General features: G+C 61.8%; 93 protein-coding genes (1 of these 93 running past the window's edge). 46 read left to right on the top strand and 47 right to left on the bottom strand.

Going from position 1 to position 115,343, the window contains the following annotated elements:
- Window positions 1-116 precede the first annotated feature (116 nt).
- Window positions 117-2,048: an amidohydrolase gene (locus DWB85_RS10480; protein ID WP_239017288.1), complete on the bottom strand. Its 1,932-nt coding sequence runs from the start codon at window positions 2,046-2,048 to the stop codon at window positions 117-119.
- Window positions 2,049-2,474: 426 nt separating this feature from the next.
- Between DWB85_RS10480 and DWB85_RS19520 the strand changes: the two genes are divergently transcribed.
- Window positions 2,475-3,203, top strand: coding sequence for a hypothetical protein (locus DWB85_RS19520; protein ID WP_162846080.1), 729 nt, complete (start codon window positions 2,475-2,477; stop codon window positions 3,201-3,203).
- 293 nt (window positions 3,204-3,496) lie between these two features.
- Entirely contained in the window at window positions 3,497-4,132 is a 636-nt protein-coding gene (locus DWB85_RS10490; protein ID WP_117954270.1) for a flavodoxin family protein, read from the top strand.
- Window positions 4,133-4,148: 16 nt separating this feature from the next.
- On the opposite strand, the gene DWB85_RS10495 is transcribed toward DWB85_RS10490, so the two are convergent.
- Complete coding sequence (locus DWB85_RS10495) at window positions 4,149-5,285, bottom strand: PQQ-dependent sugar dehydrogenase (protein ID WP_117954272.1); 1,137 nt, start codon at window positions 5,283-5,285, stop codon at window positions 4,149-4,151.
- 292 nt (window positions 5,286-5,577) lie between these two features.
- On the opposite strand from DWB85_RS10495, the gene DWB85_RS10500 reads away from it, so the two are divergent.
- The 5 genes from DWB85_RS10500 to DWB85_RS10515 all read left to right on the top strand — a co-directional run bounded on the left by DWB85_RS10500 (window position 5,578) and on the right by DWB85_RS10515 (window position 10,954).
- A complete protein-coding gene (locus DWB85_RS10500; protein ID WP_117954274.1) occupies window positions 5,578-5,940 on the top strand; it encodes a glutaredoxin family protein in 363 nt (120 codons plus the stop codon).
- Between the two features lie 400 nt (window positions 5,941-6,340).
- A complete protein-coding gene (locus tag DWB85_RS10505) occupies window positions 6,341-7,345 on the top strand; it encodes a diguanylate cyclase domain-containing protein (RefSeq protein WP_117954276.1) in 1,005 nt (334 codons plus the stop codon).
- A gap of 221 nt (window positions 7,346-7,566) precedes the next feature.
- A complete protein-coding gene (locus DWB85_RS10510; protein ID WP_117954543.1) occupies window positions 7,567-9,255 on the top strand; it encodes a carbon starvation CstA family protein in 1,689 nt (562 codons plus the stop codon).
- A 48-nt stretch (window positions 9,256-9,303) separates the two neighbouring features.
- The gene (locus tag DWB85_RS19855) at window positions 9,304-9,432 is read left to right on the top strand and encodes a hypothetical protein (protein ID WP_275400199.1); all 129 of its coding nucleotides are present in this window, start codon (window positions 9,304-9,306) and stop codon (window positions 9,430-9,432) included.
- 133 nt (window positions 9,433-9,565) lie between these two features.
- The gene (locus tag DWB85_RS10515; RefSeq protein ID WP_117954278.1) at window positions 9,566-10,954 is read left to right on the top strand and encodes a wax ester/triacylglycerol synthase domain-containing protein; all 1,389 of its coding nucleotides are present in this window, start codon (window positions 9,566-9,568) and stop codon (window positions 10,952-10,954) included.
- A 147-nt stretch (window positions 10,955-11,101) separates the two neighbouring features.
- Here the strand turns inward: DWB85_RS10515 and DWB85_RS10520 are convergent, their stop codons facing one another.
- Both DWB85_RS10520 and DWB85_RS10525 read right to left on the bottom strand, forming a co-directional pair.
- Window positions 11,102-12,088: a catalase family peroxidase gene (locus DWB85_RS10520; protein ID WP_117954280.1), complete on the bottom strand. Its 987-nt coding sequence runs from the start codon at window positions 12,086-12,088 to the stop codon at window positions 11,102-11,104.
- Between the two features lie 50 nt (window positions 12,089-12,138).
- Complete coding sequence (locus tag DWB85_RS10525; protein WP_239017289.1) at window positions 12,139-13,380, bottom strand: serine hydrolase domain-containing protein; 1,242 nt, start codon at window positions 13,378-13,380, stop codon at window positions 12,139-12,141.
- A 301-nt stretch (window positions 13,381-13,681) separates the two neighbouring features.
- Here DWB85_RS10525 and DWB85_RS10530 point away from each other — a divergent pair, with 301 nt between their 5' ends.
- Window positions 13,682-14,803 carry a hypothetical protein gene (locus tag DWB85_RS10530; protein WP_133300602.1) on the top strand — a complete coding sequence of 374 codons (1,122 nt, stop codon included), beginning with the start codon at window positions 13,682-13,684 and terminating at the stop codon, window positions 14,801-14,803.
- A 44-nt stretch (window positions 14,804-14,847) separates the two neighbouring features.
- On the opposite strand, the gene DWB85_RS19525 is transcribed toward DWB85_RS10530, so the two are convergent.
- Complete coding sequence (locus DWB85_RS19525) at window positions 14,848-15,018, bottom strand: hypothetical protein (protein WP_162846081.1); 171 nt, start codon at window positions 15,016-15,018, stop codon at window positions 14,848-14,850.
- 169 nt (window positions 15,019-15,187) lie between these two features.
- Between DWB85_RS19525 and DWB85_RS10535 the strand changes: the two genes are divergently transcribed.
- Entirely contained in the window at window positions 15,188-16,624 is a 1,437-nt protein-coding gene (locus DWB85_RS10535) for an LssY C-terminal domain-containing protein (RefSeq protein WP_205422714.1), read from the top strand.
- 23 nt (window positions 16,625-16,647) lie between these two features.
- Here DWB85_RS10535 and DWB85_RS10540 read toward each other — a convergent pair whose 3' ends face one another.
- The gene (locus DWB85_RS10540; RefSeq protein WP_239017290.1) at window positions 16,648-17,961 is read right to left on the bottom strand and encodes a mechanosensitive ion channel family protein; all 1,314 of its coding nucleotides are present in this window, start codon (window positions 17,959-17,961) and stop codon (window positions 16,648-16,650) included.
- A 216-nt stretch (window positions 17,962-18,177) separates the two neighbouring features.
- On the opposite strand from DWB85_RS10540, the gene DWB85_RS10545 reads away from it, so the two are divergent.
- Entirely contained in the window at window positions 18,178-18,456 is a 279-nt protein-coding gene (locus tag DWB85_RS10545) for a CopG family ribbon-helix-helix protein (protein WP_117954287.1), read from the top strand.
- Entirely contained in the window at window positions 18,444-18,734 is a 291-nt protein-coding gene (locus DWB85_RS10550; RefSeq protein ID WP_117954289.1) for a type II toxin-antitoxin system RelE/ParE family toxin, read from the top strand. The genes DWB85_RS10545 and DWB85_RS10550 overlap by 13 nt, the downstream gene beginning before the upstream one ends.
- 107 nt (window positions 18,735-18,841) lie before the next feature.
- Here DWB85_RS10550 and DWB85_RS10555 read toward each other — a convergent pair whose 3' ends face one another.
- The gene (locus DWB85_RS10555) at window positions 18,842-19,192 is read right to left on the bottom strand and encodes a hypothetical protein (RefSeq protein WP_117954291.1); all 351 of its coding nucleotides are present in this window, start codon (window positions 19,190-19,192) and stop codon (window positions 18,842-18,844) included.
- A gap of 207 nt (window positions 19,193-19,399) precedes the next feature.
- Between DWB85_RS10555 and DWB85_RS10560 the strand changes: the two genes are divergently transcribed.
- The 3 genes from DWB85_RS10560 (at window position 19,400) to DWB85_RS10570 (ending at window position 26,843) form a co-directional block, all read left to right on the top strand.
- Window positions 19,400-21,454, top strand: a complete 2,055-nt coding sequence (locus tag DWB85_RS10560) for an alpha/beta hydrolase family protein (RefSeq protein WP_239017291.1) — start codon at window positions 19,400-19,402, stop codon at window positions 21,452-21,454.
- A 418-nt stretch (window positions 21,455-21,872) separates the two neighbouring features.
- Complete coding sequence (locus DWB85_RS10565; protein WP_117954293.1) at window positions 21,873-24,836, top strand: S8 family serine peptidase; 2,964 nt, start codon at window positions 21,873-21,875, stop codon at window positions 24,834-24,836.
- Between the two features lie 240 nt (window positions 24,837-25,076).
- Entirely contained in the window at window positions 25,077-26,843 is a 1,767-nt protein-coding gene (locus DWB85_RS10570) for a SpoIIE family protein phosphatase (protein WP_117954295.1), read from the top strand.
- 30 nt (window positions 26,844-26,873) lie between these two features.
- Here DWB85_RS10570 and DWB85_RS10575 read toward each other — a convergent pair whose 3' ends face one another.
- The 15 genes from DWB85_RS10575 to DWB85_RS10650 all read right to left on the bottom strand — a co-directional run bounded on the left by DWB85_RS10575 (window position 26,874) and on the right by DWB85_RS10650 (window position 50,213).
- Window positions 26,874-29,921: a YfiR/HmsC family protein gene (locus tag DWB85_RS10575; protein WP_117954298.1), complete on the bottom strand. Its 3,048-nt coding sequence runs from the start codon at window positions 29,919-29,921 to the stop codon at window positions 26,874-26,876.
- Window positions 29,922-32,843: 2,922 nt separating this feature from the next.
- Complete coding sequence (locus DWB85_RS10585) at window positions 32,844-33,542, bottom strand: HAD-IA family hydrolase (protein WP_162846082.1); 699 nt, start codon at window positions 33,540-33,542, stop codon at window positions 32,844-32,846.
- Between the two features lie 5 nt (window positions 33,543-33,547).
- Complete coding sequence (locus DWB85_RS10590; RefSeq protein ID WP_117954304.1) at window positions 33,548-34,966, bottom strand: alkaline phosphatase D family protein; 1,419 nt, start codon at window positions 34,964-34,966, stop codon at window positions 33,548-33,550.
- Entirely contained in the window at window positions 34,963-36,348 is a 1,386-nt protein-coding gene (locus tag DWB85_RS10595; RefSeq protein WP_117954306.1) for a sensor histidine kinase, read from the bottom strand. The genes DWB85_RS10590 and DWB85_RS10595 overlap by 4 nt, the downstream gene beginning before the upstream one ends.
- Window positions 36,335-37,006, bottom strand: coding sequence for a response regulator transcription factor (locus DWB85_RS10600; RefSeq protein WP_117954308.1), 672 nt, complete (start codon window positions 37,004-37,006; stop codon window positions 36,335-36,337). The genes DWB85_RS10595 and DWB85_RS10600 overlap by 14 nt, the downstream gene beginning before the upstream one ends.
- A complete protein-coding gene (locus DWB85_RS10605; protein WP_117954310.1) occupies window positions 37,006-37,575 on the bottom strand; it encodes a PepSY domain-containing protein in 570 nt (189 codons plus the stop codon). Before DWB85_RS10605 ends, DWB85_RS10600 begins: the two co-directional genes overlap by 1 nt.
- Before the next feature lie 79 nt (window positions 37,576-37,654).
- Window positions 37,655-38,476 (bottom strand): inositol monophosphatase family protein, encoded by an 822-nt coding sequence (locus DWB85_RS10610; protein ID WP_162846083.1) that lies wholly within the window; start codon window positions 38,474-38,476, stop codon window positions 37,655-37,657.
- The gene (locus tag DWB85_RS10615; protein WP_133300604.1) at window positions 38,466-38,921 is read right to left on the bottom strand and encodes a hypothetical protein; all 456 of its coding nucleotides are present in this window, start codon (window positions 38,919-38,921) and stop codon (window positions 38,466-38,468) included. The genes DWB85_RS10610 and DWB85_RS10615 overlap by 11 nt, the downstream gene beginning before the upstream one ends.
- Before the next feature lie 16 nt (window positions 38,922-38,937).
- The gene (locus DWB85_RS10620; RefSeq protein ID WP_117954316.1) at window positions 38,938-40,320 is read right to left on the bottom strand and encodes an MFS transporter; all 1,383 of its coding nucleotides are present in this window, start codon (window positions 40,318-40,320) and stop codon (window positions 38,938-38,940) included.
- A gap of 68 nt (window positions 40,321-40,388) precedes the next feature.
- Window positions 40,389-43,229 carry a TonB-dependent receptor gene (locus DWB85_RS10625; RefSeq protein WP_117954319.1) on the bottom strand — a complete coding sequence of 947 codons (2,841 nt, stop codon included), beginning with the start codon at window positions 43,227-43,229 and terminating at the stop codon, window positions 40,389-40,391.
- A gap of 151 nt (window positions 43,230-43,380) precedes the next feature.
- Window positions 43,381-44,382, bottom strand: a complete 1,002-nt coding sequence (gene iolG, locus DWB85_RS10630) for an inositol 2-dehydrogenase (RefSeq protein WP_117954321.1) — start codon at window positions 44,380-44,382, stop codon at window positions 43,381-43,383.
- Complete coding sequence (iolE, locus tag DWB85_RS10635; RefSeq protein WP_117954323.1) at window positions 44,379-45,281, bottom strand: myo-inosose-2 dehydratase; 903 nt, start codon at window positions 45,279-45,281, stop codon at window positions 44,379-44,381. Before iolE ends, iolG begins: the two co-directional genes overlap by 4 nt.
- A gap of 2 nt (window positions 45,282-45,283) precedes the next feature.
- On the bottom strand, window positions 45,284-47,137 hold the full coding sequence (iolD, locus tag DWB85_RS10640) for a 3D-(3,5/4)-trihydroxycyclohexane-1,2-dione acylhydrolase (decyclizing) (protein ID WP_117954325.1): 1,854 nt from the start codon (window positions 47,135-47,137) through the stop codon (window positions 45,284-45,286).
- Window positions 47,134-49,068, bottom strand: a complete 1,935-nt coding sequence (locus DWB85_RS10645) for a bifunctional 5-dehydro-2-deoxygluconokinase/5-dehydro-2-deoxyphosphogluconate aldolase (protein ID WP_117954327.1) — start codon at window positions 49,066-49,068, stop codon at window positions 47,134-47,136. The genes iolD and DWB85_RS10645 overlap by 4 nt, the downstream gene beginning before the upstream one ends.
- A gap of 8 nt (window positions 49,069-49,076) precedes the next feature.
- Window positions 49,077-50,213 (bottom strand): Gfo/Idh/MocA family protein, encoded by a 1,137-nt coding sequence (locus DWB85_RS10650; RefSeq protein ID WP_205422715.1) that lies wholly within the window; start codon window positions 50,211-50,213, stop codon window positions 49,077-49,079.
- Window positions 50,214-50,412: 199 nt separating this feature from the next.
- On the opposite strand from DWB85_RS10650, the gene DWB85_RS10655 reads away from it, so the two are divergent.
- The 4 genes from DWB85_RS10655 (at window position 50,413) to DWB85_RS10670 (ending at window position 55,083) form a co-directional block, all read left to right on the top strand.
- Window positions 50,413-51,279 (top strand): MurR/RpiR family transcriptional regulator, encoded by an 867-nt coding sequence (locus DWB85_RS10655; RefSeq protein WP_117954329.1) that lies wholly within the window; start codon window positions 50,413-50,415, stop codon window positions 51,277-51,279.
- An 85-nt stretch (window positions 51,280-51,364) separates the two neighbouring features.
- Complete coding sequence (locus DWB85_RS10660; protein ID WP_117954331.1) at window positions 51,365-52,729, top strand: phytase; 1,365 nt, start codon at window positions 51,365-51,367, stop codon at window positions 52,727-52,729.
- A gap of 25 nt (window positions 52,730-52,754) precedes the next feature.
- Complete coding sequence (gene iolB, locus DWB85_RS10665; RefSeq protein ID WP_117954333.1) at window positions 52,755-53,555, top strand: 5-deoxy-glucuronate isomerase; 801 nt, start codon at window positions 52,755-52,757, stop codon at window positions 53,553-53,555.
- Between the two features lie 34 nt (window positions 53,556-53,589).
- Window positions 53,590-55,083: a CoA-acylating methylmalonate-semialdehyde dehydrogenase gene (locus DWB85_RS10670; RefSeq protein WP_117954336.1), complete on the top strand. Its 1,494-nt coding sequence runs from the start codon at window positions 53,590-53,592 to the stop codon at window positions 55,081-55,083.
- Between the two features lie 102 nt (window positions 55,084-55,185).
- Here DWB85_RS10670 and DWB85_RS10675 read toward each other — a convergent pair whose 3' ends face one another.
- Genes DWB85_RS10675 through DWB85_RS19890 form a run of 3 tightly spaced genes read right to left on the bottom strand, consistent with a single transcriptional unit; the run spans window position 55,186 to window position 59,435 of the window.
- Window positions 55,186-56,850 (bottom strand): M28 family metallopeptidase, encoded by a 1,665-nt coding sequence (locus tag DWB85_RS10675; protein WP_117954338.1) that lies wholly within the window; start codon window positions 56,848-56,850, stop codon window positions 55,186-55,188.
- Window positions 56,851-56,901: 51 nt separating this feature from the next.
- Window positions 56,902-58,617: a S8 family serine peptidase gene (locus DWB85_RS10680; RefSeq protein ID WP_117954340.1), complete on the bottom strand. Its 1,716-nt coding sequence runs from the start codon at window positions 58,615-58,617 to the stop codon at window positions 56,902-56,904.
- Between the two features lie 59 nt (window positions 58,618-58,676).
- Window positions 58,677-59,435, bottom strand: coding sequence for a tail fiber protein (locus DWB85_RS19890; RefSeq protein ID WP_338055637.1), 759 nt, complete (start codon window positions 59,433-59,435; stop codon window positions 58,677-58,679).
- Window positions 59,436-59,910: 475 nt separating this feature from the next.
- Between DWB85_RS19890 and DWB85_RS10695 the strand changes: the two genes are divergently transcribed.
- From DWB85_RS10695 to DWB85_RS10755, 13 genes are all read left to right on the top strand, one after another.
- The gene (locus DWB85_RS10695; protein WP_117954344.1) at window positions 59,911-60,600 is read left to right on the top strand and encodes a zinc metallopeptidase; all 690 of its coding nucleotides are present in this window, start codon (window positions 59,911-59,913) and stop codon (window positions 60,598-60,600) included.
- A gap of 167 nt (window positions 60,601-60,767) precedes the next feature.
- On the top strand, window positions 60,768-61,817 hold the full coding sequence (locus DWB85_RS10700) for an isoaspartyl peptidase/L-asparaginase family protein (protein WP_239017292.1): 1,050 nt from the start codon (window positions 60,768-60,770) through the stop codon (window positions 61,815-61,817).
- A 53-nt stretch (window positions 61,818-61,870) separates the two neighbouring features.
- Window positions 61,871-62,740, top strand: coding sequence for a class I SAM-dependent methyltransferase (locus DWB85_RS10705; RefSeq protein ID WP_117954346.1), 870 nt, complete (start codon window positions 61,871-61,873; stop codon window positions 62,738-62,740).
- A gap of 117 nt (window positions 62,741-62,857) precedes the next feature.
- Window positions 62,858-64,033 (top strand): N(2)-acetyl-L-2,4-diaminobutanoate deacetylase DoeB2, encoded by a 1,176-nt coding sequence (gene doeB2 / locus DWB85_RS10710; RefSeq protein ID WP_117954348.1) that lies wholly within the window; start codon window positions 62,858-62,860, stop codon window positions 64,031-64,033.
- A gap of 54 nt (window positions 64,034-64,087) precedes the next feature.
- Complete coding sequence (locus DWB85_RS10715; RefSeq protein WP_117954350.1) at window positions 64,088-65,356, top strand: aspartate aminotransferase family protein; 1,269 nt, start codon at window positions 64,088-64,090, stop codon at window positions 65,354-65,356.
- On the top strand, window positions 65,353-66,627 hold the full coding sequence (gene doeA / locus DWB85_RS10720) for an ectoine hydrolase (RefSeq protein ID WP_117954352.1): 1,275 nt from the start codon (window positions 65,353-65,355) through the stop codon (window positions 66,625-66,627). Before DWB85_RS10715 ends, doeA begins: the two co-directional genes overlap by 4 nt.
- 62 nt (window positions 66,628-66,689) lie before the next feature.
- Window positions 66,690-68,051 carry an NAD-dependent succinate-semialdehyde dehydrogenase gene (locus tag DWB85_RS10725; protein ID WP_117954354.1) on the top strand — a complete coding sequence of 454 codons (1,362 nt, stop codon included), beginning with the start codon at window positions 66,690-66,692 and terminating at the stop codon, window positions 68,049-68,051.
- A 160-nt stretch (window positions 68,052-68,211) separates the two neighbouring features.
- The gene (locus tag DWB85_RS10730) at window positions 68,212-68,790 is read left to right on the top strand and encodes a superoxide dismutase (RefSeq protein WP_117954356.1); all 579 of its coding nucleotides are present in this window, start codon (window positions 68,212-68,214) and stop codon (window positions 68,788-68,790) included.
- A 76-nt stretch (window positions 68,791-68,866) separates the two neighbouring features.
- The gene (locus DWB85_RS10735; RefSeq protein WP_117954358.1) at window positions 68,867-69,505 is read left to right on the top strand and encodes a glutathione S-transferase family protein; all 639 of its coding nucleotides are present in this window, start codon (window positions 68,867-68,869) and stop codon (window positions 69,503-69,505) included.
- A gap of 105 nt (window positions 69,506-69,610) precedes the next feature.
- Window positions 69,611-70,093 (top strand): pyridoxamine 5'-phosphate oxidase family protein, encoded by a 483-nt coding sequence (locus tag DWB85_RS10740; RefSeq protein ID WP_117954360.1) that lies wholly within the window; start codon window positions 69,611-69,613, stop codon window positions 70,091-70,093.
- 88 nt (window positions 70,094-70,181) lie between these two features.
- Window positions 70,182-71,129, top strand: coding sequence for a DnaJ C-terminal domain-containing protein (locus DWB85_RS10745; RefSeq protein ID WP_117954362.1), 948 nt, complete (start codon window positions 70,182-70,184; stop codon window positions 71,127-71,129).
- The gene (locus DWB85_RS10750) at window positions 71,126-71,437 is read left to right on the top strand and encodes a chaperone modulator CbpM (RefSeq protein ID WP_117954364.1); all 312 of its coding nucleotides are present in this window, start codon (window positions 71,126-71,128) and stop codon (window positions 71,435-71,437) included. Before DWB85_RS10745 ends, DWB85_RS10750 begins: the two co-directional genes overlap by 4 nt.
- 179 nt (window positions 71,438-71,616) lie before the next feature.
- Entirely contained in the window at window positions 71,617-73,635 is a 2,019-nt protein-coding gene (locus tag DWB85_RS10755) for a hypothetical protein (RefSeq protein WP_117954367.1), read from the top strand.
- Between the two features lie 14 nt (window positions 73,636-73,649).
- Here the strand turns inward: DWB85_RS10755 and DWB85_RS10760 are convergent, their stop codons facing one another.
- The gene (locus tag DWB85_RS10760; RefSeq protein ID WP_239017293.1) at window positions 73,650-73,910 is read right to left on the bottom strand and encodes a hypothetical protein; all 261 of its coding nucleotides are present in this window, start codon (window positions 73,908-73,910) and stop codon (window positions 73,650-73,652) included.
- Between the two features lie 146 nt (window positions 73,911-74,056).
- Here DWB85_RS10760 and dps point away from each other — a divergent pair, with 146 nt between their 5' ends.
- The 3 genes from dps (at window position 74,057) to DWB85_RS10775 (ending at window position 75,598) form a co-directional block, all read left to right on the top strand.
- Entirely contained in the window at window positions 74,057-74,626 is a 570-nt protein-coding gene (gene dps, locus DWB85_RS10765) for a DNA starvation/stationary phase protection protein Dps (protein ID WP_117954369.1), read from the top strand.
- Between the two features lie 68 nt (window positions 74,627-74,694).
- The gene (locus DWB85_RS10770) at window positions 74,695-75,030 is read left to right on the top strand and encodes a hypothetical protein (RefSeq protein WP_117954371.1); all 336 of its coding nucleotides are present in this window, start codon (window positions 74,695-74,697) and stop codon (window positions 75,028-75,030) included.
- Between the two features lie 64 nt (window positions 75,031-75,094).
- Window positions 75,095-75,598, top strand: coding sequence for a DUF1269 domain-containing protein (locus DWB85_RS10775; RefSeq protein WP_117954373.1), 504 nt, complete (start codon window positions 75,095-75,097; stop codon window positions 75,596-75,598).
- 45 nt (window positions 75,599-75,643) lie between these two features.
- On the opposite strand, the gene DWB85_RS10780 is transcribed toward DWB85_RS10775, so the two are convergent.
- From DWB85_RS10780 to nhaR, 6 genes are all read right to left on the bottom strand, one after another.
- The gene (locus DWB85_RS10780) at window positions 75,644-76,609 is read right to left on the bottom strand and encodes a PA2778 family cysteine peptidase (RefSeq protein ID WP_117954375.1); all 966 of its coding nucleotides are present in this window, start codon (window positions 76,607-76,609) and stop codon (window positions 75,644-75,646) included.
- Window positions 76,610-76,646: 37 nt separating this feature from the next.
- Entirely contained in the window at window positions 76,647-77,030 is a 384-nt protein-coding gene (locus DWB85_RS10785; RefSeq protein WP_117954378.1) for a PA2779 family protein, read from the bottom strand.
- A gap of 274 nt (window positions 77,031-77,304) precedes the next feature.
- Window positions 77,305-79,818, bottom strand: a complete 2,514-nt coding sequence (locus DWB85_RS10790; protein ID WP_117954380.1) for an acyl-CoA dehydrogenase — start codon at window positions 79,816-79,818, stop codon at window positions 77,305-77,307.
- 122 nt (window positions 79,819-79,940) lie between these two features.
- Entirely contained in the window at window positions 79,941-80,507 is a 567-nt protein-coding gene (locus DWB85_RS10795) for a hypothetical protein (protein WP_133300605.1), read from the bottom strand.
- 107 nt (window positions 80,508-80,614) lie between these two features.
- The gene (locus tag DWB85_RS10800) at window positions 80,615-81,322 is read right to left on the bottom strand and encodes a tellurite resistance TerB family protein (RefSeq protein ID WP_117954385.1); all 708 of its coding nucleotides are present in this window, start codon (window positions 81,320-81,322) and stop codon (window positions 80,615-80,617) included.
- A gap of 93 nt (window positions 81,323-81,415) precedes the next feature.
- Window positions 81,416-82,318 carry a transcriptional activator NhaR gene (gene nhaR, locus DWB85_RS10805; protein WP_117954387.1) on the bottom strand — a complete coding sequence of 301 codons (903 nt, stop codon included), beginning with the start codon at window positions 82,316-82,318 and terminating at the stop codon, window positions 81,416-81,418.
- 193 nt (window positions 82,319-82,511) lie between these two features.
- Between nhaR and DWB85_RS10810 the strand changes: the two genes are divergently transcribed.
- Complete coding sequence (locus DWB85_RS10810) at window positions 82,512-83,588, top strand: hypothetical protein (protein ID WP_117954390.1); 1,077 nt, start codon at window positions 82,512-82,514, stop codon at window positions 83,586-83,588.
- 10 nt (window positions 83,589-83,598) lie between these two features.
- Here the strand turns inward: DWB85_RS10810 and DWB85_RS10815 are convergent, their stop codons facing one another.
- The 4 genes from DWB85_RS10815 to DWB85_RS10830 form a co-directional block, all read right to left on the bottom strand.
- Window positions 83,599-84,360 (bottom strand): slipin family protein, encoded by a 762-nt coding sequence (locus DWB85_RS10815; protein ID WP_117954392.1) that lies wholly within the window; start codon window positions 84,358-84,360, stop codon window positions 83,599-83,601.
- Window positions 84,360-85,691, bottom strand: a complete 1,332-nt coding sequence (locus tag DWB85_RS10820; protein WP_117954395.1) for an NfeD family protein — start codon at window positions 85,689-85,691, stop codon at window positions 84,360-84,362. The genes DWB85_RS10815 and DWB85_RS10820 overlap by 1 nt, the downstream gene beginning before the upstream one ends.
- A gap of 42 nt (window positions 85,692-85,733) precedes the next feature.
- Window positions 85,734-86,714 carry a calcium/sodium antiporter gene (locus DWB85_RS10825; protein ID WP_117954397.1) on the bottom strand — a complete coding sequence of 327 codons (981 nt, stop codon included), beginning with the start codon at window positions 86,712-86,714 and terminating at the stop codon, window positions 85,734-85,736.
- Between the two features lie 138 nt (window positions 86,715-86,852).
- A complete protein-coding gene (locus tag DWB85_RS10830; protein WP_117954400.1) occupies window positions 86,853-88,040 on the bottom strand; it encodes an aspartyl/asparaginyl beta-hydroxylase domain-containing protein in 1,188 nt (395 codons plus the stop codon).
- 136 nt (window positions 88,041-88,176) lie between these two features.
- Between DWB85_RS10830 and DWB85_RS10835 the strand changes: the two genes are divergently transcribed.
- Window positions 88,177-88,968, top strand: a complete 792-nt coding sequence (locus DWB85_RS10835; RefSeq protein WP_117954403.1) for an SDR family NAD(P)-dependent oxidoreductase — start codon at window positions 88,177-88,179, stop codon at window positions 88,966-88,968.
- A 32-nt stretch (window positions 88,969-89,000) separates the two neighbouring features.
- On the opposite strand, the gene DWB85_RS10840 is transcribed toward DWB85_RS10835, so the two are convergent.
- Window positions 89,001-90,377, bottom strand: coding sequence for a class II fumarate hydratase (locus tag DWB85_RS10840; protein WP_117954406.1), 1,377 nt, complete (start codon window positions 90,375-90,377; stop codon window positions 89,001-89,003).
- A 77-nt stretch (window positions 90,378-90,454) separates the two neighbouring features.
- On the opposite strand from DWB85_RS10840, the gene acnA reads away from it, so the two are divergent.
- Window positions 90,455-93,178 carry an aconitate hydratase AcnA gene (gene acnA / locus DWB85_RS10845; protein ID WP_117954408.1) on the top strand — a complete coding sequence of 908 codons (2,724 nt, stop codon included), beginning with the start codon at window positions 90,455-90,457 and terminating at the stop codon, window positions 93,176-93,178.
- A 23-nt stretch (window positions 93,179-93,201) separates the two neighbouring features.
- Here acnA and DWB85_RS10850 read toward each other — a convergent pair whose 3' ends face one another.
- Both DWB85_RS10850 and DWB85_RS10855 read right to left on the bottom strand, forming a co-directional pair.
- On the bottom strand, window positions 93,202-93,885 hold the full coding sequence (locus DWB85_RS10850; protein ID WP_117954410.1) for a gamma-glutamyl-gamma-aminobutyrate hydrolase family protein: 684 nt from the start codon (window positions 93,883-93,885) through the stop codon (window positions 93,202-93,204).
- Window positions 93,837-94,832 carry an amidoligase family protein gene (locus DWB85_RS10855; protein WP_117954413.1) on the bottom strand — a complete coding sequence of 332 codons (996 nt, stop codon included), beginning with the start codon at window positions 94,830-94,832 and terminating at the stop codon, window positions 93,837-93,839. Before DWB85_RS10855 ends, DWB85_RS10850 begins: the two co-directional genes overlap by 49 nt.
- A 201-nt stretch (window positions 94,833-95,033) precedes the next feature.
- Here DWB85_RS10855 and DWB85_RS10860 point away from each other — a divergent pair, with 201 nt between their 5' ends.
- Window positions 95,034-96,332, top strand: coding sequence for a DASH family cryptochrome (locus DWB85_RS10860; RefSeq protein ID WP_117954557.1), 1,299 nt, complete (start codon window positions 95,034-95,036; stop codon window positions 96,330-96,332).
- Here DWB85_RS10860 and DWB85_RS10865 read toward each other — a convergent pair.
- Window positions 96,319-97,854, bottom strand: coding sequence for a cryptochrome/photolyase family protein (locus DWB85_RS10865; protein ID WP_117954415.1), 1,536 nt, complete (start codon window positions 97,852-97,854; stop codon window positions 96,319-96,321). The two genes, DWB85_RS10860 and DWB85_RS10865, sit on opposite strands and share 14 nt — an antisense overlap.
- Window positions 97,855-98,049: 195 nt before the next feature.
- On the opposite strand from DWB85_RS10865, the gene DWB85_RS10870 reads away from it, so the two are divergent.
- Window positions 98,050-99,690, top strand: a complete 1,641-nt coding sequence (locus DWB85_RS10870; protein WP_117954417.1) for an acetolactate synthase large subunit — start codon at window positions 98,050-98,052, stop codon at window positions 99,688-99,690.
- A 44-nt stretch (window positions 99,691-99,734) separates the two neighbouring features.
- Window positions 99,735-101,078 (top strand): NADP-specific glutamate dehydrogenase, encoded by a 1,344-nt coding sequence (gdhA, locus tag DWB85_RS10875; RefSeq protein ID WP_117954420.1) that lies wholly within the window; start codon window positions 99,735-99,737, stop codon window positions 101,076-101,078.
- A gap of 6 nt (window positions 101,079-101,084) precedes the next feature.
- On the opposite strand, the gene DWB85_RS10880 is transcribed toward gdhA, so the two are convergent.
- Window positions 101,085-102,404, bottom strand: a complete 1,320-nt coding sequence (locus DWB85_RS10880; protein WP_117954422.1) for an MFS transporter — start codon at window positions 102,402-102,404, stop codon at window positions 101,085-101,087.
- A gap of 136 nt (window positions 102,405-102,540) precedes the next feature.
- Here DWB85_RS10880 and DWB85_RS10885 point away from each other — a divergent pair, with 136 nt between their 5' ends.
- The gene (locus DWB85_RS10885) at window positions 102,541-103,629 is read left to right on the top strand and encodes an endonuclease/exonuclease/phosphatase family protein (RefSeq protein ID WP_117954424.1); all 1,089 of its coding nucleotides are present in this window, start codon (window positions 102,541-102,543) and stop codon (window positions 103,627-103,629) included.
- A gap of 1 nt (window position 103,630) precedes the next feature.
- Here the strand turns inward: DWB85_RS10885 and DWB85_RS10890 are convergent, their stop codons facing one another.
- On the bottom strand, window positions 103,631-104,512 hold the full coding sequence (locus DWB85_RS10890; RefSeq protein WP_117954427.1) for a TIGR03619 family F420-dependent LLM class oxidoreductase: 882 nt from the start codon (window positions 104,510-104,512) through the stop codon (window positions 103,631-103,633).
- Window positions 104,513-104,648: 136 nt separating this feature from the next.
- On the opposite strand from DWB85_RS10890, the gene nei reads away from it, so the two are divergent.
- A complete protein-coding gene (gene nei / locus DWB85_RS10895) occupies window positions 104,649-105,488 on the top strand; it encodes an endonuclease VIII (RefSeq protein ID WP_117954429.1) in 840 nt (279 codons plus the stop codon).
- A 9-nt stretch (window positions 105,489-105,497) separates the two neighbouring features.
- Here the strand turns inward: nei and DWB85_RS10900 are convergent, their stop codons facing one another.
- Both DWB85_RS10900 and katG read right to left on the bottom strand, forming a co-directional pair.
- A complete protein-coding gene (locus DWB85_RS10900; RefSeq protein ID WP_117954431.1) occupies window positions 105,498-105,740 on the bottom strand; it encodes an HP1242/YdcH family protein in 243 nt (80 codons plus the stop codon).
- 153 nt (window positions 105,741-105,893) lie between these two features.
- Window positions 105,894-108,173, bottom strand: coding sequence for a catalase/peroxidase HPI (gene katG / locus DWB85_RS10905; protein WP_117954434.1), 2,280 nt, complete (start codon window positions 108,171-108,173; stop codon window positions 105,894-105,896).
- A gap of 373 nt (window positions 108,174-108,546) precedes the next feature.
- Between katG and DWB85_RS10910 the strand changes: the two genes are divergently transcribed.
- Window positions 108,547-109,992, top strand: a complete 1,446-nt coding sequence (locus tag DWB85_RS10910; RefSeq protein WP_117954437.1) for a pyridoxal phosphate-dependent decarboxylase family protein — start codon at window positions 108,547-108,549, stop codon at window positions 109,990-109,992.
- Between the two features lie 44 nt (window positions 109,993-110,036).
- Here DWB85_RS10910 and DWB85_RS10915 read toward each other — a convergent pair whose 3' ends face one another.
- Window positions 110,037-110,825 carry a hypothetical protein gene (locus tag DWB85_RS10915; RefSeq protein WP_117954440.1) on the bottom strand — a complete coding sequence of 263 codons (789 nt, stop codon included), beginning with the start codon at window positions 110,823-110,825 and terminating at the stop codon, window positions 110,037-110,039.
- 207 nt (window positions 110,826-111,032) lie between these two features.
- Between DWB85_RS10915 and DWB85_RS10920 the strand changes: the two genes are divergently transcribed.
- Together DWB85_RS10920 and DWB85_RS10925 are read left to right on the top strand one after the other, a co-directional pair.
- Entirely contained in the window at window positions 111,033-111,263 is a 231-nt protein-coding gene (locus tag DWB85_RS10920; RefSeq protein WP_117954442.1) for a DUF2789 domain-containing protein, read from the top strand.
- A gap of 30 nt (window positions 111,264-111,293) precedes the next feature.
- Window positions 111,294-111,794, top strand: coding sequence for a hypothetical protein (locus tag DWB85_RS10925; RefSeq protein WP_117954445.1), 501 nt, complete (start codon window positions 111,294-111,296; stop codon window positions 111,792-111,794).
- An 11-nt stretch (window positions 111,795-111,805) separates the two neighbouring features.
- On the opposite strand, the gene DWB85_RS10930 is transcribed toward DWB85_RS10925, so the two are convergent.
- Together DWB85_RS10930 and DWB85_RS10935 are read right to left on the bottom strand one after the other, a co-directional pair.
- Complete coding sequence (locus DWB85_RS10930) at window positions 111,806-113,479, bottom strand: ATP-binding protein (RefSeq protein WP_117954448.1); 1,674 nt, start codon at window positions 113,477-113,479, stop codon at window positions 111,806-111,808.
- A 162-nt stretch (window positions 113,480-113,641) separates the two neighbouring features.
- A complete protein-coding gene (locus DWB85_RS10935) occupies window positions 113,642-114,679 on the bottom strand; it encodes a CNNM domain-containing protein (RefSeq protein WP_117954451.1) in 1,038 nt (345 codons plus the stop codon).
- Between the two features lie 226 nt (window positions 114,680-114,905).
- On the opposite strand from DWB85_RS10935, the gene DWB85_RS10940 reads away from it, so the two are divergent.
- Window positions 114,906-115,343 carry the 5' portion of a DUF4956 domain-containing protein gene (locus tag DWB85_RS10940; RefSeq protein WP_117954454.1) on the top strand. Its footprint extends 321 nt past the window's final position, so only the first 438 of its 759 coding nucleotides appear in the window; its start codon is at window positions 114,906-114,908; its stop codon lies off the right edge, out of view.

Raw genomic sequence — 115,343 nt, forward strand, 5'->3', positions numbered from 1 at the left:
TCGAACGAATTCTGGTAGCATTTTGTCACGGCGGAATTTCTTGTTGGTATGGCTTCGACACCCTTATTTTCAAGATCTTTCCGTCGTTTTACTATCCCCTTCGTGAATTTTTCAGGCTAGTGCTTACCCGAGAAGGCGCCATACATTGCGTCCAGCAAATGATGCGCCGCGTGTGGATCCTCACCGCCGATCGAAATCATGGAGACGGCCGGGGCGCTATTCTTCGCCTCGACATCGCGCTCAAAAATGACCGACCCTTCCTTGATAGTGACCAGCACGTCAATATCGGCAATCGCATCCGGGTCGATGGCCGTCGGGTCGTCCGACAGAATGACGAAATCAGCAAGTTTGCCGACTTCTATCGACCCCTTTCTATCTTCTTCGAAATGTTGCCACGCCGGCCACAGGGTCATGGCTTTCAGCGCAGTCATCACGTCCACCCGCTGTTCCGAGCCAAGGATCATCCCCGAACGGGTGCGTCGCGTGACCGTGGCGGACAGGACGCGCATGCTGTCCGGTAATGCCACCGGCGCATCGTGATGGGTACCGAATTTCATGCCGCGCTGCACGAGCCAGCCCGTGGGTGAAATGTTTCTGGCGGCTTCCGGGCCTACCGTGTGCTCGCTGTGCCAGTCACCCCAGTAAAAAGTGTGCATCGGGAACAGCGAGGGAAACACCCCCAGGCGCTTGTAGCTGTCGATCTGGTCCTCACGGAGAAGCTGGCCGTGAATGAGCACCGGTCGATTAGCGACTTTACCGAACTTGGCCTGCGCCTCTTCCAGTGCCGCTATCAGCATATCCGAAGCGCCCTCGCCATTGGCGTGGACGAGAATCTGGAAGCCGTTCTCATAGCACCAGTTGACCGCATCCCGGGTCTGCTCACGGGTAATGGCGGCGTAGCCGGCATAATCCTCGGGATACTCCCCCACCGGGTCGTAATAGGGCCGGTCCCGCAGCGCAGTGAAGCCCTGGGGTGAACCGTCGATCGTCAGCTTGCAGCCGCCTACCCGCACCTTGTTTTCGTACTCACGTGAAACATTTGCCTTGATGAAGTCCTTGTTCTCGAGCACATCCGGGTAGGCCACAACATCAATAGGCAGGTCTCCTTCGCTACCCACTTTCCTGGTTACAGCGACGGTGTTGGCGTCAGTGCGGCCGTCCTGCGCCGTGGTGTAACCATAGCTTGCCCAAAGCCGGCTACCGGCGCGAGCGAAGTCCTCCATGCCCTGTTCCCCGAGCTTGCCGAGCACGCTGAAGAAAACCGGGAAAAACGCGTACTCCTCAAGGACACCATTCGGTTCCCCATCGGCGCGCCGCCGGATTACCCCACCTGACGGATTTTCCGTTGAACCGTCGATGCCAGCCATTTCCAGGCCTTTCGAGTTCGTCACCCCCAGATGACCGGACTGATGCACGATAATGATCGGATACTCGGTCGAGACTGCATCGAGATCCTCGCGGGTAGGATGGCGCAACTCGGCAAGCTGGGCATTGTCATAACCGAAACCCACAATCGCCCCGGCACTTTTTACTATTTCATCGTTGTCCCTCGCCCAGTTGGACAGCGTGGCCTGGAGGCTGGCAATATCGGTCACCTCGCCATCCGGTGGCGCCAGGAGGTTGGCAACCATCGCCTGGAAGCCGCCAAAAACCATGTGCCCATGGCTGTCGACAAACCCGGGCAGCATCGCTCTCCCGTCCAGGTCAAAGGACTCGGTTGCATCCCCGCGAAAGGCGTCGACGTCCGCAAGTGTGCCCACCGCAAGAATCCGCCCGTCTTTTACCGCCACCGCCTCGGCCCGTGGCGCAGAGTCATCAATCGTTATGATTGCCCCGCCGCTGTAAATGGTGTCGGCCATCTCTCCTGCCGTGACAGCGGACGCGGAAAAAAGCGTAGCAAGCAATACGGCTGGCAGGTTCATCAAGCGTGACACTGGTCGTTTCCGATTAATTGCATATTTGTCATTCCAGCGTATGCCAGAATCCGAACAAATCAAAGAGTTGTGGATTCTGGCTTCCGCCAGAATGAATTTAATGAGAGTTTTCATAACAATTACTCAGTCCTGAAATCATTAAAAAGTAGCCTTGCTACCGAATTTACCACTTCCAGTCTGGAACTCCGAGAATTTTGCGGCCGGAATATCGAACCAATACAGGCTTGGAACGCGGCATGGCAACTCAGAACGGTATACAAACAAAAAAATTGTGATAATCTGGCAGGCTTCAACAGTTTGCTCTAGAGTGAAAAATAAATGAATAAAATAAGCTATCTGGGGACGTTTCTCGCGTTCTTAACTGCCAGCACGCTGATCTCAGCTGCCGTTTCATGGATAAACCACGATACCGGCGAATATCAGTGTAATGCCGAGCCTCCCAAATACGCAGAAGTCTGTCATAACACTTCGGAAAAGTTCGATGAAGCAGTTTGTGTGAAGCATGTCGAGTACATGTGCCAGTAAAAAAGGACGTTGAGAATGTTAAAAAAAATTATAGCTGGTTGGGGAATAGCGCTTATAGCAAGCACTGCAAATGCCGTTGAGGTGCTGACAAACGGGGATTTTGAAACCGGAGATCTTTCAGGCTGGAGCGCGAGCGGTGGCGGTACAACAGGCACCTGTCCCAATGAAAACAGAACGTGGAATGTTGGGGGCGATGGCTCAGCGACTGGTTGCAACGACCCGGGGCTGCCGCCGCAAGGCACATATGCCGCCTACAACATGTTCGACGGCGGAACCCCTTCCGCGCCCGTGGCCTATCAGCTGTCCCAGAGTGTCTCGGTGCCATCTGGCGTAAGTGCCGCCACTCTAAGCTGGTCCCAGTCTGTTGTCGCCAGTTTTTCGGGGGCACCCAGAGTGCTTGCAGTTGAAATTACCAACGCCGCTGGGGATACGATTCTCGACACTATTCGAAGCACTGATTATCTGGGCTCTGAGTCTACCGGATGGACCTCGGAGACAGAAGATCTTACCGCTAACCTCGCGGCCCTGGAGGGCCAGACAGTAAACCTCCGTTTCTCGGTTTACATTTCGGAAAACTGGACGGGTCCGGCGGGATTGGGGCTGGACTCCGTCTCATTGGACATCACTGCCGCGCCACAATCCCCCCCTGCCCCCGTGCCCACCATGTCTTTGTATGGTCTGTTGGCTACTGCTCTGGGAATCATTTTCCTTGCAACTCCCAGACTAAGACGGCACTTTAAGTAACACCGTGTAAGCATTAGTGCAGTTTGACAAAGGCCCGCATAAAACGCGGGCCTTTGTTGTTATGGTCCTATGCCACCTCAACATGCCATCAATGACCAGGAAATTACGCCAGAACTGGTCGTGTTTTAACGCCTGCCCACAGTGAACGAATACACCCCGAAAAGTCAGTTTGGAATCAGCAGGCTGCGCCAGCCGATATAGCAGGTTTTTCCTCCAGTGAAAACCAGCATTGACCTCAAGCCTGATTGAGGTATTACGCTGCCCCCTCACGTCATCATAAGGGAGGAACAGCAATGACTACTGTCGCGGTGATTTACCATTCCGCCACTGGAACGACCAAACAGCTGGCGGACGCCATTTCAGAGGGGATTAACAGCGCCGGCAATATTGCAATCGAATCCAGCGAATACCGGATTGTCGGCGAAGATATCATTGAAGGCAGATTCATCAACCGGGAGTTGCTTACCGCGGCTGGCCAGGCCGATGGCATCATCTTCGGTTCACCCACCTACATGGGCGGCGTTTCCGCCCAGTTCAAAGCATTTGCAGACGCCACCGGTGAACTGTGGTCAAAGCGCCAGTGGGCCAACAAGATTGCCGCCGGTTTTACAATTGGCTCCAACTACAGCGGTGACCAGTTGAGCACGATCCAGTACCTCAACACCTTCGCCAACCAGCATGGCATGCTGTGGGCCAGCATCGACGTGCCCGGGGGCTTTGAGGCTGGCATACTCAACCGCCTCGGTGCGCAGAGTGGCTTGATTGCCCAGACAAGGGACGGCAACGTTGACGCTGATGATCTCACGATGGCCCGATACCTCGGCGCGCGTGTAGCCAGGCTTGCGGCAGGAAACTCTCACAGCCACACCGGCGATATGGTGGCCTCGCGACAAGCACTGCTCGTGAGGCGAAAACCAGCGTCCTTCTGATGCGGAGAATCACATGTCAGCGCGTCGGCGTGAGCTTCAGCAAGCGACCCTGGCTACCGCGGCGCTCATCTTCCAGCAACCAGATGGCCCCGTCAGGACCTTCTGCAATCGCCCGGATGCGCGCGCCCATTGCATAGCGTTCCACCTCCCGGGCGGCCTCACCGTCGACTTCAATGCGCACGATTGCCTCGGCCCCCAGCGCGGCGGCCAGCGCATTGCCGCGCCAGGCCTTGAACTGCCTGCCTTCCAGGAAGGTCAGGTCTCCCGGTGAAATCGCCGGCGTCCAGCTGATGGCGGGTGCCAGAAACTCAGGCCGGGTGCTGTGATCGGGAATCTCCCGGCCATCGTAGTGATCGCCGTCGGACACCTCGGGATACCCATAGTTGCCGCCCCGGCGAATCAAATTCAACTCGTCACCGTGCAGCGGGCCCATTTCCAGCACCCAGAGCCGCCCTTCGAGGTCGAAGTCCATGCCCAGCGGGTTGCGGTGGCCCAGTGACCAGATTTCCGGGTAGACGCCAATGTCATCCACCAGCGGGTCCTCGGAGAAGTAATCGGCGAAGGGATTGTCATCCGGGATAGCGCCATCGTCCCTGATCCGCAGCACCTTGCCCACGTTCGACTGCATGTCCTGGGACGGGGTGAACTTTTGCCGGTCGCCCGAACTGATCCACAGGTAGCCACTGTCATCGACCAGCAGGCGATGGCCGTAATGGCCATAGCCCAGCATCTTGGGATATTGCCGCCATAGCACCTGCACGTTTTTCAGTACCGGCTTTGTACCTGACAGGTCGAGGGTGCCGCGGGCAACCGCCGCGCCGCGTGTGTCATCGGCGCCGGCTTCCACGTAGCTCAGGTAGATGCTGCCGTTGTCGCTGAAATCGGGGTGCAGGGCCACATCGCCGAGACCGCCCTGGCCACCGTAGTTGACGTCGGGGACGCCAGTGACCCGGGTTTTGCTGCCGTCCCGGGTGACGATGTTGAGCACCCCTTTCTTCTCGGTTACCAGCATGCGGCCATCAGGCAGGAAGGCAAGCGCCCATGGCTCATCGAACTGGGTAACCGGTTCTACCGCAAACGGCACCCTGCCGTCTGCGCGCACCCCGGTTCCCGCCACCAGTAGCAATACAATCGCCAGACCTCGTACATTCATCACTATTACCCCCTTCTTTTCCTGCAGGTGTTGCTACGCCGCTTTATCGCAAGCAGATTGCAATTCCAGCAACCTGAGCCAACGCGGGAGGGGCACAGTGCGCGAATTTTCTTACAGTTGCGACCGCGGCGGCCAGCCTCTACACTCCGCCCCTGATCAGCAATTCACCACGGTCGACCCAATTATTCCCCGCGTACCGGCTGACTTGTGCTGCCAGCGCCAGCCAAGGCGCCCTGGCGCCGGCGGTGGTCCGGCACAGCGGAGACCGGTGTCATCAACAATGGAATCAACTATGCAACTCATGCGCCTTATTCTCGGCAAGCTCATCCTGTTCTTCAACTGGGTTTTTTCCCCCAAAGCGGTCCAGCGGGATGCCGCCACCCAGGCGGCCATCGACGCACAGACAGCCAGGCTGGCCCTGTACCAGTACGAAGCCTGCCCGTTCTGCGTGAAGGTACGCCGGAGCATGAAACGCAACGGGCTCAATATCGAGACCCGGGATGTGAAGCGCAGCGATAGCGCCCGGGAAGAGCTGCTGGCCGGCGGCGGCAACCTGAAGGTCCCCTGCCTGCGGATAGAGGAAGACAGCGGCGCCCGCTGGATGTACGAGTCGAACGATATTATTGGCTATCTGGAAGGGAAGTTTGCTGTCTGATTACAGCGCCTGCAGCGTGTCGCCGTACCCGCACTCGTCATTTATGGGCCAACCCCCCATCTTGGGATTGGCCGGCTGCTTAACGCTCTTCCCTGTTGGCCTTCCTCTGAAGTGACCGACTACCCTATTGACGTGAACACGAATTTGGACTGCAGACTGGCCAGAGTCCTACACCAGGACTGGCCAGGTTTTGAAGCCGGCACACACTCCTGTTTGTATCCCGGAGCGCTGCTTGCAGACTGCTGCACCCGTGAGCTGCTCGCTAGTTGACACCCCTCACATTCTTATGTTCTGACGAAATGTGATAGGGCACACAATTCTGGTTAGAATTGCTGGCTGGGGCGAGCGCGCATTGGTACAAAGTCACAACTGGTTCTTGTACGCAGGCAGGGGACGCGCCATGAAAGAAAGCACCACTGATCATTTCGACCTGGAAATGCCCTTCAAGGACTGTGCAAATGATTACTCACTTGAAAAACTGGCGCTTTTCAAGGGGGTTGAACCCGAATTCATACGCTCCTGGATTGCTGACTGCGCACTGAAGTGGGTCAAGGCCGGCAGTATTGTGCTCAGCCCGGAAACGGTGAATCTCAGCATGCTGATCGTTCTGGAGGGTCGAGCAAGCATTCACCTGGAGTCAGCCGATAGCGAGGCAGTCGCGCACGTTGGAAGCGGAGAATGTCTCGGTGAGGTATCATTGTTCGACAATCAGCCCCCTTCAGCCGTTGTCGTCGCCGAATCCGACTTGCATTTACTGGTTATCAGCCATGAGCAGCTTCTCCGCTTGATCGAATGGTCACATCAGATTTCACTAAATCTGCTGTACATCCTGTCGCAGCGTTTGCGCTACTGTAACGACGCTATCAGTCAAAGCTCACAATTTGAGGAAGGATTGAAAGACCATGCGAAACGGGATGCGTTAACGGGTTTCTTCAATCGACAGTGGACCGACAACTACCTGTCGAAACTCAACAGCAGTGTGGCCAACGGCATGACTGCGCCGCATCTTTCTCTGCTCATTATCGATATCGACAATCTCAGCTGGTTTAACGACAACTATGGTCGGCCTGCCAGCGAGGATGTCCTGCAGCAGGTCGCGCAAACTATCGGCCAGGGATTCCGCTCAGGAGACAAGATCGCCCGTTATGACGAGGCCCGATTTATCGTGATTCTGCCAGATACCGACCAGGACGCTGCGACCTCAATCGCGCAAAGACTCAGCAATCGCTTGAGCGACACACCAGCACAAAATGGCTCCTTAACCTACCCGTGCCCGACCGTCTCAATCGGCGTTGCGAATTACCAGCCAGGTGATGATTTCGGCGATCTCATCGCCGCGAAAAATGAAGTATTTCGCCAGGCAAAGCTCAACAACGGGGCACAGGTTATACCCATCGCTTCGTAAACAGGTGAGGAGCCCAGCTGGGTTTGAACCTCCGGCTGCTCTGGATCCCGGGATAGACGGAGGCGGCCTGGCTTCTAAGCCGATGAGGAACTCACCCGGGTAGTGCCAGGCCTGGTCACCCGGGTTCATGAGCAGACCTTCTCGCGACAAGTTTTTATTGTCCTATACTCTGAACTAATCCTTCGCTCAACCGCTGCCTCGGGCAGCCACGAGAGGTGACCATGAGTTCATTGATGGTATTGGCCCTGGGCATTGCCGGCATGTGCTTCGGCTGGTTCGTTTACTCGCGTTACGTCGCCCGGCACATCTACCAGCTGGATCCTGACTTTGTCACGCCGGCCCACAGCCTGAACGACGGGGTGGATTATGTGCCCACCAACCGCTACGTGCTCTGGGGGCATCACTTCACTTCGGTGGCTGGCGCCGCCCCTATCGTCGGCCCCGCCATTGCCGTGTACTGGGGCTGGTTGCCGGCGGTGCTGTGGGTGACCATCGGCACAGTGTTTTTCGCCGGTGTACACGACTTTGGCGCCCTGTGGGCAAGCAGTCGCCACCAGGGCAAGTCCATGGGCTCGCTGTCCGAGGAGGTCATCGGTACCCGCACGCGCAAACTGTTCATGGTGGTGATCTTCCTGGTGCTGCTGATGGTCAACGCCGTGTTTGGTGTGATCATCGCCAACTCACTGGTGAACACCCCCGGGGCTGTATTCCCGGCCTGGGCGGCGATTGCTGTGGCCCTGGTAGTGGGCCAGCTGCTCAATCGCAAGCTCATCGGCCTGGGGCTGCTGACCATCATTGGCGTGGTGGCGCTGTACGGCTCCATTTTCATCGGCAGCAATATGCCGTTGGCGCTGCCGGACCACCTGCTGGGCATGGAGCCACGCCCGGCCTGGATTGTCATCCTCTTTGTCTACGCCGCCATCGCCTCCATGTTGCCGGTGTGGGCGCTGTTGCAGCCGCGCGACTATATCAACGGCATCCAACTGGCGCTGGGCCTGCTGCTGCTGTACGGCGCCGTGGTGGTGGCCATGCCGGACCTGTCGGCACCGATGCTCAATGACCGCCTCACCGAAGACGCGCCATCGATCGTGCCCTTGCTGTTCGTGACCATTGCCTGCGGCGCGGTGTCGGGTTTCCATGGCATCGTTGCCTCCGGCACCAGCTCCAAGCAGCTGGATCGCGAGACCGATGCCCGGTTTGTCGGCTATCTGGGTGCCATTGGCGAGGGCTCGCTGGCCCTGATCACCATCATCGCCGTCAGCGGTGCCACCATGGCCGCCACGCTGGACGAATGGCACAGCCTGTATGACCACTTCGGTGCCGGCGGGGCAGGAGCCTTCGTTGAGGGTGGCGCCCAGCTCATCCACCAGAGCTGGGGCATGAGCCTGGATTTTGGCAAGACCCTGCTAGCGGTGATGCTGGTGCTGTTCGCCGGCACCACCATGGACTCGGGGGTGCGCCTGCAGCGCTACATCATCCAGGAATGGGGCGACATCTATAAACTGCCGCTACTGCACAACAACGTGCTGGCAACGCTGATAGCCGTCGGAGCCTGCCTGCTGGTGGCTTTCGGGGCTGGCGGTTCCTCGGGCCAGGGCGGGATGATCATCTGGCCCCTGTTTGGCTCAACCAACCAGATCCTTGCCAGCCTGACCCTGCTGGTGCTGTCGGTTTACCTGCACAAGCTGGGGCGGCCGGCGTGGGTAACCCTGATACCGATGCTGCTGGTGCTGGTGATGGCGTTCCTCGCCGCGCTGATCAAGCTCAAGGATTTTTACGACGACGGCAACTGGCTGCTGGTGGCTATCGATGCCGCGGTCATCGTGACCACCGTGCTGGTGATCCTGGAGGCGATTGCGGCGCTGCGGCACTGGAAGGAGGCGAAAAAGGCCGGCCTTGGCTTTGGCTGAGTTGGCAGCTATTCCCACGGCTCAAAGGACTCGTCTCGGTGGCAGCTCATGAATACATTCCGGTTCAGCAACAGCTGGTTTACCTCACTGGGCTGGCGCCGGGATGAGTTCGTCAATGACGGTGCCGAGATTATTGAAGAGGGCTTGTATGTGGAGGTCGGCAAGCGCTTTGAGTGACGGTGACGGCTGGCCAGTATTGGGCAGCGTTGTTAATCGGAGCCCGGGGTGCATGACCCTGCCGGTACTGCCCTTTCAATCCCGGAGGCGCTAGACTGTAAGCAGGTCAGTCAACGCCGATAGGCAGCACTTCATGGAGCAGTTATCCGGGCTGGATGCCGCGTTTGTTCACCAGGACAGCGCGCGCACACCCATGCATGTCACCGCCATCCTGCTCTACCAGGCAGGACAGCGCACCCTGGACCTGCCTACCCTGCGCGGGATCATCGACCAGCGCCTGCTGCACTTGCCGCTGTTCCAGCGCCGCATGCGGCGGGTCACCCTGGATGTGGACACCCCCTACTGGGTTGCCGCCGGCCCGGTGGACTGGCGCTATCACCTGCAGCAGGAGGACGCCGGCGGCCTGCGCTGGTCGCAGTACCAGTCCCGACTGGGTCGGTTCCACGCCCGTCGTATGAACCTGGCGAAACCCCTGTGGCAACTGCGCCTGGTATATGATATCCACGGCGTACCCGGGATAGAGGAGCCCTGCCAGGCGCTGCTGCTGAAGGCCCACCATGCGGCCATAGACGGGATCAGCCTGGCATCCCTGCTGCACCAGCTGCACGACCAGGGTCGGCAGGATGCACCGCCGGCCGGACGCGTTCCCCCGCCGCCGAGCCGCTGGCAGCTGTGGTCCCGGGTTAACCAGAATAACCTGCTGCGACAGGTGAAGCTGGCGGGCACGGTGGGGCGCCTGCTGCCCGCACTCACCCGTTTCAACGGGGCAGACACAAAAGAGAAACTGCCACCGGTGCGGCGCTTTCGCGCCCTGTTCAATGCCCAGGTCGGCAGCGGCCGCAGTGTCGGGGTGGTACTGCTGCCGCGGGAGGAAGTACAGCAGGTCAAGCGCGCTGTGCGCCGCGTTACCTATAACGACATCGCCGCCAGCATCATTGCCGGCGCCCTGCGCCGCTACCTGGCGGGCCGCGACGAGCTCCCCGACAAAAGCCTTGTCGCCGGGATGCCGATCAACCTGCGCGGCGCCGACAGCGGGCGGTCGGGTAGCAACCAGATCGCCACCATGGCGGTCGGCCTGGGAACCCAGGTGGCGGACCCGATAGCGCGTACCCGCCTGCTGCACCGTTACGCGGTAGCCGGCAAACGCAATATCGATGCCCTGGGCACCGGCACCATCATGGACATCAGCGACAGCGTCAACCCGGCAATACTGGCGGGCGGGCTGCGCACCATGGCCGTGGCCGGCAGCCTGGGCTCGATGCCGGTGCCCTTCCACACCATGATTTCCAACGTACCGGGGCCGGCCGGGCCGGCCTCCCTGGCTGGCTTGCCCTTGCTGGCCTGCGCCGGACTGGGCCCGGTGCGCGACAACATGGGCCTGTTCCAGATAATCAGCAGCAGCGACCACTTCTTCAGCCTGACCTTCAATGCCTGCAGTAAATTGCTGCCGGATGCAGACCACTACCGCAGACTGCTGCTGCAGTCGCACGAGGAACTGCTGGCAGCGGCTACCGAGGGATAATGGTTGTGCCGCATCCCCTGGGGACTGCCAACCGTCTCGACGAAGTGCTAATGCCCGCCCATTTCTGATCGCCGATGTGTCCCGGCAATCACAGCACCGCCGGTACAGGCCTGGACACATAGCCCGGCTATGGCGCCGTGATGAAGCTCAACTGCCACTGAGGCGCCTGGCGAAGGAGATGGCGTAGGCGGCCGAACGCATTTGCAGCACGGGATCGTCGCTGGGGCTGAAGCCTGCTGACAGGCGGTTGGGATCGAAATTTACCGGGACGCACTGCTCGCCCCCGGCACTGTGTAGTGTCACCTGCCCCAGCACTACCCGCTCCCGCTCTTCGGGCCAGCGCTGCGAGGGGTCGTTCACGCTGTCGCCGGGCTGGCCGATTACCGCTTCCAGCCGGAACTGCGCGTCGCCCTGCTCTACCTGCTGCCGCAAGCGCTGTCCCAGAAAATCAGCCGCCTGCTCGCTCGCCTCATCGGCACTCAGCTGGCGGGTGCCGGCCAGCGGCACCAGTTCCCAGCGAAACATGGTCTTGCCAGCTCCTTCCGGCTGGTAGAAAAAGGTGTGCAGACCGTAATAGCGGGTATTGGCGTAGGACGCGGCAATCCCCGCCGATTGCTGCCAGGCCACGTTCGCCTGCACGCTGGGGTGCGCGCGGACATAGGCCTCGGCCCGGGAGGGATCGACACTGCCATCCGGACCCGGCATGCGGCTCTTGAGCAGGCCGAAAAAGGTCTGTGGGTCCTTGCCGGCAAAAACCGGGAAGTTGTTGCCGGTAAATACATGGACCGGCCCGCCCGCGTCACCGATCTGCAGGCCCACACCGCGGGTGCCCGGCGCGCGCTCATCTGCCTGCGGGTTGCCGCCGCCAACGGAAAACCTGAGCGTGACCGGCAGTTCACCGCTACTGAGCAGGGCGGCATCGGCAAACCGGGCATCGGGCGACGGCGTGAAACTGCCCTGGGCACAAACACCGCGTGCATGGGCCTTGCGGTGGCCGGGATGATTGCCGCCCAACTGCTCGAACAGCTCGATAAAATTGTTGGCGGTGACCGCGGGCTCAGCCGCCCGCGCCGGGGCAGTCGCCAGCCCGACCAGGGTCAGCGCCAGCAGCGCGGGTTTGATTGCATATGGCATCTTCAAGTCCTTCTATGGTTAATCGGTGTAGCTGGCAGAGACCGCATCGGCTAGGGCAAGTTCCCGGCGATTTGACCCGCGCACGACAGCACCTCGCGCTGGTAGCGCTTGCCGCGCTCATTGAGCAGGTCGAGGGCATGCAGCGATGTGGGCACGAAGGCGAAGCCGATATCCAGCCCCGGGTGCCACTGAAAAATGGAACCGCCGAAGCCCATCCAGCCGTAGAATCCCTCGCGCCCCTCGTTGAAATCGCGTTCCAGCCGCGAGCTGTCGGCATCGCAGGGCAGGAACTTGTCCACACCGCCCTGGGTGAAACGGGTGATCAGCAAGGAACCCAGTGGTGCGGCTACGGCGTGCTCGTGCATCGCCTGCCAGGCCTCCGGTGTCAGGAACTGCCGGCCTTCCAGGCTACCGCCGGCAGACATCATGGCGCCCAGCCTGGCCAGGCCACGGGCGGAACAGTTGGCATTGGCGGACGGGGTTTCCCCCCGGGCAAAACCGGGATCATTGAAGTAGTCGAGGATGCTGCGGCCGGCGAAGGGGGGCGGCGGCGCGTTCTTGCGGCCCTTGAGGAGGGGCGGGATGATGCGGGAGAGCCGGCTCACGATCTGGAACACGTTATGCACGATGCGCCTGCCCAGGAAGCGCGGCACCAGGCTTTGCAGCAGCTGGTAACCGAAGCCCAGTGGCCTGACCTTGAACACGCGGGCCATCTCCTCTTCCCTGACGCCAATTACCACGTCCGCATCCAGGGGGCCGCTGATCTCCTCCCGCAGGAACTCACCAATGGTGCGGCCCTGGGGTTCAACCCGGCGAAACAGCTCGTTGACGATCCAGCCGCGGGTCAGGGCATGGTACTCGCGCTTGCCACCACCCGATGCGCCATAGCTTGGCGCATGGGCCTCGATGATGCGGCCCACGGCATTCTGCTTGATGTTCTCGGTGAACAGGTCCTCGATGTCCAGCGAGGTATCGAAGTTGGCCAGTCCCGCCTCGTGGCGCATCAGGTCGGCCACGGTCACGTCCTGCTTGCCATTGGCGCCGAATTCCGGCCAGTAGTCGGTAATTTTTGCCGCGTAGTCGAGCAGGCCCTTGCCGACCAGGGCCGCTACCGCGATGGCTTCGAGGCTCTTGCCGCTGCTGAATACGTTGGCCAGCGAGTCTGCCGAGTAGCCGCCAGCGCCAGCGACGTCAGCCCACAGATCCACCACTTTCTCACCCCGGTAGTAGACACAGAGCTGTGCCTGCTGCTCCGCCATGGTGCGCATCTCCTGCGCGAAAAGTTGTTTCACGGGCTCGAACCCAGGGGCTGCGGTACCATGCACTTGAGGGGTATTCATCGTGATCCTGGCCAGCTGGCGTTAGAAGGGGGTAACGCCGGATTATAGCGAGCTGGCCCCGGCTGTCACCCACCCGCGCCCCGGGCAATGCACCACAGCAGCCATTTATTGGTGGTTCGTCGCTAAATCCGACCCGGCAGGGCTCGATTAGCCAGCCAGGATCTTCACCCGAACAAGGCAGCCCGCCGCTTCTGTTATATCCTGTATAACAACATCAAATTTGTGCCGGATACAATCTCCGAGGGACGATGCAATGAACACGGGCCCCAGCCACGACAACGGATTGCACCCGCGATGGGTAGTGACGGGAATAATCGGCATCGTGGTGATAGCCTGGTTGGGGCTGCTCGATGACTTGTCCGCAGCTTACATCGACGGTGCACTTATCGGTTCTGGCGCCATCTACGCCACCGCAAGGGGTATCAATGCCCTGGTCTCGGTGCTTCAGGGCACCGAGATGAATGCTGTCCTGCTGACCTTCACGGTGGGCGAACTGCTGGACCCCGTCAATGACCTGGTTGAGCGCTTCTCCGGCCTCATGATGCTGGCTCTGGGCTCACTGGCCCTGCAGAAGATCCTGCTCGAGCTTGTTTCCGATATGAGCTTCAATATCCTGCTCACCGGCCTGGGGGTCGCCGTCGCTGCAAGCCACTACTTGGGGTTCGATGCTGTTTATCGAAAGTTGGCACGGTTCTTCCTGGTTACGGCGGCCATCCGCTTTTCCTTCGCGGTGGTCATTCTGGCCAACAGCTGGGCCGATAGTGTATTCCTCGAAGACGGCGTCAATTCTCGCCATGCCGGCATGCAGGGCTTTCACAAGGAGCTGAGTTCGATCAGCGCCAGGGCGGGTATCGATGCCGGCCTGTCCGACGAGGGTAAATCCATCGAGGCCCAGATCGAAGTCAACGACAAGGCACTGCAGCAGGAAACGACAAACCTGCATCGCAACCGGACACGCCTGCAAGCGACCGAGGCAAAGCTGGAGGCGATTGATCAGCGCCCCTGGTGGAAAAAGCTGTCTGGGGAAACCACGCTGGCAATAGAGGAGACGGAGCTGGAGATACAGCAACTGGAAAGGACCATCGAGGGGAACGAACTGACTATTTCCGGGCTGCGTGATACCAGCGACGCGCTGCATGAGCAGCTCGACTGCCTGGAGAAGAGGCGAACGGGTGAAAGCTGTTCCTTCCTCGGTGGCATTGGCAAGGCAGCCCAGGCCTTTAACATCAGGCAGCAGATCAACGCGCTGTCGGCCGACGTTGACCAGTTTGCATCCAACCTCATCAGCCTGCTGATGGCACTGATTCTGAAGTCGGTGATTTTTCCCTTACTGTTTCTGTATATTCTGGTGCGGGCAGTTCGCCACGCCCTGTAGCATGGCGTGGCCAGCTTCCGCCATTGAAGACAGGTGCTCGCGACCTAAGCGCCAAACACCACCGCGGCCGGTATTATGAAGGACTCCGCTTCCAGCCGGATCACGGTGCTGTCGCCGTCTCGTTCGAAGCGGAACGCTGCAGCGGGCAACACGTCGACAGCCACGACCGCTTGTTTGCCATTGTTATTCTCCTGCTGGATGATTTTGCGATTCATTCACATGGACATCAAACCGGCGGGAAGGTTCGCCCGTAACAAGCTATGCCATGCGAGCTGACCGCACTTCCAACTCTGGCCGGCCGCTGGCTCCACCGTTGCAAGGCTGGTATGGCTGCTCTATTTTTCGGGTGGGAGTGAGCGCTACGTGAGCCTGGAGACAACCGCAATGTTCAGACACGGCGTCATACACCGGATAACGGGCCTGGCATCGACACTGCGCTTCGGTGCAAGGGCCGGCTACCGCCTTCTGGTCTGCACCCAGGTCGCCCTGCTCGCTGCCTGCGCCAGTGTGTACTCGCCGGACCCCCTGCCCCTGCCCGGGGCCATTGCTGACCTGCAGACCAAGAGTGTGGACTCGGTGGAGGTTGCCGCGGGCATTCTCACCGATGAACAGGCCCGGCGCCATTTCGGCATCGATCTGGGTGCCCACGGCATCCAGGCGATCTGGCTCAGCATTGCCAACGGTTCGGGCAAGAAGCTGTGGTTCCTGAGAAACGCCCTCGACGCCGACTATTTCAGTGCCGACGAGGTCGCGGCGGTGGTGCGCAGTGACATCCCCGCGGATGATTTCGAGATTGCCCTGCAGCAGCTGCGTGATGAATCCATCCGGGTCGCGCTGGAGCCCGACACTTTGTCGCAAGGCTTTGTGTTCACCCCGAAAGCGATCGGTGGGCGCTACGTCGACGTCCGCCTGGGCGAGGACATCTACGCTGTGGAGCTCGAGCGGCGACGGGCTCGCGCCAGAGGCGAGGAGCCTCGCCTGGCGCAGGTATCGGAGCTGCGCTTTGGCTTCGCCATTCCCCTGCCCGACGGCATTTTCGACTACGAGGAGTTGCAAGCGGAAAACATCTACAGCGAGGAGCGGCCCGACCTGAGCCAGGCCGAGTTCCGCGCTGCGCTTGAGGCCTTGCCCTGCTGTGCCAGCAATGCAGCTGCGGATGCCTGGGGGGACCCCCTGAACGTGGTGGTCATTGCAGATACCACCGATGCGCTCAACGCCCTGTCGCGGGCGGGCTGGTCCTTCACCCATCGCATCACCCCGGAGAGCGTGAAGCGCCTTGTGGGCGCGTCCATCCAGGGCGATAGCTATCCCGTGGCACCGGTAAGCAACCTCTACCTGTTCGGGCGCAAGCAGGATTTTGCCCTGCAGCGGGCACGCCCCAATATTTCCCAGCGCAATCACATGCGCTTCTGGCTGGCCCCTTTCAGGTTCAGGAACAAGGACGTCTGGGTGGGCCAGGTCAGCCGCGATATCGGCATCAAGATCACCCCGAAGTCCCCCACCTTGACCACGCACATTATCGACCCGGAAGTCGACATGACTCGCGAGTACCTGCTGCACAGCCTGCTGGCGGAGGGCTTGATAGACACTTTTGGTTTTGCCGGCGGATCCAGGGCCGCAACCCGGGAGGCACCGGCAAACAACCTGACCGACGATGCCTACTTCAGTGACGGCCTGCGCCTGGTGATCGAGATCTCGCGCGACCCGATTCCCTACGAGCGGGTGAGCAGCTTTATCTGGGAAGAGTCAGCCGCGCCGGTGGCGGAGGGCCAGTCGGAGGCGGCCGAGAGCCACGTGAGGACCATCTCTGGAGAACAGTAAGGCCCTGCCCGACAGGGGCCGGCTCAGCTGGACGGCATTTTCTCTTTCAACACGCGAACCTCGCGCTGCGGGAAGGGAATGGTGAAGCCGTTGTCGCGCATGGCCTCGAAAATCAGCAGCAACAGGTCGCCACCGACGCGGTTCTTGCCGTCGTCGATGCCGTACATCCAGAATTCCACAAACATATTCACGCCGGAATCGCCAAAGCTGTCGATTTCACAGTCGGGCCGCTCCTCGAAGGGGATATCGGGGCCGCTGATCACCTGCTCGTGGGCGGCGACGGTTTCCTTGATGATCTCCACCAGCTTGCGAATATCGCTGTCGTAGGCCACGGAAAAATCCACCCGATAGCGCTGCTTCTTGTTCTTGTGAGTCCAGTTGGTGAAGGTTCCAGTGACGAATTTCTCGTTGGGCACCATGATGTCCTTGCCATCGTAGGTTTCCAGGGTGGTGGAGCGCAGGGTCAGCTGGCGCACCTCACCGGACCTGCCATCTTCCAGTTCAATAAAATCGCCCACGGTAACGGAACGGTCCAGCAGGATGATAATGCCCGAAATGAAGTTCGAGGCGATGGCCTGCAGGCCAAAGCCTAGTCCCACGCCGATCGCCCCGCCGAGCACCGCCAGGGCCGTCAGGTTGATTCCCATAACCTGCAGCAGCAACAGGAAAACGACAACGAAAATCGACACTTCCAGCAGCTTGGCGGCCAGTTCCTTGGTCTGCACATCCAGCTTTTCCTGCCGCCGGATCACCTCCTGGCCGGTATTGTTGGACAGCCGGCCGAGCCAGAACAGCAGCGAGCCGAATATCAGTACGCGCACCACCCCGTAGGCGGAGATTTCTATGTTGCCGATGGTGACCTGCATCGACTCCAGAATGCCGATGATGGGACCCAGCAGATCCAGCAGGTGCAGGAACAGCACCGGCAGGCCGACCCAGCGCAGCACGCTGGCGATGAAATGGTTGGAGACGTAGTCGCGAATCAGGGCGTTGTAAATCAACAACATGGCCAGGGTGAGGGCGGTTCGCACCAGCCAGGACTGTCCCAGCAGCGCGGCGCTGATCTCAACGGCGAAACTCAACACCAGCACCGTGAGCAAGGGGAACAGGTACCTGCCCAGCTTGCCCGCAGCCTTGCGCAGCGGGCTGAGCGGCGAATCCGGCCGCGCCTGGGCAAAGAATGGAACATACTTCTGGATACGGTTGGCGACGAAAAAGGTAAGCCCGAAAACCACCAGCACCAGCGCCAGCTGGGCATAGCTTTCCGGCGCCACCATGGCGCTGAGCGTCACCTCACCAGCGCGTTCAAGGGTCTGTCGCAAGCGATCGATATCCACGACCTGTCTCCTGTAGCTTTTTATGTCCGGACAGCTCTGCGTGTGAGCCGCTAGACTTTACTGCATAGGCATAACCGGGGCCACCTGCAGCTCGCGAAGTCCTGGCTGTGCCGGGCAGTCAGTCGGCAACGCAATCTACAGCCGATACTGCTTCGACAACACCCCCCTTATCGGCTAGAGTAGTTGCAGGTATTACCTTTAACTACCGGAGGCAGTATGGCAAGGCCAACTTCCATCAAGCTTGACGATGAACTGAAAAGTCGCGTGCAGCACCTCGCCGAGAAGCGGCAACGCTCCGCCCACTGGCTCATGCTCGAAGCCATCGGGCAGTACGTCGAGCGCGAGGAACGACGCGAAGCCTTCATGCAGGACACACTCAAGGCCTGGGAGGACTATCAGGCCACCGGCCAGCATGCCTCCGCCGACGAGGTAGAAAGCTGGCTGGCCAGCTGGGGATCTCATGATGAGGCCCCTGCCCCTGCATGCCACGAGTAATCTATGCGCCTGCAGCCATCCGGGACCTGGAGCGATTGCGAGCGTTTCTTCGCCACAGGAATCCGGCTGCAGCAAAGCGTGCCGCCCAAGCCATCACCCAGGGCGTTCGCGCTCTCGGCTTACAACCCCATATTGGTCGACTCATCGATGATCTCCCCGAGCAATTCCGGGACTGGCCGATCGACTTCGGTGATAGCGGTTATATCGCCCGATACCGTATCGACGGCAACACGGTGGTCATTCTGGCCATCCGTCACCAGAAGGAAGCCAGCTTTTGAGGGAGCGTTCAAATCCCTCCCTCACATGAGCAAGCCAATCACAGGCGAGCATATGTCCCCCGGGGGCTTCCACGCCGTCGAGCACCGCTGGGCGCTGCCGGAATCGTTCAGGTAGCGCCACGCAGCCGGGCAATCAGCAGACCGAAGCCATGGAAGATCACGATGGGCACTGCAAAATAGATAAGGAACAGGGGGCCGTTGAAGCTGATTTGCACGGTCGTTTGCAGCGCGTTCCCGGCTGTGTCGCCGCGCAGCCTGGCGCTGGTGGAGGGGTCCGCTTGCCCGGGGCTTGCGGCGGCTTTCGACAGGGTCACCTGGCGCTCGATAAAGGGAAGGTAGATTGTCTCGGCGAGCGGGTCACGATCCAGGCTGCGCCATTCCACCAGGGTCAGGACGGCGAGCACGAAAGCCCAGACGAGGCTGAAGTGACTTGCTCGATTGAAAGAGGGTCCGGTCATGATCTGCCTGATGCCACATTAGCGCAATAAATCTGGGCGCAGTATCCCGCGATGGGATCGCGATTGCCAGAACAGCGCTTGCCACCCTGCTGTTAGCCCGAATCCTGTTCCTGTCCTGATCCTGGCCAGTGCCGGCCAGCGCATACAGCAGAGCCGCCCCCGGCTGTTACACTGTCGCCTGCCCATACCCGGATTCAGGAGGAACCTGTGCCCACACCGTTCACCCAGTTATTGATCTGCAGCCTGCTGCTGGCGATGCCGATGTCTGCAAGCAGCAAGGACCTGCGCACCTTCAGCCGCGAGGACGTGTTTGAGCTGGAGTGGGCCGCCAATCCGCAGATATCCCCCGACGGCGAGCGCATCGTCTACGAGCGCAAGTCGATGGACATCATGGCGGACAAGCGTATCGGCAGACTGTGGCTGATTGATGCCGATGGTGACAACCACATGCCCCTCACCGGCGGCGAGGCGGAGGAAACCGGCGCCCAGTGGTCGCCCCAGGGTGACCGTATTGCGTTTATCCGTGATTCCCAGATCCATGTGCACTGGCTGGCCTCGGGGAAAACCACCCGCATCACCCAGCTGCTGCAGACACCCAGCGCACTCAGCTGGTCGCCCGATGGCAAACAGCTGGCCTTCTCCATGCTGGTACCGGAGACGCCGCCGATGCTGGTTGAGCCCATGCCGGTGCCAGAGGGCGCCCAGTGGCCGGAAGCGCCCTCGGTGACCACCAGCCTGAGGTACGAGCGGGACGGCGTCGGCCGGCTCAAGCCCGGTTTCTCGCACTACTTCCTGGTGGACGCCAGCGGCGGCAGCGCCAGGCAGCTGACCCATGGCAATTTCCATCACCAGGAACCGCCCCAGTGGCTGCCGGATGGCAGCGGCCTGGTGTTTTCCGCCAACCGCAATGACAACTGGGAGCTGGACTTCCGCGAGTCCGAGTTATACCTGCTGCAGCTGGATAGCGGCAGCATCAGCGCGCTTACCGACCGCCGCGGCCCGGACCAGGGCCCGGCAATTTCGCCCGATGGCCGCTACGTCAGCTGGTACGGTTACGACGACAGGGTGCAGGCCTACCAGGTCAGCCAGCTCTATGTCATGGCGCTCGATGGTGGCGAGCCGCGCGCCCTGCGCCCGGCGCTGGATCGCAGCGTGTCCGCCCTGCGCTGGGACAGCAGGAGCCGCGGCGTGTATTACGTGTACTCCAACCACGGCGAATCCCATGTCGCCTACAGCAGCCTTCGCGGCGACCACCGGGATGTCGCCACGACCCTGGGCGGTGAATCCATGGCCCGGCCCTACGGCGGCGGATCCTACTCGGTGGCCAGCAATGGCCGCATCGCCTATACCTACTCCGACCCCCAGCGGCCGGCGGAACTCGCCCTGGCCCGGCCGGGCAGCAGCGAGCCGCGCCTGGTGACCCGGCTCAACGCCGACCTGCTGCCCTTTCGCGAACTCGGCCGGGTGGAGCCGGTGTGGTACCAGTCCAGCGTCGATGAGCGCGACCTGCAGGGCTGGATCATCAAGCCGCCGGGCTATGAGGAAGGCCGGGCCTATCCGCTGCTGGTGGAAAACCACGGCGGCCCCATTTCCCACTACGGGCCGCACTTCAGCCCCGAACTGCAGCTGTGCGCCGCCGCCGGCTACCTGGTGTTCTATCCCAATCCCCGCGGCAGCACCAGTTACGGCGAGGAGTTCGCCAATCTGCTGTTCAATAACTATCCCGCGGAAGACTACCAGGACGTGATGGACGGCGTGGACTACCTGATTGACCAGGGGCTGACCGCTGAGGACCGCCTCTACGTCACCGGCGGCAGCGCCGGGGGCATCATGACCGCCTGGATCGTTGGCAGCAACCAGCGCTTCCGCGCCGCCGCGGTGATCAAGCCGGTGATGAACTGGATCAGCAAGCTGCTGACCGCCGACAATTACTATGCCTACGCCGAGTACCGCTACCCCGGCCAGGTGTGGGAAAACCCGGAGACCTACTGGAAGTTTTCCCCGGTGTCGCTGGTGGGTAACATCCACACCCCCACTATGGTCATGGTCGGGTCCTCGGACCTGCGCACGCCGCTGTCGGAAGCCAAGCAGCTTTACCACGCGCTGCAGATTCGCGGCATCGATACCGCGCTGGTGGAGGTGCCCGAGGCGCCCCACTTCATCGCCAAGCGACCCAGCCAGCTGGTGACCAAGATCGATCACATCCTGGCCTGGTTCGCCCGCTATCCCTGGCAGCAGGCCGGGGCGGAGGAGGCCGAATAGGGCCTTCCTCCACGACTGGCCGCCCCCGGCGCTAGCGGAAAAATCCCAGGCGTATTGATCATAATGACCATGGATCACGCTGGCACTATCCAGCCTGACAACCCGGACTGGTTATTTAGTCCAGTTCTTGTGCGCTTACACTTTACGACCTGCAAGCGTGTATCAATTCTGCACCGCTAATAATTTTCGCCGTTTCTTGCACCCTGTAGAAGCTCTGCCTATATTGCGTTAGTCCGCAGCACAGTTGCACAACTGCAGCAGCACAATAACCGGCGGAGAGAGTTGCACCTTCACCCTCCCTGGCCTGGCTGTTGCGATGCTGACGCTGGCACTCCCGGAGCCTAGCTCGCCCGAATGCCCGCTTCCAGTTGTTACACGCTGATTGTGCTGCGTAATACAGTCTAATAAGGAATCCACAATGGCTAAATTTTCAGGAATAGCGGTGACATCGCTGGCGGCCGTGCTGTTATCCAGCCCCAGTATTGCTGTCGACATAGGCACACCCGACAAAGAGCGCCTTCTGACCAGCCTGTCACAGGTGAAAGAAAGCAAAACCGGGGTATACATCGTGCAAATGTCCGACAACCCCGTGGCCGCCTACGATGGCGGTATCAAGGGCCTCAAGGCCACCCGGCCAGGCAAGAACAAGAAACTGAACCCGCGAGACAAGAATGTGGCTGACTATGCCAATTACCTGGTCGATCGCCACGATGCCGCCTTGCGTGCCGTGGGCGCAGGCCAGAAAGTGCACAGTTATAAATACGTCTACAACGGCTTCTCCGCCAAACTCAGCAGAAAGCAGGCCAACGCCCTGAAAAAGATGCCCGGCGTACTGGCAGTCACTCCCGACCGCCTGCTGAAGCCAGACACGATTACCACCTCCCACATGCTGGAGCTGGATTCCGGCATCTGGAACGACGTCGGTGGTATCGACAGTGCTGGCGAAGACATCATTGTCGGCATCATCGACTCCGGTATCTGGCCGGAGAGTAGCAGCTTTGCGGACACCGTAGACCTCTCGGAAGCGCCTGGAAAAAGCGGCAAGAACAAACTGGCGTACTCACCACCGCCTGCAAATTGGTCTGGCAGTTGCCGCTCAGGTCAAAACTGGTCCCAGAACACATGCAACAATAAACTGATCGGGGCGCAATGGTTCGTTGAGGGCTTCACCGCAAACGGAAAGTCACACTTGCTGAAGTATGAGTTCCTCTCTGCGCGCGACTTTGATGGCCACGGCACCCACACTGCGAGTACGGCAGCAGGCAATGCCAACGTCCCTGTAGTGATCAATGGGCAGCATGTCGGTGAAGCCAGTGGCATGGCGCCCAGAGCAAGGGTTGCTGCCTACAAGGTGTGCTGGGGTACCGGTACTGACGGCGGCTGCTTCAGCAGTGACAGCGTCAAGGCGATCGATCAGGCCGTGGCCGATGGGGTTGACGTCCTCAACTTCTCCATCAGCGGCTCCCGCACCACTTCCCTCGACCCGGTGGAAGTGGCCTTCCTGTTTGCCGCCGACGCCGGGGTTTTCGTCGCTGCCTCGGCAGGCAACAGCGGGCCTGGTCCTGAAACGGTGGCCCACAACAGCCCCTGGCTCACTACCGTGGCCGCCGGCACCCATGATCGCGGCTATACTGCCAGCGTGACTACCGGTGAAGACATCACTTACGAGGGTGTTTCCCTCGGCTCCGGCGTCAGCGGCGACCTGGTGTATGCCGGTGATGCCGGCGACATCTTGTGCAACCCCGGTAGCCTCGACAGCGCAGTGGTTACCGGCAAGGTCGTGCTCTGCGACCGCGGTGACATCGCCCGCGTGGACAAGAGCCGGGCGGTGAAGGAAGCGGGCGGTATCGGCATGATACTCGCTAACCAGGGCCCCAATTCGCTCAATGCCGACTTCCACACCGTGCCCAGCATTCACGTTGATCATATCGCTGGCGATGCACTGAGGACTTACGCACAGTCATCCGGTGCATCTGCTGATATCAGCGAGGGTACCCAGTACATCGCCGAAGCGTCACAGGTGGCGGCGTTCTCTTCCCGCGGGCCTGCGCTGGCCCACGGTGGCGACCTGCTCAAGCCGGACATTATGGCCCCCGGTGTGGACATCATCGCGGCGGTATCCCCTGCCGGTTCCAACGGCCAGAGCTTCGACGCCCTGAGCGGCACTTCCATGTCCAGTCCCCATATGGCCGGCCTGGGTGCGCTGATGAAACAGGCCCATCCCGATTGGTCCCCGGCGATGATCAAGTCCGCGTTTATGACCACGGCAACAACCGACACCAACGAGGGCAACCCCATTGACGGCGGCGCCCTCGATTACGGTGCCGGTTTCGTCCAGCCTAATGCGGCTACCAATCCCGGTTTGGCATATGATTCTGGATGGGTCGATTGGCTCGGCTTCCTGTGCGGATCGGGTGAGCTGCAGGCAGCTTACTGTCCTCAAATCAGTATTGATCCTAGTGACCTCAACTATCCCTCGATAGCCATTGGCGCTCTCGCCGGATCCCAGACTGTGCAAAGGACCGTAACCAATGTGGGCCCTGCCGGAGAATATGAGGTATCGGTGACAGCACCTGCGGGGATCGCAGTAGATGTTTTCCCGTCTGAGCTTGAGCTCGCACAGGGTGAATCAGCCTCCTACGAGGTGACCTTTACCAATGAGGGCGCCGAACTGCAAACCTGGCTGGAAGGTGACATCACATGGTCAGGCGACGCTCACACCGTGCGCAGTCCCTTCGTACTGAACGCGGTTGAACTGGCGGCACCCGCTGAGGTAACTGGAACGCAGACTGACGGCGAGCTGAGCTTCCCCGTTACCTTTGGTTATGACGGTGAGTACTCAATCAACGTGCACGGCCTGGCTGCTGCTGATATGCAGGAAGGCACGGTCGTCGACGATCCCGCAAACGACATCAATACTGCTTTGGGTACTGGTGTTGGTATTAGTGTGCATTTTGTAGAGAGAGCTGAGGGAGCGGTTCATCAGCGCATTTCACTGTTTGATGATTACACTGATGGCGTCGATGACCTCGACCTCTACGTATTCGACGCAGACTCTAACTTTGTCGCAGGCAGCGGGTCGGGCACTAGCGCCGAGCAGGTTGATATACCCAATCCCGCCTCAGACGGTTACTACGTTATTGTGCATGGCTGGCAGACTGATGGACCGGATGCTGCCTACACGCTGTTCAGCTGGTCTGTGGCCGGCGATGAGACAAACATGACAGCTTCTGACCCAGGCGACGCCGCCCTTGGGGCCAGCGCAGATATCTCTGTCGAGTGGATGGACCTTCTCGAAGATACCAAGTATCTCGGCAAATTGTCGCATCAGAACGGTGTTGATGAAATTGGTCAAACGATGGTCGTCATCGAGACAGACTAAGACCTGACCCACGGTATGGAGAAAGCCCGCGGAAACGCGGGCTTTTTTTTTGCTCATCACCGGCCGGGCGCGTTTCCGGGCGTCGCGCTGACGCGCCCAGCTAAACTGATGGCCGTCCATGGGTTACACTTTATCTATCGCTTGCTGAAGCGGCGATGAGGTCCTGAGGGACAGAGCAATGCTGATGCAGTGCGCCACGTTATTCCGCGGCAGCGACTGATCAGTTGTACGGAGTAGGCAATGAGCAACGACAGTCTCCAGACAAGCACCACAGCCAGCCCGGGGCCGGTGTTAATGGTGGTGGACGACGATCCCATGGTTCGCAAGATCGTGACCCGGGGGCTTGCTTCGCTTGGCGCCGCGGAAATCATCGAGGTCGGGGACGGCCAGGCTGCCCTGGAGTATCTGCGGGAGAAGTCTGTCGATGTGGTGGTGACCGACGTGGTCATGCCGAGGATGGACGGCCTGGAGCTGATGAAGTGGGCCCAGGAGAATTGCCCGGAACCGCTGTGGATCATACTGTCCGGCGTGGAGACCTTTGACGCGGCGGTGGATGCGCTGCACCTGGGCGCCTTCGACTATCTGGCCAAGCCTCCCGAGGTGCAGCGGGTGCGGGTGGCGGTGCGCAACGCGCTGGACCAGATCAAGCTGGTGCGCGATCGCCAGCGGCTCTATAGCGAGCTGGCAGCGAACGTGGCCGAGCTGGAAGCAGCCAACCGCGTGCTGGAGGACCAGGCGGCGGTCATCCAGGCGGACCTGGACCGGGCGGAAGTCATCCAGCGCGCCCTGCTGCCGCAGGCGCCGCCAAAGGTCGCCGGCTGGTGCATGGACACACTCTACCGGCCGGGCAGCAGTGTCGGCGGCGACTTCTACGACGCCATCCTGCTGGACCAGGACCACCTGGCGCTGGTGATTGCCGATGCCGCCGGACACGGCGTTGCCGCCGCCATGATCTCGGTGCTGTTCAAGACCCGCCTGCACCCCATGGGCCAGGGCGGCGAGATCCTGGGACCGGCGCAGGTGCTGCGGGATCTCAACCACACCCTGTTCCAGACCCTCTCCGCCCCCGGCACCTTCATCACCGCCGCCTATGTGCTGGTCGACCTGCGCCAGGGCAGCGCTCGCTTCGCCTCCGCCGGCCACACCCCCTGCGTACTGGCGTCACCGGGCAGCGAGCCGCGCCTGCTGCAACGCACCGGCCCCGCCCTGGGTCTGGACGCAGAGGCGGACTACGCCCAGACCGAGGTGGCTATCGCGCCGGGCGAACGGCTGCTGCTTTACACCGACGGTGTGACTGACGGGGGGGCAGACTCACCCGCCCTGGCGCAGCTGGGCAGCGCCCTCGGCGCCGATACTGCGCACGCCGACCTGCTGGCCCCGCTGTACGAGGCCGCCCGGCGCGGTGTCAGCGGGGATCGCGACGACATCACCATGCTGTTACTGGAGCGGGCCGAGGGAGACAGCCATTTCGACGACACCCCGACCCGCGAGCAGCGAACCGAGTCGCAACAGCCAGTGAGCCAACCCCACCTGCATCAGGGCGCCAGGCCGGGACAGGCTTTTCTCAGCATCAGCGGGGCGGCCACCTGGCTGTGCAGCCAGTCACTGCTGGACGCCGCCCGGAACCTGCTGGCGCAGCACGGCCATCTCAGCATCGATCTCGCCGATTGCGATAACCTCGACAGCACCTGCCTGGGCACCCTGCACGAACTGGTCTGCGAGCACGACAGGGAGGTGGGGCTGCAGCGCGTGCCGGATAACATCCGCGCCCTGTTCGACGAGCTGAGCATGGGCAAGGTCATGGACCACATCAGCGAGGACAGCGAGCCCCTGCCGGACGCGATGCAGACCCTGCACAGCGATGCGGTGAACCCGGACCAGCAGGGCCGGCGCATACTCCGGGCCCACGAGACCCTGGCGGCACTCAGCGAGGGCAACCGCCAGCAGTTTGCTGCGGTGGTGGAGTCACTGCGGGCCGACCTGGCGAACAAGGACCAGGACGGCTAAGTCCCGACGCCTCGCTTGCCGGTGCCGATGCTAGTCGCCGCCGGCAGGCTGTAATGCCTTCTCCAGCTCGGTGAGGCGTGTGCGCAACACCGCCAGGGCGCTGCCCGCGGCGCCGGCATCGCCCTCCCGGCCAATCCGCTCCAGTGCGAGCGCAGCGGCCGCGGCCGCCTGTCCTCCAATCACCTGTACCGAGCCCTTGAGGCCATGGGCGGCGCGCTGCAGGCTGTCCATGTCTCCGCTGGCGACGGCAGCCTCGACATCCGCCATCAGGCCCGGGCACTGCTCGCGGAACATGACCACCAGTTCGTCGAAAAAGTCCTCGTCGCCGTCCAGGTTGCGCAAGGCGCCAGCCCGGTCCAGGCAGGGAGCCTCTTCCACGGCGGGTTTCGCTGTTACTGCCTCGGTGGCTGCGGGCACCGGCGCCGCTGACGAGGCGGCAAACTTTTCCACTTGCTGGAACAGTTCGCCAGCGCGGAAGGGCTTGGTGACAAAACTGTTCATCCCCGCCGCCAGGCAGTTCTCCCGGTCTTCGATGGTGGCCCCGGCGGTTAGGGCGACAATGGGCACGTGCACACCGGTTGACCGCTCCCGCTCGCGAATAATCCGGGTCGCGGTAAGACCGTCCATGACCGGCATGTGCACGTCCATCAGCACCAGGTCGAATTCCTCGCGCGCGCTGATATCCACGGCCTCCCGGCCATTGCACGCCAACTGCACCGCGTGGCCCCGTTTGGCCAGCAGTTCCCGGGCAACCTTCTGGTTCACCGGATTGTCCTCCACCAGCAGAATACGCCGGGCGACCAGGTCTGCCGGGGTGGTTGACAGCGCTGAGTCCCTGCGACCGCCGGTGACCCCGATGGCGTCGGTGATCGCGTTGAGCAGGTCCGAGTGTTTCACCGGCTTCATCAGCATCCGCGAGATGTCCAGTCGATTCCGCACTTCCTGTGACTCCGCGCGCCCCGCGGACGACAGCATGATGATGCGCATTCTTGCCAGTTCGGGACGGCCGCGAATCCGCGTGGCCAGTTCGATGCCGTCCATTTGCGGCATCATGACGTCGAGCAGGGCCAGGGCGAGGCCGGTGCCTGCTTGCCGCGCCTCATCGAGCAACGCGAGAGCCGCCGTTCCGTGCTCCGCCACTATCGCCTCCATACCCCAGCTGTGCAGCAGTTCTTCCAGGATGAGCCGGTTGGTGTGGTTGTCGTCGACAACCAGTACTTTCAGGCCGCGCAATTGTTCGGGATGCACGGGCGCCGGCACCGGCGCCGCGGGAATACCCAGGTCAGCGCCGAAGGAAAAGGTACTGCCGCGGCCTGGCTCGCTGCTGATCTGCATCCGCCCACCCATCATCTCGGCCAGCTGGGACGCGATGGCCAGGCCGAGGCCGGTGCCGCCAAACTGGCGGGTGGTGGAGGAATCAGCCTGACCAAAGGCCTCGAAAATCCGCCGCTGCTGGGCCGGCGAAATACCAATGCCGGTATCGCGAACGGCAAAGCGCAGGCGGGCCACACCAGCCTCGGCGGAATCCAGCCGCACATCTACCGCGACCTCCCCCTGCTCGGTAAACTTGATGGCGTTGCCAACCAGGTTGACAATCACCTGGCGCAGACGCAGGGGGTCACCGAGCAGGCTTTCGGGCACCGCCGGCGGAATGTGGAAGGTGAGTTCCAGGCCCTTTTCATTGGCGCGCAGGGCCAGCGTCTGCAGGGTATCGCCGAGGATGTCGCGGATATTGAACGGCACCCGTTCCAGGTCGAGGCGGCCGGCCTCGATCTTGGAAAAATCGAGAATGTCGTTGATGATCCCCAGCAGGGTGTCCGCCGATTTGATAATCAGCGACACGTACTCGCGCTGCTGGTCATTCAGCTCGGTGCCGTCGAGCAGCTCCGCCATCCCAATAACCCCGTTCATGGGTGTGCGTATCTCGTGGCTCATGGTCGACAGGAACTGGCTTTTCGCCTCGGTCATCTGCACCAGTTTTTCGTTGGCTACCCCCAGCTCCCTGGTCTTGCCCTCCAGCTGCAGATTGAGGCGATGCTTGCTGCGGTAGCCGCGGAAAATCACCACAATCAGGGTCAGCACCAACAGCAGGCCCACGATGGCTCCCGCCAGTATCAGGCGCTGGCTCTCGATGGTGCCCAGTTGCCTGACCAGCACCCGCTCCTGCTCGGCGATTTTCTCCTCCTGCTCGCCAATCGCCGCCTGCTGCTCCGCCAGACGCTGCAGGTTGCGCTCGATGCGCTGGGAGTAACCCTCGATATAGGCTTCCTTCTCGGCCAGGACGCGTTCTTTCTCCTCGAGTAGCGCCGCGTTCTGCACCAGCCGGCTTTCACTGTGCTCCAGCACCTGCTGCACCCCGGACAGCTGGTCCCCCAGGGCTTTCAGCTCTTCCTCGTTCATGGCGACCAGGGCCCGCTGCCGGGCAATAGTCTCGCGCTGCTGCTCCAGTTCCCGCTGCTGCGCTTCCATTTGCTGCTGCCGCTGCCGGGCGAGCGCCCGGGTCCGCTCCAGCTCGGCCTCGGTTTCCTCGTAAACCGCCGCCACATCGAGCTTGCTGCCGCCAAACAGCAGCATGTCGCGGGACAGCTGCAGCCCGGCGTCGATAATATTGCTGCGGTTGATTTCGAAGCCGAGGCGGACGCTGCTGGGATGGGTAAAGTTGACCATGCTGAACTCAAGGTCCGCGGCACCGTCGGTCACGATCAGGGTCTGGCTACCCTTCAGGGCGCGATATATTTCCTTCAGGTCCGAGTTACTGCCCGGTGCAACAACCAGGATGTGGGCGGCCCTGGCATCATCCAGCGTGGAATAGGGGCGCACGGTCACCGGTTTGCCCCGCGTCGGGTAGCGGGGCAGGTCACGCTTGAGCACCGCCATCAGTTTGCGGTCGCGGCCGTAAAGACCAACCCGCCAGGTGTCAATCGCGTCCTCGTCCGGCCAGGTGGTGTTGGCCAGCATGGATATCAGCAGGCTCGCTTTGCCGTCTTGTATGGTGACTTCCTGGGATGAACCGGGGACAGAGAACAGCACAGCCAGCAATGCGACGGCAGTAAACAGCAGGCCCTGTCGAACAGACATCCGGTGCAAATCCACTTGAGTCCCCCTGGGGCGTTACATCGAAAATATAGCACCGATAGGCGCCACGTCGAGGCGCGCGAGCTTAACCCGCAGCGTACCCGCTGGGCAACAGCGATTGGCGACGGGGACAAGCACAAAGACGGCTGTTACTTCAGGAGTCGCGGCAGATGCATAATCCGACAAAGCCCGTGAATATCCAGTCTGTATAAAAAAAGCCTGCCACCGGTATTCGGTGGCAGGCAAGGCAGTGCACGCCCGCACATAGGCTCTGAGATCATAAGCAGACGATAGTTTCCGCTCACGAAACCTGTTCACTTCTTGTTGCTTTTTTTATCGTGATAAAACCTTTTTTATTGCCCTCAACTACGACCTGGTTGCAAGAGTTCAATGCCAGTCAATAAGACTCCCTATAACAAGCTCTACATTCCAGAAGGGGGTCGAGGCTGGGCAACCGGGACTTCGGCGTAACGATTCATTCCTGAGCCACCCCCTGAGCCGCCATCGTAGACAAAACCGTAAACTGTATCCCCTTCACTTTTTGTGACAGCTGCACCGCGCACCCAAAGTACGTCTTCACCTTCTATCACCGGCTTCGGCTCCGCCCAGGCTACATCCGCATCACGCCAGGTGTGGTACAAACTGCCGGAGCCCTCCTCGATAAACAATACGTGAATTTGCTCGCCGAAAGACACCGCGTCTGCGCCAACCTGTTCCGAGTCGGCAGCATTGCGCGCTACCGCACGATTTGTAACCCGCACCGCGGGTGAGAGTTTATCACCAGCCAGTCGCTGCCAGAGCTCACCGTTATCCAGACGATAGACGATACTTACCATGTCAGATTCCGACAGGTAGGCCAGCGGCAGAATCCCACCGGCGTCTTCGACTTTGGTGCCAAGACCTTCGGCAACCAACTGTGGTGCTGTCAGCTCACCTTCTGGAAGAATGCGGCGATACCATGCGGTTCCGTCAAATCCGGTATAGGCAAGATGGATAACATCGTTCCTGCCTTTCACGACAACCGGGCCAGACAAATCCCTGTCCACGTCGGGGTCGATAACATAAGCCTCGCCCCATTCACCGGCGGGTGAACGAACGCGATAACGTATTTTGTGCAGGTCGCCATATACCCCCACCACGCTACCGTCGGAGCGCAATGCCAGGTCTGCCACCTGCACCGGAGGCTCAGATGGAGAAGCCAGACGTTCGTCGCGAATTTCCCAGCCTCCCTCCTCCCCATTCGCCGTTGTATTGAACACGTGGTAGAGAACATCATCTGATGTCTGGTGCAGGATGTGTATGCGTTCGCCATCAAACGCGGAGGCTACACCCTCAAGATCGCCAGTGGCTGGTCGGTTGAGACCGTCCACTTCCTGCCAGCTCCTGCCGTCATCAGCCGAATGTACCATCATCATCATATTGTCAGTTTCGGAAGGCTCCATAAGGAAGTAAAGCTCGCCGTCCGCAGCCTGCCAGGGACCGAGGCGGCCCGGAGTTTCGACAAAAGTTCCACCCAGGTGTCCATCCGGGACTTTTAGCGTAACCGACGGTTGCCGTTCCGATGCAATCGGGACCCCGGCGTCATCCAGCACCCTGAACTCGAAGCGGTCTCCGTCATGGTTGGTCACTGCGCCGTCAGAAAAGTAACGCAACACGATGGGGAACTCCCATTCACCCTGAGCCGATGCCGACGTCCACGTTGGCGTTGTGGGCGCGAAGCTGATACCGGCGCCGGCAACGAAGGGGAGTTGTGAGTAGGGCAACAGGTCCAGCGTCTCTGCACCGTGCTTGTAAGCGGGGCTGCTGACGATGCTCCCCCGGGGTGAATGGGCTTCTGCGGAGAGCTCCAGCGCTTTGACATCGACAAGGCTTTGCGCCGGCAGATACAGGCCGGTATCGGATGCCTGCACCTTCGATTCGAGCTGACGACTCCACTCCATTCCTTCAATTATCGGGTCCCATTCATACTCGATAGCAATTTCGTTTCCGTCAAGCACTACAGCGACCTCTATCCAACGCCCCGCCTCAACTGTCACATCGAACGTCTCGAGAATGCTGTCAAGTCCGTCGCGACGCTGAACCAGAGCTATCGGGCCCGCGCCCTCTACATCGAGGCGATAATGGTTTTCAACATCCTGGTAGCCAAACAACAGACCGCCCCTGGCCGCTTTGCCCAAGCGCAACACCGCTTTGAATTCTTCGGTCTCCCAGTGAGTCTTGTAGTCACCGAGAACCATCAGCGACTCGCCGCCGCTGTCTAATTGCAAGTAGCTGTCCTTGCCATTTTCACGCCACGACAGTGCGTTTTCATTGCCTCGAACCAGTTGCAGCTGATTTGCAGGCTCTTGATCCAAACCGCCAGAAAAGTCCAACGTCAGGTCTTTGGTCGGATAGGGGAAGTCTTCCGCTGTCAGTTGCTCCCACGCGCCCTGGTTGCGGCGGTACTGCAGCGAGAAAGATCTACTGGAAACGGCGGATTTCCGGTTTTCGAGTTCTACCCGCAGGCGGAAAGGTTTGTCCACCCGTACCTCCACTGGCGTATTGGCCGCCCCCCCCCAACTATCCTCGTTGAGACCAATACCGGCATCAGTGCGGAAGCGATAGGCACTCAGGGCCAGGGCTTCTCCAGTCGACGAATTCGCAGAAGGAACCACCTCATCCCCGTCGCTATCACAGGCAGCAATAAGCAGACATGCCACGAACGGTAACGACAACCGGACTATGGGATGCTTTGCCTCACGCCGCGCATCAAACAGCGAGAGCCCATTATTATTTAGCATATATATTTCACTTTTAATTAATATGGAACAATTATACCGCTTACAAACGGCTGAACACAATCCAAAGTGCATTAATGCTGCATTAACAATTCTGCTTCTGCGGATCACGGTGGGCACGCTCACCCCGATTTGATCCAGGACACCATCAGCACCGGGACAGGCCCGGTAGCAAAAGCAGCTCTGACATGTGCCTGATCTGTGGTATGTCCGCCATCCCGTCTTGAGCTTGAGCTTGAGCTTGAGCTTGAGCTTGAGCTTGAGCTTGAGCTTGAGCTTGAGCTTGAGCTTGAGCGACATAGTGTACCGCTGCCATACCGGCAGCCTGTGCCGCCTGCAAGCCCACTGCGCTGTCTTCTACCACCAGGCAACGTGAGGCCGCCACACCTAGATCGCGGGATGCCGCCAGAAACAGGCCTGGATCAGGTTTCCAGGAATTGACCTCAAATGCGCTGTATATGTTTTCACCAAAGTAGTGGCTTAAGCCGGTAAGGCCAAGAGCATGCTCAATCTTGGCCCGGGGGCCATTGGAGGCCACACAGAATGGCACGCTTAGCTGCTCCAGCACCTCCTTAACCCCGGCTGTCGGGCGCAGCTTGCGCTCGAACAACTCTGCCACTATCGCGCGGTAAACAAGTTCGAAGCCAGACGGCAATGAACGGCCGTAACGCTGCTCCAGAGCGGAAAAAATACGCGCAAGTTCAACGCCCCTGAACTCATAAAAAAGCGCCTCTGCCGACTGGTTTATGCCTTCTGTTTGCAAAGCAATGGACAGCCCCTGGTGACATAGATACTCGCTATCAACCAGCACACCGTCGCAGTCGAAGATAACCGCTTCGCAAGACACTCGGATCACACGCGGATATCAGCACGTACCGGCGAGGGCAGCTCCGGATCCACCTTGTTCCTCCAACTGCCCACCCCATTGCGAAGTTCACTGGCCCTCACACTGACTGGCTCGTCCCACACAGTCTGGGCACCAGAGTTAATCACATTGAAGCGTACAACCGGATCGTCCAGGGTCATATCGAACTCTACAAGGCCAGCATTGTGACCACCGGTGAATGGGACCCGAATACGGATCTCCGGCTCTTCGATGGGCTCTGGCATGGGCGTATCCTGGGCGAGGCCCGAGCTGGCAAATTCGTACAGGTCATAGCCGCCTTCACTGGACCAGGGTATACAGTTTACCTCTGCCCGGTGGATATCACCCGACATCAGCATCACCCCGCCAATATCCTCATCGCGAATAAAATTGAACAGACTATCGCGTTCGTGCCGGTAGCTGGTCCAGTTGTCCTCGCCAAAAGCCTCAGGATTGTGAGACCAGCCGCCGCCGCTGATCAGCACCTTGAACGGTGCCGTACTGGCCTTGAGGCCAGACTTGAGCCATGCCAGTTGCGCCGCACCCAAATGGCTCTTGCCAGGGCCGTCTGGGCTATCATTGGGATCGCGATAGTAGCGGTTGTCCAGGAAGAAAAAATCGACGCCGCCGTAATGGTACTGGAAGTAAACGCCGGGCGACTGTGCCGTGCCATACGCAGGATTCGCCCAATAGCGCTTGAACAAGGCCAGGCTTTGTTCCCGCATCGGGTTATCACTGGCGCTGTTGTTGAGGCCATAATCGTGATCATCCCATATCGCAAGCTGCGGCACACGGCTGCCAAACGCCTGGTACTCTGGCACCGCGCGCTGCATCTTGTACAGGTCGGACATAATACCGGGCTCTACGGTATCAGCATAGATATTGTCGCCCAGCCAGAAGAAGAGGTCCGGATTCCACCGCGACAGCGCACCCCAGATCGGCTGGTGCGGATATTCCTGCCAGCGGGCGCAAGACCCAAAAGCAAGCCGAAACCGCGCCGAACCGGCAGGCGCCGTGGAGAATTGAAATGGCGGCACGTTGTCCAGATATTTGGCGGGCTTGCCGTCCACCCAGGGACGATAATAATAGGTGCTACCAGGCTCCAGATCGCCGAGATTGATGCGAGCTACAAAGTCGTCATCAGGCCCAGCCTCGACAGGGGAGCTTAACTGCGCCCCAGCCATGTCCGGCTGCCGGCTATACTGCACTTGCACTGAATATCGGCCGCTGGCGCGCATCCAAAGCTGCAGATCTCGCTGCCCCACCGCACCGGGCATCGGCCCGTGCACCAGGCGAGGATAACCACTACCGTCGGCCAGGGCATCGCGCAGGCCAGTCGCCAGTAGTGGTAGTGAGCCACCGGCAACAGCCAGCGATTTAAGAAAATGTCTTCTTGCAGTTTTCATACAGACTCCCTAGGTAAAAAATCGATTACAACAATCAGGCCCGGTGTGGCATCCAAAAGTCGAATACTTGCGCCATGAAGGCGGGCGATGGCTCTAACCACCGCAAGGCCCAGTCCTGTGCCGGGCTGGCTGCGACTCTGGTCGAGGCGATAAAGACGTTCAAAAACGCGCTCCCTTTCCGCAACCGGAATTCCGGGTCCCGAATCCTCCACACTAAGGCGACCAGGCTCCTCGCGCAAAACAATAGTGGCGCCGGCCCCGGCGTAGCGAATAGCATTATCAACCAGGTTATAAAGCGCACGGAAAAGCAGGCTGGCATTACCAATAACGCTACCCTCTCCCCGACTGATAAGTGTTAAGCGCTGTCCGCGCTCCTCTGCCATCGGCGCCAGCAACTCGACAACATCGCTGGCGATATCAGCCAGCACGCAGGGCTCTCCCTCGACTTGCAGTGCTCCCTTTTCCAGCCGTGACAGATCGAGCATCGCTTCAAAAGTCTGTACCAAGTGATCAAGGTCGCTCCTTGCCTGGGTCAGGGTTTCCCGTATCGCTGTGTCACAATTCTCAGCTTTCAACCTGCGGTCCATATCTTCGAGACGCAGGCTTAGACGTGACAGGGGGGTACGAAGGTCATGGGCAATATTATCCGTCACACCAGCCACCGAGAGCAGCAAGTCATCAATCTCATCCAGCATGCAGTTGACCTGGCCGGCGAGCACATCCAGTTCGTCACCCTCGCGCTGTGTGGGCAGGCGCGTTTCCAGGCGACCTCGCTGAATCTGCTCAATACTTTCACTCAGACCCCGCAACCGCCCAAGTTGGCGGCGATTGAAAAAGTAGCCGACAACCAATGTCAGTAGCAGGCAGAGACCCAATGCCAATGCAGACGCCAGCAGGAAATCGCGCTGATAAGCACTGCTGTCCGGCTCCAGCTGCGCGACCATGAGACGCCCGGGGCCTACCGCTATCCACGTGCCCCGGGCCAACTCGACCGCAGCATCGCCGCCCAGCTGCGACACCGCTACCGCAAACCGATCGGTCTGCGGGTACTGCGGCAACTCACCGGGAATTGCGCTCAGATTGCCGCTCACACCGGCACCCGTTTCCAACGCCAAAAGGGTGCTGGCAGCCCCACGAGCATGCGTGTCGACAATCCGGCGCAGAGAGGTGGCTCCTGCGTCATCAATGGCCAGTCGGCGGTATGTATCTGCGGCTATCAGCACATTGCGCTGGACCTGCTGTTCGCGCTCGGACACGGTAAACCCATATACTGTGGCGAGTGCGAGAGCGTTGACCAATAGCGTGAGCATGGTAAAAAGCAAAGTCAGGCGCCAGATGGATGTATGCGGGTAACGCAGGCGCGGGAAATCAGCGGATAACATATCCAGCCCCGCGCACGGTATCGATCAACTGGCCGCGACCACTGGTCTCGAGCTTTTTTCTCAGCTTGGCGATGTGCACGTCGATAACGTTGGTCTTGGGGTCAAAGTGATAGTCCCACACCGCCTCAAACAGCTGTGTACGTGACACAACTTTGCCACGATGCTCGAGCAAGAAGCGCAAGAGCTGGAATTCTTTCGGTTGCAAGGGAATCTCATCGGCCCCGCATGTCACCCGGTGGCCGACAAGATCCATAACCAGGTCATCGGCCTGCAGCTCAGTTGCGGGACCTGTACCGCTTGCGGTTCGGTGGATCAGATTTTCAATCCGCAGCCGCAACTCTGCAAAGGAGAATGGCTTGGTCAAATAGTCATCGCCGCCTGCCTTCAGCCCGCGAATCCGCTCATCGACATGACCGAGCGCGCTGAGAACAATTACCGGGGTACGGTTGTTCGCGGCCCTCAGCGCCGACAGTACTGCGAGACCGTCCAATTGTGGCAGCATTCGGTCGAGTACAATGAGATCGTAACGACCTGTGGTGGCGAGGTGCAGCGCGTCAACGCCATTTTCGGCGATATCAGCGCTGTACCCCTGCTCCCTGAACCCCTTGGAAAGGTAGTCCAGCGTAGTCCGGTCGTCCTCGACAAGAAGCAGCTTCATCAACGATCGGGGCTGGTCAGGGTGGGAATCGCCTGGCTTGAATCAATGTCGATCAAATGATCCCGCTCGCCCTGTGGACCAACCCACTCCAGCTTGATGTAGCGCACTCCACGCTCCAGTTCCACCTCGGCTTCCTCCAGCAACTGCTGCTCTCCTCGCTTACTGTCAGCAATTCCCTTGCGAAGGCTGTAGCCGGAGTCTTTCAAGGCGCGAGCTGCCAGGACCTCGTCATCACGACAGACAAGACCGCAACTGCGCTTTTCTTTCTCTTCGCTAATAGCGCCGTCAGCCACAGCAATGCGTAGCTTGTGCCGAGTCCCAGCTTCCAGGTCCATGACCTTGATCTCGTGATACAGCTGGCCGTCCTCATCTTCCAACTCATACTCATAGGCGATGCCCCCTACGGTCGCTTCGACCTGCGTCAGGGCCTTCTCCACGGTGACGCCGGAGCGATCAATAGCGTACAGAGCCACCGCAGCCTCCTCGAGGTCGTTGCCAGCTGTGGCGAGCAAGGGTGCAGCCACAATTGCGGCGGCCAGGGTGCAGATTCCCATTGAAAAGCGGTTCATGTGCGATCCTCCTCAGGTGATTTCACACACTTTAACTCGAGCCAGGCTAAACTCGCATGAGGTAGGGCTTAACAATTGTTCATGTTAGACCTGTGACTGCGACATCGCCCTCAACCGCCGCTAGCAGGGCATCGTAAATGCCCTCTGCTGCAGCCAATACCGCACACCCCTTGTCCAGGACCCCCGATCGCTCGAGCGCCGGATTACTGCGCCCGCCTGCCTCCCGCACCAGTAATGCGCCTGCAACTGCGTCCCAGGCATTCATGTGCGGCTCGTAGTAGCCTATCAGTCGACCGGCTGCGACGTACGCCAGGCTTAGAGCACCACTGCCGCAACGGTGGAACATACCCTGGGCCTCCATAAGACGCTGCATCGGCCCCAGGGTTTCTGCCGGCTCCACCCGGTTGGAATAACCCAGCCCAACCAGCCCGTCCGCCAGTGTTGTCGCCTTACTGGTGACCAGTGGACGGCCATTGAGCATAGCGCCGCCGCCACGGCTTGCGGCAAACATCTCGTCACGCACTGGATCGTAGATCACCCCGATCATTGTCTTGTTGTCGATGACATAAGCGAGTGCAATACACCAGGACGTGATGTTACTGATAAAGGGCTGGGTACCGTCGATGGGGTCCACGACCCAGACCCCCTGCCCCGGCTGAAACCTAAAATCATCACAACTTTCCTCGCCGAGAAATGCATCGTCAGGGTAATACTCAGCTATTGCCCGGCGCAGCAGGTTCTCCGTCTCAATGTCGGCCTCGGTGGCCATATCCTGCACACCCTTGCTTTCTACCGTCAGGGCGCCAAGGTCGGCGAATTTTCCCGCGGCAAAGTTGCCGGCGCTGCGTGCCATCTCGCAGGCCTTGCCGAGACGTTGCTCAAGTTCACCATCATTCACCATCGGCACCCCCTGCGACATTGAAAAGAGCCCCCTCACACTGGTGGTGTACAACAAAGTGCTTTGTTACTGCCGGGGTATTCATGCTGACCTCCAATTCGGCTATCTCCTGTTGCTGCTCCAGCAGCGGCACTGCCAGTGAATCAGGCTTTCGGTCACCGCATTCTGCCTGAAAGCGTAGCGATACCTCTGCGCCCTCCTCAGAGCGCTGCAATACACCAACATTACAGAAATCGGGCACGGCGAGGATGTCTGCGGGAACCGCTATTGCCATCCCTGCCGCCAGGGCCTTCGGCAACCACAACTGAACGGTCAAAGCTCCGCTATCGACGTAATCAATCTCGAGTCTGGAAAATTCAGCCCTGTGTTGCCAGTGATCGCTGGCGTGAGTGGCGCAGAAACTGGAATCGACCTGCTGCCCGCACCCGAATAGCAGCGCTATGGTCACCACGCCCGGGAACAGCTTAATCAGTCGCACGCACCCTCCACAGGCTTGTAGCCAATATCAGTGACACTACCGAAGCACCAACCCAGAACAAGATCGGAACGCTGTAGTCATAGAAATGAACCACTGTCTCCCCCTGGGCGGTGGCAAAGCGCAGTGCAATTTCGCTGTCGGAGATAAGCCGCCCACTGATGTAATCCTGCATGCCGGCCCCGACGTAACTGAATATGCCGATAAAGCCCATCGCCGCTCCGGCCACGCGTTTCGGCGCGATATCAACAGCAAACAGGCCTCCGAGCGACGCGAGTATTCCGCTTAGACCGAAACCATATACCACCAGCGCCGCCGCCAATATCAGCGGTTCATCCGGCCCCCAAAAAATCACGAAGAGGGGCAGTAACTCCATCAGCCCGAACAGCAAGTTGGCCGGAGGACGCCGGGCATCAAACCACTTGTCAGAGGCAAACCCGTAGGCAACACAGCCGAGAATACCCGCTGCCGTATTGAAGAATATAAACAAGTTTGCATCGAACAAGTCAAAACCACGTATTTCCTGCAGGTAGACATTGCCCCAGCTGTTTATCGCATAGCGCGTGACATACATGCTGGAACTGGCCAGAGCCAGTACCCAGATCGAAGGTATGGCGAGGATGCGTAACTGCGTCTTCCACACATTGCCATTGGCCGCCGCACTTGCTACGGCACTATGATCACCTCTCCAGTCTGCAACGCTTGGCAAACCCAACGCTCGCGGTCGGTCTGGCAGAAAGCGCAGCACCAGCAGCGCCGCGCCAATGCAAATGGCCGCCGGCAGCCAGAAACCCCAGTGCCAGTCCAGCCCCAGACCCTTTGGGGGCGCCGCGATCAGCCAGGCTATACCAAGGTAGGTCAGTCCCTCGCCAATCGAATGGGCGGTGCTCCATACCCCGTAGTAGCGCCCGCGTTCATGGTTACTGTACCAGTGCGCCATCGACACCACGCTTGATGGTGCGCCAAAACCCTGGAACCAGCCATTCAGCCCCCAGAGAAGGGCTGACACCCAGAGCAGGTCAGACAGTCCCATCCCAAAGTTGGCGCAGGCCGACAGCAATAGTCCAGCGGCGAAAAACCGCCCAACATGGGCGTGATCGGCCAGGAAACCGTTACTGAACTTGCCAAACGCATAGCCGTAAAGCAGCGTCGACCCGATGATGCCGAGTTCCTCCGGCGTGAAGATGCCAGCATCCATCAACGGCTTTTTCACTACGTTCAAAGCCAGTCGACAGACGTAGGCAAGACCGTAACACAGCGTGATGATCACGATTACATCGCGGCGATGCCGCCGGTACTCGCGATCCACCGCGGCGGCTTCAATACTGACTGGCCGATCGGGTCCGGTGGCGAAAAAACTGAACCACTGCATGACTAATTTACTTCCACCGCGGTTGTGAGCGTATCAGGAGCGGGGCCGGAAAGGCCCCGCGGCTAGACTCAATAGATGTACTGGACACCGATTACCGAAGTCGTACCATACTCGTCGTACTGCAGTAAGCGCCGGGAGTTGCCCGCGTAATAGTATTCAGGCTCATCGTTCAGGTTGGAAACTTCAGCGTAAACCATCCAGTTGTCGCTCACACTGTACTTGGCAGTGAAATCCCACTGGGTGTGCTCATCTGTTATTCGATCCAGCCCCTCTTCCACCACTTCATCCAGGTAGCTGTCGCGATACTTCATAGCCAGGCGCAGGTCCAAGCCGTACTTCTCATAACCGATCACAAAACCGGCTATATTGTCCGCCTGTTTGGGAAAGGATATGTCGCGCTCATTAACCTTGGCATCGCTATCGACGTATGTATAGTTCACGCTGACCAACAGCCCGTCGAAGGGTGAGGGAAGGAAACCGAAATGCTGTTGATAGTTCAGCTCCAGTCCAAGCACATTGGCGCTGTCTCCGTTTTCGGCAATGGTCGCTTCATCGAAAGTCTGGCCAGCAAAGCTGTAGTCGTCAAACGTTTGTAAAAAGATGAAGTCTTCAATGTCCTTGTAGAATACGCCTGCGGAAAGAACACTCAACTCAGAAGGATAGAACTCCAATGAGGCATCGTAGTTCCAGGCGTTGTAGGGGTCGAGATCAGGGTTACCTATTTCAGCCTCACCATCCTCCACGCTGATGCGGGAAGCGACATCCTCAAATAACGGCCGTACGATGGAGCGCGATACCGCCGCGCGGGCAACGATTTCGTCTGTGAGGTCATAGCGCAAGTTGAGGCTCGGTAATACATCGGTGTAACTACGACTAGCGTCAATACTCTCAATAACAACAAGGTCATCTTCCAGTTCGACCCCGTTGTACTCATCTCCTTCCTCAAAGAGTTCGACCGCGTTACCGTCCGAACTGAAGTCCGTGTATTCAACCCGTACACCACCGGTAAGGGTGAGCCCCCCGAGGAACACCTTGAACATGCCGTAGGCCGCATAGACGTCCTCATTGACGACCCAATCGTTGGATGCCGAGGCAATGGTGGAGTCTATCTCTTCGAACTCGATGCCCTCGCCAGAGCGAAGAATGTCGCGCACCCCGCGCACACTGGGCAGCGGCTCAATCACGTTATCGAACTCGTAGTCATCCGCCGCCCCTGGGTCATAGACGTCGGCTATGGTGTAGAGATCGTCGCCACTGTAGATGTCGGCATCCTCGTCATTTTCTTTCTCACGCAACCTGGCCTTTGCACCAAATTTGAGCTCCCAGTTTTCAAACTGACGAGTGGCATCAAATTGCAATGACCACTGGGTATCCTCAGCCAGACTCTTTTCGTGCTCGATTTCATCCAACTCGTAGGCGCCAGGATCTTGCAGAAGGTCAAAGTAATCAGATTCGACCACTGGCTCTTCCGCCTTGCTGCGGTTCAGGGTCAGCACCGGAGAATCGGCGTCTATGCCGTCACTGCCGCTCTCGAACTCGCCCACCCAGGCAGAGTTGACAACATCAGGGTCATCCTCTTCGCCGTGGGAATAGCCCAGGTTAGTTTCCAGCCCCCAGTCCTCCCATTGGCTTTCGCTACCGAAAGACAGCGACAAAGTCTCTGCAGTCTGCACCCGGTCCTTGGTGTTCATGTCAATCTCCGCGAAACCGAACGCGGTACTGCGAGCCTGTACCGAGTTGTCAGAAAGAGGGGTCAGATCACCGTATCCCTGGGCATAACGCAATTCGTTGTCTTCGAACTTGCTGTAGAGGGATCGGGCGAATATTGTTGTAGTCTCAGAGAGGTCATAGTCCAAATTGAGAACAGCACCGATTCGCTCGCGTTCGATAAGGTAGTAGCGCGGTTCGAAAGACTCGGGAAACTCATTGCCATTGTCAGCTACTTCCCAATCGTCGCCCTCACTGTTGTCGGTGGACATCTTGCGCTCCTGCCAACTTAACGCCCCCGCAACACCCAACCGGCGGCCGTCATCCAGCTCAAAAATATCGCTGCCGGCAATAGAGGTTTTGGGGCTCCAGTCTCCGCGCTTATGATTGTATCCACCCTCGAGCCGGGCCTTGAAATAGGCGTCCTTCCGGCTGAAAGCGCTCAACGTCTTGACATTGACCGAACCGCCAATGGAATCACCATCCATATCAGGCGTCAGTGACTTCTGCACTTCAAGACCATCGAGTACATCACTGGGAATAACGTCCAGCTGCATGGCACGGCGATTTTCCGATGCCGCAGCTCGCACACCATTGATAGATGTGGAGTTCAGATCCGGGTCCATGCCGCGAATCACCACATAGCGCCCCTCCCCCTGATCGTTCTCTACCGAGATTCCAGAGAGCCGACGGAGCGACTCAGCTACGTTCTGGTCTGGGAACTGACCCATGGTATCGGAATCCAGCACCGACTTGATATTGTCGGCCGCCCGCTGCTGATTGATCGCACCTGCCATCGCCGCCGACTGACCCGTTACCAGCACCTCTTCCAGTGCGATCTGGTCGTCGCTGCCCTCACCCAGAACCAGCGCACCCATTACCAGACCATCGGCGTCCACCGTAATCGGCACAGTGCGTGTTGGTGCGCCGACATAGCTGACGGTCAATGTGTAGCTGCCCGGGCTGACCCCATTGAGACGGAAGCGGCCGCGACCATCAGTCGTCGTGGATACGCCGAGCTCTACGACCCGGACAATCGCACCCTCATAGACCGCACTGCCAGTACTGTCTGTGACCTCGCCAGTGACAGTCTGTGCGAATGCGGGTTGTGCACTGGCCAGGGCCAGCATTGAAATAGCGCTGGCCAGAGCCAGGCTGCGGAAAGGCGCGGTGCGCTGTAGCGAAGCGTTACGATGGGTCACAGTGAACCTCCAGTTGAATTATCTAGTAGTGAGAGGAGCTCCGAAGCTGGTCTCAAGTATAAAGGGAACTATCCCCAAAGGTAAAATATTTATTCCATTTAATTTAATACAAGTTATATATATTCTATTACAAAGAAGTTACAGCCGGAGATCAATTTCCATATTTCGGATAAACAAGGGTATTTTCACGATAGGAACGCGATGCCGCGTCCGCGAGCACCTGCGCTTTGAGCGCATCACTGCCAGTCACCAGGGGCGCTTCCCCCCCTTTCAATGCCGCGAGAAAGGCCCTGAGTTCCAATCGGTAAGCGGCTGCGTAACGTTCGAGGAAAAAGTCCATTGGGGGATCGCTTTCTACCGCCCCGGCGCGAAAGCACTGTATCTGGCTGGCGCTACGATTTTCAGCACGCAACATGCCCTTACTGCCATGTACCTCAATGCGCTGATCGTAACCATAGACGGCACGACGACTATTGCTGATCTGGCAAAGTTTACCGCTCGCCGTCTTCAGGCTTACCAGAGCCGTATCGACGTCCCCGAGGCTAGCTATTTCCGGGTCAACCAGGCAGCTCGCGCTGGCAAACAGCGACAGGGGGTCCTCCCCCAAAAGCCAGCGTGCCATATCGAAGTCGTGGATCATCATATCCATAAACAGACCGCCTGATCGTCGCAAATAATCCAGCGGAGGGGGGGCCGGGTCCCGGCTGGTAATGATCACCAATTCAATATCGCCTATTGCACCCGCCTGCACCCGCTGCCAGAGTTCTCTAAAATCCGGGTCATAGCGGCGATTGAACCCGAGCGCGAGCAGCGTACCGCGACCTTCGAGGTCGCGTATGCAGTCTTGCGCTCGCACCAGGTCGAGATCGACCGGCTTCTCACAAAACACTGCCTTGCCGGCATCACTGGCAGCGCGCATCAGTTCCACATGTGTGTCCGTGGAACTGGCGATCAGAACCGCATCGACCGCTGGATCACCCAGGGCCTGCTCCAGCCGCGAGACCTTTGCCCCACAGCGCTTTGCGAGACTTGTTGCAGCGGCCTCATCGGCGTCCACAACATACAGAATGCGAGCACTTGGCTCGTCCGCGATGTTGTCCGCATGTATAGTGCCGATACGGCCAGCACCAATCAGACAGATTCCTGTTGTCATATGATTTCCTCGAACGCAAGTGGGCTCTTCTGCAACAATGCCGCAAGATACTGATAGCCCATTCGGGCGTAGGTTGGTGGGTCAGCCATTGCTGGATCCTGTTCCGCCTCAACCACCACCCAGCCGCTGTAAGTGTCCGGAAGCGCCCTCAACACCGAGGCAAAATCGATCGCGCCATCACCGGGCACGGTGAACACCCCCGCGAGCACAGCATCGAGGAAGCTCCAGTCGCTGGCGTGCGCCCGCTGTAAAACCGGAGCACGCACATCTTTACAGTGGAGGTGTACGATACGGTCGCCGTAGTCTCGAGCAAGGACCGCAGGGTCGCCACCTGCATAAGTCAGGTGCCCTGTATCCAGGAGCAGTCCCAGCGCCGCGCCGGAGTTGGCCATGAGCCGGCGAATATCGTCTACGCTCTCGATGACCGTGCCCATGTGATGGTGATAAGCGAGGCGCATTCCCCTCGACTGCAGGTATTCAGCAAAAGCCGTCAACCGCTGCGCGAAATCTGCCAGTTCCTTATCATTCAGCCGCGGTCGAGCAGACAGCGGGCTGCTACGGTCGCCGTGTATACAGCCGCTAACTTCTGCGCAGACCATTACCTCGCAGTCCATATCCAGCAGCAGTTCCAGGTGCGGCTGGACGGCCGCGATCTCTTCCTCCAGGTTGCGCTGCAGCAGACGGGTGCTGTACCAGCCCGAGACCAGAGCCAGGCCGTGACGGGCAAGCAGGGACGTCAGTACAGCCCGGTCGCGTGGAAATTTGTGACCCAGTTCAAAGCCCGCATAGCCCGCTTCCCGCCCCTCCCGTAAGCATTGCTCCAGGGGGATGTCCGCACCCAGTTCTGGCATGTCGTCGTTGCTCCAGGTCAGCGGATTTATTCCTATGTGCACGCTCATAATCAGGTATCCCGGCGCTGCCTGAGCTTACTTTCCTGGTACTGCCGGCGAGCGATGCTCACACTTTCGCGCGTCGACACTTCCGCCACTGCTACCTCCCACCAAGCTCCACCCTCTTCAGTTGAAGGCCCGGGATCCGTCGCCAGAGCAATGACGTAACAGCCCTGCGCTGCAAGCGCCCTCTGCAGCGCCTGTTCCAGTGCCGCAATACCGCTGACGCTCTCAGCCTCGGCACCCAATGCCCTCGCATGAGCGGCAAAATCGATCACCGGCGCACCTTCAGGGGCCTGTTCACAGTCCGCGAGTAAATTATTGAAAGGTCCCGCACCACAGCTTTGCTGCAGGCGATTAATACAACCAAAGCCACGGTTATCCAGCACAACCAGAATCAGCTTCTGCCCCAACATTACCGCTGTAGCCAGTTCGGAGTTCATCATCAAGTAGCTGCCGTCTCCGACCAGCACAAAGACCTCGCGCCCTGGCAAAGCCATCGCTGTGCCGAGACCGCCAGCAATTTCATAGCCCATGCAACTGTAGCCGTACTCTACGTGGTAGCCATTAGGACGCGCGCACCGCCACAGCTTGTGCAACTCTCCAGGCAATCCGCCCGCAGCACATACAACAACGGCGTCATCGGACGCCGCCCGATTGACAGCCCCGAGAACCTGCGCGTCCGTTGGTCGCTCGACAGCACTGGCTTCGGTTACCCGCTCGACCGTTGCATGCCACAGTGCAACCTCCTCGCGGACCCTGTCCGCCCAAGCAGGCTCCACGCGCCAGTCAGAAAGGCCAGCGTCAAGCGCATCAAGACCGCGCAGGGCGTCGCTGACCAGCTCGATCGCCCCGTGCTTGCTCGCGTCAAAGGCCGCAACGTTGAGCGCCAGCAAACGACAATCTGGATTGGCGAAAAGACTGCGTGAGGCCGTGGTAAAATCCTGTAGCCGGGTGCCCACACATAAAACAAGGTCCGCTTCTGCCGCCAGCCTGTTGGCGGCACTGCTGCCGGTTACACCTATAGCTCCGAGTTGAGCCGGGTGGTCCCACGGCAGTGCCCCCTTACCGGCCTGGGTCTCAGCCACTGGCAAGCCGGTACGCTCCACGAACTGTCGAAGAGCATCGCAGGCGCCGGCATAGTGAACACCACCACCGGCAATAAGCAACGGCATGCGCGCTCGGACCAGCGCCGCCAACGCGCGCTCCAGCTCCCGACTGTCTGGCGGTGGCCGGCGCGTCTCACGTAGTTGAGGCAGGAAAAACGCCTCGGGAAAGTCCCAGGCTTCTGACTGCACGTCCTGGGGCAGGGCCAGAGTAACCGGACCACATTCGACGCTATCAGTGAGCACCTGCATGGCTCGAGGCAAGCTGTTGAGCAGCTGCTCCGGCCGCATGATCCGGTCCCAGTAACGCGACACAGGCCGAAGGGTATCATTGACACTTAGTGTCGGGTCCCCGGGATTCTCGAGCTGCTGCAGCACCGGATCCGGCGCCCTTGAAGCAAAATAATCACCCGGCAGCAGGAGCAATGGCAGGCGATTGACATGGGCCAGGGCAGCGGCCGTGACCAAATTGGTAGCGCCAGGGCCGATGGAAGTGGTACAGGCCATGAATTGGCGTCGGTTGCTGGCCTTGGCGTAAGCGATAGCCGCGTGAGCCATGCCTTGCTCATTGTGAGCACGGTAGCAGGGAAGGAGATCACGCCCTGCCTCCAGTGCTTCGCCGAGACCAGCAACATTACCGTGGCCGAATATCGCCCACACTCCTGCTATCAGCGGCCTGGTTTCGCCATCAATTTCCACCTGTTGCGCCGACAAGTAGCGCACCAGCGCCTGGCTGCAGGTTAGTCTGATTGTCTTCACGTTACTGCCTCCTCTGGCAAATTTTCTCTATGCAGCGCACGCCATTCACCGACGATGGCGCTGAAATTTCTTGCTACGGTCTGGCGCAGGCTCTCGTCGTCCAGTTCCCCCGCGAGCCAGGCACTGGCCGCATCCACAAATAAGCTGCGCCCGATGGCAAAGCCGCGGCAGTGGCGCCGACCAACAGCGCTGGCAAACCCCGCCACCAGTTCCTCCACCGGCCGGTTAAGACCAAGGAGAACAATGCCGCGACACCATGGATCAAATTCGTCGATCACCGCCTCGATTCCCGGCCACGCTTCCTCCTGCGGAGGCGGCAATTTCCACCAGTCCGGGAAGATACCGAGCTCATAGCACTCCCGCATCGCCCGCGCCGTATCATCGCCCCGGTCTTCACTCCCATCCGGCAGGATGAGTTCCAACAACAATTCGTGCCCGCTCTGGCAGCAGGCGTCGAAGAGGTTCTTTAGGCGCTCCTGCTGCCGTCGCTTCAGATCCGCAGGATCATCCGGATGATAGAAAACCAGGCACTTCACTACCTGTTCGCTGGGCCAGCGCTGTAGTGTTGCGGAGACATTGTCCCCGTACTCAAATTCCAATGGCCGCGACTGCGGCAATTCTACCGGCCGGGCAATCCACAGGTCCCGACCGCTAAGCGACTCCAGCACCTGTTCGCCAAAGCGCTCATCCACGAGCACACCCGCCCGGCCATGCAAGTCTTCGCGCTCTACCACCTGCAGGAAGGCATCGGCAATCAGTCTCTTCAGCTGCGGGATACGGCTTTCGCTCGCCCCGCAGGCCGCTGTCATATCCACAAACTGGCTGCGGTGATCAAAAGCCAGGGCAAAGACCGCCGGCCATGACTTGCGCGGCACAGTTGAACGATGCAGCTGCGTCAGGCGCGCGTCCTGGTCCGGTCGCGGTACTTCGGCCCGCCGCGCAAGATAGTCGTCGAGCTCCACCCGCGACGGAATCGCGGGGGTGCAACCGTGCCGTGACACCACCAGCGCGCCGCAGGCGTTGCCGTACAGGCAACAATTCTCCAGCGCTTCGCCGCTCATCCAGCCTCGCATGAAACCACTCATAAACGCATCGCCAGCACCTAGAACGTTCAGAACCTCTACCGATACCGCAGGGCCGCTGGCACCGTGATCCAGATCCGCGGGGATCGCCCCCTCATAAACCACGCTCCCCAGGGGACCGCGTTTGAGCACCAGTACCGCATCGCTGCGTCGACGGACCTCCCGCAGGGCTTCCAGCGTGTCGGTGCTGCCGCCGGCGATGTGAAACTCCTCCTCGGTCCCCACTACCAGGTCAAACAACGGCAGAATAGACTGAAGATGACCGGTAACCGCGATACTGCCGACGAAGCGGCTCTCGCCCTGGCCGTGGCCGGCGACGCCCCAAAGCACCGGTCGGTAGTCGATATCCAGGACCGTGCGGGTTCCGCTCTGGCGAGCGTAGTCAATGGCCTGCCGGCAGGCTGCGGCAGTTCCGGCCATGGAAAAATGAGTGCCGGTAATTGCCAGGGCCCTGGCCGAGGCGATAAATTCCCTGTCGAAGTCCGCCGTGTCTATCGCTGCATCGGCGCAGTTTTCGCGATAAAAGATCAGCGGGAAGGTATCCCGGTCCTTGATACCCAGTACCACGATACTCGTCAGGCGCTCAGGGTCGGTGTGCACATGGCTGACATCGACCCCATTTCGCGCCAACTCTTCGCGTACAAAGCGACCCATATGCTCATCGCCAACCCGCGTCAGCATGGCCACTCGCAGTCCCTGCCGCGACATGCCCGCCGCCATGTTGGCCGAAGAGCCCCCGAGGTACTTGGCCATGCTGCGCATGTCTTCCAGACGCGAGCCGAACTGCTGACCATAAAAATCCACCGCAGCCCGGCCCATACAGATCACATCAAAGCGACGCTGTTCCATTCTTACTCCTAACAATCGCGGCGGGTATTGCCCGTAACCGCTCCAGCTACATTCACCCAACCGCCTTTGCGACAGGATTCCACCATTGCCGCAGTCACCGCATCGATGCGCGCCGCCGCTGCAAAATCAGGCCACGCCGGCGCTCCTATGGCGACTGCCGCGACCAGATCGCGCATTTCTATTACTTTCAGGTCATTAAAACCGAGTCCATGTCCGGAGGCGGGGCAGAAAGCGGCGTAGTCTGGTTGATCGTTACCGAGCAGAATACGGCGAAAACCTTGCGGGGCTTCGCCGTCCGCATGATACAGCCACAATTCGTTCTGCCGCTCCTGATCAAAGAAGAGACTGCCTGCACTCCCCGATATCTCCAGGGTCAGCCCATTCTTCCGACCCCAGGCGATACGGCTGCACTCAATGGTCCCGATAGCGCCGCACTCGAAACGCAACAGCGCGTGCATCTGGTCTTCATTTTCCACCGGCCCATCCGGCCGCTCCGGAATAACGGTCTGGAAGTCTGCGCAGACTTCCGTCGGCTCCCCGACCAGCCGCTGGGTCAGGGACAGGATATGGCACAAGTCCCCCAGTGCGCCCAATCCTGCGAGGGAGCGACGCGTGCGCCAACCGCCATCGCGCAGAGGATCGGCCAGGTAATCTTCCACGTGAGTACCGCGCACGTGTCTAACTTGACCGATTTCGCCACGATCAATCAATTCCTTGGCGATGGAAATGACCGGATTCTTAACGTAATTGAAGCCGACCATCGTTATGCATCCTCGCGCCGCCGCCAGCGTCGCGAGCTCTCGCGACTCATCCGCCCCAAGCGCCAGCGGCTTCTCGCAGAAAACATGCTTGCCCTGTTCCAGAGCTGCCTTGGCCATAGGATAGTGAAGGTGATTGGGTGTACAGACGTCCACGATGTCGATTCGCGGATCCGCCACCACTTCACGCCAGTCACCAGTGCTACGACGAAAGCCCAGCAGTGCCGCCTGTTCCGCCGCTCGCGAGGCATCGAAATCCGCCAGCAGTTCGCACTGCAACTCGGCGGAGGACGGAAAAACCAGCTTTGCAGTGTGCGCGGCCAGGGCGTGGGTTCTCCCCATGAAACCACTGCCGATCAAACCCAGTCTGAGTGCCTGCGACTGCACGATGCCTCCTGTGACCTGTACGCCGGGCCGAGGCCCACCGAAACCATATATTCTATTTCTAAATTATGTGATAAATTTATTCTATTTCTACGGTTCAACGCAAGTGCTTGTTCTATTTTTGGAGTATTTATTTCAAAATGATGGCTTCAAACATTATGCAGAGCCCCGCCACGGGTTCGCCGATAGGGACGTAACAACTATGACCACCAAAGCCCCACAGGACTACGACATACTGCGCCAGCAGATGTCCGAACGCTATGAATCATTGAGCAAGCGCTTGCGTCAGATCGCCAAGTTCGCGTGGGACAATCCCACCATCATGGCTATGGAAACCACCGCTGTCATTGCCGAACGCGCCGAGGTACAGCCGTCTGCGCTGATTCGCTTCGCCAAAGCCTTCGGGTATTCTGGTTTCAGCGACATGCAGCGCATATTCCAGGCGCATGTCACCGCTCGCTCTGCCAGCTACAAGGAGAGATTTCGCAAGGCAGCCGAGCGCGAGGAGATCAGTGGTGACTCCCCAGGCGGTATGTTGAAGGAGTACTGCGACGCAAGTCGCAACGCCCTTGAACACCTGCAGGATGAAACCGACCCGGTAGCTTTGGAACAGGCCGTGGCACTGCTGGCCAGCGCCGAATATATCTACGTGATGGGACAACGCCGGTCATTCCCTGTGGCGACTTACGTCTATTACAACCTCACTCACCTCGACTGCCGCGCCCAACTACTCACCGGCATGGGAGGCATGCTGTTGGAACACGCCGACAGCATGACGGCAAACGATGTGCTGGTCGCCATCAGTTACAGTCCCTATTCGGAGGATACTGCCAAGGTCGTCGCCGCAGCGCGCGAAAAAGGTGTGCCGGTGATCGTACTGACCGACAGTTCGCTGAACGCAATCGCCCGCCAGGCCACCGTGTTCTTTGACATACACGATGCCGAGGTGTTCAGCTTTCGCTCACTGACAGCATCCATGTGCCTGGCGCAGGCCTTGACCACGGCTCTGGCGACGGATCGGGCAGACCTCAGTAGTGGCCTGCCTGCACGGGGCAAGCGCCAAAGATGAAGTTTTGTTCACCCGGTGCCAGCCTCTGTTTAATATCCAGCCCGTATTCTGGTAGCAGGAATTCAACCAACAAGGCGCTACCATTATGATACCCAACTACCGACTACCGGCATCTCTTTCTACAACACTGTGTGCTCTTACCCTGCTCGCCTCGGCACAAGTGCTCAGCGCTGCTCCCGCCAGCGTCCAGGCAACACTCGAAACCCGGCCCCATTTTGACGAGGCAGCGGGAAATTTCACCGATGTCGACGATCCGGCCATCTGGGTACATCCCAGCCGTCCTGGCTCAAGCCTGGTTGCCGGAACCCTTAAGGAAGGGGGTCTGGACCTGTACACCCTGGAGGGTAAGCTGCGGCAACATCTACCACCAAGGCCGGCGCCGTCCTGCGCCAACGCCGACAGCCCATGTGATAATGTGGCGGGACGCCTGAACAATGCCGAGATCGTCTACGCGTTCCCGCTCCAGGGCAAGCCCACAGACCTCGTCGTCGCTTCCGACCGGGGTTTCGACTCACTGGCGGTATTTGCGCTGGGCGCCGACGATAGTGGGCAGTACCGGCTCGAAGACATCACCGACACCACGGCCAGGCCAATCTTCAGCGCCGACCAGGCAGCCGTCAACGCAGGCTACACCGCTTATGGCCTGGCAACCTACGGCGACCAGGGAAGCACCATGGTGCTGGTGAGCCAGAACAGCACTACCCGCGTCGCCCTGCTGGAACTCAAGGAGGGCGCGAACGGTAGCGTGGGATTCACTCACCGGGCCTACCTGGACTTCCCGCACGAGTTCGCCACCGGCGAATCCCGCTGGGCTCCCTGCAGCGACGACGACATCGATCGCCCCCAATTCGAGGGCATGGTCGCCGACCCGGCCCACAACGCACTTTACCTGGCCCAGGAGGACGTAGGCATCTGGCGAATCGCCATGGATGCACCCCAGGACCGTGAACAGTGGCAGTTGTTCGCCCGCGCCGCAGAGTTTGGTGTGCCTTACGACCGTCAATGGGATGAAAACGCTGGTGAGTACAACTGCACACTGTTGACCGAAGAGAATCCCGGCCTCGGCGACCCGCACCTGCATGCAGACCTGGAGGGCCTCACCCTGTATGACGCCGGCGACGGAAATGGCTATCTGCTGATTTCCAGCCAGGGCGACAACAGCGTTGCGGTTTACGAGCGCGGCGCGGGAAACCGCTACCTGGGCTCATTCCGGGTAGAGGATGGCAGCGTCGACGGAGTCCAGGAGACCGATGGCATGATGGTGACCAACGTGGCCCTCGGCGAGGCATTCCCCGCGGGCTTGCTCGTCATGCACGACGGTGATGACCAGCCGACCGCCCAGGAAGGCAGCGGCGGCCCCCGCGAGGCAACCAATTTCAAATTTATTGACTGGGCCTCAATATCGAAGGCCCTGAATCTGCCAATGGATACCGGCAACCGGGTGCGCTGAGCGCCCTCACTTACAGGAGAACGACATGTCAAAACTGCTGTCCCGCCGCCAGGCCCCCGACAAGAGCGGACGCACCCAGCACATCACACCGGCATCGGCCCAGTGGCAGTACGTCGGTTTCGAGTGCTTCAGCCTGCCTGCAGGCAAAGACCTGGAGCGCAACAGCGGCGACCGCGAGCTTTGCCTGGTACTGGTGGGCGGGCGGGCCAGCGTGCAGGCGGGCGAGCAGGAATGGCTGGACATCGGTGAACGCGCTGGTCCTTTCGATGGCACCGCGCCCTACGCTGTCTACGTGCCGCCGGGCTGCGACTACAGGATCACCGCGGAGAGCGACCTTGAACTGGCCGTGTGTTCCGCCCCAGCGAGCGGTCTCTACCCCGCTCGTCTTATCCGGCCGCAGGACTGCGAGCGCAGCGAGCGCGGTACTGGTACTAACCGTCGCCTGATCTGCAACATACTGTTTGGCAACATGGACGCTGAGAGCCTGCTCGTGGTAGAGGTCATCACCCCCAATGGAAATTGGTCGAGCTATCCCCCGCACAAGCACGATACGGACGACGCTCCCCGGGAAACACACCTGGAAGAAACTTACTACCACCGGCTTTCCCCGCCACAGGGCTTCGCTTTCCAGCGCGTATATACCGACGACCGCAGCCTGGATGAAACCATGGCAGTCGAGGACGGCGATGTAGTGATGGTCCCCCGGGGTTACCACCCGGTGGGAGCGCCTCACGGCTATGATTTGTACTATTTAAACGTAATGGCAGGGCCCACCCGGGAATGGATATTCCACAACGACCCGGCACATGAATGGATGCTCGACTGAATTATTGACGCGAATTGACTGAGGACAACAACATATGAACAACGTAGTGGGCCACTTCATCGATGGTAAACTCATCGAAGATACTGAGCGTACGCAATCAATATTCAACCCATCCACGGGCGGATCCGAGCGTAATGTCGCCCTCGCTTCTGCGGCCACCACTGAACTGGCTATCGCGGCAGCTCAGAAAGCGTTTCCCGACTGGCGCAAAACTCCCGCAATCAAACGCGCACGAATCATGTTTAGGTTCAAAGAGTTGCTCGAGGAGAACGCGGAGACTATCTGTCGCCTTATTGGCGAGGAACATGGCAAGATTTCTCACGATGCCGCCGGCGAGCTACAAAGGGGTATTGAAAATGTCGAATTCGCCTGCGCTGCACCTGAGTTATTGAAAGGTGAACACAGTAGAAATGTCGGACCGGATATCGATTCCTGGAGCGAATTTCAACCACTTGGCGTCGTCGCCGGAATTACTCCTTTCAATTTTCCCGCCATGGTCCCAATGTGGATGTTTCCCCTGGCGCTGGTTTGCGGAAATACCTTCATTCTTAAACCATCAGAGCGAGACCCCTCCGCTACCCTGTTCATCGCAAAGCTTCTATCGGAAGCCGGCCTCCCCGCCGGAGTAATGAATGTCGTCAACGGTGACAAGACCGCGGTGGACACTCTTCTGACTGATAGTCGAGTGAAAGCCGTTAGCTTTGTCGGTTCGACCCCCATAGCGGAGTACATCTACACCACAGCGACAGCCAATGGTAAGCGTTGCCAGGCACTTGGCGGCGCAAAGAACCACGCCATCGTCATGCCAGATGCAGACATCGACAGCACAGTCAATCAACTTATCGGCGCAGCTTTCGGCTCATCTGGTGAACGATGCATGGCCCTCTCTGTAGTAATTGCAGTTGGCAAAACCGCCGGAGATACGCTTGTTGGAAAGCTATCGGCGGCTATGGCCAAATTGAAGGTTGGCTCTTTCGACAATGCGGAAAACGACTTTGGCCCCTTAATCACCGCCACACACAAAGCCAAAGTCGAGGATTTCATCACCGGAGGAGAGAAACAAGGCGCGCTTGTCGTCGTAGATGGCCGCAACGTAGAAGTGGAGAGTCACGAATCTGGTTTCTTTGTAGGTGCCACGCTAATGGACAATGTTGAGCCCCACATGGATAGCTACAGGGCCGAAATATTCGGTCCAGTGCTGCAAGTAGTCCGCGTGGAAACAATGAACGAAGCCATGCAACTGATTGATGATCATGAATATGGCAACGGCACTTGCATATTCACCAGGGATGGCGAAGCTGCGCGCTTTTTCTCGGATCACATTCAGGTGGGCATGGTTGGAATAAATGTACCGCTTCCAGTACCGGTTGCATACCACAGTTTCGGCGGTTGGAAACGCTCACTTTTCGGTGACCTGCACGCCTACGGTCCAGATGGCGTGCGTTTCTACACCAAACGAAAAACAATCACTCAGCGTTGGCCATCAAGTGGCGTACGTGAAGGGGTGAGCATGTCATTCCCCTCTTGAGGAAAGCTGTTTGGCTACCTCGCTCCCAGCCCCCGCACACCAACCGCGCTTAACAGCGCGAAAAAATATCCGCTGAAACGCATTCACGTATGACCAAGAACACTACTCCAATTCGCGGCTGCGGTCGCGCACCGCCTTGAATTCCGACTGCGGCGACCAGGCGGGCCATGCGCCGTTGTTGCCCAGCTCGCGGATGATGTCATGGATCAACTCGATGTCCTGCACCGCGCCGCGCAGGTCCCAGTCGGGACTCCAGGCATCGCAGGTCTGGTGATAGCAGTTGCCGACGTAGTCGGCAATCCAGGCGTCGCCCGCCGCGCGGCCGCCGTCAACCAGGTCGGCACCGCCGGCGATGCCCATAATCAACAGCACGGGGACGCCTTCACGGGCCAGCGAGAAATGATCGGCGCGGTAGAACAGCCCGTTTTCCGGCAGGTTTTCCGGCGTTACATAGCGCCCCTGCCGTTTGGCGGCGCGCTCCAGGTAATCCTCCAGTTCGCTCTGCCCCTCACCCACCAGGATGACGTCATGCGCCGGGCCCGCCGTCTGCAGGATGTCCAGGGTGAAGTTGGCCACGGTACTTGCCAGCGGGTACACCGGGTTGGCGGCGTAAGTGGCGGAGCCCAGCAAGCCGCTTTCTTCCGCGGTCCAGGCGGCAAAGACCACGCTGCGCTGCAGTGGCGGGCCGGCCTGCAACACCCTCGCCAGTTCGATGACACCCGCCGTTCCCAGGGCGTCATCGTTGGCGCCCGGGCGCACGGTCCGGCCTTCGCTGTCCGGCTCACCCTGGCCAAAGGCGTCCCAGTGGGAGGCCACCATCAGTGTTTCGTCGGCGCGGGTGGTGCCGGGCAGGCGAGCGAGCACATTCTGGCTCTCGATACGCTGGACCGCCACGCCGGCCGCGGCATCGAACCGCGTGTTCGGCATTGCGAAAGCGCTGAAGTCCGGGTGCCGGGCCAGGGTGCGCTGCTCATCGAGGTCCAGCCCGGCGCTGGCGAACAGGCGGCTGGCGGCGTCCCAGTGCATCCAGCCCTGCAGCTGCAGCGAGCGCTCGCTGCCGGGGGACAACACCATGCTGAAATTCTCGCCGGGTGAGGCGGAGGCGACACCCCAGCCGTAACCTGCCGCCTTGTCTTCATGAATGACGATCGCCGCGATTGCGCCGCGCCGTTCGGCCTCCTCGAACTTGTAGGCCCAGCGCCCGTAATAGGTCATCCGCTTACCACCGAAGCGCTGGCCCACGGGCTCGCCCGCCGCGGCCGAGAAGTCCGGATCGTTAACCAGGAACAGCGCCACCTTGCCGCTGAGATCGATGTCGCCATAGTCGTCCCAGTCCCGCTCCGGGGCGCTGGCGCCAAAGCCGACGAACACCACCGGGGCGTTCTCCACCCGCACTGCGGCTTTGGGCTGCAGGGTGGACAGCGCCACGTCCGCGCCCTGGGCCAGCTGGACAGACTTATCGCCTGTCCGGACCGCGAAAGCGGGCTCGTTGACCTGGGTCTGCCACAGGGGCACCGGCTGGGTCCAGCGGCCGCTGACGCCCCCCGGTTCCAGCCCCAACTCGCGAAACTGTTCGATGAGGTAGGCGACGGTTTTTTCCTCTCCCGGCCCACCGGGAGCGCGCCCGGCAAATTCATCCGAGGCCAGGGTTTTGACAATGGCGGACAGGCGATCAGCGTCGATCCGGGGCGCAGGTGCTTCCGTCGCGACAGCGGCTCCACCGAGCAGCAGGAGCACAGCCAGGGAGGCGGGGGCAAAGTACTTCATTGGGAGTTCCTGAATTAGGCATTGCAGAGAGTCTAGCAGCAATTGAAAACATCAGGGGGCAGGATCGATAAAGCGGTACTGCGCCCGCCATCCCCGGCCCTGGTTCTGGCCATCAGTGACAAACCACACCAGCACCTGGTTGCTCCAGGTGGTCAGCTCCGGGGGCAGTTCACGGCCACTGAATATCGCCATGATGTCCTCGTGGGTTCCCGCCCCATTGAAAAAGTAGACCAGGTCGCGCCGTGTCTCGGTGTCCATTGCGGAAAACCTGAACTGCACTCTCTTGCCCGGGGGCGCGGTGATCAGCCACTTGCAATCCGTGTTGTAGGAATAGTTGTGCTCCCCACTACCGTCGGTGAACTCACCTTCTTCCATCAGCCGCGTGGTGCCACGGCAGTAGAGGGTGCGCGTGTCTACTGTGTCCGCCCGATAGCCGAGCAGCCAGTCCGCTGCGCTGGCAGCGGCCGGCAGGTAGCTTACGTGGGCACTGTCCCCGGCAAGAAAGTACTCCTCCGGCAGCGCTGACAGGGGGAAGCTGGCGACCGGCTCGCCCGCGCCCGAGGCCCCCTGCCTGAATTCCAGTCGATCACCTGGGTTGTAGGCTCGCGAAAACACCGGCGCGAAACGCAGGCCCTTGATGTTGCCCGCGGGCGCTATAACCCACTCCAGCGCCTGCGCCGCTCCCGCAGGATGCAGGTAGCCCCTGGAGCGATCGAGCCGCGCGCTCGCCTCCGGCTTCCCGCTTAGCAGCTCACAGGCAAGCGCCGCCTGGATATCCAGCGACCCGCTGCCCATCTTGGCCAGTTCGGTAGTCGCGGCAAGCTGCAGGGGCTGGGCAGCGTCCAGCAGGCAGGCGGTGACCTCACCCGGGCCAAACCCGGGGTGCGCTATCTGGACCATCGCGGCGGCGGCCGCCACCATCGCCGCCGCGCCAGAGGTGCCATCGTGGGTCTGGTAGGCCGTATCCGAGGCAATACCGGCTGCTTCTATACCATTGCCGGGGGCGGCTATGTCCACGAAGGGCCCGAAATTGGCGTTGGCGACCCGGCGACCCTGGCCGTCTACAGAGCTTACCGCCAGCACCGCCGGATGGGCCGCCGGGAACTGGTCTCGTTCATCCGGGTAGTTACCGGCAGAAGCGATGACCAGAATCCCGCTGTCGCGCGCGTGATCCAGGATGCGGGACTCGTCCGGGGAGAGGGCTGCCATGCCCCAGGCGCTGAGGATAATGTCCGCCCCCGCCGCAATAGCGTACTCCACCCCCTGGTAGGCATGCTTGAGGTCGGTAGTGGGAGCAGCGTCCTGCAGCACCTTGACCGGCATAATCCTCACCAGGCGGCCCGCGTCCTCGCCGTAAGCCCGGCGCACAATGCGGGCAATAACCCCGGCAAGGTGGGTACCGTGATAAAACTCCGGCCGTCCTGCCGGCGGGGTGACCAGGGCATTGTTATCGGCCACATCCCAACCCTGCCAGTCATCGCGCAAACCGTTGCCATCGTCATCGACGCCGTTGCCGGCAATCTCGGCCGGATTGGCCCAGATCAAGCCGCGCAGTTCCCGGTGGGTGGTCAGAACACCATCATCGACAACGGCGATCACGACCGGCCGGTCCCTGGCAGGGACCGGCAGTGCCGCGGGCGCATTGATGCTATCGAGGTAGGGAAATGATGGCGGCACCTGCTGCGCGAATGCGGGCAGGGAAATGAGCAAAGTCGCCAACAGCACCCGCTGCGCGACACTGGCCGTGAACAATGAACTGCTAATCATCAAGGGGAAACTGCGGAGCGTAGCAAGCGCGCCCCGCGCAGGCTGCGAAGCCGGGGCCGCTAGTGCCGCTCGGTACCGCCGCGCTGACCCAGTGGGCGCGCCGTGAGCCCGGGCCCCTGGCTGCCATTACCCGAGTGCACCGGCACCCGGCTGCGCAAATCGGGAAGCGCAAAGGTAGTCCTGCCGTCACCGCCATAGGTTGTGCCCAGCAGCGAGAACAGTGCGGAATTCTGAGCAATGGCCAGTAGTTGCCCATTGCAGAAAGCCCAGCCCCGGGGAGCAAAATTGCCGGCAAACATACTGATTTCACCGAGGTAGGGAGTTTCGGCGCTGCGGCTGGGGAAGACGCCTTGCAGGGCAATAATGTAGTTGATCGCCAGGTAGGGCTGCAGCTTGTCGGCATTGGAGGCGTCAACGATACTGGCCGGGGAAGCCGGGGCGGTCGCCACCCAGTTGCCGCCGTCCCACTTGAGCATGTCGCCGACAGCAGACCCGTCGGGCACGCTCGTACCGGCCGGGCCCTGCTCTCCCTGGGGACCTTGAGGCCCCGGGGGACCTGGTTCACCCTGGGGGCCCTGCTCTCCCTGGGGCCCGGTATTGTCGGCAGATTCCAGGGCGCCAATGCGATTGTCCTGGCTATTGGACTCGTCAGCCAGGGCGTCAAAATTCGCGTTGACCTGATCGGCGTCAGCCACCGTGCCGTTGCTGAAAGTATGAGGAAGCGTGACGGGGGCCGCCTGCACAGCGCTGGCGACAGTGCCAAGCAGCAGGGCAGCGAACAGCGAACGATGGGCTCGCAAGAGAGGGGAATGGGGCATACGGGTGTCCTTTTTCTTTTTTTGCCGGATAGCTATGAATTTTTTCGCTTGAGCTTCAACAGGCGGCGGGCGCGGGTTGATAGCGGTGTTAGGGCCACAAGAGCAACGAGCACAAGCAGGCCGCCCACACCGAACACAGGAACTGCCAGGGGTGAACTGGCGAGGCCAGCCCCCCAGAGTGATCCCCAGGTCGACTCCCCCCATACCATTGCGTAACTGGCGTTGGGCATTAGCATGACAAAGGCCACGCTCATGAAGACCGATTTCTGCATCCACTGCACCACTTCCAATTGCATGTGCCTGCCAAGCTAACCTGCGGACTATGCAATGTCCAGCACGGTAATAACAAAGACGCTGATAGACTGGAACCCGACAACAGCACGGGGAACATTCTGCCAACCTGCCGGTCTTTCTTTTAATACCTGTTCAAACTGTCCAGGTTGGTCCCGACAAGGCAACGGCACGTATTTTCTCCATGATCACCATTATTGTTGTACTGGCGCTCCTGGCTGTGATCAGCCTGCCGGGCGTTTGGGTCAGGCGAATCCTGCGCAACTACAGCGAACCGGCTGATCGCTACCGCGAGCGGGGCAGCGGTGCCGAGCTGGCCCGGCACCTGCTGGACCAGCTCGACTTGCGAAACGTGGTCGTTGAGGTCACCCCCGATGGAGACCACTACGATCCTCAGGCACGAGCGGTGCGGCTGACGGAAGACAAGTACCACGGCCACTCGCTGACAGCGGTCACCGTGGCCGCCCACGAAGTCGGCCACGCCATACAGGACGCCAGGGACGAGGTGCTGTTTCGCAATCGCCAGCGGCTTGCCCGAGTGGCGGCGGCCGGACAAAGAGTGGGCAGCCTGTTCCTGCTTGCTGCCCCCCTGGCCATGTTGGTTACCAGGACCCCCGGATTCAGCTTCCTCCTCCTGTGGGTGGCTATCGGCTCCATGTTGCTCGGTACAGTGGTGCACCTGCTGACACTGCCCGTGGAGTTTGATGCCAGCTTTAACAAGGCCTTACCCCTGCTGGAGTCCGGCAAACACCTGTACGAAGGGGATCTCCCCCACGCGAGACGGATCCTCAAAGCCGCGGCCCTGACCTATGTGGCGGCATCGCTGGCCAGCCTGCTCAACCTCGGGCGCTGGCTCGCGATATTGCGACGCTGACAGGCAGCCCGAAAGGGGTTCAGCCCCCGGCACAACAGCGACGCTGCAACGCACCTTGTCAACCGCAGGGCCTGCGACTGGTCATAGCCGCACAGGATAGTTGCCACAGAAATGTTGCCCGGGGTGAGAGTGATGCTCTACAGTGCTCTGCAACTCGGGAGGTGCCCATGATCATACGAACCCATCGCCAGTTTTTTCCGGCCATGCTGCTGGCAGGCCTTGTCTGGATGTTGTCGGCCACCAATACGGCTCTGGCGGACACGGCGCCCTTTGCCATCGCCATTCACGGTGGAGCCGGCACCATCGACCGGGACAAGCTCCAGGGCGAGCTGCGGCAGCGCTATGAGACGAAACTGCTGGAGGCCCTGGACGCGGGTTACCGCCTGCTGGACCAGGGAGAAAGCAGCCAGGCGGCGGTCATTGCGGCGATCCAGGTGCTGGAGGATTCGCCCCTGTTCAATGCCGGCAAAGGGGCGGTGTATACCTATGAGGGCCGCCATGAGCTGGACGCGTCGTTAATGGACGGCGCCACCCTGCAGGCAGGCGCGGTCGCCGGGGTGAAAACCGTCAGCAGCCCCATCGCCCTGGCCAAGGCGGTGATGGACAACTCGCCCCATGTGCTGCTGTCTGGCGAGGGCGCCGAAGCGTTCGCCGCCGAGCAGGGTTTCACCCCGGTCAGTAACGACTACTTCGACACCGAGGATCGCTACCAGTCGCTGCTGCGGGCGAAGCAGAAGCTGGAGCAGGAACAGGACGCCAGCAAAGACTTTCGCGCCTCCTACGAGGACCTGCCCGAGCGCTATCGCATGGGTACCGTGGGCGCCGTGGCCCTGGACCAACAGGGCAATCTCGCCGCGGGCACCTCCACCGGCGGCATGACCGCCAAGCGATTTGGCCGGGTTGGCGACTCGCCCATTATCGGCGCCGGCACCTACGCCGACAACACCAGCTGCGCGGTGTCGGCGACGGGGCATGGCGAGTACTTTATCCGCTACCACGTCGCCGCCGACATCTGCGCCCGGGTCAAGTACCAGGGCGCCTCGCTTGCCGACGCCAGTGACACCGTGATCAACCAGGTGCTGAAAGACGCCGGCGGCAGCGGTGGCATCATTGCCATGGACCCATCCGGCAACATCGCCATGCCCTTCAACACCGTGGGCATGTATCGCGCCAGCCGTTCCTCCGATGGCAGCAGGCAGGTGGCCATTTTCGAGTAAGCCCTGAGGTGCCTGCCCCGGCTGAATTCTCTACCAAACAGGAAGTAACAGGTATGACCCAACGCGCACAGGACAACAGCGAACAGATCGAGTACTGGGACGGCGAGGCCGGTCAGGGCTGGGCGGAACGCAATGCGCAGATGGAAAAGACCCTGAGCCCCATCGGCCAGGCGGCCATCGACGCAGCCGCCGTGCAGGCGGGGGAAGCCATCCTCGACGTTGGCTGCGGTTGCGCCGACACCTCACTGGCGCTGCTGCAAAGAACGGGGCCGGCAGGCCGGGTGCTGGGTGTGGATATTTCCGGCCCCATGCTGGAGGTGGCCGGCCAGAAAAAGCAGCAGTTGGATGCCGACCTGCAGTCGGCGCTTTCATTCCAGCAGGCCGACGCCAGCAACCACCGCTTCGATGCCGGCGCGTACGACCTTATGTTCTCGCGTTTCGGGGTCATGTTTTTTGCCGATCCCGCCGCCGCCTTCGCCAATATCCGCCGGGCGCTGAAACCCGGTGGCCGCCTGGCGTTCATCTGCTGGGCCCCGATACCCGGTAACGACTGGGTTACCGTGCCCATGGGCGCCGCCCTGCAGCATCTGCCCAAGCCGGAGCCGCTGCCGCCCCACGCGCCCGGGCCCTTCGGCCTCGCCGATCGGGAATTTGTCGAGCGCATGCTCACCGGGGCGGGCTTTGCCGACATCAACATCGACCCATTCAAGCCCACCCTGCGCTTTGGTCATGGCATGGCCCGGGAACAGATCGGCGACTTCTTTATCGACGCCGGTCCGGCCTCGCGCCTGCTCAGGGAGGCGCCGCCGGAACGGGTGGCGACCGCCCGCGAGGCCATCCGCGAGGCCGTCATGCCCTTCTACGACGGCGAGACCGTCAACCTGGCGGGCAGCTGCTGGATTGTAACGGCCCGCAATCACTGACAGCGCAGGGCCGGTTACAGTCTCCGCAGCCGTCAATTGGGTCATTGCGCTGCGCTGTGCTATGTTTGCAGCATGCAACTGATCGAACACAGTGTACCGGGTTCTGTAAGGAGCTAGATGTCGTCGGCATGGCAAAACGCGATCAGCGCCGCGCAACAGCTGCGGCGCGAACTACATCAGTACCCTGAACTTGGTTGGCAGGAACAGCGCACCGCTGAACGTATTCGCCGGCAATTGACCGAGCTGGATATCCCCTGGCAGCCCTGCGCCGACACCGGCACCGTGGCCCGGCTTGGTCAGGACCAGGGCTCCTCCGGCCGCCATATCGCCCTGCGCGGCGACATCGACGCCCTGCCCATTCACGAGCAGAACGATCATCCCTGGCGCTCCCGGCACGAGGGCTGCATGCACGCCTGCGGCCACGACGGACACACGGCAACCCTGATGGCGGCGGCCCACTGGTTGAAACTGCACGAGGCGCAGTTAAGCGCGCCGGTCAGCCTGCTGTTCCAGCCCGCCGAGGAAGGCGGGCACGGCGCCCGGGAAATGATTGCCGATGGCGCACTGGAAGGGGTCGATGCGATTTACGGCTGGCACAACTGGCCGGCGCTTCCCTTCGGCATGATGCTGTGCCCTGACCATGCCGTTATGAGCGGCAATGGCACCTTCGAAATCATCGTCACCGGCCGCGGCGGGCACGCCAGCCAGCCGGAACAATGTGCCGACCCGGTGCTGGCGGCCAGCGCCATTATCCTGAACCTGCAACAGGTGGTCAGCCGACGGCTACCACCCCAGAAGGCGGCAGTGGTCAGCGTGACCTCAATCGACGCACGCAGCGGGGAGACGGTCATACCGCAGAGCGCCAGGCTGGCCGGCAGTATTCGCATTCCCGACGACGACACCCGCTCACGCGTCAACGCCCTGATCACCGAGGTTTGCCAGCACAGCGCTGCGAGCTATGGTGTCAGCTGCGAGGTCCAGCACAAGCACCGCTACAATGCGACTATCAACCACGCTCACCACGCCGGCATCGCCCGCGAACACTGGGCACAACTCTGGGGCAGCGCAGCCCTGGACAGGACCAGCGATACCCCGATTATGGCCTCCGAAGACTTCAGCTATTACCTGCAGAAAATCCCGGGGGCATTTGCCCTTATCGGCAGCGACGACGGTCCCGATCACCGGGCGCCCTGTCACAACGCCAGCTACGACTTTAACGACCGGCTGATTCCCCGAGTCACGGCCTACTTTTCACGCCTGGCGGGCATTGCTGTGCCCGCCGACATCGCCTGAGTTTTACCCATCGGGGGCTGCGGCCCCTGTCGAACATCGCCAATGGAGACGAGTATGAGCATTTTTGACCAGCGAGAATCCGACATCCGAGCCTACTGCCGGGTCTACCCGGCTGTTTTCGACAAGGCCCAGAATGCGCGCCAGACCGACGAAAACGGCAAGGAGTACATCGACTTCTTTGCCGGCGCCGGAGTATTGAACTTTGGCCACAACAACAAGCGCATGAAGCAGGCGATTATCGACTACCTGCAGGCGGACGGTGTGCTGCACAGCCTGGATCTACACACCACCGCGAAGCGCAAATTCATGCAGCGCTTCACCGAGGTGATACTCGAGCCGCGGAACATGCCCCATAAAATGCAGTTCATGGGCCCAACCGGCACCAACGCGGTGGAAGCGGCACTGAAAATTGCCCGCCGGGCGACCGGCAGGAGACAAGTAGTCGCTTTTGCCCACGGCTTCCACGGCATGACCCTCGGGTCGCTTGCCTGCACTGCCAATGCCTACTTTCGCGGTGCCTCCGGTGTCCCGCTGGAACATGTTGTGCACTACCCCTTTGGCTGCGAAGCACCGTGCCAATCCTGCGAGATGGGTTGCGGCACCGAGCTTCTCGACCACCTGGCAGCGCAGTACGCGGACAGCTCAAGTGGTTTGCAAGCGCCCGCGGCATTTCTTGTTGAAGCGATACAGGCCGAGGGCGGCGTCAACGTCGCCAGTAAAGCCTGGCTGCAGAAACTGGCGAAGCTGGCGAAAAGCCTCGGCTCCCTGCTTATCGTAGACGACATACAGGTCGGCGTCGGCCGAACCGGCAGCTTTTTCAGTTTCGACGACTGCAATATCGACCCTGATGTCATTTGCCTGGCGAAAGGTGTGGGCGGCATAGGCACACCGCTGGCGATGAACCTGGTGAAGCCGGAAGTGGACAAACACTGGTCACCGGGTGAGCACACCGGCACCTTCAGGGGGCAAAACCTGTCCTTCGTCGCCGGCTGCGAGGCACTGTCCTACTTTGAAAACAGCGAGCTGATGGACGAGGTCAAAACCAAAACCGCGCAGATACGCAGCGCGGTCGACCCGCTGGAGAAGTACCCGCAGGTGCAAGTGCGTGGCAAGGGCATGATTGTAGGACTGGACGTGGGCAGCGGTGACCGGGCCAGCGACATCCTCAAGCAATGCTTTGAACAGGGTTTGCTGATTACCGCCTGCGGCACCGGCGGCCGGGTACTGAAAATCATTCCCCCGCTCACCATTCCGAGCGAGGATCTGGCCGAGGGCCTGGAGATACTGGTTACCACCGCAGAAAAGGTGCTGGAGGCCGCATGAAACAACGCGATGACATGACCTTTCCGTTCGAGGAATATCAGCACCGCCTGGCGCAGTTGCGAACCCGTATAGCGGAGCGGCGGCTGGATGCGGCGGTGATCACTGACCCGGAAAACATCATGTACCTGACGGATTACCAGACCACCGGGTACTCATTCTTTCAGGCGCTGGTGATTCCGCTGGAAGACGAACCGTTCATGATTACCCGCGCCCTGGAAGAATCCAATATTTACGCGCGGACCTGGGTCGACCTGACCCGCCCCTACCCGGACACCGGCGATGCCATCCAGACCCTGGTGGACGCACTGCGTGAGTTTGGCCTGGCGAACAAGCATATCGGCTACGAACGCAACAGCTATTTTTTCCCCGCCTACCAGCAGGACACCATCCATACCACGCTTACCGGCGCCAAACTGCTGGATTGTTTTGGCATTGTCGAGGAGGGCCGAGTCTGCAAATCTCCGGCGGAAATCGACCTTATGCACAAGGCGGCAGCCGCTACTGAGGCCGGTATCAGGGCGGGCATCGCCGCGAGTCAGCCGGGCGTGACGGAAAACGAGATCGGCGCCGCGATCAGCGATGCCATGTTTCGCGCCGGGGGAGAGCCACCCGCCGTGATGCCCTACGTCACCTCCGGACCCCGGACCATGATTGGTCACGCTACCTGGGAAGGCCGTACTGTCGAGCCGGGTGAACACGTCTTTATCGAGGTTGGTGGCTGCTATCGGCGCTATCACACTGCCATGATGCGGACCATCGTCCTCGGCGAATTGAGTGACTCGATGTACAAAGCACAGGAAACCATGAAACACGCGATCGGCACCATGCATGAACAGTTGCAGCCCGGCATGACTGTCTCTGATGTCGACAACATGATCCGCAATATCATCAGCCATAACGATGTCGGCGCTCGCCTGGTGACCCGCTCCGGCTACTCCATCGGTATAGCGTTTCCGCCGAGCTGGGATGAGGGCTATATCGTGAGCCTCAAGCAGGGGGATTCAACCATCCTGCGCGAAGGCATGACCTTCCACGTTATTCCCTGGATGTGGGGCGTAGACGGGGACAAGACCTGCGGCATTTCCGACACCATTTACATTACCGACACGGGCTGTAAATCATTTTTCAGCCTGGATTACGATTTCACCGTCAAGCCCTGCTCAACAAAGGGAAACGCGTCCAGTTCCAGCAGTATCGCAACAATTTCGCCGCAAAAGGACAAACGCAACAAGCCGGATGAAAAGCCCGGAGAACCGCTTGGCGGTAACTAGCTATCGTCCTTCCCAACCAACCTGCGGCCTCGCGGACGAGGCCGCCAGCCCTGGAGCCTGTTATGCTATTTGCAATAGACCCCGCGACCGGACAGTCACTCGGCGAGTATCCCTCGCTGGACCAAGCGGCGCTCAACCAGCACATTCAACGCGCGCAGGATGCCTATCCCGGATGGCGCAAGACGCCCCTGCAGGAGCGTGCCCGGGTTCTGCAGGCTGTTGCGGCGTGCCTGCGACGGGAGAAAAGCGCGCTGGCCGAACTCATGGCCCGGGAAATGGGCAAGCCGGTGAAAGAAGGCGGACCCGAAGTTGAGAAGGCCGCCTGGTGCGCAGAGCATTACGCTGAGTTCGCCGAACGCTATTTACAGCGTGAGGAACTGCCTTCGGACGCTGCCTTGAGCTATGTGTGCTACCAGCCCCTCGGCACCACCCTGTCGATACTGCCCTGGAATGCGCCACTCTGGCTGGCGTTCCGCGCCCTGGCGCCGGCGCTGATGGCCGGCAACACCTGCGTGCTCAAACACGACCCGAACGTGCCCGGCTGCGGCGCTGCCATTGAGGGCATCTTTCGCGAGGCCGGCGCACCGACGGATATCGTGGTCAACATACCCATCGAGACGGCGATGGTTGAATCCGCCATCCGCCATCCCGCTGTTGCCGCGGTATCTTTCACTGGCTCCGACCGGGCCGGTGCCATCGTCGCAAGCATTGCCGGCTCCGAGATCAAGCCTGTCGTTCTCGAACTGGGCGGCTCAGACCCATTCGTTGTGCTGGCCGATGCCGACCTGGAGAAAGCGGCTGACGTCGCCACCCTGTCGCGCATTATCAACGCCGGACAATCCTGCATCGCTGCCAAGCGGATCATTGTCGAAGCCCCGGTCTACGACCGTTTTATCGACCTGCTCAAACCACGCTTGCGGGCACTCACACTGGGTAATCCCCTGTCGACAGAGACCGACATCGGCCCCCTGGCCCGCGGCGACCTGCGCGACAACCTGCATCGCCAGGTACAGGAAACCGTGGCCGCCGGCGCAAACTGTGCCCTGGGCGGCGAACTACCGCAAGGTCCGGGGTTTTTCTACCCGGCGACCCTGCTGACCGAGGTCACCGACTCCATGTGCGCGTTTCGCGAGGAAACTTTTGGTCCGGTGATGGCTGTGACCAGGGCCGGGGACGCCGAGCACGCCCTGGAGCTCGCAAATGCAACCGACTACGGCCTCGGGGCCGGCGTCTGGACCGGGAACCAGGAGATGGCAGAACAATTTGCCATGGAGATCAATGCCGGGCAGGTAGCAATCAACGGTATTGTCAAAACCGACCCGCGCCTGCCCAGTGGCGGTATCAAGCGCTCAGGGCTGGGCCGGGAGCTGGGGCCGCACGGGATACGTGAATTCGTTAATGCCAAGCAGGTCTGGATAGGCTAGCGACCGATCCGGATTCCGGGGGCCGCGCGGAATGCATTTGAATATCACCGCAATGATTGGCATGCTAGCGAGTGCCAATTGCCATTCGCTTTCCGTATAGTGCGCTGCCAGCCAACGCGCTGGCAGTCTTTATTGCCACTCACAACACAGGAGATACACCATGGCTATTACCCTTCCGGATCTGCCCTACGCAATGAATGCCCTCGAACCCCATATTTCCCAGGAAACCCTGGAGTACCATTACGGCAAACACCACGCCACCTACGTCGACAAGCTGGGGCCTCTCATTGAAGGCACGGACCAGCAGGACGCCGACCTGGAAACCATCGTCAAGAACTCCAGCGGCGGCGTATTCAACAACGCGGCCCAGGTCTGGAACCACACCTTCTACTGGAACTGCCTGAGCCCCAACGGCGGCGGCGAAGCCAGCGGCGCCGTGGCGGACAAGATCAACGCCGCCTTCGGCTCCTTTGACAAATTCAAGGAAGAGTTCACCGCCAGCGCGGTCGGCAACTTCGGCTCAGGCTGGACCTGGCTGGTGCAGAAAGCCGACGGCTCGGTGGCGATTGCCAATACCAGCAATGCCGAAACCCCGCTGACCGGTGACTACACCCCGCTGCTGACTGTGGATGTGTGGGAGCACGCCTACTACATTGATTACCGCAATGCGCGGCCCAAGTACATGGAGGCCTTCTGGGCACTGGTGAACTGGGACTTCGTCAACGCCAACCTGGCCTGAGCTGCCGCACTCGTGCCCGGCCACCCTGCGTGGCCGGGCATGCATCAACAGCAACCCTAGCCGCAAGGAGCTAGCCATGATCACCATCCATCACCTGGGCGTTTCCCAGTCGGACCGTATCGTCTGGCTGATGGAAGAGCTGGGCCTCCCCTACGAACTGAAGTGGTACGACCGGGGTGACGACTTCCTGGCCCCGCCGGAGTACCGCGCGCTTCATCCCGCGGGCACTGCGCCCATCATCACCGATGGTGACCTGGTGCTGGCCGAGTCCACGGCGATTGTCGAGTACATCTCCCGGAAGCACGGCGAGGGGCGGCTGTCAGTGGATGTCGACAGCCCGGACTACCCCCACTACCTGTTCTGGATGCAGTTCAACAACAACCTGCAGTGCGCCCTGTTCATCAAGGCAGCTGTGCGGGCCACCGGCGCCGAACCCGGCCCCGGCAACCTGATGCTGACCACTACCCAGCGCCGTGAAGACGGCCTTTATAATGCCCTGGAACAGCGGCTTGGCGAATCCGAGTACCTGGGAGGAGCGGCATTCAGCTGTGCTGACATCATGTCCATGTTCAACCTCACCTCCCTGGGCATGCTGGGAGGGCGGGAAATCAACGACAGCCTGCCCAATACCCGGGCTTACGTGGCCCGAATCGCCGCCCGCCCCGCTTACCAGAAGGCCATGGCCATTGCGGGGCCGGGCGCCAGCAGGCCCTGAACCAGCGAGCGGCCGGGTGGTGACCGCGGCCGCGCGTGACCCGGGCAGAATCCGTAATCCGCGCCATACTGTACAAGGTAAGCGGCAACACCGACGGAGGATAAAATGGCTTTTAATGAATCCCTGGCGCACCTGCTGGAGGAGCGGCGCATCGCCACCCTGACTACCTTTGATACCAACGACATGCCCCATGTCACCGCCGTCTGGTTCCTGTTCCAGGAGGGTGCCCTGTACATCGCCACCAGCGGTCACACGGAGAAGGGGCGCAACCTGGCGCGAGATCCACGCATGGCCCTGTGCATCGAATCCCGGGAAGACGGTCGGGAGGCAGGACTAAGCGCTTCAGGACGAGCCGAATTGCTGACCGGAGAGGCTGCCACTCCCCTGGCGAGGCAGATCAACGGCAAGTACCTGACGCCTGCAGGCATGGAGCATCCCGTCGTGGGGCCGGCATTTGCAGGCATGTCCGACATGGTAGTGAAACTGACGCCCCAAAAGTGGATTTCATGGGACATGGAAGCGATGGGCGCTGAACTGTTTACGCCAGACATGAGCATCGGCGATTATTTTTACCCAACGCTCAAGTGAGCAGTCGGACCGCGACGCATTAACCCGAGGTATTGGCAGCACGCACCAAGCCTGCTGCGCCAGATAACAGTCCAGGAGCGAGAGGGCTATGGAGTTCAAGGATTACTATGCCATTCTTGGTGTCGAGCCGGACGCGGAAAAAGCGGATATCAAAAACGCATACCGCAAACTGGCGCGCAAGTACCACCCAGACCTCAATCCCGGCGATGAGGCCGAGGAAAAGTTCAAGGAAGTAGCCGAAGCCTGGGAAGTGCTGGGGGACGAGACCCGGCGAGCGGAATTTGATGAACTGCGGCGCTACGGCGCAGCCGGCAGCGGGCACGGCTTCCAGCCGCCGCCCGGGTGGGAGTCGCGGGCGGGCGGCGGCAGCCACCACTTCAGAGGCGACTTCTCGGATTTCTTCAACAGCATTTTCGGCGCGGAGTTCGAGGGGAGGGATGCCGGACAGGGCTTTGCGCGGGGGCGGCGCGGCCAGGATGTGGAAATCGAGATGCCGGTTTTTCTCGAGGAGACCCTCAGCGACACACAGAAGCCCGTGGAATACGAACTACCGGTCGTTGAAAACGGTAGGCGGGTTAACCGTCGCAAATCGCTCAAGGTCACCATTCCCGCGGGTGTTGGCGAAGGTGAACGTATACGCCTGCGCGGTCAGGGTATACCGGGTCAGGGCGGCGCGCCCGATGGCGACCTTTACCTCCACGTTCGCCTGGTACCCCACCCACTGTTCGACGTACAGGGACACGACCTGCTGATCACCGTGCCGCTGGCTCCCTGGGAGGCCGCTCTCGGTACCAAAGTGACGGTCCCCACCCTGGACGGTAAAGTCACGCTCACCGTGGCCCCTGACAATCAGGCGGGACGCAAGTTGCGCATCAAGGGCAAGGGTCTGGTCAGCAAGGCAGGCAGGGGCGACCTCTATGCCGTATTGAAAATCACCATGCCGGCGAAGTCCAGCGACAAGGCCCGCGAGCTGTGGCAGACCCTGGCCGATGAGCTGGACTATGACCCACGGGCAGAATGGAGAGCGTCGGCATGAGCACCAGCATCCTGAGAATCACCGCACGTGAATTTTGCGAACGTGAGGGCGTCACCGAGGAACAGGTCGTGACCATTGTAGAGCAGGGCATTGCCCGCCCAACGGCCGGGGGCCAGGCACGCGACTGGGAGTTTGATACGACATCCGCCAGGTGGATGCACAAGGCAATACGGCTGCACCGCGATCTCGACCTGGACTGGGTCGCCACGGCAATGCTGGTGGACCTGTTACGCCAGCGCGACCGCCTGCACCGTGAAAACCAGCAGCTGCGTCAACAACTGCAGCGCTTCGTGGCAGAGGATGGATAGGCCTTTCGCCTAGCCTCCCACTACACAGCCTCCTGCGGGGCCCTTTTTGTTGGTAGCGAACAAGGTTCGCCGGAGCAATTGCCCTCACCTTTGTCCGGTAACATCGCAGCGATGTTCCGGATGATCTGAATTCCGGCTTGTCGCGTATTTGTCCCAGTTACATTGACTGGGACAACATCATGTTACGGCAGGCCGCCCGCAAAATACGCCATGTGCTCACTTTGCTCGTGGGCCTTGCGCTGCTCGCCGGCTGCGACAGCGGTTCCAGTGGCGGCTCCCGGGAACAGTCCACGGCTGAATCACCTTTCTGCCCGGCATCGGATGCACCGGTGGTCAACAAGGTCGACCCGGCACTCGCGTCGCTTTACGGCATTCCCGCGGAACAAAAGCAGACCCTGCAAACCATTCGCAACGCCATCTTCGGCGGCAGCCTGATCAACGCGGCCCTGCAGCAGACCACCATCTCGGGTGAGGAGCCACCGGTATTTCCGCTGGAGTTGCGGGACAGGTCCATCCTGGTGTGGCGGATCGACCCGGCGCAGGTTGAAGCCTTCAGCCGGGAGATCGGGCTGCAAAATCCGCTCACCCTGGCCCGCGCCCCGCTCCCGGGTGTCGCCGACCGATCAGCCAGCAGCACAGAAGGTCACTACTACCTGCTGGCCGATATCGCCAACACGGCGCGGGGCGAACGGGGAGCGAAGCTGGAATGGAAAACCTTTGTCAGCCGGGACAGTGACCCTACACCGCGCCTGTACCGGTTCAGCAAGGCCACCAGCAAGGCCGGCCTGGACCTGCTTGAGCCGCGCGACGTGGCCGCCAGCGAGCTGCAGGTGAGCAAGAGCGATGAGGGAGTCAGTGTCCTGCTCAATGGTGCAGCCGACAGCCTGGAAGTGGATATTCCCCTGGGTAACACGGCTGCGGCGGAGCCCTTGCTGCTGAGCGAGGAGTTTCTCACCGCCGGCGAGCAGACACTGGGGCCCAACGGCCTTCAGTCCCGCTACTACTACGACGGCAGTTCGGTCAGCGCGCCTTTCAGCTCCATCGCTGTCGACCAGGTGCGACTTACCGGCAACCAGCCCTGGCTGGCCTACACCGAGAACCTGGCGCAGGTGCTGGTTGCCGGGCAGGTCAGCGAGCACCTGGTGCAACCGGCCAATGAGGCCTTCGAGGCCAGCCCCGGGGCTCCCTGTGTCGCCGGCCCCGAGGGAGCGGGCAGTGCTGCCGAACTGTTCAGCTGCCTGGTTGGCCAGGCCCTGTCCGGGCAATCGCCGCCGGCCGTGTACGCGGCGCTTTATGCCGCCGCCGACAACCTGGGTCTTTCCCCATCCGGCCTCGCCACCCTGCACTACGGCATAGCCGATCTCTACCAGGCCCTGGCCGTGTACGCCGGTGCCGAGCGGCCCAAGCTGTTCTTCGCCCTCAAGCCCGAACCCAGGGCCATATTCATCAACTTCGAGATTCCCGAAGACCGGGCCGAAGACTTCAGGCAGGCCTTCCTGCCGGACAGCTTTGAACTGGCGCAGATCCGCTTTTACCCGGAGCAGTGCGAGCCGGTTTACGCGGTGTCGCTGAATGTCTATGAGGCCACCGGGCAGAACCTGGACAGCTTTCGCGCCGAGTGGTCCACCTACGTGATCAACCCCGCGGAAGCGGACCCCCAGCCCCGCTTCATGGTGCTGGAAGCCCAGTCCACCGCCGGCGGCCTGGACCCGGTGATCGCCCTTGAACGGTACCGTGACTGGCAGCAACGCAACCCCGGGCAGGCTTTTAATTTCCTTGACCCTGAAACGCTGATCCAGCTGATCGAGGAGCCCAATGAGAACTTCAGCTATTCCCTGGACAGGGCGAACGGCGTTCGCATACAGCTCAGCGACGGCGAGGAGGACATCTCGGTAGACGTCGCCATAGCCTACCCGGAACCGGCGGACATTCTCACCACCCGGCCGCTGGTGACCTGGATGGAAGCCAACGATTTTGTGTACTGGCAGGAGGTCGCGGACATCCTCAAGTACGACAGCAAGGTGATGTTTGCCGAGCTACTGGTGTTCGAGGCCCAGCCATCCGACACCATTATCGATACCACTTTTGAGGCTTACGTTAAGCCCGAGCCGCTGCCCATCATACTCTGGAACGGCCCGCAGAATATCGCCCTGGAGCCTTGGGGCAACCTGGACGATATCCCGGTGCTGGCCGAGTAAGAGCTGATCCCCGTTCATTGCCCTGTGTGGCGTGAAGGCTTCGGAACCTCCATGTCCGTGTCGGGCCGGCCCCACAGCCCGGTCGCCCGCACGGTGGCGGCCACAGCGGCAGCAAGCGCTTCGCCGGCATTTGCAGACTCATCCAGCAGCGCGATCCCGCGATCCGGGTCGCCGGCAACGCCATTGGCGGTGAGGTAGGCAAGCCCCCGCCGGGTTCTGGCGGTAATGGTGTCTACTGCCTCACCCGTATCTGTTGGTCCCCCCGGCGACGCCACCGATGCGAGCGCGCCACAGCACTGTTTAAACCGTTTGCCGCTGCCGCAGGTAAAAAGCTGATCTGATCAAGCGGCAGCGCCGTAGGCTGTAGTAAGTGATGACGCCTGAGCGCCATCATTCAGTCACCAGCAACACGGAGGAAACCATGAACGCCCATTCAGGCAACCATGTCACCAACTTCACAGTACCGGGGCTCGCGGCGTCGCAGGCTGACGCAATCATCGGCATCCTGGAAGAACGCATGGTCGCCACTATCGATCTGCAACTGACGCTGAAACACGTTCACTGGAACGTTGTCGGACCCAACTTTATCAGCGTGCATGAAATGCTGGACCCGCAGGTAGACGCCGTACGCGAGATGACCGACACCGTGGCGGAGCGTATCGCCAGCCTCGGTGGCGTTCCGCTGGGTACGCCCGGCGCGGTCATCGAACGCCGCAGCTGGCAGGACTATTCGCTCGGCAAGGCCACCGTCAACGAGCACCTCGGCGCCCTCGATATCGTCTATGCGGGTATCAACAGCGATCACCGCGCCGCCATCGCACGGCTCGCCGACCTCGATCCCGTCTCCGAGGATATGCTCATCGGCCACCTGGCCCAGCTGGAGCAGTTCCAGTGGTTTGTGCGCGCCCACCTGGAATCCGCCGGTGGGGAGCTGCCCACAGCAGATGTGCACAGCGAGCGCGCCGCTGCCCGGGCGGCCAGCAAGGCCTGACATTACCACCTGGGGGCGCCACCAGCGCCCCTCCACTCACCAGCCACCGCAGACAACGAGGCCCAGCAATGAACATTACCGTAGAGACATTCTTGAAAGCACAGCCCGGCGACAGCTCCGAACCCGTCGGCCCTAGCCGGCTGACCCTGGACGACAGCGCCTACCAGAACCTCCTCAAGTTAGAGCAGCAACTGATGGAATCAGACTCGCCCGAGCTTGTCATACCGGCCCGGCGCGTTGACGTCGATGCTCCTGCCGGGGTCGGCCCCCTGGACGCGCCGCAAATGCGCGTGTTCCTTGACCCCTCGAAAGACGCCGCGCACTTTCACCTGGTAGCCAGGCGCGGAAGCGATGGCGCGCTGGTTTACACCGAGCCGACCATGATCAGGATGCTGGCCGTATAAGCGCGCTCTGCACTCGCGCCAGCGTGCCCCAGCAACCGGAGCAACCGGAGCAACCGGAGTTAATATGAAACAACGTTATTTTTTCTTTGTTAGTACTTTTGCGGACGGCAAACAGGTCATCGAAGATCTGAAAAGCTTTGGCGTTAGCGAAGATGACCTGCACGTTATCGCCAATGATGAGGTCATCCTCGAGCCCCTTCCCGAGGCGGACATCACCCACCGCAGCGACGTGGTGCAGGCCGCCAAACGCGGCGCGGCCACCGGCGGCGCCATGGGGCTGCTGGGTAGCCTGGTCGCGGTCACCGTGCCCCCGGCGGGCCTGACCCTGGGGGGCGGGGCGATTCTGGCCGGCACCGCGCTGGGCACCGCTCTCGGCACCTGGTTCAGCACCCTGGTCGGCGTCAGCGTCCCCAACCAGGAGGTGGAAGATTACCGCGAGCGGATTGACCGCGGCGAACTGATGGTGATCGTGGACTGCGAGCCAGACCAGCATTCACAGCTGGCGGCCATGCTGGAGTCCCGGCACTCCGGGACATTATTGCAACGGGGTAATCTGGACGCCGCCTGAATGCAGCGGCGTTCAACCGCGTTCCAGCCCCGCACCTGCTGTCTGTCAGCGCCGCCCACTCACCTGTTCCAGGGTGCGCTGGTACTCGGCAGCGTGCCGTCCGCCCAGGGCGACCGCGCGCCGGGCGTGCACCAGCGCCTCCTGCCGCTGGCCCTGCCTGAATAACAGCATCGCCAGATTGTTGTGCGCGGGTGCGTAGCGTTCATCCTGCAGTAATATGTCGCGATACACCGAAACAGCTGCCTGCGCCGCGCTCGCAGCAGCATATGCTTCGGCCAGCATCATCTGCAGCGGCACGTTTGCCGGCCATCTGCGGACACCTGCCTGCGCGGCAGCCACAGCAGCTTCGGCCTCACCCTGCTGCAGGAAGTCAGCCAGTGCCACCAGGTAGCGCTGCTGTGGTATGAAGGTGGGCAGTTCTCCGGGCGGCAGCGCAACAAAACCCCAGTAGTCACTGCGCTGCCAGGTTCTTTCAAATACCCGCAAGGACGATACCCGGCGCCGGGTCTCGCCGGAACGCAATACGATGTCACCGGCCTCCAGGTCATAGCCGACTACCACGGCGTAATGCCAGCGCGGAATGAGATCTACCCCCAGATTCTGCATGACCAGCACGGGGCTCCCTGCGTCCACCGCCGCCAACAGCGCCTCCAGGCGAGGTTCCACCATAATCGGTATCACCTGCTGTTGCCGCGCGGCGGCCAGCATTTCGACCTGCAGGCTGCCCTGCTTCGCGGGCACATAAACAGCGTCCACCAGGTCGTCCGGTTTTACATCGCGACCGGCAGTGGTGAGCAGGGTGGCGAGCGCCGCCGGGCCACACTGGTAGGCCGACTGGGGATAAAAGGCGACCTGCTCAAGCTCCCGACTGGCGCTGTACCCGATGCCGCCGCCATCCCTGGCGTCCATGAGCTGGTCAAACTGGGGGGAACTGGCGCACCCGGCAAGCGCCAGCAGCAGCGTCGCGGCCGCCCGGTAACGCTTGGCTACAGTGCTCCCCGCTGAGCGCAAGGCCTTCAGCTACTGCCCTGCTGCCGGTAATGACTGGCTAGATTTTGGGAAAAATATCCGTGACACCGGCGATGTCCAGCAGGATAAGGATAAGCAGTACCAGGGCGATCGTGCCCAGCACGCCCGACCCCGCCGGCAGCTCGTCGATATTCTGGTGCAGGCTGGCAACTTCTGCATCGGTCAGGCTGGCAATGCGCATTTGCGCGTTGGCCGGGTCAACACCGAACTCGGTGAGTTGCCTGGCAACATCCTCGCGGCTCACCAGCGCCAGCAACTCGCTACGCTGATCGCTGACAAGCTGCTCCTGCACCAGATCCCGGGAATCAATCACTCCCGCGTTGACGCTGCTGCAAAGGCTGGCCCCGGGCAGCAGGATAACGAGGAAGTAGATGAAAAACCTGTTGCGGATGGAATTGTGCATGGAATGCTCCCTGTGTGTTGGAGTGACTCTGTCACCGATTATGCACCACCCGGGGTGTGGGAACGGTGCTAACAGTGCCCTGATCCCTACAAAACCTGTGGTTTTAGCAGGGCCCGGGGCGGGCACGAGGGGCGTACTATACCCTGTACGCGCACAACTTGCAGACTACTCGGGGCAGGTGGCGACCGCCGCACGGGGCAGGACGCCATGGGAAACGGCATCCGTCAGTGCGCAGCAACGCCGCCGGCGCCGGGATGGCAGACACCACCGTGGATTAACCTGCCTCGCTGCCCAGCGGCGGTCGTTCGACCACCCGCCGTTTGCCGCGGGCGCAGTCCGCCAGTTCGCGCATACCCTCCGGCTCGAAGGCGTCGACCCGGATCACGTCGTAGAGGGCGGTCAGCGCCTCCAGCAGCGGGCCGCGTTCCCCGGCGGACACCAGCCCCTGCTCCTGCGCCCAGTCCACCAGTTCCTCCCGCTGGTGCCCCATCAGTAATGCGGTGGCGTCTATCTGATCCTCGTCGCGGGCGCGAATGGCCTCGTTGAGCCGGCCGCGCACCTCCCTGGTGACCAGCGCCAGGCGGTAGGCGTTGAGCACCCGGCCCAGGGGGTCCGCCGGATCCTGCTTGCGGTAACAGCTCTCAGCCAGGTGATCGCGCAGGGGTGAATCCTCGACAATCGCCGCCGCAACCCGTGTGCCCAGGGCGTCCGAAGGCCCGCGCAGCCGCGTGTGCCCCGGCGGGAATACCAGCAGGCGCAGGGGCCAGCGCAGGGCGCGCACCGGGAAGTTGATGACAGCCGCCCACAGGGCCTGCTGGGCGCCGTAGAGGCTGGTTTCCAGGCTCCAGCGCACCAGGTCGACCTGGTCTTCGGGGCGGTCCTGGTCCAGCCAGTACTTGATCACCGCACTGCCGTAATACAAGTGGACCAGGCAATCCGCCATCCGCCCGGACAGCCGCTGCCTGGCCTTGAGCCCGCCGCCAATCGACAGCAGGGTGACATCGGTCAGCAGGGCGAAGGCGGCAGAGAAGCGGGCGAGCTGGCGATAGTAGCGCTGCAGGTTGCCGGTTTCGGGGACCGACTCCAGGGCCCCGCCGGCCCAGGCCAGGGCGCAGGAGCGCAGGCCATTGCGGGCACTGTGGGCAATGTGTCGATAGAAAATCGCATCGAAATCACGCAGGCCCTGTTCCTCGTCCGGGTCCTGGGCGGCGCTGATCTCGTCGGTAATAAAGGGGTGACAGCGGATCGCCCCCTGGCCGAACACCATCAGGCTGCGGGTCAGGATGTTGGCGCCCTCCACGGTGATGGCGATGGGCACCGCCTGGTAAGCCCGGGCGAGGAAATTGCGCGGGCCGGTGATTACCCCGCGCCCCGCCACCACGTCCATGGCATGGTTGATGGCGCTGCGCATCAGCTCGGTGTTCTGGTACTTGAGCAGGGCCGAGGGCACCGCCGGGCGCACCCCGCGGTCCAGCATGCCCGAGGTGAGCAGGCGCGCCGCGTTCATCTGGTAGGTGTAGCCGGCCAGCGGCTCCAGCGCCGCCTGCACCCCCTCGAACTGGCTGATCGAACGACCGAACTGCTCGCGGGTATAGGCATAGGCGCCGGTGGCCAGGCAGGCCAGTTTCCCGGCGCCGGTACCCAGGGCGGGCAGGGATACGGAGCGGCCAATGGACAGGCACTCGAGAAGCATGGTCCAGCCCTTGCCCAGCATCTCCTGGCCGCCAATCACCTGGCTCATGGGGATGAACACGTCGGTGCCCCAGGTGGGCCCGTTCATGAACACGGTGTTCATCGGCAGATGACGCGCGCCGGCGTGAACGCCCTCGAGCTCACGGGGAACCAGCACGCAGGATACGCCCACCACCTCGTCGCCACCGAGCAATGCGTCCGGGTCGTACACTTTCACCGCCAGACCGATCAGGCTCGCCACCGGGGCGAGGGTGATATAGCGCTTGTTCCAGGTGACCTTCAGGCCCAGCACCTCCTCGCCCTGCCACTGGCCGCGGCAGACAATGCCCTTGTCGGGGATGGCGCCCGCGTCGGAACCCGCCACCGGCGACGTCAGGGCGAAGCAGGGAACCTCCTCCCCCTGCGCCAGGCGCGGCAGGTAATGAGACTTCTGTTCATCGGTGCCGTAATGCTGCAACAATTCACCGGGACCGAGGGAATTGGGTACCATCACTGTCACCGCGCCCGACACGCTGCGGGTGGAAATCTTCATGACGATTTCCGAGTGGGCGGTGTGGGAAAAGCCCTTGCCGCCAAATTCGGCGGGGATTACCAGGCCAAAGAAGCCCTGTTCGCGCATGTAATCCCATACGGCTTCCGGCAGGTCGTAATCCTCGTGGGTGAGGGCCCAGTCGTCGAGCATGCCGCAGAGGGTTTCCACCGGCCCATCGATAAAGGCCTGCTCTGCATCGCTCAACTGCGCCGGCCGGGCCTCGATCAGACGCTCCCAGCGCGGCTTGCCGGAAAAGAGCTCACCATCCCAGTCCACCGACCCCGATTTCAGCGCCTCGGCCTCGGTAGCCGACAGGGTTGGCAACATGCCGCGCACCCGCGCCAGCAGGGGCCGGCTGACCCGCTCCAGGCGCATCGGCCCCGGGGTCAGCAGCAGCCAGGCGGCGAACAGCAGCAAACCACCCACCACCAGGTCGAGGAGATCGAACCCCTCCCACAGCAGGCCAAGGAACACGGCGCCTCCCAGGTACCAGAGGGCCTGCCTGCCGCCCTGGCCGCGGTAAAGCAGCACCAGCGCCACTATCAGGAAAAGGATCACAGTCATTACTCGTCAACTCCCGTACAAGGTTCTCTCATGATACGTTAGTTCAACTTCCGCGTATTACCAGCGACAGCGACCCGCGCCGCCTGCGGATGCCGACGGGCGACCGGGCAGACTGTCGCTGTTCAGTAAACCAGCACCAGGCTGATATGACGGCCGTCGTAGCGGATATCGGCGATGTTGCCCCTGAACGGCTGCAGGTAGGGGTGTGGCGGCAGCTGCGAGCGGATCGGCTTGCTGACCCGCTGCGACCACTCCGCCTGCAGCAGCCCCGAGAATTGCCGGGTCACGGAGTTCTCGCGGTCAAATACCAGCTGCTCCAGCAGCGGTTCGTGGAGCACCACTTCGCGGGAGCCAGCATCCCAGGCAACCCTGCCGGAGAGCATGGCCCGCCCGGTCTCGCTGACGGCAATGCCCTCAGCCGGACGGTGATCGTAGGCCTGGAGCCGTACCCCAAGCCCAATGCGCTCCGCATCCAGGAACATGACCTGCGGCTCGGTCAGCAGCAGCTTGAACTCGTCCACGGCCACCGCGACCGGAAAACTGGACACGGCAACGTCGCCGGCCAGTTGCTCGGATACTGGCACCGTGGTGGTGAAAGCAGCGTAAACCGCGCCGGTCAGGCAGAGACCGGCCAGCAGCGCCATCAACCTGCGTGTCGGGCAGGTCCTGTTGCGGGATTTCCGGGACATGGATACCTCTGGAGTTTAAGCCAGAGTATAAAACACCCGCCAGACAGCGGCTATCAGTCAGTCGCTATTGTGCCGGCGAACTGCCCGCTCCCCGGCAAGCGATCCGCTTACGCCGCCGCCTCAGGCGCCAGCGGCAGCTGCTTGTGCATTTGCGCCACCAGGCCGTCGGGCAGGCCGAGCCGGAATGCGAGCGCATCCAGGTACAGTTCCGACGCAACCCGTGAGGTATCAACCGCCAGCATCGAAGCCAGATACACTTCCGCCGCCAGCTCGGGGCAGTCAACCCGCTGGCTCAGCTCGGTCAGGCTCAGGGGGCTGCGCATCGCATCGAACACCAGGGCTTTTTCATCGACCTCCAGGCCCAACTCCTCGACCCGACCGAGGATGCGTTCGCGCTCCTGCGGGTCGAGGTGCCCGTCAGCACAGGCCGCGGCGATCATCGCCTGTACCAGCAGGAACGCGCGGGAGCCGCTGGAATCGTCATCGGGATTAATGGCGAAGCCCTGCTCCTCAAGCCCGGACCACACCGGGCTGGCGCGGTGCTGCTGGCGCTGCGCACCCGCGGGTGCCGCTGCGGGCTGGCCCTGCTGGCCCTGCTGGCCCTGCTGGCCCTGCTGGCCCTGCTGGGCGGAATAGCCCTGATAGGCCTTCCAGGCGAGGCCGCCGAGGGCGGCAATACCGCCCACCTTGAGCACCGTGCCGGCGGTCTTGCGCGCTTTTTTGTTACTCATCAGCGCGCCGCTGACCGCGCCGCCGGCCAGCCCGCCCAGCACCCCACTGCCGGCCAGGTTAGACATTATCCTGTCGAAGTTCATCGCTTGCCCTCCTGTTTGTGACTGACCATGTTAGTCGGCGGCGAGCCAGCCACAAGGCGGTTTTTCCAGCGCATTACTCAGGCTTAACCGAACTCAGGCAGCGGGAAACAGCTGTTCCCTGGCCTGCTCGATCACCGCCAGCACCGCCGGGTTCTTGAGCCGCCGTTCCGGGGAAATGGCCAGGTAGGTTTCACGCACTCCCTCCGCCATGCCGATCACCCGCGCGCTGTACATGCGCTCGATTTCAGGGGCAATGGCATGGGGGGCGGGAAACACGCCAGCATCGCCCGCGCCAAACATTTTGAGCAGGGCACTGTCGTCAAACTCGGCAACAACCCGCGGTTCTATCCCCACCTGCTCGAACCAGTCATCGAGATCCCTGCGCAGGGCAGAACCACGACCCGGCATCAACATGGGTGCGCCGTGCAGTGACTGGGGAAAGTTCGTCTGGTACCGGCGTATCGCCGCCGGTTTGCAGAACAGGGCGATCGCGCTGTCACCCAGGGTGTGGTTATAGGCCTTGACGTTGGTATTGACCGGCAGCCGCCGGTCCGACAACACCAGGTCCAGACGGTGCACCGCAAGGTCGGCGAGCAAATCATCCAGGTCGCCCTCGACGCAGCACAGGCGCATGTCCGACTCCGTCGCCACCACCGGTTGCAGCACACGATGGGCAATCAGCTTGGCAATGGAGTTAACGATGCCAACGTTCAGCACCTGGCCGACAGCCTGGCGGCCGCGCACCACCTGGGCCAGCTCACCGCCCAGGGCGAATATGTCATCGGCGTATTGCTTGACCAGATTGCCCGTGTCGGTGAGCACCAGGCCCCGGCCCGCCCGCTGGAACAGGGGCTCTCCCACCGCCTCGTCCAGCAGCTTGAGCTGGCCCGAAATGGTCTGCGGGGTAATGTGCAGTACCTCTGCCGCCCGGGCAATGCTGCCCTCATTGGCCACGGTCCAGAAGTAGTGAAGATGGCTGTAGTTGAGATGACGCACCTGTGGCCTCCCTGAGAACAGGTATAACTTCGATTTATACGAAGGTTACAGAAAACAGGATCGACTATACCTGATTAAAGAGGCTGTACCCGCGGGCCCAAGTCTGGCTAAATGCAGGCTGCCCATCTGTGCTGGCCCTGATCCGCGGCAATAGCCAGCGCGGGGCAGCGATGGCAGCTACTGCAGGATTAGAATGACAATCAGTAAATTCTGGCCAGGTTTTTACTGCGGCATTTGCGCCGCCCTGCTGGCAGCCTGTTCCCCCATGCCGGAGACTGTCGACACCGCCGACTATGTACCCCTGTCGCTGGCGCCGGCCAATTTTGCCGGCGTGATCGATCGCCGGGCGGACTTTCGCGCTATTTACTGCGAGGTACCTACCGACCCGCAAGCCTGCGTGCAACAGTTGCGCCGGTTCCGCGACGAAGGGCCCGCACAGGCCGTTCCCACCATTGATGCCGCACGGCGCGGCGATTTTCGCATTGCGGTGGCGCTGGGCGTGGGCTGGGACTGCGTGCGTGAACTCATCGACGAACCCGAGCTGCCACTGAACCAGCTACGCAGCCTGGGTTTTGATACCCGGCTGATCCCGGTGGAGGGGCTCTCCGGCAGTGAGCGCAATGCCGAACTGTTGTTTAACTCCTTGAAGGGCGAACTCAATGACCCGCGGCCGCTGCTCCTGGTGGGCTATTCCAAGGGCACCAACGACATCATGGTGGCCCTGGAAAATTACCCGCAACTCGCGGCGAATACCGCCGCATTGATCAGTGTCGCCGGCGCCATCGGCGGCTCACCGGTTGCCGAGAACGACTCGGGAAACACCGAGAAACTGCTTCACTTCAGCCCCTTCGGGGACTGTGGCGAGGGTGACGGCCTGGCCCTGGAAAGCCTGAGCCCGAGGGTACGCCACGCCTGGCTGAAAGACCACCTGCCGCTCCCGGTGCCGGCCTACTCGCTGGTGACAGCGCCGGAGCCCGCCAGAGTCTCGCGCGCCCTGCGCTCACCCTACAAGGTGCTGGGAGTGGTACATCCGCTCAATGACGGCGCGCTCCTGCACTGGGACCAGCTGCTGCCCGGCAGCACCCTGCTGGGCTACGCCAACGCGGATCACTGGGCGGTAAGCGTACCGCTGGACATGTCGGGCATACCCCTCGGCAGTTTTTTGGTGACTAACGACTACGACCGCCTCGGTCTGTGGCGAAGCATGCTGGATTTCGTGATCGCTGACCTCGTTGAAGGTCCGGTGACAACTCCGGCTGTACCCCGATGACCTGGCGGCGTCAGCTTTCAGCAGACTTGCTGTTCAGCTTGTCCAGAATATCCACCGGCATGGGAAAGACGATGGTGTTGCTTTTGTCGCCGGCTATTTCCACCAGGGTCTGCATGTAGCGCAGCTGGATCGCCTTGTCCTCGTGGGCCAGGACCTCAGCGGCCGCGGCCAGCTTCTCCGCCGCCTCGTACTCACCGATGGCGTGGATAACCTTGGCGCGACGCTCCCGTTCGGCCTCGGCCTGCTTGGCGATGGCCCGCACCATGGTCTCGTTGAGGTCCACGTGCTTGATTTCGACGTTGGCCACCTTGATCCCCCAGGCAGCGGTCTGCTTGTCGAGGATGTCCTGGATGTCCGTGTTCAGGCGCTCGCGTTCGGCGAGCATATCGTCCAGTTCGTGCTGGCCCAGCACCGAGCGCAGGGTAGTCTGGGACAGCTGGCTGGTGGCCTCGAGGTAGTTCTCCACCTGGATAATGGCCCGTTCCGGGTCCAGCACCCGGAAGTAAATCACCGCGTTGACCTGCACCGACACGTTGTCACGCGAGATCACATCCTGGGTGGGAACGTCCATGACCACAGTCCGCAGGTCCACCCGCACCATTTGTTGCAGCACCGGGATGACGATGATGAGCCCGGGGCCCTTGACCTTGTAAAACCGGCCCAGCATGAAGATTACCCCGCGCTCATACTCCCGCAGCACCCTGAACATGGACACCACAAGGGCGATGACCAGCAGGGTGATCACGCCGCCAAAATACTCGAATCCAAACATCAGCTATTCTCCCGGTGAGGTTTACTCACCTTCAATACCAGGCCGTCCAGCGCATCGACCACTACCTCGTCGTGTTCCGCCAGGCTAGTGCTCGATTGCGCGTGCCACAGCTCGCCGTCCAGGCGTACCCAGGTGGCGTCGGGGGTCACCCGCTCGACCACGCCAAATTGGCCGACCAGGTGCTCGACGCCGGTAACGCTGGCCTGGCGCCGGGCCTTGAGGACCAGGCTCAGGGCGAGGCTCAACACCGCGACGCTGAACACGGCAAACGCGGCGATGACCGGCATGGCGATGCGATAGGCCGGCAATTCCGTATCCATCAGCATCACCGAACCGATGATGAACGCCACCAGGCCGCCTATACCCAGGATGCCGAAACTGGGGGCAAAGGCCTCCGCCACCATCAGCGCGATGCCCAGCAGTAACAGTCCCAGCCCCGCGTAACTTACCGGCAGCACCTGCAGGGCATAGAGGGCGAGCAGCAGGCACAGCGCTCCCATCACGCCGGGCAGGCCAATGCCCGGGTTGTAAAACTCGATAATCAGCCCGTAAATGCCCACCAGCATCAGGATGTAGGCCACATTGGGGTTGGTAATCACCGCCAGGAACTCACTGCGCCAGTCGACCGGGTGGTGGTACACGGGCAGCCCGGCTGTCTGCAGGGTAAGCTCGCCACTGTCCAGCGCGACTGCGACACCGTCTGCCTGCTGTAACAGGTCCTCGACCGAAACCGCCATGAAGTTGACGACCCCCTCGCTGACTGCATCCTCGGCGGACAGGCTCTCACCTGCGCGCACCGCACGTTCGGCCCACTCGGCATTGCGGCCGCGCAGCTGGGCCAGCCCCTGGATGTAGGCTACCGCGTCGTTGATGATTTTCTTTTCCATGGCGGAGGGGGAATCCGGGGCTTTATCCTGGTCCCCGCCGCCGGGAAGGCCGGGTGCCCCGCCGATCTGCACCGGCGTGGCCGCGCCCAGGTTGGTACCCGGCGCCATCACCGCCAGGTGAGTGGCGTAGAGCAGGTAGGTACCGGCGCTGGCGGCCCTTGCCCCGGCCGGGGCCACGTAGCCCACCACCGGAATCGGGGAGGCGAGGATGGCCTTGATCATCTCGCGCATCGACAGGTCCAGTCCCCCGGGGGTATCGATACGCAGTATGACCAGTTCAGCGCCGGCGGCATTGGCCTGGTGAATACCACGGATGACGTGGTCGGCGCTGGCCGGGCCCACAGCCCCCTCCAGGTCCACCAGCCAGGCATCTGCCCTGGCCATGGAGGCGCACAGCGCCCACAGGAGGATGGAAAGGTACTTACACCAGCGTTGCAGGTTCATAGCCCCAGTATAGGCAAAGCGGCGGCATGTTGCCCTGCCCCCTCAGGCATTCACCACCCGGTAGCTCATGTAGGCGAGGTAGATCAGGACAAAAACCAGACCGGTCAACCGCCCCATGCGCGCATTCCCGGTCAGGAATACGACCACTAGGGCGACGGCCAGCACCAGTGAGAACAGCACATCCATGAGTCCGCCCGCGGGTATTGGCAGGGGCCGCACCAGGGCGCTGATCGGCAGCACGAAGAGGATGTTGAACAGGTTGGAGCCGATGACATTGCCAACACAGAGGTCGGCCTCGCCGCGAACTGCGGCGATGACAGAGGTCACCAGCTCGGGCATGCTGGTCCCCAGCGCCACCACCAGCAGGCCGATGATAACCGGCGGCACGCCCAGCAGGGTCGCCAGCGCCGCGCCATGGGTAATGGTCAGCTGCCCCCCCAGCAACAGTCCGCAGACGCCGGCCAGGACCAGCAGCCAGTCACGTCTCGCGCCGCCCCCATCCAGCGGCGCCATCGCCACCTCCAGCCCCTCTGCCCTGAGCACCATCGGGTCCTGGCGACTGCGCACCAGGTCGCCCACCGATATATAGATAATCGTGCTGAACATGAGCAGCAGGATAAGGCCATCAGAGCGGCTGATGCGGGCCGGACCCTCCGCCAGGGCGAGGTCGATCACCATCACCGCCAGCATCGAGGTCACCAGCATCAGCAGCGCCAGTTCGCGCCGGATCAGCTGACCCTGGAGGATTACCGGGCTGATCAGCGCGGAACAGCCGAGCACCATGCCCAGGTTGGCCAGGTTGGAACCGGCGACGTTGCCAAAGGCGAGCGAGGTCTGGTCCTGTATGGCGCCGATCACGTTGACCACCAGTTCCGGAGCGCTGGTGCCAAAGGCCACCACGGTCAGGCCCACCAGGGCCGGAGAAATGCCCCATCGGTCCGCCAGCCGGGTAGCCCCCGACACCAGTGCGGCACCACCTGCCAGCAACAGCAGGATGCCCAGCAATAGCAGGCCGACGGTCACGGTGTATTTCCACCCGTACTGTGCTCAGGCGGGATTTTACTCATCAGGCGAATCCAGGGCTGTTGGCAGTGATCTCCAGTATAGACCCTGCCGTGCCGGCCCCATAGGAAGGGCCAGAGCGCTAACGGCCATTGGCGCTCAGGACTGGCCCCGGGCATAACCCCGGATCATCCCCAGCAGCGCGCTGATCGCAGCGCGCTCTGCGGCGGACAGCTCCGGCCTCCAGACCTCGAATATCAGCACGATCCGGTCCCGATCGCTGTGGTTCCAGGCCTCGTGCTCGATGGAGTCATCGAAGATCAACAGCTCGCCCTCACGCCACTGCCTGCTCTCATTGCCAACCCGCAATTCCCCGCAATTTTCCGGCACCACCAGCGGCAGGTGACAGATCAGCCGGGTATTGAAGAAGCCGTGATGCGGCGGTATGTCAGTGCCCGGCTTCAGGCGGGAAAACAGCACATTGGGTGAAGCCCCCGGGATCACCGCCAGGGGCAGCTCCGCCAGGATACGGGTGGTTTCCGGAAACTGTTCCGCCAGCTCCCTGTTCAGCTCGCCGTCCTGCCACAGGTACAGCGCTCCCCAGTCGTCGCTGCCCCACAGGTCTGCGGAACTGGCCCTGGGCAGATCCTTGTTCTCCTCCAGGTAGGGCGCAAAGGTGATATCCCGCGCCAGGGCCTGTTGCAACTCGTGCTGGATAGGCCCCGTTGCCGCCTGCAGGCTCAACGCCCACGGGAAGTCCCCGGGCTCGAAGAACTGGACATGCGGCAGCTCCGGGAAGAAGAATTTGGACGGCTGCTGGGGATAAAACAGCTTTTCTCCGGTGCTGATAGCGAGCGCCTGCCCGAAGCGCGGACTGACCTTGTCGCCGTCGATATCCAGCTCAGCCAGCTGCTGCCTGAGGTAGTGCAGACGCTGGTCGGCCACCTGCTCACTGCGCTGCCGGGCCCGGTCCAGCTGATCCGCCAGCCCGGGCGGCGGCGTGTCCATACTCTCGCAGACCTGCAGCAGGGTCTGGTAAAACCTGGCCGCCTGCTCCTGCTGCTGCCAGTGCCACAGGTGATCGGCCTTGAACAACAGCGCCTGGGGATTGCGCGGCTCCAGCGCCAGCGCCTGTTCCACCGCTGCCAGGGCGCCCTGTTCGTCCTTGCAGTTGCCACAGGCATAGGCCAGGCCCATCCACAGCTGCAGGTTTGCCCGCGCCGGGGCGAGCGCGGGGTCCTCTCCCGACAGCAGCCCGGTAAAGCGTTGCCGGGCCACCTCGTGCTGGCCGCCCTGCAGGGCCTTCACCGCGTCGTTGACCATTGCCTGGAGGGATGGATGCGCCATGAACGAATTCACCGGAAAAAAGTAATGTTGGTTTTATACCGAAGACAGCGGCAAAAGTCTTGGGGCCTGTCGACGTTATCCGCGCCGGGCCGCTTGCCGCTCATCTGCCCGGCGACTGTGCGCGTATATTCTGCCGATGAGCGACTTCAAGCCGACAGACCCCGCAGCGCAACCAGGATCCACCGGTGGAGGCTTTCTCGAGCTGCCGCGGTTCAATGCGGTGGTGGTGGGCAATGGCGCCATCGGCACCGCCATCCTCGAGCGGCTGCTGGCCCTGCCCGCCCTGGAACATGGTTTCCTGCTGGCCCGGAGACCTGGCGGCGCCCCCGGAGACAGCCGGGTAAGCTCGCTTTACGTGGACGCCGAGCAGCCGCAATCCATCGCCGACGCTGCTGCCAATGTCAGCCGGCAGGTGGAGCGCATTCACCTGCTGTTCAATACCGTTGGCATGCTTCACGCTGACGGCCAGCGCCCGGAAAAGCGCCTGCGGGACCTCGACCCGGATCAGCTGCAGCGCTCCTTTGCCATCAATGCCACCTTCCTGCCACTGTTGTGCCAGGCATTTTCGCCGCTGCTCAAGCACCCCCAGCCGGCGGTGCTGGCATCGCTCTCGGCGCGGGTGGGCAGCATCGAAGACAATGGTCTTGGTGGCTGGTACAGCTATCGCGCGGCCAAGGCCGCCCACAACATGCTGCTGCGAACCCTGTCTCGCGAGTGGAAGATCAGCCACCGCAACGTCAGCCTCGTGGCACTGCACCCGGGCACGGTCGAGTCACGCCTGTCGGCGCCCTTCATCAGCGCCAGTTACCGCAACCGGGTTCTGTCGCCGGATGAAAGCGCAGCCGCACTGCTCGCGGTGATAGCGCAATTGACACCCGGGCGCACTGGCGACTTCCATGACTGGCAGGGCGAGCCAATCCCCTGGTGAGATCCCGGCAGTGGCCCGCTGGCTGAGCGGCGCTACCCGCGCTCGGCGCCACGGGTGAGCTGGTAGGGGTCCAGCAGTTGCCGTAATTCCTCGCGCGCGATGCCGGTTTCTTCCACCGCCACGTCAATCACCGGTCGCTGCTCGGCATAACTGCGCTTGGCGATGCTGGCGGCAGCCTCGTAACCGATGGTGGTATTGAGCGCGGTGACCAGGATCGGGTTACTGGCCAGCGACGCGGCAATGCGCGCTTCATTGACCCTGAAACCGGCGATAGTCGCGGCGCAGGCGCGGCAGGCCCAGGACAGGGTCTCACAGCCGGAAGACAGCCGGCCGGCGATCAAAGGCAGCATTACATTGAGCTGGAAACTGCCCGACTGCGCCGCCAGCGCCACGCTGGTATCGCCGCCTATCACCTCGGCGGCAACCATCAGCACCGCCTCCGGCAACACCGGGTTCACTTTCCCGGGCATGATGGACGAACCCGGCTGCAGCGCCTCGAGCTCGATTTCGGCCAGCCCCGACAGGGGCCCGGACGCCATCCAGCGCAGGTCATTGTTCACCTTCGATAACACCACGGCGAGACTGCGCAGCGCCGCAGAGCACTCCAGCGGCACATCCTGGCCAGCCATCCGCGCATAGGGATTGGGGCTTACCTCGAAATCCAGGCCACTCAACTGTTGCAGCTGCCGCGCCATCTGCGCGGCGAATCCTGCCGGCACATTGACACCGGTACCCACCGCCGAGCCGCCCAGGGGTAGCTGGCGCAGTCGGGGCTGCAGGTCGCCAAAGCGCTGCTCGCACTCCCGTAACTGGTAGGCCCAGGCCCCAAGCTCCTGGCCAAAGGTCAGTGGCATGGCGTCCATAAGATGGGTACGCCCGGTTTTGGTCAGCGCCTGCAACTCGTCGGCGCGCTCCCCCACCACGGCAATCAGCTCGCGCAGGGCCGGCAACAGCTGCTCGTGCAGGTCCCGCGCCGCGGTCACCAGTATGCAGCTGGGTATCATGTCGTTACTGCTCTGGCTGCAGTTGACGTGGTCATTGGGGTGGACCGCCTCGCCGCAGGCATCACTGGCAAGGCGCGCCAGCACCTCGTTCATGTTCATGTTACTGCTGGTGCCGGACCCGGTCTGGAACAGCGACACCGGGAACTGGTCCTCCAGCCCGCCGGCCATCACGGTTGCCGCTGCCTCGCTGATGGCGTCGGCAAACGCCGCTGGCAGGGCGCCGCACCCGGCGTTGGCCTGTGCCGCGGCCGACTTGATCATTGCCAGGTTGCCGATGAAGGCCGGGGGCATGGTATGCCGGTGAAGGCCGAAATTGTTCACCGCGCGCTGGGTCTGCGCGCCATACAGTGCCGCGGCGGGGACGCTTACCTCGCCCATACTATCGCGTTCGATTCTGTCACTCATTGGCTCTCCCACTGCTATAGTTCAACACTCAAGCCATAACAGCATAGTCTGTCTTAACACAAGTGGAGATGTAGCCCATGAGTACGCGATACAGCCAAGCAAACGCCCTGGAAACCGCACAGGGGGACTACACCATCTTCCCCTTTGACCATCTCGACGGTGCCGGCGACCCCCACTCCCTGCCCTATTCCCTGAAAATCCTGCTGGAAAACCTGCTCCGCCACGGCGATCAGGACTTCGTTACCGACGACGATGTGGAAGCGCTGGTCAACTGGGACCCCGCTGCCGAGCCCGCCCAGGAAATCGCGTTCGTGCCGGCGCGGGTCCTGCTCCAGGATTTCACCGGGGTACCGGCCATTGTCGACCTCGCGGCCATGCGCGACGCCATCATCGACCTCGGCGGCGAGGCGGACCGGATCAATCCACTATCGCCGGTGGAACTGGTGATAGATCACTCGGTCATGGTCGACCATTTTGGCAGCGCCGAGGCGCTGCAGCTCAACACCGATGTGGAAATCCAGCGCAATCTCGAGCGTTACCGCTTCCTGCGCTGGGGCCAGCAGGCCTTCGATAATTTCAAGGTAGTGCCCCCCGGGACCGGCATCGTTCACCAGGTGAACCTGGAGTACCTGGCTCGCGGGGTGTTCACCCAGGAAGGAGAGGGGCGCCGGCTGGCCTACCCGGACACCTTGGTGGGCACTGACTCACACACCACCATGATCAACGGCCTGGGCGTGCTTGGCTGGGGTGTCGGCGGCATCGAGGCGGAGGCGGCCATGCTCGGCCAGCCGGTGACCATGCTCATCCCCCAGGTGGTTGGCTTCCGCCTGGACGGCGCACTGGCCGAGGGGGCCACCGCCACCGATCTGGTGCTTACGGTGACCGAGGCCCTGCGGGCCCATGGGGTGGTGGGCAAGTTTGTTGAATTTTTCGGACCCGGCCTGGCCAGCCTCAGCCTGGCGGACCGGGCCACCCTGGCCAATATGGCCCCCGAATACGGCGCCACCTGCGGCATATTCCCGGTGGACGAGGAAACCATCAACTACCTGCGCCTGACCGGCCGTGACGAGGCGCAACTGGCGCTGGTGGAGGCGTACATGAAAACCATGGGCCTGTGGCACGACGCGTCGACGCCGCCGGCGCGCTACAGCTCGGAACTGAGCCTGGATCTGGGCGAGGTGGTACCCTCACTGGCCGGCCCCAAACGGCCCCAGGACCGTATCCCCCTGACCAGCGCCAGCACCAGCTTCCAGACTGCCCTGCAGGAATTCCAGGATTTGCACGCCCTAGCCCAGGAAGAAAGCGAGTGGTCCGAGGAAGGCGGCGCCATCGGCCAGGCCGGGGAAGCCGCCGTCGGTATGACCGTGGAACGGGGCGACTCGAGCTTCCGCCTGGAGCACGGCGCGGTGGTAATAGCGGCCATCACCAGCTGCACCAATACTTCCAACCCGGAGGTGCTGGTGGCTGCCGGGCTACTGGCGCGAAAGGCCCGGGAACGGGGCCTGCTTACCAGACCCTGGGTGAAGACCAGCTTCGCACCCGGCTCCAAGGTGGTCACCGAGTACCTGCAGAAGACCGGCCTGATGGCCGACCTGGAGGCGCTGGGCTTTTACCTGGTGGGCTACGGCTGCACCACCTGCATCGGCAATTCCGGGCCGCTGCCGGATGATATTAGCGCTGCGATCCGCAGCGGCGACCTGTTCGTGACCTCGGTGCTGTCGGGCAACCGCAACTTCGAGGGCCGCATCCACCAGGATGTGCGCGCCAACTACCTGGCCTCGCCGCCCCTGGTGGTAGCCTATGCGCTGGCCGGCAATATGGCGGTTGACCTGTACCGGGATGGCCTGGGAGAGGACAGTGCAGGCCGCACGGTAAAACTGGCCGACATCTGGCCCAGCAGCGAGGAAATCCGCAAGGTCGTCGCGGCCAACGTCGAGCCGGCCATGTTCCGGGAGCGCTACGCCGACGTATACACCGGCAACAAGGTATGGAACGAATTGCCGGTCGCCGACAGCCAGCAGTTTGACTGGCCGGATTCAACCTACGTGCGCAAGCCGACGTTTTTTGACGGCATGCCCCCAGAGGCCCAGGCAACGACCCGAATTGACCAGGCCCGCTGCCTGGTCAAGGTCGGTGACAGCGTTACCACCGACCACATATCGCCCGCCGGGGCAATCGCCATCGACAGCCCGGCGGGGGAGTACCTGCTCGCCAACGAGGTCGAGGTCAGGGATTTCAATTCCTACGGCTCCCGTCGCGGTAACCACGAGGTGATGATGCGCGGCACCTTTGCCAACGTGCGCCTGCGCAACGAACTGGCCCCGGGGACCGAGGGCAGCTGGACCACCTGCTTCAGCAACGGCGAAGTGATGTCGATTTTCGCTGCCGCCGAACGCTACCGCGAGGCCGGCGTGCCGCTTGTCGTTCTCGCCGGCAAGGAGTACGGCACCGGCTCCTCCCGCGACTGGGCCGCCAAGGGGCCTGCCCTGCTCGGAGTGCGCGCCGTGATCGCCCAGAGCTACGAACGCATCCACCGCTCCAACCTGATCGGCATGGGCATACTGCCGCTGCAGTACCTGCCGGGCGACGATGCCGAGTCACTGGGCCTGGATGGCAGCGAAAGCTTCAGCGTCGACCCGGTGCAGTCCGGCCAGGAGCAGGTCAAGGTCGGGGTCAGCCGCGCTGACGGCGAGGAATTCACCTTCGCCGCGGTGATCCGTATCGATACGCCCAACGAGTTCACCTACTACGCCAATGGCGGCATTCTGCACTACGTGCTGCGTACCCTGGCATCGCGATAGCCCGGCATTGTAAAGCGCGTATTTCAGCGGGCGGCGCGCACCAGCCAGCGGAACAGTTTCCGCTGGGTGGACAGGTAAAACATGTACTCCGGGTGCCACTGCACGCCGAGAATATCCTTGCCGGCAAGCGCCGCCGCCTGGCAGAAGTCGTCCAGGTCGCGGGCCTCGCAATCGAGGTCAGGGGCCAGCTCCTTCACCGCCTGGTAATGCAGGCTGTTGACCCTGATACGCTCGCGGCCAAGGATTTGCTGCAGGCGGCTGCCGGGGGCAATCATCACGGTTTTGGTCGCCAGCAGGCCAGGGCGATTGTGGGTCTTGCTGCGCATCTCGCGGATATTGAGGTGCAGTGATCCCCCCAGCAGCGCATTGATCAGCTGGTGCCCCCGGCAAATACCGAGCATGGGCAGGTTTCGCTCCATGGCATCGCGGATATAGGCCTGCTCGAGCTCGTCGCGATCGTGGTCATAAAAGGTCTGCGGCTGCGCTTCTTCACCGAAGATGGTCGGATGGATATCGTCTCCGCCGCTGATGACAATGGCGTCGAGCGCATCTACCGGAAACCGGCGGGAGTGGGATATCCGCCTGGCGACCCCACCGGCCAGAAATACTGACAGCCGGATGCAGTACCAGGATGGCGACCACCACTTGTCGTTACCGGTTACCCCGACAACAGGTCGTCTAGAAGTTCGTCCAGTTGTCGATGCCATGGCGGTTCGTCAAGGTTTATCAGCGCCTCGTCACGCGCCAGCCACTGCTGCGCCATCGATGCGACAAGTTCGGAGTTGTGGGCGAGGCTCTCTATCACGCACCAGATATTCCAGCTCTGGCTCAATGACCAGTCGGCGCGCTCGATACTGCAGTTGGGCAGGCGGTAATGAAATGTCGGCCGGGCCTTGATTCGCTCATCGTCGATGGCGGCGACAAGCCGCTCCTCGTCGAGGTAACGGAACAGGGGCAGCAGGTCCAGCGCCCGGTTGCGGGACGGGTTGTGCTCCAGGTAGTCAGCCATCACCTGGGCCAGGCTGGTGTCCTGGTCATAGGCCAGCACCCTGGCGACATAGCGGTCGGGATAAAGGTCAATGTAGGGGGTAATCCGCCGCGAGAGGTCCACTTTATGGGCCTTGACCAACCACTTCTGGGCCAGGCAGAACGCCTGCAGATAGGCGACAATCGTCGCTGCTTCCAGGTCCGGCAATTCCGGGTTTATGTGCACCCCGAAAGCGTAGTAGGGCGCGCCGTGGGTGCCCACAGCGCCGGCCTCCCGCAGCGCGGCTGTCATCGGTTCCAGCTGGTCCAGCGCCGGCAGCGGAATCGGCGGGCACACCACCTCTGCCGGCACGATTTCGCTGGCGATGTCCCTGATCCAGTCCATCAGCAGGTCATCGTCGTCGGTGCCCTTGCCGTCCTGCTGCCGCTGGCGGGCGATGACCTTGCCCAGCTGCCAGTCCAGCTCCACATTGAAGTCGCCCAGCTCATCGACACTGACAACAGACTCCATGCGACTGAGTTGCTGGACATCTCCGCCCAGGGACTGCGCCAGGGCGGCGCAGACCTCGTCGAGAGACAGTCCGGAGAATTCCAGCTCAAAGCCCACGCGGCGAGGCTCGCCGGTGCCGGCGACTTCCGGCCTGTCGATTTGCAGGTACTTACTCATGGATACCACAATTAAAGGAGAGCAAAGCGAGGCACCCGGGAGCGCCCTGCCGTCGATAATGCTGCCAGCCTAGCGGAGATAGGCAGCGCTGTAAAATGCTGCTGCCTGACTCGCCGGCAAAGACACTGAACCAGCCCGCCGCTGGCGGCGTATACTCATAGCGTGTTCCCAACCAACGCCGCCAGCCTGCGGCCAGACCCCATGCGCAAACTCTTCTGGTTCCGCAACGACCTGCGATTACACGACAATCCCGGCCTCGATGCCCAGGCCCGGATCGATGGCCTGCTGCTGGTGTACTGCTGGCCCGTCAACCGGCCCTGGTGCAACGTCACCGGCCTGGGCGCCCAGCGCGAGCGCTTCCTGCTGGAGAGCCTGCAGGCCCTGCGCCAGGCACTGCGCGATCTGGGCCAGGACCTGCTGCTGGTGCAGGGCTCACCGGAGCTTGTCATTCCCGAGCTGGTGCGTGATTACCGCATCGACGCCGTGGTAAGCAGCAAGGCCCCCGGCTACTACGAACGCAGGACTACCGAGCACCTGCAGCAAACGCTGCCGGTACCGCTGGAACTGTATGACAACGCGACACTGTTCACTCAGGCTGAGCTGCCGTTTTCGCTATCGGCCATGCCTGATCAGTTCACACCCTTTCGCCAGTTGCTTGATGAGCAGCGCCCCGGCAAGCCAGCGGCGCCGCTCACCAGGCTGCCGCCCCCGCCGGCGGCCCGTTTTGACTCCATTCCCGCAGCGACTGCCACCGCCCCTCCCGCCCTGCCCCTGCGCGGGGGCAGCCCGGCAGGGCAGCGGCGCCTGCGCCAGTTTGTCTTTGACCAGCAGGGCATTCGCCAGTACAAGCAGACCAGAAACTGCCTTGACGGCCTGAGCGGTTCCAGCACCCTCTCCCCCTGGCTGGCCAACGGCTGCATCTCCGCGCGCCAGGTCGCCGCCGCAATTGCCGATCACGAACAGCGCCACGGTGGCAACGACTCCACCTACTGGCTCTATTTTGAACTGCTGTGGCGGGAGTTCTTTCACTGGCGGGCGCGCAGGGACGACATTTCGCTGTTCCGTGCGGGCAACCACCGGCGCAAGCTGCACAACTGCAGCTTCGAGCCCCGGGCCTTTGCCCGCTGGTGCGCCGGTGATACCGAGTACCCCATCGTCAATGCGGTGATGCGGCAGCTGGTGGCCACGGGCTGGGCCAGCAACCGGGGCCGGCAGATCGCCGCCAGCTGCCTGGTCAACGAGCTGAAGCTGGACTGGCGCTACGGCGCCGCCTTCTTCGAGAAACACCTGATCGATTACGATGTGGCGAGCAATTACGGCAACTGGCAGTATCTCGCCGGCGTCGGCGCCGACCCCCGGGGCGGGCGCCATTTCGACCTGGACAAGCAAACCCGGGAGCACGATCCGGACGGGATTTTTATCGAGCAGTGGGGCGGCCGCCGGCCCAGCCAGCCAGAATTCGTGACCGATGCCGCCGACTGGCCCATCAGGGAACCCTGAGCAGGCGATCACCCTCCCGCTGCGCCCACTGGAGAATACTCTCGCGCTCGCGGGCAGGTTTTTTGTCCCAGTTCCTGAGCGCCAGGGACATTCGCGGGTTTTCCTCCAGGCTGGCCCGGTGGCGGTTGATGAAGGCCCAGTACAGGCTGTTGTAGGGGCAGGCGTTCTCGCCTGTCACCCGGTCGGGCCGGTAGCGGCAGCTGGCGCAGTGATTACCCTGGCGCTGGATGTACCTGCCACTGGCGGCATAGGGTTTGCTGGCCATCAGCCCGCCGTCAGCGAACAGCGCCATGCCCAGGGTGTTGGGCAGCTCGACCCACTCGAAGGCATCGACGTACACGGCCAGGTACCACGCACAGACCTCCCGCACTGACAACCCGGCCAGCAGGGCGAAGTTACCGATCACCATCAAGCGCTGGATATGGTGGGCGTAACCCAGGTCCAGCGACTGTTTGAGCGCCCGCTGGAGGCAGCGCATATCGACCTCCGCGTCCCAGAACCAGGCCGGCAGCGGCTGCTCCGCCTGCAGGCCATTGCGCTCGCCATACTCAGGCATGGCGAACCAGTAGATGCCGCGTACGTACTCCCGCCAGCCCAGCACCTGGCGGATAAAGCCCTCCGCCGCCGCCAGTGAGCAGCGGCCATCCCGCCAGGCAGCTTCCACCTGCCGACAGCTTGCCAGCGGGCACAGCAGGCCAATATTGAGGTACATGGACACCAGGCTGTGGTACAGCCAGTCTGACTCTTCCGCCAGGGCGTCCTGGTACTGCCCGAAGCGGTCCAGGCAGTGGTCGATAAAAAACGCCAGCTGCTCCTCGGCCCCGGCGCGGGTCACCGCCAGGTTGAAGCTGGCCAGGTCACCGGGATTGTCCGGGAACGCTGCCGCCACCAGTTCCAGCACCTCGCGAGTGATCGCATCGTGCTCCAGTTCGGCCCTGGCCGGCACCTGGTGCTTGCCGCGCCAGCCGGCGCGGTTCTCCCGGTCATAGTTCCAGCGGCCGCCCTCGGGCTCGCCCTCCTCGTCGAGCAGGATCTGGTAGCGCCGGCGCATCACCCGGTAGAAGTGTTCCATCCGAAATGTCTTGCGGCCAGCGGCCCAGGCGTTGAAATCTCCGGTGGCACAGAGGAAGCGGTTGTCTGCTGCCCAGTCCAGGGCCACGCCGCTGTTGCGGGACCAGTCCTCGAGCGCCTGCTGCACCCGGTATTCGCCCGGCTGGCAGCAGCGCAGGCGGCCGCAGCCCTCCTCCCGCACAATGCGATCCAGGGCATCGGCCAGGGAGCTCAGCCCCTCCTCGTAGGCATAGTAGGTGACCGTGAAGCCAGCAGCGCGCAATTCCTCGCGGAAGTGACGCATGGCGGAAAAAACAAGGGCGATCTTGTGCCGGTTATGGCGCACGTAGCTGGCTTCCTCGGCCAGCTCTGCCATCAGCACGTGGCAATCGGCGGGGGTCGCGCCCTGCAGCGCGCCCGCATCGAGGGTGAGCTGGTCGCCGAGCACCAGAATCAGGTTTTTCTGTGACATGGGGGAAATACGCGGCAAAACGGCCTGCGGATGGCTGGTCACAGGCCTCGGCGGCGCAATGGGGCCCCACTGATCTGCGATGCTGGCAATCTCGTCCAAATAACGACAAAATCTGTGCCCCGAACACGCGCAGTCACCTGCGCCCATGCCCGCAACCTGAATCGGTAAACGCTGCGCCCACGCAAAGAGACTTCCATGAAAGCATCAGACCTGTTCGTCAAAGCCCTGGAAGCGGAGGGTGTCAAATACGTGTTCGGCATTCCCGGCGAAGAGAACCTGGACCTGCTCGAGTCGCTGCGCAAGTCCTCCATCGAGCTGGTGCTGACCCGGCATGAACAGGCCGCGGGCTTCATGGCGGCCACCTATGGCCGGCTCACCGGCCACGTCGGCGTCTGCCTGTCGACGCTGGGTCCAGGCGCCACCAACCTGGTTACGGCCGCGGCCTACGCCCAGCTGGGGGCCATGCCGATGTTGATGATTACCGGCCAGAAGCCGATCCGCACCAGCAAACAGGGCCGCTTCCAGGTTATCGACACCGTCGACATGATGCGACCGCTGACCAAGTTCACCACCCAGGTCGTCGGCGGTGAGCGAATCCCCTCGGTGGTGCGTGAGGCCTTCCGGCTGGCCGAAGAGGAGCGCCCCGGGGCAACCCACATCGAGTTGCCGGAGGACATTGCCGCCGAGCAGACAAGCGCCGGGCTTATTGCCGAGAGCAAGACGCGCCGGCCGATCGCCGAGCACAAGGCCATCGACTGCGCGGTGGCGATGATCGAGCAGGCCCGCTCTCCCCTGCTGCTGATCGGCGCCGGCGCCAATCGCAAAATGACCAGCCTGATGCTGGGCCAGTTTGTCGAACTGACCGGCATCCCCTTCGTTACCACCCAGATGGGCAAGGGCGTGCTCGATGAGAACGGGGAGCTGTATCTCGGCACCACCGCCCTGTCCGAGGGTGACTTCGTCCACCGGGCCATAGATGCTGCCGACCTGATTATCAACGTGGGCCATGACGTGGTCGAAAAACCGCCATTCCTGATGAGCCAGGGCGGTCCCAGGGTGATTCATGTCAACTTTGAATCCGCCGCGGTGGACCCGGTTTATTTTCCGCAGGCGGAAGTGATCGGGGACATTGCCAACAGTATCTGGCAGATCAAGGAAAAGATCAGCCCGCAGGCGCAGTGGGACTTTTCCTTCTTCGCTGAGGTGCACAACAGCTTCATGGAACAGAAAATCGAATCCGAATCTGACCAGCGCTTTCCGCTGCTGCCGGAGCGCCTGGTCACACGGGTCAATGAGGCCCTGCCCAGGGACGGCATGATCACCCTGGACAACGGGATGTACAAAATCTGGTTTGCGCGCAACTATCCCGCCTCCTACCGCAACTCGATACTGCTGGACAACGCGCTGGCCAGTATGGGCGCAGGACTGCCCTCGGCAATCGCCGCCAAACTGGTATTCCCGGAGAAGGCCGTTATCTCCATCTGCGGCGACGGTGGCTTCATGATGAACAGCCAGGAGGTGGAAACCGCCGTGAGACTGGGCCTGCACCTGGTGGTACTTATCCTGCGTGACGATGCCTACGGCATGATAAAATGGAAGCAGAGCCATATGCAGTTTGCCAGTTTCGGCCTCGATTATGGCAACCCGGACTTCGTCAGCTATGCCGCGAGCTATGGCGCTCGCGGCTGGCGGGTGAGTTCGGATGACAATCTGGCCAGCACGATTGCACAGTGCCTGCAGGAACCGGCCGTCCACATTGTCGACGTTGCCGTTGACTACAGCATGAACGAGCAAACGCTCTACCATACCCTGAAGGAACTCAGCCAGGACCTATAACCCACCGGCGACGGCACGCCCCCGGTCAGCAAGGAGACACACGCATGTACGACGACCTCTCGCTCGAGCACTTCATGGAAGGCTTGATCAAACGCAACCCCCATGAGCCGGAGTTTCACCAGGCTGTAAACGAGGTCGCAGAATCGGTTATCCCCTACATCATCGAAAACCCCAAATACCGCCAGGCGGGCATCATCGAGCGCATGACTGAACCCGACCGCACTATAATCTTCCGCGTGGTCTGGGAGGACGATGAAGGCAACATCCGGGTCAATCGCGGCTTCCGGGTGCAGTTCAATAATTCCATTGGTCCCTACAAGGGGGGCCTGCGTTTTCATCACTCGGTCACCCTCAGTGTGCTCAAATTCCTCGCTTTCGAGCAGACCTTCAAGAACAGCCTGACCGGCCTGCCCATCGGCTCCGGCAAAGGGGGCTCGGACTTCAACCCGAAAGGCAAGTCAGACCGGGAAGTTATGCGCTTCTGCCAGGCCTTCATGACCGAGCTGTATCACCATATCGGGCCTTATACCGATATCCCGGCCGGAGATATCGGCGTGGGCAGCCGGGAAATCAGCTACATGTTTGGCCAGTACAAGCGACTGGCCCACCAGTTTACCGGCGCGCTTACCGGCAAGTCGCTGGAGTACGGCGGCAGCCATATCCGCGCCGAAGCCACCGGCTTTGGCAACGCCTACTTCATGGAAGAGATGCTCAAGCACCACAACGACTCCATGGAGGGCAAGGTTTGCGTACTCTCCGGTGCCGGCAATGTCGCCCTGCACTGTGCCCAGAAAATTGCCGAAATGGGCGGCAAGGTGGTGACGCTCTCGGATTCCTCGGGTTTTATCCACGACCCCGAGGGGATCGACGAGGAGAAACTCGCCTACCTCAAGGAACTGAAGACGGTAAGGCGCGGGAAATTATCCGAATACGCGGAAACCTACGGCTGTGAGTATTACCCGGACAAGCGCCCCTGGAGCGTGGCCTGTGATCTGGCCTTCCCCTGCGCCACCGAGAACGAGCTGGACCTCAAGGATGCCAAAGCCCTGATCAAGAATGGCTGCAAGGCGATCTCGGAGGGCGCCAATATGCCGACTACCGTGGAAGCCATGCACCTGCTGCAGGAAGCCGGGGTGATCTTCGGCCCCGGCAAAGCGGCGAATGCCGGCGGGGTCGCCATCTCCGGGCTGGAAATGAGCCAGAACTCGATGCGCCTGTCCTGGCCTGCCGAGGAGGTGGAAAAGAGACTCAGGTTCATCATGCGCGATATCCACGACAAGTGTGCGCTGCACGGCAAGGAAGGCGACGGGGTCAACTACGTCAAGGGCGCCAACATCGCCGGCTTCATCAAGGTCGCGGATGCCATGCTCGCCTACGGGGTGGTGTGAGCAGCGCTAGTCCACCCGCTTGAGCGTCAGGCAGAAAACGCTGGCCAGCAGCGACACCAGCAGCAGCAAAAACAGCACGGCGTTGGTGCCGTAAACCGTGTCAACCACACCCAGCGCCGACCCGCTGAGCAGAAACAGGCCCAGCACCGTGTTGCTGACCGCGGTGTAGCTGGAGCGGGTGTCGGCGGTTGCCAGGTCGACCAGGTAGGTCTTGCGGCCCACCCTGGCGCCCTGGTGCGCCACGGCGGCCACGAATATCAGCAGCGACGGCAGCAGCAGCCGTGCAAGGTACTGCGGTGCCAGCAGGACCGTGGCCAGGGCGACGGCCGTGACCGCGGCCGACAGCGCCGCGGCAAAGGCCATCACATGGTGCGAGGCGCGGTCTGACCAGCGCCCCCAGAAAGCCCCCGACACCAGCCCGGCGGCGCCCTCGGCCAGCAGCAGGCCCGCCAGCCCGCCGATATCGCTGTCTCCAGTCCGCTGGATCAGCACCACCAGGTAGGGAATCGCGAAGGCGGTGGCCACCAGCAGCATCCGGGCGAGGACAAAGCGCAGGAACTCGCGGTCACTGGCCAGCAGACCCAGGCTTGCCAGCGCGTCAGTAATCGCGTTGCCGCCGCCTTCGGTGGCGCCGGGCACCTCGGGAATACCCGCATAGACTGCCGCGGCGGCAAGCCACAGCAGCGCCGCCGCTGCCAGCAGCAGGGCAAACAGGGTGGTATCCGTCCCGCCATCCCCCGCCCTCCCGGGACTCAACCAGAGCAGGACCGCCACCGCGAGCGTCACCAGACCCGCGATCGAGGCCGCAAGCCCGGTCAAACGACCGCGGCGGGACTTGGAAATGGTTTTGCCCAGTACGTCCTTGGCAGCCACCGAGCACACCCCGCGGGCAAGGCTGAACAGGGCCAGCAGGATAACGATCAGCAGCGACGCGGTTGCGCCGGGTAGCCACAGCAGGGCCGGAACCATGGCCAGCAGGGCCGCGGCCTGGGCGAGGCTGCCGGCGACCCAGAACCACTTGCGCAGCGGTTGCTCACGTATCCACTGGGCAATAAACAACTGGGGCAACAGGGAGAGGGACTCGCGCAGGGGGACCAACAGGGAAATCAGGAAGGCGGGAGAGCCGATGCTGGCGAGCATCCAGGCCAGCACCAGGCGGCTTGAGGTCAGCGCATCACCGATTTTGGTAAAGGTCTGGGCCAGCAACTGGCGGATGAATGCCCGGGGCTGCTCATCGCAGGCGGCGTCGGGAATATCCTTGCAGACGCGCGCATCCTCGTCTTCAACCAACAGCGAATAAATACTTTCCGATTGGCTTTTCAACATCTCCACACTCCAGGTGGCCCCCGGTTAACTGGATTATCCTGTCAGCGCAGCAACGCGCCGCCCTACTCAAGCCCCTCAGCCTGGTGTACTGTTAGCAGGACTCCGCGCCGCCGGCGCTGCTGTACGGTACCCGTCATTGACTGCCAGCCTCGCCTTACTGACCCTGCCGCTTTGCCTGCTTTCCCTGCTGCCCCTGTGGCAAAACCCCCACTGGCTGGTGCGGTCCGCCGAGTTCGCTAGGCAACAGCTGGCCTGCCTGCTGGCCGTGAGCCTGGTGGCCCAGCTGACCCTGATGCCGACCGCCACCGCGGCCACAGTCACCCTGTTGCTGCTCACCCTCGCCTGCCTGGCGTGGAATCTCCGGCACCTGCTGCGGTTTTTCCCGGTGTGGCCCCGCGAGGTGGCGCAAGCCAGCGGCAGCGGTACCGGTCGCGAGCTCGCCATCATATCGGCAAACGTACAGATGGAAAATCGCGAGGCCGAGACCCTGTTGTCGCTGGTGCGCGCAACCGCACCGGACCTGCTGGTGGCGCTGGAATCGGATCAATGGTGGCAGGACCAGCTCGACACACTGGCAGGCGACTTGCCCCACAGCGTGAAGTGTCCCCTGGACAACCGCTACGGCATTCACCTGTATTCCCGGCTCCCGCTGGTGGATCCGCGGGTTGAATTCCTGGTGGAAGACGACGTCCCCTCGATTCATGCCACCGTGGTCCTCGCCAGCGGGGCCGAGGTCAGGCTGCACCTGCTGCACCCGGCACCGCCGAGCCCGACGGAAAATGACGAGTCGAAGGAACGTGATGCGGAACTGCTGGTCGTGGCCAGGGCGCTGCGCGGGGATTCCCGGCCGACGCTGGTGGCCGGCGACTTCAATGACATCCCCTGGTCACGAACTGCCACCCTGTTCCGCCGCATCAGCGGCCTGGTCGACCCCCGGGTGGGCAGGTGCATGCTCAATACCTTTCACGCCCGCATTCCGGTGTTTCGCTGGCCGCTCGACCACCTGTACCACAGCAGCCACTTCCGCGTGGCGGAGATAAGGCGCCTGCCCTACATCGGCTCCGACCATTTCCCGCTGTTTACCCGGCTGGTGCTGGCGGCGCCGGAAAGAGAGCCGCAGCGGCCGCCCCCCGCCCCCGAAGAAGTCGCCGAGGCGCGGGAGATCACCGCCGCCGGCGAGGTGACGGTCGACAGCGTACCCGAACCCGGGAGCAGCCCGGGCTAGCTCAACCCTCGCGGTAGGGTTTGATCACATTGTCGGCGTACCAGTTGATCATGCCGATCTTTTCTTCCAGGGTCTGGTTATCGGGTTCGGCGTCATAGGGGTTGCGGAAGGCGATAATAACCTCGGTGACGCCAGCGTCGGCCAGGTCGCCCAGGCCCTCCTTCGAGTAGGCGGCCTCGGTCATTGCATGGTACTCAAACGCACCCTCGGTACGCCCGTACTCTTCCCGGAATGCCTCGATCTGGCCGATCATGCTCCTCAGCTCCTCCAGTGACGAGCCCGCCGAGATCCAGCCATCACCGAGACGCGCCGCCCGGCGCAGGGCCGGCTTGGCGTGGCCGCCGACCAGCAGGGGTATCCTGTGCTCCGGCACCGGGCACAGCTTGATGGCGTCCAGCTGGAATATCTCCCCGTCATAGCTGAAATAGTCGCCCGTCATCAGGCCCCTGACAATCTCCAGCATCTCGTCCATGCGCTTGCCGCGTTTTTCCCAGGGCACCTGGCAGGCGAGAAAATCCTCGGGCCACGGGCTTATGCCCACTCCAAAGGCAAACCGGTCACCTATCATCACCCCCAGGGTCGACAGCTGCTTGGCGACGACGGCGGGCTGGCGCACGGCCAGCTTGACCACCGAGGTGGTGAAGCGCAGTTTTTCGGTGCGCGCCGCCAGATAGGGAATCGCCACAAAAGGCTCCAGAAAGGGCACCCCGTCGAGAAAGTCACGGGTACCGTCATCGTTGTAGGGGTATACATCCGAGCCTTCCTTCGGGTAGCAGATGCTGTCCGGGAAGGTGAACGAATCGAAGCCCGCCTCCTCGGCAGCAATCGCGAGAGGGAGGTACATGGCGGGGTCACACATGGTGGCGTGATAGGCAAATTTCATGGCAGGCTCCTGTTAGGCTTTTGCACAGTCTACGCGCGCAAGCGGAAGACAGATTGATCTTCCCACGCTCGCGCCTGCGTATCCAGAGGGTGGTATAACAACCCGCACCCCAGAGCCGCCAACAGCGAGAACCCCAATGCCCGAAGGACCTGAAATTCGCCGCTCAGCAGATCAGCTGGCCGAGGTACTGGTGAACCGGGACCTGGTCGCGATCAGGTTCGGCCAACCGCGACTGCGCCGGGAGGCCAGCCGCCTCCGGGGGCACCGGATCGTCGCCATAGAGACCCGGGGCAAAGCGCTGCTTACCCACTTTGAGCACGGCCTGAGCATTTATTCCCACAACCAGCTGTACGGGGTATGGAAAGTCGTTAGCGGCCAGCAACTGCCCGCCAGCAAGCGCTCGCTGCGCCTGTTGCTGCAGACCGAGAGCCACAGCGCCATTCTGTACAGCGCTTCGGATATCAGCGTGTGGCCAACGGCGGAGCTGGAAGCGCACCCCTTTCTGGCAAAACTGGGTCCGGATATCATGGACGACTCTCTCGGCTGGCGCGACATTGCGGCCCGCATGCAGCTGCCCCGATTCGCATCAAAGCCGCTGGCAGCGCTCTACCTGGACCAGGCCTTTCTCGCCGGCAACGGCAACTACCTGCGCTCGGAAATCCTGCACGATGCCAGGCTGCACCACGGCTGTCGTCCCGGGGAGCTGACGCGCGCAGAAACCGGGCGGCTCGCCCGCAGCACGCTGGCCATCAGCCGCCGGAGTTACGAGACCGGCGGCATCACCCTTGCCCCCGCACTCTCCCGGCGCCTGGAGCGCCAGGGGCTGGCCAGGAACTGGCGCCGGTTCTATGTGTTTGGCAGGGAGGACTTTCCCTGCTACCACTGTGGTCACCACATTCTCAGGACAGAGGTCGGCAGCAGGCGCCTGTACTACTGCCCGCAGTGCCAGCCTGGCGACCGACCACCCCGGAACTAGGCTCCCGCTTCAGGCGCCGGCCAACAGCCGCTGGTAGAGCGCGTCTTTCATGTCGGCCCGGTCGTGCTTCAGCTGCTGCATGGCCTGGTCTTCTATCGGCGAATTGCGCAGTTCAAGGGTCCGTATCTCCTTGTCCAGCGCGTGGTAGCGCTTGGCCTCGGCGGCAAAATCCGGATCGGTCTCCATCAGCTTGTTGATCACGTCGGACTTCTCGGGAAAATCATTGAAGAGTGAGTGGTCTTCGCCCAGCATTACTGCCCCCTGATGCGTTAGTTCGTAGGTACAAAACCAGGGGCTGCATTGCACAACCCCGACAGAATCAGCGTAGTCACGATCCCCCATTCCCGCCACTGCGGGGGCGGAAACCGGCGATTGCGGGCCGGGGCCGCGCAACCGCCGCTGCGGTTACAGGTCGCGCTGCAGGTCAAAGCGATCCAGCTGCATGACCTTGGTCCAGGCGGCTACAAAGTCCTCGGCAAAGCGCTGCCGGGCATCGTCGTAGGCATAGACCTCGGCAACGGCGCGCAGCTCAGAGTTGGAACCGAACAGCAGGTCCACCGGCGTCGCGGTGTACTTCAGCTTGCCGGTCTTGCGGTCCAGGCCCTGGTACACGCCTTCGCTATCAGCCTTCTGCCAGCGGGTAGACATATCCAGCAGGTTGACGAAGAAGTCGTTACTCAGCGCTCCCGGTTCATCGGTAAACACCCCGTGGCTGGAACCGCCGGAATTGACCCCGAGCACCCGCAGGCCGCCCACCAGTACGGTCATCTCCGGTACCGTGAGGTTCAGCTGATCGGCCTTGTCCACCAGGCTTTCAGCCGGGGACAGGTAGGCACGACCCGCATCGTAGTAATTGCGGAAGGCGTCGGCCTTGGGCTCCAGCAGGGCGAAGGACTCGACATCCGTCTGCACCTGGCTGGCGTCAGCCCGACCGGGAACAAAGGGCACTTCCACCTTGACCCCGGCTTCCTTCGCCGCCTTCTCAATACCGACAGCGCCACCCAGTACGATCAGATCCGCCAGCGATACCTTGCTGCCGCGAGATCCTTTGGACCCATTGAAGTCGGTCTTGATCTCGCCGAGGGTGTTGAGCACCTTCGCCAGGTCCTGCGGATTGTTCGCCGCCCAGGACTTCTGCGGCTCCAGCGCGATACGGGCGCCGTTGGCGCCACCGCGCATATCGCCGGCCCGGAAGCTGGACGCCGCCGCCCAGGCAGTGCCCACCAGCTCGGACACGCTCAGGTCGGATTTGCTGATTTTCTTTTTCAGGGAGCGGATGTCGCCCTCGTCCACCAGCTTGTGCTCGACCTCCGGAATCGGGTCCTGCCACAGCAGCTCTTCCCCGGGCACATCGTCACCCAGGTAACGGGAACGCGGTCCCATATCCCGGTGGGTCAGCTTGTACCAGGCCCGGGCGAAGGCCTGCTGGTACTCGTCCGGATTGGCCAGGAAGCGCTCGGCGATGGCCCGGTACTGCGGATCCGCCTTCACCGCCAGGTCGGCCGTGGTCATCACCGGCGCGTTGAACTTGCCCTCCACGTGCGCGTCCGGGACTGAATCGTGCAATGACTTGTCTTTCGGCACCCACTGGATAGCCCCCGCCGGGCTGCGGGTCTGCTCCCACTCGTTGTTCAGCAGGTTGGACAGGTACAGGGTGGTCCACTGGGTGGGCGCCTGGGTCCAGGCGCCTTCCAGGCCGCTGGTAATCGTGTCTTCCGAGTGTCCCTTGCCACACTTGTTGTGCCAGCCCAGGCCCTGCTCCTCCAGTCCCGCCGCGCCGGGCTCAGCGCCCATGCAGTCAGCGGGCTTGTGCGCCCCGTGCATCTTGCCAAAGGTGTGGCCGCCGGCAATCAGGGCGACGGTTTCTTCATCGTTCATTGCCATGCGCCCGAAGGCGACGCGGATGTTCTTCGCCGAGCCCACGGGATCGGGTTTGCCCCTGGGCCCTTCAGGGTTGACGTAGATCAGGCCCATGTGGGTTGCACCCAGGGGACGCTGCAGCTGACCGTCTTTCTGGTGGCGGTCACTGGCGAGCATTTCCACTTCCGGGCCCCAGTACACCAGGTCCGGCTCCCAGTCATCGGTGCGACCGCCGGCAAAGCCGTAGGTCTCAAAGCCCATGTTTTCCAGCGCCACGTTGCCGGTGAGTATCATCAGGTCGCCCCAGGACAGGCTGGCGCCGTACTTCTGCTTGACCGGCCACAGCAGGCGCCGGGCCTTATCGAGATTGCCGTTGTCCGGCCAGCTGTTGAGGGGATCAAAACGCATCTGCCCGCCGTCACCGCCCCCGCGGCCATCCAGGGTGCGGTAGGTGCCGGCACTGTGCCAGGACATGCGGATAAAGAACGGGCCATAGTTACCGAAATCCGCCGGCCACCAGTCCTGGGAGGTGGTCAGCAGCCTGTCGATGTCTTTTTTCACCTCATCGAGATCCAGCTCGGCGAACGCCTCGGCATAACTGAAGTCCTCGCCGAGCGGGTTGGAGCGGGCATCGTGGTCACGCAGGGGCGCCAGGTCCAGCTGGTCCGGCCACCAGAACTGGTTGCTGCGCGGCTGGCCGACAGCGGCATCACCGCTGCCGCTGGCGCCGGCCGGCTTGCTCATTTCGGCGGCAAAAGCCGCCGAGGGCAGGGCCAGCGCACTGGCCACGGCAGATGCAAGAATCGTGTTACGGATATTGGTCATATTATGTAGCTCCCTTTCACCATGTGCTGTCAAAACGACTGACAAGTAAGACCGCTGCCTGGGGCCTGGGCTCCGCGCAGCCAATACCTTTACTCTAGTTCGGCATCTCCAGTCTGCACAATCGTATCTCCCTATAGCCTTGATAGTTTTCCATCAATGGCTGTTTTTCCCTTTCAAAACAGTCAGTTAAGAAATTCGAGACAAGCTGTGGGACCATCGGGGCCACCCCGCTGCCAGTTTCGTGCGCTCGCTGCGGCCGCAGGGCGACCGGTTATGGACAAGCGGGCAGTGGCCGCTATATTGGCAGGGCCAACCATCACAGTGCAGGGAGAATACCAATGATACGCAACGGCGACCGCCAGCAGGCCTGACCATGACACCGGAAGAATTTCGCCAGGCGGGCCACGCCCTGATCGACTGGATCGCTGACTATCGCCAGCAGCTACCCGAACAACCGGTGCTCGCCCGGGTAAAGCCCGGTGAGGTGCGGCAGTCCTTTCCCCGCGAGGCACCCGGCGAGGCCGGTGACTTCGACGCCCTGTTGCAGCAGCTGCAGGCACGGGTGGTGCCCGGCATTACCCAGGTACAGCATCCCATGCACTTTGGCTGGTTTCCCGCCAACGCGAGCCTGGCTTCGGTGCTCGGCGATATCGCCAGCTCCGGGCTGGGCACCCTGGGCATTTCCTGGGAGAGCTGCCCGGCCCTCACCGAAGTCGAGGAAGTGGTCTGCGACTGGATGCGGCAGCTGACCGGCCTCAGCGACGCGTGGCGCGGCACCATCCATGACACCGCGTCCACCGCCTGCGTTACCGCCATGATCCTGGCCCGGGAGCGGGCCAGCGACTACAGCAAAAACCACCGCGGCCTGCAGGCGCAAGCCGCCCCACTGGTGGTATACAGCACCAGCCAGGCCCACTCCTCGATTGCCAAGGCGGTACAGCTAGCCGGCTTTGGCCAGGACAACCTGCGCTATGTGGCGGAGGACCCCTACACCCGCGCGATGCAGCCGGAAGCACTGGCGGCGGCAATTGCCAGCGATATCGCCAGGGGCTGCGTGCCTGCGGCCATCGTCTGCTCGGTGGGCGCAACCGGCACCACAGCCATGGACCCGGTGGCCGGGATCGCCGCCGTTGCCCGGGCGCACGGGATCTGGCTGCACGTGGATGCGGCCATGGCCGGTTCCGCCATGCTGCTACCGGAGTGCCGCCACCTGTGGCAGGGGGTGGAAGACGCCGACTCGATCGCCTGGAACCCGCACAAGTGGATGGGAACCATACTGGATACAGCCCTGTTCTACGTCCGCGACACCGCGCACCTGGAGCGGGTGATGTCGACCAACCCCGCGTACCTGCAGTCAGCAGCCGATGGCCAGGTCACCCAGTACCGCGACTGGGGCATTCCGCTGGGGCGGCGCTTTCGCGCGCTCAAACTCTGGTTCCACCTGCACCTGGACGGCATCGACAGCATTCGCGCACGGCTGCGCCGGGACCTGGAGAACGCCCGCTGGCTGGCTCGGCAGGTCGAGGCCGCGCCGCAATGGCAGGTCGTTGCGCCGGTCAGCCTGCAGACTGTCTGCCTCCGCCATGTGCCGGTGGATGCACAGGGCCAGGCCCTGGCCGACGAGGCGCTGGACCGGCATACGCTGGCCTGGGTCAGTGCCATCAACCAGTCGGGACGGGCTTTCCTGACCCCGTCGGTGCTGGACGGACGCTGGATGGTGCGGGTCTCGATTGGCGCTGAGTGCACCACCCGCCACCACGTGGAGGCATTGTGGCAACTGCTGCGGGAAGCAGCCGAAGGCCGCGGCGACAGCGGCTAAACCGACGCCCCCGGCAGCGATGTCCGCGCGTCACTCGCCCGGGCTTAACCGCCCGCCGGGTTTATGCCGTCATTGCGCACCGTCACGCTGTGATAAACCCGCGGGCTGTCGCAGCTTACTTCCCCGCCGGCAGTCAACTCCATGGCCTTGCGCCAGCCCTGGCCATTGGCAAAGCGCTCCCAGTCAGCCCCATAGGACAGGTAGTCGGGATGACCGACCACGATCTTGTGGCTCCACTCGATATCCGCCTGGCCAGCAGCGGGGAAGAACGCCCACATACCCGCTTTGGAACCGGTGGACGCCAGATGCTCCGCCCAGGCGCGGTGCACTTTCATCGCATCCATGACACTCTTGCCGTCGCCAAGTGCACAGTTGGTAAAGGCGACAACACCGGTTTCCCCGGGCCAGCCTTCGCTGGGCGGGCGAATATTGACCGATGCCGCCAACGAGTGCTCGGCACAGTCGATGACTTCCTCAAACTCCTCGCCAAGCTCACCACCTTTTTCGCTCCAGGCCTGCATGCCCTTGCCCATATCGTTGCCGTTCTGCCAGGCACCGAGCCAGACCACGTCGATTGGCATGTTGGTCGAGGACAGTACCGGGTGCAGTATCCAGGCGCTGTAAGGCGCGGCGCCATGCCGGTCCATCCACTTGTTCCATTTCTGGGTGACCTGCATCAGATCCTCCGCGTCCTTGCCATCACGGTAGTTGCACAAATAGGCGTCGATGGCGGCAAAGCTGGGCGGCTCCTGCTCCTGTTGCGCGTTGACACTGGTGTAGAAAAATAGGGTACTGGCGCCGGCTAGCAGCGCTGCTGTTGCTGTACGTTTCATGATTACGCTCTCTGTTAACAGATACCGCGGTTTAAAGACCTTGCAGACCGCAAGGTGGTCGCGTTAAGTCTAGCTAACAGGGGCTGGCTTTCCCGCTGTGGTTAGAATTTATGGCTATTAAGAAACCTCCCGATAGCACGGGCCGAAAACAGGCGTCCCTGCCAGCCAGCGCCTATACTGGAAGTTCGACAGCGAGGAAACCGAACCATGGACACATCCAGTCACACCCTGGCCTGCCTGTTCAAGCAGCTCGGCCTGCCCAGCAGCGACACAGCGATTGCCAACTTTGTTCACAACAACCACCTGCCTGATGATATTCCCCTGGACCATGCCGCGTGCTGGAGCGCGGGGCAGGCCCAGTTCATTCGTGAATCCCTGGATGAGGATTCCGACTGGTCGGAAGTCGTGGACCAGCTGGACGCGATGCTGCGGCACTGACCATGCCCACGGCCGGAGAAGGGGGCTTGCATGGATATTGAGACTCTCGCCGCCTGGGGTGAACTCATCGGCGGTGTTGGCGGCATGATTGCGGCTGTCGCCGTGGTCGCCTCGCTGCTGTTTGTCGGCATCCAGATCAGGGCATCGGTTCGCCAGGCCAATGTCGACAGCTACTCGACCATCACTTCCCTGTGGACGGGGTTCACCAATACCGTGGCCGCCAGCGAGGAAACCTGGGCCGTGTTTTACCAGGGCATACGCGATTACGATTCGCTGTCGGCCCCGGAAAAGGCCCGGTTCAACTTCCTGATCGGCATGTACTACGGTATCCAGGACACGGTGATGGTGCACGAAGACCTGGGCGTCTGGAACAACCCGGAAACCTACCACCGCCTGCTGGATGAGAGCTACCGGATGTTCAGGTCGCCGGGGGTACAGTCATGGTGGCAGCAGCACCAGGGCCGGGTATTCGCGCCCCGGGTGGAAAAATACCTGGTGGATCGCCTGCGCGCCGAAAGCGGCGAGCGCTGAGCCACCCGCCGCTAGCGTTCCTGCTTGTGCCAGTTGTGCACCAGCCTGGTCACATCCACCGAGGCGTTTTCCATCCGCCATTTCTGCGAGTAATCGATATCGGTGGAGTTGGGGGGCGGATCCGGCAGGTCGACCCGGAAGCGCACCGGCATCGGCACCGCCTCACCGAGGGCTACCGCCTCACCCTTGGACAGTGAGGTCAGGGCGGCGAAGGTGCCGCGGGCCGCATCCGGCACCATGGCCCGCACATACTCCTGGTCATCGGGGTTGGAGATGCGCAGGCAGATGTAGGAGCTGCACTGGGCCAGTACGGTTTCTGAGACATCGTGTGGCCGCTGGCTGACCACGCACAAACCCACGCCATACTTACGGCCATTCTTGGATATACGCTCCATCGAGCGCCGGGCCTCGCGGAAGCGGGGAATATCCTCCCGGGGAATGTATTCGTGGGCCTCTTCGCAGATCAGGAACAGGGGAAATTCGCGACAGTGCGGGTTCCAGAAATTGAATTCGTAGGTCAGGCGTCCGATTTGCGCCGCCACCAGGGGCACCACATCGAAGGGCACCGAGCTCAGGTCGAGCACGGTGACACTGGCACGGGGATTGCCCAGGCCCACCAGGTCCTCCATCAGGCCCGGCAGTGACTCGGTCGACGTGCGGGTCCTGGGCCGCATGAGGAAATCGTAGCGGTTGTCGTTGAGCAGGCTGTTGAGGCGCACCAGCACCTGATCGAACTTGCCGTACAGGGGCGACTTCTTCTTGCCGAAGTCACTGGTTTCCCGGTTGGCCTCTTTCACCGCCTTGATCAGGTCTTCCATGGAATAGTACAGCGGCGAGTCCACGGTGATATGGCCCAGGTCGAGGTGCTTGTTGGCTTCCTCCCGGAGGCGTATCATGGTCGAGCGGAGATAGGAAATCTGGATCGAGGCGTTCTCATCGCTGGCGTTGATTACCAGTTCGCACAGCTCGGAGAAGGCCAGCAACCAGTAGGGAAACTCCAGCTGGTCGGCGCGGAAGCAGCGCACCCTGTCGGCGGGAAATGGCGAATGGGCAACCACCCCGTCCACCTCCTTGTCGCCGTATTCACCGTGCATGTCGAGCAGGATGATATGGGCATTGGGCATGGCCCTGACCGCCGCCTGGACCAGGCTGGTCACGGTCCAGGATTTACCGGCGCCGGACTGGCCGAGAATGGCGGCATGGCGACCGAAAAAGGCGGAAGCGTCCAGGTGCACACCAATTGCGTCAAAGGAGGTCAGATTGCCGACCTTGAAATCCCTGTCACCGTAACCGGAGAAGATCGTCCTCAGGCCCGCCTCGTCCATGCGGTGTAGCTCGGCACCACTGATCGGGTAGCGGGACACGCCGCGGCTGAATTCGCCGTTGCTGCCAATTTCCCCCAGGGGAGTGAGGTGCACCATATGGGCGGCGCGGCCCTGTTTGTCGGCGGTGCGATAGCTGCGCTCGACCATTACCAGGATGTTTGACTCGCCCTCCCTGACCAGGAAATAGGACCCCACCTGACCGATGGTGTGCTGGCCGCTGGCAGGCGCATCGCCGTCCCTGACCGGTTCCAGCCTGGCGGTGAAGTGGTCGCCGTTGACGTCGATCAGTAAACCAACCCGCGAGTTTCGCGGGCTTTCCGCCCTGGCCTGTTGCTCGTTCGCGCCTGCTTCTTCCAGCATAGTTCCCTCGTCTGTGGGTCTTTTTAAGGCGAAACTACGGCATACCCCGGGACTGAGTAAAGCCAAAATCGTGTTTTCGCGCCAATTCTGCCGGGCCAGCCCTACCCGCAACCGGCAGCAGGTGAGTATTTTTCACCACCATCGGGCGCCAGCGGCGCGCGCTCAGGCGTCGCCCTGGCCCCTCAGCCGCTGCCGGTAGGCGCTGCGGGCCAGCTGCTGCATGTCCTCGACCTTGTCGCTCTCATCCATGATTTCCCGGCCCAGCATGGTTTCTATGGCGTCCTCCAGGGTGACAATACCGGCGGTCTGGCCGTACTCGTCCTCCACCAGGAACAGGTGCTCCTTGCGCTTGATGAACAGGTCCAGCAGGGCCAGCACCGGCAATTCCTCCGACACCCGGAACACCGGGTTGGCGAGCTCCGCCAGTTTCTGCTCGCCCTGCCCGGCGCGCACAGCCTCAAGCATCGTGGGGCGGTAGACCACGCCACTAATGGAATCGAGGTTGCTGCGGTAGACCGGAATGCGATTGAACGGGCGCTTGCCCAGTTCCTCCAGGCCCTGCTGTACCGTCATGACTTCCGGCAGGGCGGCCACCACGGTGCGCGGTGTCAATATATCCTCGGTGCGGACCCCGCGCAGATTGAGGATGTTCTGTAGCAGTTCACTCTCCTGGTTGCGCAGGGCGCCGTGCCGCGCCCCGAGCTGGGCCATGGCGGTGAGTTCCTCACGGCTGATAGTGCTGCTGTCGCCGCTGGAGAACAGGCGCGTTATCAGCGCCGAAAGCCAGACAAAGGGATAGAGCAGCTTCACCAGCAGGGCGATCACAAACGCAGCGGGCAGCGCCAGCTGTTTCCAGAAAGTCGCCCCCAGGGTCTTGGGAATGATTTCTGACAGGTAGAGGATGGCCAGGGTCAGCAGGAAGGCGATCAAACCCTCCCAGCGCTCACCGAAGACCCTCACCGCCTGGGCGCCCACCCCCGCGGCGCCCATGGTGTGGGCGAAGGTATTGAGAATCAGGATGCTGGACAGGGAATGGTCCAGGTCATTCTTGACACCCTCGAGGACCTTGCCCCGTCGCGGGTGTTTCTCAACCTGGGTGACCACATAACCGGAGGTCACTGACAGCAGCACCGCCTCCAGCACGGAACAGAGGAACGACACACCGATTGCGAGCAGCAGGTAAAAGACCAGCAGGGTCATGAAAGAGGGTAGGGCCTCGAGTGGGAAATGCGCAGTCGACGATTGTACACCCTGCACCGGATAAGCCAAGGCGCCGGCAGGTGTCGCGCATAGATGCCCGGGCCCATCACTTGCCAGCAGATGAAACGGGACTACACTGTTGGCAATGCCCCATGGAAACTAAGGCCTTGAATTACCTGAGAAATCCTGCGACCAGCGGGGCGGCCGGACGGTTGCCGACAGTGCCGTGAACGACGGCTCACCCGCTCCCATTCCCAGCAAGCCCCTGCTGTTCAGGCTGCTGTTGCGGGTGCTGCTGTACTACCTGGCCCTGGCGGGGATTCTGGCGGTGCTGGCCTGGGTATTTCCCGCCGTGCTGGAACTGGCGCCCGTGGGCGGGGTGAGCGAGTTGTCCGGCGCCCGGGACCCGGGCCTGCAGGAGTTCGAGGACGCCTTCCTCAATGACGATATCGAGGACGTGGTGGAGCCGCCGGCGCGGGAGCAAAACCTCACCAGCGTGTTGCGCTTCCGGGATGCCCGCAACCTGCTTTTCTCCATGCTGGGCGCAACCCTGCTGATGCTGCCGGTTTCCTGGGTCTACAAGGGCATTCATCGCGACGGAGCCCACGACGAGTCCCTGGACGAAACCACTCTCATACTGCCGGCGGTGGTGGCCGGCATCGTC

Source organism: Seongchinamella sediminis (genome assembly GCF_003457605.1).
GTDB classification, from domain to species: Bacteria; Pseudomonadota; Gammaproteobacteria; order Pseudomonadales; family Halieaceae; genus Halioglobus; species Halioglobus sediminis.

Bases quoted from the DNA above. Each gene is read 5' to 3' on its own strand.
- DWB85_RS10535 (WP_205422714.1), top strand. From the start codon at position 15,188: ATGTTCAGACACGGCGTCATACACCGGATAACGGGCCTGGCATCGACA.
- acnA (WP_117954408.1), top strand. From the start codon at position 90,455: ATGAGTACGCGATACAGCCAAGCAAACGCCCTGGAAACCGCACAGGGG.
- DWB85_RS10815 (WP_117954392.1), bottom strand. From the start codon at position 84,360: ATGTTTGGATTCGAGTATTTTGGCGGCGTGATCACCCTGCTGGTCATC.
- DWB85_RS10730 (WP_117954356.1), top strand. From the start codon at position 68,212: ATGGCTATTACCCTTCCGGATCTGCCCTACGCAATGAATGCCCTCGAA.
- DWB85_RS10550 (WP_117954289.1), top strand. From the start codon at position 18,444: ATGCCACGAGTAATCTATGCGCCTGCAGCCATCCGGGACCTGGAGCGA.
- DWB85_RS10705 (WP_117954346.1), top strand. From the start codon at position 61,871: ATGACCCAACGCGCACAGGACAACAGCGAACAGATCGAGTACTGGGAC.
- DWB85_RS10775 (WP_117954373.1), top strand. From the start codon at position 75,095: ATGAAACAACGTTATTTTTTCTTTGTTAGTACTTTTGCGGACGGCAAA.
- DWB85_RS10770 (WP_117954371.1), top strand. From the start codon at position 74,695: ATGAACATTACCGTAGAGACATTCTTGAAAGCACAGCCCGGCGACAGC.
- DWB85_RS10910 (WP_117954437.1), top strand. From the start codon at position 108,547: ATGACACCGGAAGAATTTCGCCAGGCGGGCCACGCCCTGATCGACTGG.
- DWB85_RS10800 (WP_117954385.1), bottom strand. From the start codon at position 81,322: ATGAACTTCGACAGGATAATGTCTAACCTGGCCGGCAGTGGGGTGCTG.
- dps (WP_117954369.1), top strand. From the start codon at position 74,057: ATGAACGCCCATTCAGGCAACCATGTCACCAACTTCACAGTACCGGGG.
- DWB85_RS10795 (WP_133300605.1), bottom strand. From the start codon at position 80,507: ATGTCCCGGAAATCCCGCAACAGGACCTGCCCGACACGCAGGTTGATG.
- katG (WP_117954434.1), bottom strand. From the start codon at position 108,173: ATGACCAATATCCGTAACACGATTCTTGCATCTGCCGTGGCCAGTGCG.
- DWB85_RS10595 (WP_117954306.1), bottom strand. From the start codon at position 36,348: ATGTTATCCGCTGATTTCCCGCGCCTGCGTTACCCGCATACATCCATC.
- gdhA (WP_117954420.1), top strand. From the start codon at position 99,735: ATGTACGACGACCTCTCGCTCGAGCACTTCATGGAAGGCTTGATCAAA.
- DWB85_RS10700 (WP_239017292.1), top strand. From the start codon at position 60,768: ATGATCATACGAACCCATCGCCAGTTTTTTCCGGCCATGCTGCTGGCA.
- DWB85_RS10670 (WP_117954336.1), top strand. From the start codon at position 53,590: ATGAACAACGTAGTGGGCCACTTCATCGATGGTAAACTCATCGAAGAT.
- DWB85_RS10610 (WP_162846083.1), bottom strand. From the start codon at position 38,476: ATGGTGAATGATGGTGAACTTGAGCAACGTCTCGGCAAGGCCTGCGAG.
- DWB85_RS10925 (WP_117954445.1), top strand. From the start codon at position 111,294: ATGGATATTGAGACTCTCGCCGCCTGGGGTGAACTCATCGGCGGTGTT.
- DWB85_RS10645 (WP_117954327.1), bottom strand. From the start codon at position 49,068: ATGGAACAGCGTCGCTTTGATGTGATCTGTATGGGCCGGGCTGCGGTG.
- DWB85_RS10810 (WP_117954390.1), top strand. From the start codon at position 82,512: ATGACAATCAGTAAATTCTGGCCAGGTTTTTACTGCGGCATTTGCGCC.
- DWB85_RS10480 (WP_239017288.1), bottom strand. From the start codon at position 2,048: ATGAAAACTCTCATTAAATTCATTCTGGCGGAAGCCAGAATCCACAAC.
- DWB85_RS10890 (WP_117954427.1), bottom strand. From the start codon at position 104,512: ATGAAATTTGCCTATCACGCCACCATGTGTGACCCCGCCATGTACCTC.
- DWB85_RS10920 (WP_117954442.1), top strand. From the start codon at position 111,033: ATGGACACATCCAGTCACACCCTGGCCTGCCTGTTCAAGCAGCTCGGC.
- iolG (WP_117954321.1), bottom strand. From the start codon at position 44,382: ATGACAACAGGAATCTGTCTGATTGGTGCTGGCCGTATCGGCACTATA.
- DWB85_RS10755 (WP_117954367.1), top strand. From the start codon at position 71,617: ATGTTACGGCAGGCCGCCCGCAAAATACGCCATGTGCTCACTTTGCTC.
- DWB85_RS10835 (WP_117954403.1), top strand. From the start codon at position 88,177: ATGAGCGACTTCAAGCCGACAGACCCCGCAGCGCAACCAGGATCCACC.
- DWB85_RS10740 (WP_117954360.1), top strand. From the start codon at position 69,611: ATGGCTTTTAATGAATCCCTGGCGCACCTGCTGGAGGAGCGGCGCATC.
- DWB85_RS10785 (WP_117954378.1), bottom strand. From the start codon at position 77,030: ATGCACAATTCCATCCGCAACAGGTTTTTCATCTACTTCCTCGTTATC.
- DWB85_RS10830 (WP_117954400.1), bottom strand. From the start codon at position 88,040: ATGGCGCATCCATCCCTCCAGGCAATGGTCAACGACGCGGTGAAGGCC.
- DWB85_RS10735 (WP_117954358.1), top strand. From the start codon at position 68,867: ATGATCACCATCCATCACCTGGGCGTTTCCCAGTCGGACCGTATCGTC.
- DWB85_RS10855 (WP_117954413.1), bottom strand. From the start codon at position 94,832: ATGAGTAAGTACCTGCAAATCGACAGGCCGGAAGTCGCCGGCACCGGC.
- DWB85_RS10715 (WP_117954350.1), top strand. From the start codon at position 64,088: ATGAGCATTTTTGACCAGCGAGAATCCGACATCCGAGCCTACTGCCGG.
- doeB2 (WP_117954348.1), top strand. From the start codon at position 62,858: ATGTCGTCGGCATGGCAAAACGCGATCAGCGCCGCGCAACAGCTGCGG.
- DWB85_RS10860 (WP_117954557.1), top strand. From the start codon at position 95,034: ATGCGCAAACTCTTCTGGTTCCGCAACGACCTGCGATTACACGACAAT.
- DWB85_RS10870 (WP_117954417.1), top strand. From the start codon at position 98,050: ATGAAAGCATCAGACCTGTTCGTCAAAGCCCTGGAAGCGGAGGGTGTC.
- DWB85_RS10620 (WP_117954316.1), bottom strand. From the start codon at position 40,320: ATGCAGTGGTTCAGTTTTTTCGCCACCGGACCCGATCGGCCAGTCAGT.
- DWB85_RS10840 (WP_117954406.1), bottom strand. From the start codon at position 90,377: ATGAGTGACAGAATCGAACGCGATAGTATGGGCGAGGTAAGCGTCCCC.
- DWB85_RS10680 (WP_117954340.1), bottom strand. From the start codon at position 58,617: ATGATTAGCAGTTCATTGTTCACGGCCAGTGTCGCGCAGCGGGTGCTG.
- DWB85_RS10745 (WP_117954362.1), top strand. From the start codon at position 70,182: ATGGAGTTCAAGGATTACTATGCCATTCTTGGTGTCGAGCCGGACGCG.
- DWB85_RS10930 (WP_117954448.1), bottom strand. From the start codon at position 113,479: ATGCTGGAAGAAGCAGGCGCGAACGAGCAACAGGCCAGGGCGGAAAGC.
- DWB85_RS10490 (WP_117954270.1), top strand. From the start codon at position 3,497: ATGACTACTGTCGCGGTGATTTACCATTCCGCCACTGGAACGACCAAA.
- DWB85_RS10565 (WP_117954293.1), top strand. From the start codon at position 21,873: ATGGCTAAATTTTCAGGAATAGCGGTGACATCGCTGGCGGCCGTGCTG.
- DWB85_RS10570 (WP_117954295.1), top strand. From the start codon at position 25,077: ATGAGCAACGACAGTCTCCAGACAAGCACCACAGCCAGCCCGGGGCCG.
- DWB85_RS10510 (WP_117954543.1), top strand. From the start codon at position 7,567: ATGAGTTCATTGATGGTATTGGCCCTGGGCATTGCCGGCATGTGCTTC.
- DWB85_RS10590 (WP_117954304.1), bottom strand. From the start codon at position 34,966: ATGAAAACTGCAAGAAGACATTTTCTTAAATCGCTGGCTGTTGCCGGT.
- DWB85_RS10900 (WP_117954431.1), bottom strand. From the start codon at position 105,740: ATGCTGGGCGAAGACCACTCACTCTTCAATGATTTTCCCGAGAAGTCC.
- DWB85_RS10790 (WP_117954380.1), bottom strand. From the start codon at position 79,818: ATGACTGTGATCCTTTTCCTGATAGTGGCGCTGGTGCTGCTTTACCGC.
- iolE (WP_117954323.1), bottom strand. From the start codon at position 45,281: ATGAGCGTGCACATAGGAATAAATCCGCTGACCTGGAGCAACGACGAC.
- DWB85_RS10850 (WP_117954410.1), bottom strand. From the start codon at position 93,885: ATGGCATCGACAACTGGACGAACTTCTAGACGACCTGTTGTCGGGGTA.
- DWB85_RS19520 (WP_162846080.1), top strand. From the start codon at position 2,475: ATGTTAAAAAAAATTATAGCTGGTTGGGGAATAGCGCTTATAGCAAGC.
- DWB85_RS19525 (WP_162846081.1), bottom strand. From the start codon at position 15,018: ATGAATCGCAAAATCATCCAGCAGGAGAATAACAATGGCAAACAAGCG.
- DWB85_RS10530 (WP_133300602.1), top strand. From the start codon at position 13,682: ATGAACACGGGCCCCAGCCACGACAACGGATTGCACCCGCGATGGGTA.
- DWB85_RS10750 (WP_117954364.1), top strand. From the start codon at position 71,126: ATGAGCACCAGCATCCTGAGAATCACCGCACGTGAATTTTGCGAACGT.
- DWB85_RS10520 (WP_117954280.1), bottom strand. From the start codon at position 12,088: ATGCCATATGCAATCAAACCCGCGCTGCTGGCGCTGACCCTGGTCGGG.
- DWB85_RS10660 (WP_117954331.1), top strand. From the start codon at position 51,365: ATGATACCCAACTACCGACTACCGGCATCTCTTTCTACAACACTGTGT.
- DWB85_RS10600 (WP_117954308.1), bottom strand. From the start codon at position 37,006: ATGAAGCTGCTTCTTGTCGAGGACGACCGGACTACGCTGGACTACCTT.
- DWB85_RS10555 (WP_117954291.1), bottom strand. From the start codon at position 19,192: ATGACCGGACCCTCTTTCAATCGAGCAAGTCACTTCAGCCTCGTCTGG.
- DWB85_RS10495 (WP_117954272.1), bottom strand. From the start codon at position 5,285: ATGAATGTACGAGGTCTGGCGATTGTATTGCTACTGGTGGCGGGAACC.
- iolB (WP_117954333.1), top strand. From the start codon at position 52,755: ATGTCAAAACTGCTGTCCCGCCGCCAGGCCCCCGACAAGAGCGGACGC.
- DWB85_RS10500 (WP_117954274.1), top strand. From the start codon at position 5,578: ATGCAACTCATGCGCCTTATTCTCGGCAAGCTCATCCTGTTCTTCAAC.
- DWB85_RS10545 (WP_117954287.1), top strand. From the start codon at position 18,178: ATGGCAAGGCCAACTTCCATCAAGCTTGACGATGAACTGAAAAGTCGC.
- DWB85_RS19855 (WP_275400199.1), top strand. From the start codon at position 9,304: ATGAATACATTCCGGTTCAGCAACAGCTGGTTTACCTCACTGGGCTGG.
- DWB85_RS10515 (WP_117954278.1), top strand. From the start codon at position 9,566: ATGGAGCAGTTATCCGGGCTGGATGCCGCGTTTGTTCACCAGGACAGC.
- DWB85_RS10820 (WP_117954395.1), bottom strand. From the start codon at position 85,691: ATGAACCTGCAACGCTGGTGTAAGTACCTTTCCATCCTCCTGTGGGCG.
- DWB85_RS10655 (WP_117954329.1), top strand. From the start codon at position 50,413: ATGACCACCAAAGCCCCACAGGACTACGACATACTGCGCCAGCAGATG.
- DWB85_RS10505 (WP_117954276.1), top strand. From the start codon at position 6,341: ATGAAAGAAAGCACCACTGATCATTTCGACCTGGAAATGCCCTTCAAG.
- DWB85_RS10575 (WP_117954298.1), bottom strand. From the start codon at position 29,921: ATGTCTGTTCGACAGGGCCTGCTGTTTACTGCCGTCGCATTGCTGGCT.
- DWB85_RS10675 (WP_117954338.1), bottom strand. From the start codon at position 56,850: ATGAAGTACTTTGCCCCCGCCTCCCTGGCTGTGCTCCTGCTGCTCGGT.
- DWB85_RS10935 (WP_117954451.1), bottom strand. From the start codon at position 114,679: ATGACCCTGCTGGTCTTTTACCTGCTGCTCGCAATCGGTGTGTCGTTC.
- DWB85_RS10915 (WP_117954440.1), bottom strand. From the start codon at position 110,825: ATGAAACGTACAGCAACAGCAGCGCTGCTAGCCGGCGCCAGTACCCTA.
- DWB85_RS10695 (WP_117954344.1), top strand. From the start codon at position 59,911: ATGATCACCATTATTGTTGTACTGGCGCTCCTGGCTGTGATCAGCCTG.
- DWB85_RS10880 (WP_117954422.1), bottom strand. From the start codon at position 102,404: ATGTTGAAAAGCCAATCGGAAAGTATTTATTCGCTGTTGGTTGAAGAC.
- doeA (WP_117954352.1), top strand. From the start codon at position 65,353: ATGAAACAACGCGATGACATGACCTTTCCGTTCGAGGAATATCAGCAC.
- DWB85_RS19890 (WP_338055637.1), bottom strand. From the start codon at position 59,435: ATGCCCCATTCCCCTCTCTTGCGAGCCCATCGTTCGCTGTTCGCTGCC.
- DWB85_RS10605 (WP_117954310.1), bottom strand. From the start codon at position 37,575: ATGAACCGCTTTTCAATGGGAATCTGCACCCTGGCCGCCGCAATTGTG.
- nei (WP_117954429.1), top strand. From the start codon at position 104,649: ATGCCCGAAGGACCTGAAATTCGCCGCTCAGCAGATCAGCTGGCCGAG.
- DWB85_RS10725 (WP_117954354.1), top strand. From the start codon at position 66,690: ATGCTATTTGCAATAGACCCCGCGACCGGACAGTCACTCGGCGAGTAT.
- DWB85_RS10865 (WP_117954415.1), bottom strand. From the start codon at position 97,854: ATGTCACAGAAAAACCTGATTCTGGTGCTCGGCGACCAGCTCACCCTC.